Source organism: Flagellimonas sp. 2504JD4-2, from assembly GCF_053642935.1.
On sequence record NZ_JBSIOV010000002.1, the window covers coordinates 461,371 to 576,713 of the forward strand.

Annotated in this window: 116 protein-coding genes, 1 other RNA gene and 1 pseudogene (2 of these 118 only partly in view); 75 read left to right on the forward strand and 43 right to left on the reverse strand. The window is 40.6% G+C overall.

Annotation, left to right across the window (positions count from 1 at the left end; translation table 11 throughout):
* The 15 genes from ACULLH_RS08710 to ACULLH_RS08780 form a co-directional block, all read left to right on the forward strand.
* Window positions 1-241 carry the 3' portion of a hypothetical protein gene (locus ACULLH_RS08710; RefSeq protein ID WP_454088355.1) on the forward strand. It extends 74 nt beyond the left edge of the window, so the window shows 241 of its 315 coding nt (coding positions 75-315); its start codon lies off the left edge, out of view; its stop codon occupies window positions 239-241.
* Window positions 242-254: 13 nt separating this feature from the next.
* Complete coding sequence (locus tag ACULLH_RS08715; RefSeq protein ID WP_454088356.1) at window positions 255-830, forward strand: sugar O-acetyltransferase; 576 nt, start codon at window positions 255-257, stop codon at window positions 828-830.
* Between the two features lie 173 nt (window positions 831-1,003).
* Window positions 1,004-1,498: a YybH family protein gene (locus tag ACULLH_RS08720; RefSeq protein ID WP_454088357.1), complete on the forward strand. Its 495-nt coding sequence runs from the start codon at window positions 1,004-1,006 to the stop codon at window positions 1,496-1,498.
* Window positions 1,499-1,662: 164 nt separating this feature from the next.
* Window positions 1,663-2,256: a hypothetical protein gene (locus tag ACULLH_RS08725; protein ID WP_454088358.1), complete on the forward strand. Its 594-nt coding sequence runs from the start codon at window positions 1,663-1,665 to the stop codon at window positions 2,254-2,256.
* 108 nt (window positions 2,257-2,364) lie between these two features.
* Window positions 2,365-3,075, forward strand: coding sequence for a membrane or secreted protein (locus ACULLH_RS08730; RefSeq protein WP_454088359.1), 711 nt, complete (start codon window positions 2,365-2,367; stop codon window positions 3,073-3,075).
* A gap of 22 nt (window positions 3,076-3,097) precedes the next feature.
* Complete coding sequence (locus ACULLH_RS08735; RefSeq protein WP_454088360.1) at window positions 3,098-4,018, forward strand: AraC family transcriptional regulator; 921 nt, start codon at window positions 3,098-3,100, stop codon at window positions 4,016-4,018.
* A 52-nt stretch (window positions 4,019-4,070) separates the two neighbouring features.
* The gene (locus tag ACULLH_RS08740) at window positions 4,071-4,439 is read left to right on the forward strand and encodes a DUF1428 domain-containing protein (protein ID WP_454088361.1); all 369 of its coding nucleotides are present in this window, start codon (window positions 4,071-4,073) and stop codon (window positions 4,437-4,439) included.
* 68 nt (window positions 4,440-4,507) lie between these two features.
* Window positions 4,508-4,795 (forward strand): YdhR family protein, encoded by a 288-nt coding sequence (locus ACULLH_RS08745; protein WP_454088362.1) that lies wholly within the window; start codon window positions 4,508-4,510, stop codon window positions 4,793-4,795.
* A gap of 127 nt (window positions 4,796-4,922) precedes the next feature.
* The gene (locus ACULLH_RS08750; protein ID WP_454088829.1) at window positions 4,923-6,602 is read left to right on the forward strand and encodes an OstA-like protein; all 1,680 of its coding nucleotides are present in this window, start codon (window positions 4,923-4,925) and stop codon (window positions 6,600-6,602) included.
* The gene (locus tag ACULLH_RS08755) at window positions 6,602-7,798 is read left to right on the forward strand and encodes an aspartate aminotransferase family protein (RefSeq protein WP_454088363.1); all 1,197 of its coding nucleotides are present in this window, start codon (window positions 6,602-6,604) and stop codon (window positions 7,796-7,798) included. The genes ACULLH_RS08750 and ACULLH_RS08755 overlap by 1 nt, the downstream gene beginning before the upstream one ends.
* Window positions 7,799-7,884: 86 nt before the next feature.
* Window positions 7,885-9,285, forward strand: coding sequence for a tetratricopeptide repeat protein (locus tag ACULLH_RS08760; protein WP_454088364.1), 1,401 nt, complete (start codon window positions 7,885-7,887; stop codon window positions 9,283-9,285).
* A gap of 24 nt (window positions 9,286-9,309) precedes the next feature.
* Window positions 9,310-10,227 (forward strand): DUF368 domain-containing protein, encoded by a 918-nt coding sequence (locus ACULLH_RS08765; protein ID WP_454088365.1) that lies wholly within the window; start codon window positions 9,310-9,312, stop codon window positions 10,225-10,227.
* 17 nt (window positions 10,228-10,244) lie between these two features.
* On the forward strand, window positions 10,245-11,282 hold the full coding sequence (locus tag ACULLH_RS08770; RefSeq protein ID WP_454088366.1) for a DUF368 domain-containing protein: 1,038 nt from the start codon (window positions 10,245-10,247) through the stop codon (window positions 11,280-11,282).
* Window positions 11,236-11,988, forward strand: coding sequence for a shikimate dehydrogenase family protein (locus ACULLH_RS08775; RefSeq protein WP_454088367.1), 753 nt, complete (start codon window positions 11,236-11,238; stop codon window positions 11,986-11,988). The genes ACULLH_RS08770 and ACULLH_RS08775 overlap by 47 nt, the downstream gene beginning before the upstream one ends.
* 141 nt (window positions 11,989-12,129) lie before the next feature.
* On the forward strand, window positions 12,130-14,178 hold the full coding sequence (locus tag ACULLH_RS08780; RefSeq protein ID WP_454088368.1) for a DUF349 domain-containing protein: 2,049 nt from the start codon (window positions 12,130-12,132) through the stop codon (window positions 14,176-14,178).
* A 48-nt stretch (window positions 14,179-14,226) separates the two neighbouring features.
* Here ACULLH_RS08780 and ACULLH_RS08785 read toward each other — a convergent pair whose 3' ends face one another.
* The 5 genes from ACULLH_RS08785 to ACULLH_RS08805 form a co-directional block, all read right to left on the reverse strand.
* The gene (locus ACULLH_RS08785; protein ID WP_454088369.1) at window positions 14,227-14,646 is read right to left on the reverse strand and encodes a CBS domain-containing protein; all 420 of its coding nucleotides are present in this window, start codon (window positions 14,644-14,646) and stop codon (window positions 14,227-14,229) included.
* A 71-nt stretch (window positions 14,647-14,717) separates the two neighbouring features.
* Entirely contained in the window at window positions 14,718-16,289 is a 1,572-nt protein-coding gene (gene rny, locus ACULLH_RS08790; protein ID WP_454088370.1) for a ribonuclease Y, read from the reverse strand.
* Between the two features lie 51 nt (window positions 16,290-16,340).
* Window positions 16,341-16,450: non-coding RNA, 6S RNA (gene ssrS, locus ACULLH_RS08795), on the reverse strand.
* 53 nt (window positions 16,451-16,503) lie between these two features.
* The gene (locus ACULLH_RS08800) at window positions 16,504-16,797 is read right to left on the reverse strand and encodes a cell division protein ZapA (RefSeq protein ID WP_454088371.1); all 294 of its coding nucleotides are present in this window, start codon (window positions 16,795-16,797) and stop codon (window positions 16,504-16,506) included.
* A 13-nt stretch (window positions 16,798-16,810) separates the two neighbouring features.
* Complete coding sequence (locus ACULLH_RS08805; protein ID WP_454088372.1) at window positions 16,811-17,101, reverse strand: hypothetical protein; 291 nt, start codon at window positions 17,099-17,101, stop codon at window positions 16,811-16,813.
* Between the two features lie 154 nt (window positions 17,102-17,255).
* On the opposite strand from ACULLH_RS08805, the gene ACULLH_RS08810 reads away from it, so the two are divergent.
* The 3 genes from ACULLH_RS08810 to ACULLH_RS08820 are packed head-to-tail and all read left to right on the forward strand — an operon-like array spanning window position 17,256 to window position 22,083.
* On the forward strand, window positions 17,256-18,947 hold the full coding sequence (locus ACULLH_RS08810; RefSeq protein WP_454088373.1) for a M23 family metallopeptidase: 1,692 nt from the start codon (window positions 17,256-17,258) through the stop codon (window positions 18,945-18,947).
* Entirely contained in the window at window positions 18,901-21,420 is a 2,520-nt protein-coding gene (locus ACULLH_RS08815) for a TonB-dependent receptor (protein WP_454088374.1), read from the forward strand. Before ACULLH_RS08810 ends, ACULLH_RS08815 begins: the two co-directional genes overlap by 47 nt.
* A gap of 9 nt (window positions 21,421-21,429) precedes the next feature.
* Window positions 21,430-22,083, forward strand: a complete 654-nt coding sequence (locus tag ACULLH_RS08820) for a hypothetical protein (RefSeq protein ID WP_454088375.1) — start codon at window positions 21,430-21,432, stop codon at window positions 22,081-22,083.
* Here ACULLH_RS08820 and ACULLH_RS08825 read toward each other — a convergent pair.
* Window positions 22,080-23,228: a cysteine desulfurase family protein gene (locus tag ACULLH_RS08825; protein ID WP_454088376.1), complete on the reverse strand. Its 1,149-nt coding sequence runs from the start codon at window positions 23,226-23,228 to the stop codon at window positions 22,080-22,082. The genes ACULLH_RS08820 and ACULLH_RS08825 overlap by 4 nt on opposite strands.
* A 109-nt stretch (window positions 23,229-23,337) precedes the next feature.
* On the opposite strand from ACULLH_RS08825, the gene ACULLH_RS08830 reads away from it, so the two are divergent.
* Window positions 23,338-23,853, forward strand: coding sequence for a hypothetical protein (locus ACULLH_RS08830; protein WP_454088377.1), 516 nt, complete (start codon window positions 23,338-23,340; stop codon window positions 23,851-23,853).
* Window positions 23,854-23,855: 2 nt separating this feature from the next.
* Here the strand turns inward: ACULLH_RS08830 and ACULLH_RS08835 are convergent, their stop codons facing one another.
* Window positions 23,856-24,413: a Smr/MutS family protein gene (locus ACULLH_RS08835; protein ID WP_454088378.1), complete on the reverse strand. Its 558-nt coding sequence runs from the start codon at window positions 24,411-24,413 to the stop codon at window positions 23,856-23,858.
* Window positions 24,414-24,467: 54 nt separating this feature from the next.
* Here ACULLH_RS08835 and ACULLH_RS08840 point away from each other — a divergent pair, with 54 nt between their 5' ends.
* Genes ACULLH_RS08840 through ACULLH_RS08855 form a run of 4 tightly spaced genes read left to right on the forward strand, consistent with a single transcriptional unit; the run spans window position 24,468 to window position 25,822 of the window.
* Complete coding sequence (locus tag ACULLH_RS08840) at window positions 24,468-24,794, forward strand: DUF2752 domain-containing protein (RefSeq protein ID WP_454088379.1); 327 nt, start codon at window positions 24,468-24,470, stop codon at window positions 24,792-24,794.
* A gap of 8 nt (window positions 24,795-24,802) precedes the next feature.
* The gene (locus ACULLH_RS08845; protein ID WP_454088380.1) at window positions 24,803-25,135 is read left to right on the forward strand and encodes a CCC motif membrane protein; all 333 of its coding nucleotides are present in this window, start codon (window positions 24,803-24,805) and stop codon (window positions 25,133-25,135) included.
* Window positions 25,136-25,152: 17 nt separating this feature from the next.
* Entirely contained in the window at window positions 25,153-25,440 is a 288-nt protein-coding gene (locus ACULLH_RS08850) for a CD225/dispanin family protein (RefSeq protein WP_454088381.1), read from the forward strand.
* Window positions 25,424-25,822 (forward strand): DUF2752 domain-containing protein, encoded by a 399-nt coding sequence (locus ACULLH_RS08855; protein ID WP_454088382.1) that lies wholly within the window; start codon window positions 25,424-25,426, stop codon window positions 25,820-25,822. The genes ACULLH_RS08850 and ACULLH_RS08855 overlap by 17 nt, the downstream gene beginning before the upstream one ends.
* Here the strand turns inward: ACULLH_RS08855 and ACULLH_RS08860 are convergent.
* Window positions 25,819-28,020: a RecQ family ATP-dependent DNA helicase gene (locus tag ACULLH_RS08860; protein ID WP_454088383.1), complete on the reverse strand. Its 2,202-nt coding sequence runs from the start codon at window positions 28,018-28,020 to the stop codon at window positions 25,819-25,821. The genes ACULLH_RS08855 and ACULLH_RS08860 overlap by 4 nt on opposite strands.
* A 190-nt stretch (window positions 28,021-28,210) precedes the next feature.
* Between ACULLH_RS08860 and ACULLH_RS08865 the strand changes: the two genes are divergently transcribed.
* The 4 genes from ACULLH_RS08865 to lptB are packed head-to-tail and all read left to right on the forward strand — an operon-like array spanning window position 28,211 to window position 31,150.
* Window positions 28,211-29,176, forward strand: coding sequence for a KpsF/GutQ family sugar-phosphate isomerase (locus tag ACULLH_RS08865; protein ID WP_454088384.1), 966 nt, complete (start codon window positions 28,211-28,213; stop codon window positions 29,174-29,176).
* Window positions 29,176-30,012 carry a twin-arginine translocase subunit TatC gene (gene tatC, locus ACULLH_RS08870; protein WP_454088385.1) on the forward strand — a complete coding sequence of 279 codons (837 nt, stop codon included), beginning with the start codon at window positions 29,176-29,178 and terminating at the stop codon, window positions 30,010-30,012. The genes ACULLH_RS08865 and tatC overlap by 1 nt, the downstream gene beginning before the upstream one ends.
* Window positions 30,002-30,352 (forward strand): carboxymuconolactone decarboxylase family protein, encoded by a 351-nt coding sequence (locus ACULLH_RS08875; protein WP_454088386.1) that lies wholly within the window; start codon window positions 30,002-30,004, stop codon window positions 30,350-30,352. Before tatC ends, ACULLH_RS08875 begins: the two co-directional genes overlap by 11 nt.
* A gap of 57 nt (window positions 30,353-30,409) precedes the next feature.
* Window positions 30,410-31,150 (forward strand): LPS export ABC transporter ATP-binding protein, encoded by a 741-nt coding sequence (gene lptB / locus ACULLH_RS08880; protein WP_454088387.1) that lies wholly within the window; start codon window positions 30,410-30,412, stop codon window positions 31,148-31,150.
* Here lptB and ACULLH_RS08885 read toward each other — a convergent pair.
* Window positions 31,147-31,878, reverse strand: coding sequence for a CDP-alcohol phosphatidyltransferase family protein (locus ACULLH_RS08885; RefSeq protein ID WP_454088388.1), 732 nt, complete (start codon window positions 31,876-31,878; stop codon window positions 31,147-31,149). The two genes, lptB and ACULLH_RS08885, sit on opposite strands and share 4 nt — an antisense overlap.
* Window positions 31,879-31,978: 100 nt before the next feature.
* Between ACULLH_RS08885 and ACULLH_RS08890 the strand changes: the two genes are divergently transcribed.
* From ACULLH_RS08890 to ACULLH_RS08930, 9 genes are all read left to right on the forward strand, one after another.
* Window positions 31,979-33,148: a lipoprotein N-acyltransferase Lnb domain-containing protein gene (locus ACULLH_RS08890; RefSeq protein WP_454088389.1), complete on the forward strand. Its 1,170-nt coding sequence runs from the start codon at window positions 31,979-31,981 to the stop codon at window positions 33,146-33,148.
* 22 nt (window positions 33,149-33,170) lie between these two features.
* Window positions 33,171-35,048 carry an ABC-F family ATP-binding cassette domain-containing protein gene (locus tag ACULLH_RS08895; RefSeq protein ID WP_454088390.1) on the forward strand — a complete coding sequence of 626 codons (1,878 nt, stop codon included), beginning with the start codon at window positions 33,171-33,173 and terminating at the stop codon, window positions 35,046-35,048.
* 33 nt (window positions 35,049-35,081) lie between these two features.
* Window positions 35,082-35,582 (forward strand): hypothetical protein, encoded by a 501-nt coding sequence (locus ACULLH_RS08900; RefSeq protein WP_454088391.1) that lies wholly within the window; start codon window positions 35,082-35,084, stop codon window positions 35,580-35,582.
* Between the two features lie 187 nt (window positions 35,583-35,769).
* Window positions 35,770-36,327 (forward strand): cob(I)yrinic acid a,c-diamide adenosyltransferase, encoded by a 558-nt coding sequence (locus ACULLH_RS08905; RefSeq protein ID WP_454088392.1) that lies wholly within the window; start codon window positions 35,770-35,772, stop codon window positions 36,325-36,327.
* Between the two features lie 124 nt (window positions 36,328-36,451).
* Window positions 36,452-36,676, forward strand: a complete 225-nt coding sequence (locus tag ACULLH_RS08910; protein WP_013551418.1) for a DUF2795 domain-containing protein — start codon at window positions 36,452-36,454, stop codon at window positions 36,674-36,676.
* Window positions 36,677-36,811: 135 nt separating this feature from the next.
* Window positions 36,812-40,174 carry a preprotein translocase subunit SecA gene (gene secA / locus ACULLH_RS08915; RefSeq protein ID WP_454088393.1) on the forward strand — a complete coding sequence of 1,121 codons (3,363 nt, stop codon included), beginning with the start codon at window positions 36,812-36,814 and terminating at the stop codon, window positions 40,172-40,174.
* Window positions 40,175-40,334: 160 nt separating this feature from the next.
* Window positions 40,335-41,552 carry a sensor histidine kinase gene (locus ACULLH_RS08920; protein ID WP_454088394.1) on the forward strand — a complete coding sequence of 406 codons (1,218 nt, stop codon included), beginning with the start codon at window positions 40,335-40,337 and terminating at the stop codon, window positions 41,550-41,552.
* A gap of 42 nt (window positions 41,553-41,594) precedes the next feature.
* Window positions 41,595-44,108 carry a M14 metallopeptidase family protein gene (locus tag ACULLH_RS08925; RefSeq protein WP_454088395.1) on the forward strand — a complete coding sequence of 838 codons (2,514 nt, stop codon included), beginning with the start codon at window positions 41,595-41,597 and terminating at the stop codon, window positions 44,106-44,108.
* Between the two features lie 8 nt (window positions 44,109-44,116).
* Window positions 44,117-45,694 (forward strand): amidohydrolase family protein, encoded by a 1,578-nt coding sequence (locus ACULLH_RS08930; RefSeq protein WP_454088396.1) that lies wholly within the window; start codon window positions 44,117-44,119, stop codon window positions 45,692-45,694.
* 184 nt (window positions 45,695-45,878) lie between these two features.
* Here the strand turns inward: ACULLH_RS08930 and ACULLH_RS08935 are convergent, their stop codons facing one another.
* A complete protein-coding gene (locus ACULLH_RS08935) occupies window positions 45,879-46,115 on the reverse strand; it encodes a hypothetical protein (protein ID WP_454088397.1) in 237 nt (78 codons plus the stop codon).
* Window positions 46,116-46,519: 404 nt separating this feature from the next.
* On the opposite strand from ACULLH_RS08935, the gene msrA reads away from it, so the two are divergent.
* The gene (gene msrA, locus ACULLH_RS08940) at window positions 46,520-47,194 is read left to right on the forward strand and encodes a peptide-methionine (S)-S-oxide reductase MsrA (protein WP_454088398.1); all 675 of its coding nucleotides are present in this window, start codon (window positions 46,520-46,522) and stop codon (window positions 47,192-47,194) included.
* Between the two features lie 84 nt (window positions 47,195-47,278).
* Here the strand turns inward: msrA and ACULLH_RS08945 are convergent, their stop codons facing one another.
* From ACULLH_RS08945 to ACULLH_RS08955, 3 genes are read right to left on the reverse strand one after another with little or no spacing between them, the layout of a single operon-like run.
* Window positions 47,279-48,739, reverse strand: a complete 1,461-nt coding sequence (locus tag ACULLH_RS08945) for a hypothetical protein (protein WP_454088399.1) — start codon at window positions 48,737-48,739, stop codon at window positions 47,279-47,281.
* Window positions 48,711-49,331: a hypothetical protein gene (locus ACULLH_RS08950; protein WP_454088400.1), complete on the reverse strand. Its 621-nt coding sequence runs from the start codon at window positions 49,329-49,331 to the stop codon at window positions 48,711-48,713. Before ACULLH_RS08950 ends, ACULLH_RS08945 begins: the two co-directional genes overlap by 29 nt.
* Window positions 49,315-49,857, reverse strand: coding sequence for an RNA polymerase sigma factor (locus tag ACULLH_RS08955; protein ID WP_454088401.1), 543 nt, complete (start codon window positions 49,855-49,857; stop codon window positions 49,315-49,317). Before ACULLH_RS08955 ends, ACULLH_RS08950 begins: the two co-directional genes overlap by 17 nt.
* A 281-nt stretch (window positions 49,858-50,138) precedes the next feature.
* On the opposite strand from ACULLH_RS08955, the gene meaB reads away from it, so the two are divergent.
* From meaB to ACULLH_RS08970, 3 genes are read left to right on the forward strand one after another with little or no spacing between them, the layout of a single operon-like run.
* On the forward strand, window positions 50,139-51,272 hold the full coding sequence (meaB, locus tag ACULLH_RS08960) for a methylmalonyl Co-A mutase-associated GTPase MeaB (protein WP_454088402.1): 1,134 nt from the start codon (window positions 50,139-50,141) through the stop codon (window positions 51,270-51,272).
* A gap of 34 nt (window positions 51,273-51,306) precedes the next feature.
* A complete protein-coding gene (locus tag ACULLH_RS08965) occupies window positions 51,307-52,269 on the forward strand; it encodes a glycosyltransferase family 2 protein (RefSeq protein WP_454088403.1) in 963 nt (320 codons plus the stop codon).
* Window positions 52,250-53,122 carry a lysylphosphatidylglycerol synthase transmembrane domain-containing protein gene (locus ACULLH_RS08970; protein WP_454088404.1) on the forward strand — a complete coding sequence of 291 codons (873 nt, stop codon included), beginning with the start codon at window positions 52,250-52,252 and terminating at the stop codon, window positions 53,120-53,122. Before ACULLH_RS08965 ends, ACULLH_RS08970 begins: the two co-directional genes overlap by 20 nt.
* Here ACULLH_RS08970 and ACULLH_RS08975 read toward each other — a convergent pair.
* The 5 genes from ACULLH_RS08975 to mazG all read right to left on the reverse strand — a co-directional run bounded on the left by ACULLH_RS08975 (window position 53,119) and on the right by mazG (window position 57,837).
* Complete coding sequence (locus tag ACULLH_RS08975) at window positions 53,119-54,777, reverse strand: ArnT family glycosyltransferase (protein WP_454088405.1); 1,659 nt, start codon at window positions 54,775-54,777, stop codon at window positions 53,119-53,121. The genes ACULLH_RS08970 and ACULLH_RS08975 overlap by 4 nt on opposite strands.
* Window positions 54,774-55,343 carry a phosphatase PAP2 family protein gene (locus ACULLH_RS08980; RefSeq protein WP_454088406.1) on the reverse strand — a complete coding sequence of 190 codons (570 nt, stop codon included), beginning with the start codon at window positions 55,341-55,343 and terminating at the stop codon, window positions 54,774-54,776. The genes ACULLH_RS08975 and ACULLH_RS08980 overlap by 4 nt, the downstream gene beginning before the upstream one ends.
* Entirely contained in the window at window positions 55,343-55,570 is a 228-nt protein-coding gene (locus tag ACULLH_RS08985; RefSeq protein ID WP_454088407.1) for a hypothetical protein, read from the reverse strand. Before ACULLH_RS08985 ends, ACULLH_RS08980 begins: the two co-directional genes overlap by 1 nt.
* Window positions 55,571-55,577: 7 nt before the next feature.
* Entirely contained in the window at window positions 55,578-56,969 is a 1,392-nt protein-coding gene (locus tag ACULLH_RS08990) for an MATE family efflux transporter (protein WP_454088408.1), read from the reverse strand.
* A gap of 94 nt (window positions 56,970-57,063) precedes the next feature.
* The gene (mazG, locus tag ACULLH_RS08995) at window positions 57,064-57,837 is read right to left on the reverse strand and encodes a nucleoside triphosphate pyrophosphohydrolase (RefSeq protein WP_454088409.1); all 774 of its coding nucleotides are present in this window, start codon (window positions 57,835-57,837) and stop codon (window positions 57,064-57,066) included.
* A 97-nt stretch (window positions 57,838-57,934) separates the two neighbouring features.
* Between mazG and ACULLH_RS09000 the strand changes: the two genes are divergently transcribed.
* Window positions 57,935-58,588 (forward strand): GDSL-type esterase/lipase family protein, encoded by a 654-nt coding sequence (locus ACULLH_RS09000; protein WP_454088410.1) that lies wholly within the window; start codon window positions 57,935-57,937, stop codon window positions 58,586-58,588.
* A 2-nt stretch (window positions 58,589-58,590) separates the two neighbouring features.
* The gene (locus ACULLH_RS09005; RefSeq protein ID WP_454088411.1) at window positions 58,591-60,168 is read left to right on the forward strand and encodes a family 20 glycosylhydrolase; all 1,578 of its coding nucleotides are present in this window, start codon (window positions 58,591-58,593) and stop codon (window positions 60,166-60,168) included.
* Between the two features lie 3 nt (window positions 60,169-60,171).
* Here the strand turns inward: ACULLH_RS09005 and ACULLH_RS09010 are convergent, their stop codons facing one another.
* From ACULLH_RS09010 to ruvX, 3 genes are read right to left on the reverse strand one after another with little or no spacing between them, the layout of a single operon-like run.
* Complete coding sequence (locus tag ACULLH_RS09010) at window positions 60,172-60,609, reverse strand: DUF5606 family protein (RefSeq protein ID WP_454088412.1); 438 nt, start codon at window positions 60,607-60,609, stop codon at window positions 60,172-60,174.
* 52 nt (window positions 60,610-60,661) lie between these two features.
* The gene (def, locus tag ACULLH_RS09015; protein ID WP_454088413.1) at window positions 60,662-61,252 is read right to left on the reverse strand and encodes a peptide deformylase; all 591 of its coding nucleotides are present in this window, start codon (window positions 61,250-61,252) and stop codon (window positions 60,662-60,664) included.
* Between the two features lie 3 nt (window positions 61,253-61,255).
* Window positions 61,256-61,666 carry a Holliday junction resolvase RuvX gene (gene ruvX / locus ACULLH_RS09020; RefSeq protein ID WP_454088414.1) on the reverse strand — a complete coding sequence of 137 codons (411 nt, stop codon included), beginning with the start codon at window positions 61,664-61,666 and terminating at the stop codon, window positions 61,256-61,258.
* A gap of 100 nt (window positions 61,667-61,766) precedes the next feature.
* On the opposite strand from ruvX, the gene ACULLH_RS09025 reads away from it, so the two are divergent.
* Window positions 61,767-62,582, forward strand: coding sequence for a 2,3,4,5-tetrahydropyridine-2,6-dicarboxylate N-succinyltransferase (locus ACULLH_RS09025; RefSeq protein WP_454088415.1), 816 nt, complete (start codon window positions 61,767-61,769; stop codon window positions 62,580-62,582).
* 251 nt (window positions 62,583-62,833) lie between these two features.
* Window positions 62,834-63,637 carry a glycosyltransferase family 2 protein gene (locus tag ACULLH_RS09030; RefSeq protein WP_454088416.1) on the forward strand — a complete coding sequence of 268 codons (804 nt, stop codon included), beginning with the start codon at window positions 62,834-62,836 and terminating at the stop codon, window positions 63,635-63,637.
* Here ACULLH_RS09030 and ACULLH_RS09035 read toward each other — a convergent pair.
* Window positions 63,619-64,452, reverse strand: coding sequence for a glycosyltransferase family 2 protein (locus tag ACULLH_RS09035; RefSeq protein ID WP_454088417.1), 834 nt, complete (start codon window positions 64,450-64,452; stop codon window positions 63,619-63,621). The two genes, ACULLH_RS09030 and ACULLH_RS09035, sit on opposite strands and share 19 nt — an antisense overlap.
* 59 nt (window positions 64,453-64,511) lie before the next feature.
* On the opposite strand from ACULLH_RS09035, the gene ACULLH_RS09040 reads away from it, so the two are divergent.
* From ACULLH_RS09040 to ACULLH_RS09065, 6 genes are all read left to right on the forward strand, one after another.
* Window positions 64,512-65,414 carry an ATP-grasp fold amidoligase family protein gene (locus tag ACULLH_RS09040; protein ID WP_454088418.1) on the forward strand — a complete coding sequence of 301 codons (903 nt, stop codon included), beginning with the start codon at window positions 64,512-64,514 and terminating at the stop codon, window positions 65,412-65,414.
* 11 nt (window positions 65,415-65,425) lie between these two features.
* Entirely contained in the window at window positions 65,426-65,986 is a 561-nt protein-coding gene (locus tag ACULLH_RS09045) for an L-threonylcarbamoyladenylate synthase (protein WP_454088419.1), read from the forward strand.
* A gap of 2 nt (window positions 65,987-65,988) precedes the next feature.
* A complete protein-coding gene (locus tag ACULLH_RS09050) occupies window positions 65,989-67,419 on the forward strand; it encodes a CCA tRNA nucleotidyltransferase (protein WP_454088420.1) in 1,431 nt (476 codons plus the stop codon).
* Complete coding sequence (locus ACULLH_RS09055; protein ID WP_454088421.1) at window positions 67,416-68,429, forward strand: COX15/CtaA family protein; 1,014 nt, start codon at window positions 67,416-67,418, stop codon at window positions 68,427-68,429. The genes ACULLH_RS09050 and ACULLH_RS09055 overlap by 4 nt, the downstream gene beginning before the upstream one ends.
* Window positions 68,430-68,474: 45 nt before the next feature.
* On the forward strand, window positions 68,475-68,969 hold the full coding sequence (locus ACULLH_RS09060) for an IS1096 element passenger TnpR family protein (RefSeq protein WP_454088422.1): 495 nt from the start codon (window positions 68,475-68,477) through the stop codon (window positions 68,967-68,969).
* 163 nt (window positions 68,970-69,132) lie between these two features.
* On the forward strand, window positions 69,133-70,191 hold the full coding sequence (locus ACULLH_RS09065; protein WP_454088423.1) for a nucleoid-associated protein: 1,059 nt from the start codon (window positions 69,133-69,135) through the stop codon (window positions 70,189-70,191).
* On the opposite strand, the gene ACULLH_RS09070 is transcribed toward ACULLH_RS09065, so the two are convergent.
* Window positions 70,188-71,264, reverse strand: coding sequence for a hypothetical protein (locus tag ACULLH_RS09070; RefSeq protein WP_454088424.1), 1,077 nt, complete (start codon window positions 71,262-71,264; stop codon window positions 70,188-70,190). The genes ACULLH_RS09065 and ACULLH_RS09070 overlap by 4 nt on opposite strands.
* 74 nt (window positions 71,265-71,338) lie before the next feature.
* Here ACULLH_RS09070 and ACULLH_RS09075 point away from each other — a divergent pair, with 74 nt between their 5' ends.
* Genes ACULLH_RS09075 through uvrB form a run of 5 tightly spaced genes read left to right on the forward strand, consistent with a single transcriptional unit; the run spans window position 71,339 to window position 79,635 of the window.
* The gene (locus tag ACULLH_RS09075; protein ID WP_454088425.1) at window positions 71,339-72,235 is read left to right on the forward strand and encodes an ABC transporter ATP-binding protein; all 897 of its coding nucleotides are present in this window, start codon (window positions 71,339-71,341) and stop codon (window positions 72,233-72,235) included.
* 1 nt (window position 72,236) lies between these two features.
* Window positions 72,237-73,070 (forward strand): ABC transporter permease, encoded by an 834-nt coding sequence (locus tag ACULLH_RS09080; RefSeq protein ID WP_454088426.1) that lies wholly within the window; start codon window positions 72,237-72,239, stop codon window positions 73,068-73,070.
* Between the two features lie 28 nt (window positions 73,071-73,098).
* A complete protein-coding gene (locus ACULLH_RS09085) occupies window positions 73,099-75,816 on the forward strand; it encodes a T9SS type B sorting domain-containing protein (protein ID WP_454088427.1) in 2,718 nt (905 codons plus the stop codon).
* Window positions 75,817-75,861: 45 nt separating this feature from the next.
* Entirely contained in the window at window positions 75,862-77,598 is a 1,737-nt protein-coding gene (locus tag ACULLH_RS09090) for a T9SS type B sorting domain-containing protein (RefSeq protein ID WP_454088428.1), read from the forward strand.
* A gap of 48 nt (window positions 77,599-77,646) precedes the next feature.
* Window positions 77,647-79,635, forward strand: coding sequence for an excinuclease ABC subunit UvrB (gene uvrB / locus ACULLH_RS09095; RefSeq protein ID WP_454088429.1), 1,989 nt, complete (start codon window positions 77,647-77,649; stop codon window positions 79,633-79,635).
* 90 nt (window positions 79,636-79,725) lie between these two features.
* On the opposite strand, the gene ACULLH_RS09100 is transcribed toward uvrB, so the two are convergent.
* The 4 genes from ACULLH_RS09100 to ACULLH_RS09115 all read right to left on the reverse strand — a co-directional run bounded on the left by ACULLH_RS09100 (window position 79,726) and on the right by ACULLH_RS09115 (window position 82,773).
* Complete coding sequence (locus ACULLH_RS09100; RefSeq protein WP_454088430.1) at window positions 79,726-80,151, reverse strand: Hsp20/alpha crystallin family protein; 426 nt, start codon at window positions 80,149-80,151, stop codon at window positions 79,726-79,728.
* Between the two features lie 116 nt (window positions 80,152-80,267).
* Window positions 80,268-80,669 (reverse strand): TerB family tellurite resistance protein, encoded by a 402-nt coding sequence (locus ACULLH_RS09105; protein ID WP_454088431.1) that lies wholly within the window; start codon window positions 80,667-80,669, stop codon window positions 80,268-80,270.
* Window positions 80,670-80,808: 139 nt separating this feature from the next.
* Complete coding sequence (sucC, locus tag ACULLH_RS09110) at window positions 80,809-82,002, reverse strand: ADP-forming succinate--CoA ligase subunit beta (RefSeq protein ID WP_454088432.1); 1,194 nt, start codon at window positions 82,000-82,002, stop codon at window positions 80,809-80,811.
* 132 nt (window positions 82,003-82,134) lie between these two features.
* On the reverse strand, window positions 82,135-82,773 hold the full coding sequence (locus ACULLH_RS09115) for an LON peptidase substrate-binding domain-containing protein (RefSeq protein ID WP_454088433.1): 639 nt from the start codon (window positions 82,771-82,773) through the stop codon (window positions 82,135-82,137).
* A gap of 164 nt (window positions 82,774-82,937) precedes the next feature.
* Here ACULLH_RS09115 and lysA point away from each other — a divergent pair, with 164 nt between their 5' ends.
* The 3 genes from lysA to ACULLH_RS09130 all read left to right on the forward strand — a co-directional run bounded on the left by lysA (window position 82,938) and on the right by ACULLH_RS09130 (window position 85,185).
* Window positions 82,938-84,176 (forward strand): diaminopimelate decarboxylase, encoded by a 1,239-nt coding sequence (lysA, locus tag ACULLH_RS09120; protein WP_454088434.1) that lies wholly within the window; start codon window positions 82,938-82,940, stop codon window positions 84,174-84,176.
* A gap of 1 nt (window position 84,177) precedes the next feature.
* Window positions 84,178-84,591, forward strand: a complete 414-nt coding sequence (locus ACULLH_RS09125) for a DUF3995 domain-containing protein (protein WP_454088435.1) — start codon at window positions 84,178-84,180, stop codon at window positions 84,589-84,591.
* A 69-nt stretch (window positions 84,592-84,660) separates the two neighbouring features.
* A complete protein-coding gene (locus ACULLH_RS09130) occupies window positions 84,661-85,185 on the forward strand; it encodes a thioredoxin family protein (protein ID WP_454088436.1) in 525 nt (174 codons plus the stop codon).
* 4 nt (window positions 85,186-85,189) lie between these two features.
* Here ACULLH_RS09130 and guaB read toward each other — a convergent pair whose 3' ends face one another.
* Window positions 85,190-86,662 carry an IMP dehydrogenase gene (gene guaB, locus ACULLH_RS09135; RefSeq protein WP_454088437.1) on the reverse strand — a complete coding sequence of 491 codons (1,473 nt, stop codon included), beginning with the start codon at window positions 86,660-86,662 and terminating at the stop codon, window positions 85,190-85,192.
* A gap of 139 nt (window positions 86,663-86,801) precedes the next feature.
* Here guaB and ACULLH_RS09140 point away from each other — a divergent pair, with 139 nt between their 5' ends.
* Entirely contained in the window at window positions 86,802-87,152 is a 351-nt protein-coding gene (locus tag ACULLH_RS09140) for a DUF6686 family protein (protein WP_454088438.1), read from the forward strand.
* Here the strand turns inward: ACULLH_RS09140 and ACULLH_RS09145 are convergent.
* The 5 genes from ACULLH_RS09145 to ACULLH_RS09165 form a co-directional block, all read right to left on the reverse strand.
* Window positions 87,149-87,655 carry a hypothetical protein gene (locus ACULLH_RS09145; RefSeq protein WP_454088439.1) on the reverse strand — a complete coding sequence of 169 codons (507 nt, stop codon included), beginning with the start codon at window positions 87,653-87,655 and terminating at the stop codon, window positions 87,149-87,151. The two genes, ACULLH_RS09140 and ACULLH_RS09145, sit on opposite strands and share 4 nt — an antisense overlap.
* Window positions 87,655-88,185 carry an FMN-binding protein gene (locus tag ACULLH_RS09150; protein WP_454088440.1) on the reverse strand — a complete coding sequence of 177 codons (531 nt, stop codon included), beginning with the start codon at window positions 88,183-88,185 and terminating at the stop codon, window positions 87,655-87,657. Before ACULLH_RS09150 ends, ACULLH_RS09145 begins: the two co-directional genes overlap by 1 nt.
* A gap of 80 nt (window positions 88,186-88,265) precedes the next feature.
* Window positions 88,266-89,444: a hypothetical protein gene (locus tag ACULLH_RS09155; protein ID WP_454088441.1), complete on the reverse strand. Its 1,179-nt coding sequence runs from the start codon at window positions 89,442-89,444 to the stop codon at window positions 88,266-88,268.
* Window positions 89,445-89,597: 153 nt separating this feature from the next.
* Window positions 89,598-90,461 carry a hydroxymethylglutaryl-CoA lyase gene (locus ACULLH_RS09160; protein WP_454088442.1) on the reverse strand — a complete coding sequence of 288 codons (864 nt, stop codon included), beginning with the start codon at window positions 90,459-90,461 and terminating at the stop codon, window positions 89,598-89,600.
* 19 nt (window positions 90,462-90,480) lie between these two features.
* On the reverse strand, window positions 90,481-91,077 hold the full coding sequence (locus tag ACULLH_RS09165) for a LysE family translocator (protein WP_454088443.1): 597 nt from the start codon (window positions 91,075-91,077) through the stop codon (window positions 90,481-90,483).
* 247 nt (window positions 91,078-91,324) lie between these two features.
* On the opposite strand from ACULLH_RS09165, the gene ACULLH_RS09170 reads away from it, so the two are divergent.
* Window positions 91,325-93,400, forward strand: coding sequence for a choice-of-anchor L domain-containing protein (locus ACULLH_RS09170; RefSeq protein WP_454088444.1), 2,076 nt, complete (start codon window positions 91,325-91,327; stop codon window positions 93,398-93,400).
* 9 nt (window positions 93,401-93,409) lie between these two features.
* On the opposite strand, the gene ACULLH_RS09175 is transcribed toward ACULLH_RS09170, so the two are convergent.
* Window positions 93,410-94,447, reverse strand: coding sequence for a quinone-dependent dihydroorotate dehydrogenase (locus ACULLH_RS09175; RefSeq protein ID WP_454088445.1), 1,038 nt, complete (start codon window positions 94,445-94,447; stop codon window positions 93,410-93,412).
* Between the two features lie 54 nt (window positions 94,448-94,501).
* Window positions 94,502-94,891, reverse strand: coding sequence for a hypothetical protein (locus tag ACULLH_RS09180; RefSeq protein WP_454088446.1), 390 nt, complete (start codon window positions 94,889-94,891; stop codon window positions 94,502-94,504).
* Window positions 94,892-95,017: 126 nt separating this feature from the next.
* Here ACULLH_RS09180 and pepT point away from each other — a divergent pair, with 126 nt between their 5' ends.
* Both pepT and ACULLH_RS09190 read left to right on the forward strand, forming a co-directional pair.
* Entirely contained in the window at window positions 95,018-96,247 is a 1,230-nt protein-coding gene (gene pepT, locus ACULLH_RS09185; RefSeq protein ID WP_454088447.1) for a peptidase T, read from the forward strand.
* Between the two features lies 1 nt (window position 96,248).
* Complete coding sequence (locus ACULLH_RS09190; RefSeq protein WP_454088448.1) at window positions 96,249-96,842, forward strand: YdeI/OmpD-associated family protein; 594 nt, start codon at window positions 96,249-96,251, stop codon at window positions 96,840-96,842.
* Between the two features lie 6 nt (window positions 96,843-96,848).
* Here the strand turns inward: ACULLH_RS09190 and ACULLH_RS09195 are convergent, their stop codons facing one another.
* The 4 genes from ACULLH_RS09195 to nusB form a co-directional block, all read right to left on the reverse strand.
* The gene (locus ACULLH_RS09195) at window positions 96,849-98,195 is read right to left on the reverse strand and encodes a Gfo/Idh/MocA family protein (protein WP_454088449.1); all 1,347 of its coding nucleotides are present in this window, start codon (window positions 98,193-98,195) and stop codon (window positions 96,849-96,851) included.
* Between the two features lie 101 nt (window positions 98,196-98,296).
* Window positions 98,297-98,584, reverse strand: coding sequence for a preprotein translocase subunit YajC (gene yajC / locus ACULLH_RS09200; RefSeq protein WP_454088450.1), 288 nt, complete (start codon window positions 98,582-98,584; stop codon window positions 98,297-98,299).
* A 14-nt stretch (window positions 98,585-98,598) separates the two neighbouring features.
* Window positions 98,599-99,081, reverse strand: coding sequence for a DUF1573 domain-containing protein (locus tag ACULLH_RS09205; RefSeq protein ID WP_454088451.1), 483 nt, complete (start codon window positions 99,079-99,081; stop codon window positions 98,599-98,601).
* 38 nt (window positions 99,082-99,119) lie between these two features.
* A complete protein-coding gene (nusB, locus tag ACULLH_RS09210) occupies window positions 99,120-100,067 on the reverse strand; it encodes a transcription antitermination factor NusB (RefSeq protein WP_454088452.1) in 948 nt (315 codons plus the stop codon).
* A gap of 179 nt (window positions 100,068-100,246) precedes the next feature.
* Between nusB and ACULLH_RS09215 the strand changes: the two genes are divergently transcribed.
* The 7 genes from ACULLH_RS09215 to ACULLH_RS09245 all read left to right on the forward strand — a co-directional run bounded on the left by ACULLH_RS09215 (window position 100,247) and on the right by ACULLH_RS09245 (window position 107,117).
* On the forward strand, window positions 100,247-101,998 hold the full coding sequence (locus ACULLH_RS09215) for an ABC transporter ATP-binding protein (protein ID WP_454088453.1): 1,752 nt from the start codon (window positions 100,247-100,249) through the stop codon (window positions 101,996-101,998).
* Window positions 101,999-102,081: 83 nt separating this feature from the next.
* Entirely contained in the window at window positions 102,082-102,456 is a 375-nt protein-coding gene (locus ACULLH_RS09220; RefSeq protein WP_454088454.1) for a PUR family DNA/RNA-binding protein, read from the forward strand.
* Window positions 102,457-102,545: 89 nt separating this feature from the next.
* On the forward strand, window positions 102,546-105,065 hold the full coding sequence (locus ACULLH_RS09225) for a M14 family metallopeptidase (RefSeq protein WP_454088455.1): 2,520 nt from the start codon (window positions 102,546-102,548) through the stop codon (window positions 105,063-105,065).
* A gap of 63 nt (window positions 105,066-105,128) precedes the next feature.
* Window positions 105,129-105,689, forward strand: a complete 561-nt coding sequence (locus tag ACULLH_RS09230) for a thioredoxin family protein (protein WP_454088456.1) — start codon at window positions 105,129-105,131, stop codon at window positions 105,687-105,689.
* Window positions 105,690-105,705: 16 nt separating this feature from the next.
* The gene (locus tag ACULLH_RS09235) at window positions 105,706-106,236 is read left to right on the forward strand and encodes a DinB family protein (protein WP_454088457.1); all 531 of its coding nucleotides are present in this window, start codon (window positions 105,706-105,708) and stop codon (window positions 106,234-106,236) included.
* A 31-nt stretch (window positions 106,237-106,267) separates the two neighbouring features.
* Window positions 106,268-106,588, forward strand: a complete 321-nt coding sequence (locus ACULLH_RS09240) for a cupin domain-containing protein (RefSeq protein WP_454088458.1) — start codon at window positions 106,268-106,270, stop codon at window positions 106,586-106,588.
* Window positions 106,589-106,631: 43 nt separating this feature from the next.
* Window positions 106,632-107,117, forward strand: a complete 486-nt coding sequence (locus ACULLH_RS09245) for a GNAT family N-acetyltransferase (protein ID WP_454088459.1) — start codon at window positions 106,632-106,634, stop codon at window positions 107,115-107,117.
* 1 nt (window position 107,118) lies between these two features.
* Here ACULLH_RS09245 and ACULLH_RS09250 read toward each other — a convergent pair whose 3' ends face one another.
* Entirely contained in the window at window positions 107,119-107,661 is a 543-nt protein-coding gene (locus ACULLH_RS09250) for a YfiT family bacillithiol transferase (protein ID WP_454088460.1), read from the reverse strand.
* A gap of 161 nt (window positions 107,662-107,822) precedes the next feature.
* On the opposite strand from ACULLH_RS09250, the gene ACULLH_RS09255 reads away from it, so the two are divergent.
* A complete protein-coding gene (locus ACULLH_RS09255; RefSeq protein WP_454088830.1) occupies window positions 107,823-108,461 on the forward strand; it encodes a peroxiredoxin in 639 nt (212 codons plus the stop codon).
* Between the two features lie 602 nt (window positions 108,462-109,063).
* Here ACULLH_RS09255 and ACULLH_RS09260 read toward each other — a convergent pair.
* The gene (locus tag ACULLH_RS09260; protein ID WP_454088461.1) at window positions 109,064-109,996 is read right to left on the reverse strand and encodes a peptidylprolyl isomerase; all 933 of its coding nucleotides are present in this window, start codon (window positions 109,994-109,996) and stop codon (window positions 109,064-109,066) included.
* Window positions 109,997-110,252: 256 nt separating this feature from the next.
* On the opposite strand from ACULLH_RS09260, the gene ACULLH_RS09265 reads away from it, so the two are divergent.
* The 5 genes and pseudogenes from ACULLH_RS09265 (at window position 110,253) to ACULLH_RS09285 (ending at window position 113,405) form a co-directional block, all read left to right on the forward strand.
* Window positions 110,253-110,699, forward strand: coding sequence for an SRPBCC family protein (locus ACULLH_RS09265; RefSeq protein WP_454088462.1), 447 nt, complete (start codon window positions 110,253-110,255; stop codon window positions 110,697-110,699).
* An 11-nt stretch (window positions 110,700-110,710) separates the two neighbouring features.
* A complete protein-coding gene (locus ACULLH_RS09270) occupies window positions 110,711-111,808 on the forward strand; it encodes a sialidase family protein (protein WP_454088463.1) in 1,098 nt (365 codons plus the stop codon).
* A 31-nt stretch (window positions 111,809-111,839) separates the two neighbouring features.
* A pseudogene (locus ACULLH_RS09275) lies at window positions 111,840-112,222 on the forward strand (nuclear transport factor 2 family protein).
* Between the two features lie 29 nt (window positions 112,223-112,251).
* Window positions 112,252-112,722, forward strand: a complete 471-nt coding sequence (locus ACULLH_RS09280) for a GNAT family N-acetyltransferase (RefSeq protein WP_454088464.1) — start codon at window positions 112,252-112,254, stop codon at window positions 112,720-112,722.
* Window positions 112,723-112,787: 65 nt separating this feature from the next.
* Window positions 112,788-113,405 carry an SGNH/GDSL hydrolase family protein gene (locus tag ACULLH_RS09285; protein ID WP_454088465.1) on the forward strand — a complete coding sequence of 206 codons (618 nt, stop codon included), beginning with the start codon at window positions 112,788-112,790 and terminating at the stop codon, window positions 113,403-113,405.
* A 24-nt stretch (window positions 113,406-113,429) separates the two neighbouring features.
* Here ACULLH_RS09285 and ACULLH_RS09290 read toward each other — a convergent pair whose 3' ends face one another.
* Complete coding sequence (locus ACULLH_RS09290; protein ID WP_454088466.1) at window positions 113,430-114,827, reverse strand: M20/M25/M40 family metallo-hydrolase; 1,398 nt, start codon at window positions 114,825-114,827, stop codon at window positions 113,430-113,432.
* Window positions 114,824-115,343, reverse strand: partial view of a PPK2 family polyphosphate kinase gene (locus ACULLH_RS09295; protein ID WP_454088467.1) — the 3' portion only. 365 nt of this gene lie beyond the right edge of the window; 520 of the gene's 885 nt are visible here — the last part of the coding sequence; the start codon falls outside the window, past its right edge; it ends in the stop codon at window positions 114,824-114,826. The genes ACULLH_RS09290 and ACULLH_RS09295 overlap by 4 nt, the downstream gene beginning before the upstream one ends.

Sequence of the window (115,343 nt, forward strand, 5' to 3'; positions counted from 1 at the left end):
TATAGAGCAAACCGGGATTTCAGATTATAGGAACGTTGACGGAAATTTATCTGCAAGAATATTAAGGCGAATAGATGGAGATATATGTCACTTCTTTACTGTAACAGAATGGGATTCCTTTGAAAGTATAAAAAAGTTCGCCGGAAACAATTACGAAAAGGCGAGATATTATGATGAGGACAAAAAATATCTCTTGGAATTTGAGGAAAATGTAACTCATTTTGAAACCTTTGAATACTAAAAAAACTGAATCAGTGACCGAAAAACAAAAAATGCTCAATGGGGATTTTTACGATTCCCGCGACCCAGAATTGCTCAGTATGTACCATAAAGCGCGGAAACTCTTACAGCAATATAATAACCTCGACTCCGAACTGGCAGAAGAACGGGAGCAGATTTTATCAGAGCTGTTCCAATTTAAAGGTGATGGCGTTTGGATTGAAACACCCTTTTTTTGTGATTATGGTGAAAACATTTCCATTGGGGAAAATACATTCGTGAACACCAACTGTATGTTCTTGGATAATAATAAAATCGTTATCGGTAAAAATGGGTTGATCGCCCCCTATGTTCAAATCTATACGGCCAATCATCCTTTAAAAGCCTCTGAGAGAATCATCAGTACCGGAAATGGAACCCGTTACTTGACCTCGACCAAGCCCGTATCTATTGGAGATAATGTGTGGATTGGAGGAAATTCCGTGATTTTCCCGGGGGTGACCATAGGAAATAATGTTACAATTGGCGCTGGCAGCGTGGTGACCAAAGATATTCCGGACAATGCCCTGGCATTTGGAAATCCGTGTGAGGTAAAAAAGGAGCTAGATTAAAAGCTACCCATATCGTCAACTTGGCACAAAACCTACTCTGGTTGATTGTGTCACTTCACTTTAATAAAAATCAATATCTTTAATTATCTGATTTTTAGTTAGATAAATCTATAGGGATTAACTCGCGAAACAATCTAAGTCATCCCTGTGGGCTACTATAAAAACCAATTACCATGAGAAATCCATTGACCATATTTGCTATAACGCTCTTTGTATTGAACTGCTATTCTCAAAAAACAAATCCTTCCACGGACAAAAGCCAGGATGAATTGGCAATTAATCAATCTATAAAAGATTGGGACAAAGCCTGGGAAACCAAAAACCTTGAAATGGCACTAAAGCATTATTCAAATGATATTGATTGGACAAACGCATTTGGTGACAGGGTCCAATCCAAGGGTGAATTAAAAAAGTTACTAGGTTTTATCTTTAATATGGACTTTGTGATGGCGGGTGAAAACAATTATGGGACGAATGAAATTACTTTTTTAAGTGATGACATAGCGACTGTAAGATCCCTAAATATCAGAAAGAATCAAAAGTGGTCAGATGGTTCCAAAATGGAGGACAGACGAATAAGTCATCTGAGAATTTATCAAAAAATTAATGGAGCATGGGTGATTACCGACCACATGATAAGTCAGTCATGGCCCAAAAACCCTAGATAACTACTTGTTAATAACGTCCATAATTAAACAGGTATATCTCTATAATGGATTTATTCCTACATTTAAACTAAGTCCATCTGAAAGAATCGGGTGGAAGCTGGCTCACCTTGCTGGTTCCTTATAATGATAGAGAGGGCTGGGGAGCATCTAACTTATACTAAAACATGACTCGTTTTTTGGGCAGAATATGGAGTTTATTGGGGATAGCATTATCCGCATCATCCATTATTAGCCTTTTGCAGATTGGCCTTGATCTAAAATTGGCTTTAAGCCTATCCGAACTGCTCAATTTTTATAGGGAATTGGTTCAACCGATTTATCAAATGCTGTACAAACCGATACTTTGGATTATCGGAGATGTGCAAATTCCAAACTGGGTGATGGATGTCCAAACACTCGCTGTAGTTGTAAGCAGCATTTACGTTAGGGCAAAAAGTGCAGAAAGGGTTAATGGCGAAACAGTCCATTTTAAAACCCGTGCAAGTAAAATAATTGCGGTTGCCCTATTGGGTTTTACCATGATTGGATTATTGTTTCTTCCCTTTATCCTTATCGGGATGGTGATGTTACCCGTTTATTACGTCAACCAATTACGCTGGAACAAACACCTTAAGTGGTATCAATTTAAAAAGGTACTTCGGTCTGTCTATATTTCCGCAGGAAACGAAGGTGCACTGTTCAACACTTCGGCGATTTATGCGTATTTAACCCTGATTGTGGTGGTAGCCTTTTATCTATGGAATTCAATTATCGTATAGCAAAAGGGTTTCAGTGTAGAATGCCTCCTCATCATCTTTCCCCAAAAAAATAACTACCTTTCAATCTACACCGCGGATCTAACGATTTAACAGTAAAATATTCAACATATGAAAAAATCAATTGTTTTCTTGATTTGCGCTATCCTATCAATTGGAATCCAAGCACAGGGCATTATTGGTGCTTGGGAAGGTTATACAACTTCAGAAAATGGGGACAAGCTTAAAAATGTGGTCATCTTTGCGGATGGCTATCAGGTCATTAGCGTCTATCATGCCGATACCGGAAAATTTGCATACTCCAATGGTGGCACATGGAAGTTGGAAGGGGATGTTATGACGGAAAAAGTAGAATTTGATACCAAAAAACCGGAGCGTGTGGGTTCCGAGGTAAGCTTTAGGGTCATTATTACAGAAAACACAATTCAGGTTGCCGATTCTGATATGAAGTTGACTCGATTGGATGACGGAACACCCGGAAAGTTAAATGGAGCCTGGTTGATATCTGGAAGGATGCGCGAAGGTAAAATGCAATCAATCAATACCAATAGACCACGAAAAACCATGAAAATTTTATCCGGAACCCGATTTCAATGGATAGCGTACAATACCGAAACAAAACAATTTATGGGTACTGGAGGCGGCACTTACACCACAATTGATGGTAAATACACCGAGAACATTGAATTCTTCTCCAGGGATGATTCCAAAGCGGGACTGAGTTTAAGTTTTGATTATGAATTGGTAGATGGTAATTGGCACCACTCAGGTTTGTCCAGCAAAGGGAGTCCAATTAATGAAATTTGGAGTCTCAGGGAATAATTTTTTTGAATCAGTACATTGAATGGCTATTGCGAGCAAGGAAATAGAAACCGACTATAAAAATCGAATCAATAGGGTTTTTGAATTTATTGATGAAAATCTGGACGCCGATCTGTCGTTGAGCACTGTTTCCGCGGTTGCTTTTTTCTCCCCCTATCATTTTCATCGGGTGTTCAAATTCATTACAGGGGAAACCTTAAATCAATATGTGACGCGCCGGAGAATTGAAAAATCTGCCTTGGATTTACGTCATAAATCCATCTCAACAACAGAAATAGCTCACAAAAATGGATTTAACGATCTTTCTTCGTTTACTCGGGCGTTCAAAAAGTACTATGGGGTAAGTCCGACAGGGTTCCTAAAACAAAACCCCAATAAGTTTAGCAAGATTCGTCAATTGGAAAGCAAGAATGGTCAAACCTACGCAGACCACGAAAAATACATTTGCATCATTACCAATCTTAAAAAATGGATAGCGATGAGTGCAACTATTGAAATCAAGGAAAGCCCAGAATTGAATGTAGCCGGCGTAACCCATATTGGACTAAACGGGGTTGAACACGCTTTTGAAAAATTGCTACGATGGGCGACCCCCCAAGATCTTTTAAAAAGTCCAGAAGCCAAACTGGGCAGGGTTTTTTATGACAGCGTCAAAGTTACGGCGCCGGACAAGGTGCGTATGAGCATATTTCTGAAAACCGACCAATCTTTCGAAACTGAAGGTGAAATCCATAGGTTGAACATAAACAGGGCCAAGTGCATTGTTGGCCGGTTTGAAATCACACCCAACGAATTCGAAAAATCTTGGACAGGTCTGTTTATTTGGATGAATGAAAATGGATACAAAAAGAGCGCAGAAAATCCTTTTGAAATTTATCACAATGACTATCGGGAACATCCTGAAAATAAATTTATAGTAGATCTGTACATTCCGATCGAATAATTTGAAGGTAAATCAACTACCGACTATCAAACAATAAAAAACAAAAGAAAACATGGCAAATTACATCGACGGATTTGTCCTTCCCATTCCTAAAGATCGTCTGGACCAATATAAGAATGTGGCCCAAACGGTTGCGGGGATTTGGAAAGAACATGGGGCCCTCGCCTATTTTGAATACGTAGGCGAGGATTTAAAATTGGAAGGAACACTTTCCTTTCCTGAATTGCTGGGGACAAAGGAAGACGAAGCCATCATATTTGGGTGGGTCGTTTTCGATTCACGTGAATCACGGGACCTGGCCAATAAAGGTGTTGCATCTGACCCAAGAATGGTAGATTTAATCGCTCCATTGACAGATGCTTCAAGGGTGATTTTTGATGCACAACGAATGGCTTATGGTGGATTTCAGTCACTGGTCTAAATAGGATTTCCCAATTAGCTCAATAATGTTAAATCTTAGAAAACCAATCAAACTTTAAAATAGATAGTATGATCATCCAAGTAATCAAACTTAAATCCAAACTCCCTGAAGAAGAACTATTAAAAAGAGCCAAAGAAAGAGAACCTCAGTTTAAAGCACTTCAAGGCCTCCTGCAGAAATACTACGTAAAACTCGATCAACCTGACCAATACGGGGGAATTTATATCTGGGATTCCAAAGAAGCGCTAAATGCGTACCGCACATCCCAACTGGCATCCAGTATTCCAGAGGCTTATGAAATTATGGAAGCTCCTAATATGGAAATCATGGATATTATGTTCCAATTAAGGGAATAAATCCGAAAGGCAGGCAAGTCTGGCTTTTTTAATTTCATATTAAACCTTTCTAAATCCCTATGCTTACTTTGCCCAAAAACCCTACTTTTGGGCAAAATTAGATGGATTGAAGACCGTTTCTTTTTTCATAATTGCGCTTTCTTTTTTTGTTTCGTTCGGGCAAGATGCGCCTCCTCCTTCGGAAGGTAGACAAATCAACATTGTATATGGTGCCAATTTCACCAAAAATGAGGAAAAGTATCCCGGAGCATCCATTTTCAGTAAGGATGATGAGCGCCAAGTACAATTTGAACACCAAGGAGCCGATTTATGGTGCGATATTGCCATTTTTTATTCCGCGGAAAACAAGTTAAGAGCAATTGGGAATATTCGTTTGCAACAAGGAGATTCCATTGAAATGAACAGTGGAAAAATTGATTACGATGGAAATACCAAATTGGCAAAAGCCTGGGAAAATGTTGATCTGACCGACGGTCAAATGACCCTGACCACTGACACTTTGTATTTTGATAGGGAAAACCAATTATCCTACTATCGCTCAGGCGGGAAGGTTGTGGATTCGGCCAATGTATTGACGAGCATCATCGGGAATTATTTTATGGAGCGAAAAAAAGTCCAGTTCCGCAAAAATGTGCATATCGATAATCCGGAGTACATCATAGATTCGGAACAGCTCGATTATTACCGGGTTTCCAAAAACGCTTACATGTATGGCCCTTCAACAATTGTTGGGGAAGATTATAAAATTTATTGTGAACGCGGATTTTATGATACTACTATCGAACAAGGTTACGGTGTAAAAAATACCAAGATCAACTACGACAATAAGATAATTGAAGGTGATAGTCTCTATTTTGACAAATTATCTTCGTTCGCTTCCGCAACCAACAATATCAAAATCACGGATACGATCAACAATGGGGTAATCAAAGCACATTATGCGGAGGTATTCAAGGACAAAGATTCGGTTTTTGCTACCAAAAGAGCGGTCACCATAAGCCTTGTACAACAAGATTCCCTATACATGCACGGTGATACCTTAATGGCAACGGGTAAACCCGAGGAAAGGATCATTAGAGCCTTTAGAAATGCCAAATTTTATAAGACCAACTTAAGCGGAAAATGTGATTCCATACATTATAGCGAAACCACTGGAGTGACACAATTGATTACTGATCCCATAATTTGGAACGTGGATAATCAAATTACGGGAGATAGTATCCATTTGATTTCTGAGAAGGAAACTGATAAGTTGGATTCCCTCAAGGTGCTCGAAAATGCGTTCATCATTTCATTTGACACCATTGGGAAACAGGGGTATAATCAGGCCAAGGGGAAGGATCTGTTTGGAAAGTTCATCGAAAATGAGTTGAAAATCATTGATTTGGTCAAAAACACCGAGGTGATTTATTACATGTACAACGATGATAATGAATTGATAGGGATTGATAAGACCATTTGCAGTAAGATAAGATTGGAAATGGCCGATAGCGATATCGAGGACATTACCTTTTTTGTCAATCCGGATGGTGATATCTTCCCGGACAAGGATTTACCTGTTGAAAGCCGAAAACTAAAAGGTTTTGTTTGGCGCGGTGATGAGCGCATTCTCACCAAGGACGACATATTTGATGAAGACGACAACAACATCGAATTGGTAAAGATCCGAGGAATTGATAATCCTGTCGATATTGATACCGAAGAACAGGAGCGACAGAAAAACAGTGGCAACCCAATTACCCAAGCTCCAAACTCCAAGGCTACAAAACCTGAGAAGACCGCAGTAAAAAAAGTCCAGCGTCCCTAATGCTTAAAAAGGATTTTCTAAAATATCAAGCCCAAACCACACCACATCCGCTGGGTTTGGAGGTTTCCCATGCCCAGGGAAGCTATATCTATGATATAAAAGGCAATGAACATCTCGATTTTGTTGCGGGTGTTTCTGCTTGTAGCTTAGGACATTGTCACCCCAAAGTGGTGCAGGCCATCAAAGAACAAGCGGAAAAGTACATGCATGTCATGGTCTATGGTGAATACGCCCAACAATCTGCCGTTTCCTATACCAAGCTCTTGGCTTTTCTGTTGCCCAAAAATTTGGAGACTACCTATTTGGTAAATTCTGGTACCGAAGCCATTGAGGGAGCTATCAAATTGGCTCGCAGATTTACTGGTCGGTCACAATTGATCGCTGCAAACAATGCCTATCATGGCAATACCATGGGGAGTTTGAGCCTTATGGGTTATGAAGAGCGCAAAAGTACTTTTAGGCCGTTAATACCAGACGTTGCCTTCATTGAGTTCAATCTGGAGTCCGATTTGAAAAAAATCACGGATAAAACAGCTGCTGTAATCCTTGAAACTATTCAAGGTGGAGCGGGTTTTATACTTCCGAAGGACGGATATCTTGAAAAAGTAAGAAAACGATGCGATGAAGTTGGTGCTGTGTTAATCTTGGACGAAATACAACCTGGATTCGGTCGAACAGGAAAACTCTTTGCCTTTGAACATTATAATTGCGTCCCAGACATTCTAGTCATTGGTAAAGGAATGGCTTCCGGTCTTCCTGTCGGAGCGTTCACCGCTTCAAAAAAAATGATGGACACGCTACAGGACCACCCTAAACTAGGCCATATAACAACATTTGGCGGGAATCCTGTAATTGCAGCTGCCAGTTTGGCCACTTTAACAGAAATCACTGAAAGTCAGATTATTGAGGAAACATTAACGAAAGAAAAGCTCTTTCGAAGCCTTTTGGTACATCCTTTGATTAAAGAAATAAGAGGTAAGGGATTAATGCTTGCCCTGCTATTTGAGAAAAAGGAAATTGTTGATTACGTAGTGTTGACAGCAGCCAAAAATGGACTGATTCTTTTCTGGTTGCTTTTTGAGCCAAAAGCGGTTCGAATATCTCCACCATTGACCATTTCAGAAGAAGAAATAGCGAAGGGATGCGCCCAAATTATCAGTGTTTTAGACGCATACAAGCCCGCCCCTGTTAACTAAATTGTTGATAACATACCCAAAATGACGGCTTATTGATGCCCGCAAACGGCTAATTTTAAGTCCATAGTTAAACCAAACACGTTCCTATGGCGTTAGATTCTAACGAAAATCCTGACAAGTCCATCAGCAAATTTGAGTCAATGCTCAAAACGGATGATGTCTATTTTTTTGATGCAGAGGACTTTGAGGAAATCATTCACCACTATCTTAATAACGGAAAGGTATCTTTGGGCAAAAAGGCCATTCAGATAGGTTTGGAACAACATCCCAATTCGCTGGAATTGAAGTTGTTACGAGTTGAAGTTTTGGTTTTTGAGGATAAATATGACGAAGCCGAAAGACTGTTGGATTCCCTGCAGACCATTGATTCCCATAATGAGGAAATTTATATTCAACGGGCTAATATCCAATCCAAACAAGATAACCACGCCGAAGCCATAAGCTTGCTTTTGGAAGCGTTGCATATGGCAGAGGACAGCTTTGATATTCATTCCCTATTGGGCATGGAATATCTTTTTATGGATGATTTTGAGCAGGCCAAACGCAGTTTTATGAAGTGTGTTGGATTTGATGAAAGTGACTATTCATCCCTGTACAATGTGATATATTGTTTTGAGTTTTTGGAAGATTACGATGGTGCCATCTACTACCTTAACGATTATTTGGAGCGCAATCCGTACTGTGAGGTAGCATGGCATCAATTGGGCAAAATGTACTATAGCATCGATATGTACGAAGAAGCCCTGACCGCATTCGATTTTGCCATCATTTCTGATGATTCGTTCATAGGTGCCTATTTTGAGAAAGGTAAGGTCTTGGAAAGGTTAGGCAAGTATAACGAGGCCATCGAAAACTATGAGACCACTATTTCCATTGAGGATCCGACATCCCATGCCTATCTGAGAATTGGTAGATGTCATGAAAAATTGGGCAATAATGATCTCGCGAAATATTATTATTACAATACAGTTCATGAAGATCCACTTTTGGATAAAGGCTGGTTGGCCATCACCGACTTCCACTACAAATTGAAAAATTATGAAAAGGCTTTGTACTATATCAACAAGGCCATAAATATTGATGGTGAAAACCCCATCTATTGGAAGCGAAGCGCTAAAATATATGCCGCCCTCAAAAATTTTGATGAGGCTGATTTTGCCTATAAACAAACTGTGGATTTGGGGAATTATGAGTTCGATACCTGGAAAAACTGGGCAGAGGTGCTTAAAAATACTGGGGATTACGGCTCATCCATCCAAGTATTGGTTCAAGGACTTGAGTTTTATCCGAAAAGTGCCGAACTTTTATTCAAGCTTGCTGGCATTTATCTAAAAAACAAAGAAGTGCTCAGTGCCAAGGAAAAATTGGCAGAAGCCATGCAGCACGATATTGATAAATTGCAGTTATTTGAAGACGAATTTCCGGAATTCAACAAAGTGCAATGGCTGCAAACGTTGGTTTCAGAAATCAAAAAGGCCTCAACCTAAACTCCAGATTTCACTACAAATTGCATGAAAGTACGCCAACTCACAGATTATGTGATCATAACGCTTAAAGGAATGGCAATGGGGGCAGCAGATGTTGTTCCCGGAGTATCAGGAGGCACTATCGCCTTCATATCAGGAATATATGAAGAGCTTATTACTTCCATCAACAACATTGATCTTTCACTCCTTAAAGTACTGCGAACGGAAGGAATAAAAGCTGCATGGACCAAGGTCAATGGCAATTTCCTTTTGGCTCTTTTCCTGGGGATATTCATCAGTGTACTCTCTTTGGCTAAATTTCTAAGCTGGCTGCTCGAAAACCAGCCCATTTTGTTATGGTCATTCTTCTTCGGTCTTGTATTGGCCAGTATAATTTTTGTGGGGAAGGAAATCAAAAAATGGACCCTTGGGACAATACTGATTTTCATAATCGGAGCTGCCGCCGCTTATTTTATTACGGAACTACCACCGAATGAAAATGTGGATAATTTACCCTATCTGTTCCTTTCTGGGGCCTTGGCCGTATGTGCCATGATTCTCCCGGGAATCTCTGGTGCCTTTATTTTGGTCCTTTTGGGATCTTATAAGACCATTTTGGACGCCGTACATGAGCGTGATATCAAAATTGTGGTTACCGTGGCCCTTGGGGCCGTTTTTGGACTTTTAAGCTTTGCCCGATTGCTAAAATGGATGTTCAAAAACTACAAGAATATCACCTTAGCTTTGCTAACGGGTTTTATTTTGGGTTCCCTGAACAAGATTTGGCCTTGGAAAAAGGTGTTGGAAACCAAGACTTTTGGTGATAAAACCGTTGTTATCGACGATATAAACGTTTGGCCCACAGCCTTTGAAGGTGACAATCAATTAATACTTGCCATAATCCTAGCATTGCTAGGTTTTTCGCTTATTTTTATCTTGGAAAAAATTGCTTCCAAAAAATAAGAGGACCCTATTTACAAATGCATCAGCCTAGAACATTTCTGGATAACTTTTTTTTGGTGATAAAAGGACTTTGTATGGGAGCGGCCAACAAGGTTCCTGGTGTCTCCGGAGGTATCGTTGCGTTTGTTGGTGGATTTTATGAGGAATTTATCTATTCCCTTCAAAAAATAAACTCCAAGGCGTTCAAACTCCTTTTCAACGGTAGATTCAAAAGCTTTTACCAGTATACAAACGGACGTTTTTTACTACTCCTCATTTTTGGGATGCTTGTAAGCTACTTCAGCGTTTCACGGGTATTGGACTATTTTCTGGCACAAAAGGAATTGTTTGTATGGGCATCTTTTTTCGGTATGATCTTGGGTTCCATTTATTATATCGCCAAAGATTTCCATCATTGGAACCAAAAGACCGTTCCAGCTGGTCTTATTGGGTTGATTATTGGTATTTCCATTAGTTTTTTAAGTCCGGCCACCCAGAACGACAATCTGCTATTTATCTTCTTTTGTGGGATTATCAGCGTTTCGGGAATGACATTACCAGGGCTCTCAGGTTCTTTTATCTTGATTCTTTTGGGCAATTATGTGTTATTGCTGGTAGACTCTGTTAATGCGCTTTACGATACGATTTCTGAGGTTTTCACAGGCAATTTTGAGTTTGTCAACAATGAAAAAAGAATGGAAACCCTAAAGATATTGGCGGTTTTCACCCTGGGTTCCGCGGCTGGATTGGTAACCTTTTCCCATTTATTGAGTTATGTGCTCAAACACTTTAAAGCGATTTCAACTGCTGTAATTTTAGGATTTATTACGGGTTCTTTAGGAGTGGTTTGGCCCTGGAAAAGAACCATTTTCAAACTGGATGGGATGGGTAATGCACTGGTTGATTCCAACGGAGATAAAATTGTGCTCAATTACGAGCGCTACTTTCCCAATTTAGGCATTGCTGAAACTTGGTGGGCGTTACTTTTTGTAATTCTAGGGATTTTGGTATTATTGGTTTTGGATTGGTATGGAAAAAACAGAAAAGAAAGAAAACAGGTACGGACTACTAGGTAGGTCAATTTCGTATTCTTTTTCCCAAGGTTATTTTACGGAAAAGTTCAAGAATCTGCATTTGGATGATCATAGCTACGAAAACTTTGACATCCCTGATATCACTGACTTGAATACCATCCTACAACAAGATAACCTTAAGGGATTTAATGTGACCATCCCCTACAAGGAGGACATAATACCATTTCTGACCAACATGGATGATACGGCCCAAGAAATAGGAGCCGTAAATACGATAAAAATCACCAAAGATGGCCTCATGGGTTTCAATACGGATGCTTATGGGTTCCAAAAGTCTTTGGAACCATTTTTAAAAGCCCATCATACCAGGGCCTTGATTTTGGGTACTGGAGGAGCATCAAAAGCCATTCGATTTGTACTTACAAAGCTTGGGATAACACCCATATTTGTTTCAAGAACCAAAAAGGAGGGGCAACTTACCTACGAAGAACTTGATGAATCGATGATGACGGCGCATACAGTGATTGTAAACTGCACTCCACTGGGAACCTATCCAAATATCATGGAAAAACCGGCTATCCCCTATCATCTTCTAAATGATAGACATCTTTTGTTCGATTTAATCTATAATCCGGAAAAAACGGCTTTTTTAAAGGAGGGTGAAGCTAGAAACACAGCGATTTGCAACGGCTTGGACATGCTCAAATTTCAAGCTGAAAAAGCGTGGGAAATTTGGAACAATTCCTAAAAACACCGCCATTTGTACGCCCATCTATTTGACCCACACATAACAAAACTCCTCCAAAAGAAGAATTAATACCTTTGGTAATGGGTAATATAGTTGTTAACTTGGCTATAATTACATCAATCATAGGTAAAGAAACTACTGATGCAGGAAAAGGAGCAAAAACTTCAGGAAACTGAAGGTGGTACTGAGCAAATAACGGATAATGTAAAAACAACAGCGAAAGAAAACCCCATTTCTGAACCAATAACATCCGCAGAGCCAGTAATAGAACATACGGAGGGCGAAAGCCATGATCCGGAGGTTTCCAAAGAGACCGAGGACAAAGCTACCGTGGATGAAGCGGAACAGGCCGAAGACCATATTGAGGAAATAGAGGAATCAAATGCTGAGGATGCGGAAGACGTGGACAATGAAAAGAGACACCATATTCCAATGTTGGATTACCACGCCATGTCAATGGAAAATCTCGTGGGAGAATTACAGCGTTTGGTAAAGAATGAGAAAATTCAGGCCATACACAAGCATGTCAGTGCTATTAAGTACGAATTTGATCAGAAATTCCAAGAATTCATTGAGCACAAAAAAGAGGAGTTTGTGTCCAATGGTGGAAACGAAATAGATTTCCGTTACAACTCAGTTGCAAAGCGGCAGTTTAATGAGGTGTACTCCGAGTATCGCGAAAAACGTGATCAGTACTATAAGCAGCTCGAACAAAATCTCAAAAACAATCTCCAAAAACGACTGGAAATCATTGAACAGCTTAAGGGGCTTGTCAACGTAGAGGAGGATATCAATACCACATATAAAAACTTCAAAGAGCTTCAGGAAAACTGGCGCAACGCTGGTCCTATTCCAAGAAAAAACTACAATGATGTATGGCGTACCTACCATCATCATATGGAAATCTTTTACGATTTTCTTCACCTGAACAGGGAACTTCGTGATCTTGATTTCAAACACAACCTTGAAGAAAAATTGAAATTGGTGGAACGTGCTGAAGCACTAGCCGATGAACCCGACATCAATAAAGCCTTTAGGGAGCTTCAGATGTTGCACAAGATTTGGAAAGAAGACATTGGTCCCGTTGCCAAAGAACAGCGCGAGGAAGTTTGGGAACGGTTCAGCAACGCCACCAAGGCCATGCATTCCCGAAGACAGGCCCATTATCAAGAACTGGAAAAAGATTTTGAAAAAAACCTTGAAAAGAAGCAGGAAATCATTGCCTCAATAACTACTATTGCGGAAAACGTTTCAAATAACCATAGGGCCCTTCAACAGCAAATAAGAGAAATTGAAGCACTGCGAGAGTCCTTTTTCAAAGCTGGAAAAGTACCCCAAAAGGTGAATGAACAAACTTGGAGTGCCTTCAAAGAAGCGGTTCGGAATTTCAACAGAAACAAAAATGCTTTCTACAAAAACCAGAAAAAAGACCAACTCGAAAACTTGGAAAAGAAAAAAGCATTGTTGGGTCTGGCAATCTCGTTAAAAGACAGCGAAGATTGGGAAATGGCTACCCCGGAAATGAAGCGTATCCAAAGTGAATGGAAAAAAATAGGACATGTCCCGCGCAAATATTCCGATAAAATTTGGAATGAATTCAAAGGGGCTTGCAACCACTACTTTGACCGTTTACATGCAGAGAAAAACGAATCCCAAAAAGAGGAATACGAAAACTTCGAAAAGAAGAGCGCCTGTCTGGACCGTTTAAAGGCTTTTCAGTTAAGTGGGGACCAAGAAAAAGACCTTGAAACCCTGAAGCAGTTTTTGGCAGAATGGAAACAATACGGACGGATTCCCTATCGAAAAAAGCATATCAACGGTAAATTCAACAAAATAGTTGATGCGCTGCTCAAAAAACTCGGAGTAAGCAGGCAAGAGTCAGAACTGTTGAAATACGGCGACAAAATGCAGCAACTTGCGAAATCAGACGATGACCACGCCATAAACAATGAACGAGCCTTTATCCGCAAAAAGATAGATGAAAGCAAGTCGGAAATACGACAACTTGAGAACAATCTCCAGTTTTTCTCCAACGCCTCTGAAGACAATCCTCTGGTAAAGGAGGTGGTACAGAATATTGAAAGTCACAAGGATTCCCTGGAAACCTGGAAAGCTAAGCTTAAAAAGCTCAATATCCTGAAAAACACCCGAAATAAAGAGGAGGAGGCCAGCAGCAGCGAGGAGGAATAGATTCATTTCGCTGAAAGATGCTTTCCTACCGCTGGCTTTGGTCCAAAATCAATATTGCTCCAGTAAATAGTTGATCAGGTCGGTTGTAGTGACAATTCCTGTTAATTTTCCATCGTCCACGACGGGTAACGCATGAAATTCTTTTTCCGATAGAAATTGGGCAACTTCCTTGATCGTTGTCTTTGAAGTAACACTAATTACATCCCTTGCCATGACTTGGGATATTGTGAACATATTGTATACCATGGTATCCACGCTTTCTTCGGTTTCGTCCACCGCATCCGCAAAGCTAATTCGCAATAAATCAGTTAAGCTCAACATCCCTACAATGGCATGTCCAGAAACAATGGGAATATGCCGAATCTGATACTTTTTAAAATACTTTTCAGCTGTAGTTAAGTCATCATTGATGGTCAGCGTGACCAAATCGATGGTCATAATCTCGGAAACAGGTACATTCTTTTTCATTTTGGACAGCTTTAATATCTACCCATGAAATTACCCTAGTTCCCCGGACTAAAGTATGACAATTATCAGGATTACTTTGCCACGTTCACCGATCGCGTTTCCCGGATTACGGTAACCCTTACCTGGCCAGGATATGTCATATCCGTTTGAATTTTCTGTGAAATCTCAAATGAAAGCTCGGCGGCCTTGTCGTCATTTACTTTCTCGCTTTCAACGATTACACGTAATTCCCTACCGGCCTGAATTGCGTATGCCTTTTGTACCCCATTGAAACCAAAAGCAATATCCTCCAAATCTTTGAGCCTTTGAATGTAAGAATCCAACACTTGCCTACGAGCGCCAGGACGTGCTCCGCTTATCGCATCACATACCTGAACAATCGGTGAGATCAAGGTATTCATCTCTATTTCATCGTGGTGGGCTCCAATGGCATTGCACACTTCTTTCTTTTCCCCATATTTCTGCGCCCATTGCATTCCCAAAATAGCGTGTGGTGTTTCTACCTCAACTTCGGCCATAGGCACTTTACCAATATCGTGCAAAAGTCCGGCACGTTTGGCCAGTTTAGGGTTTAAACCAAGTTCAGCAGCCATTACACCGCATAGTTTGGCTACTTCTCTGGAGTGCTGAAGTAAGTTTTGTCCGTATGAAGAGCGATATTTCATTCGACCCACTGCCTTGATCAATTCCGGGTGAAGCCCATGAATACCCAAATCGATAACCGTTCTTTTTCCGATTTCAGCTATCTCCTCATTTATTTGTTTCTCTGTCTTCTTTACAATTTCCTCAATTCGCGCTGGATGAATTCTTCCATCGGTCACCAAACGGTGCAGTGAAAGTCGGGCAACTTCCCTTCGTACCGAATCAAAACAAGACAGAATGATTGCTTCCGGGGTATCATCAACAATAATCTCAACTCCCGTGGCCGACTCTAGAGCGCGTATATTACGTCCTTCACGACCAATGATACGTCCTTTTACGTCATCAGATTCCAAATTGAACACGGACACGCAGTTTTCTACAGCCTCTTCCGTTCCAATACGTTGAATGGTGTTGATGACTATTTTGCGCGCTTCTTGCTGTGCGGTAAGTTTGGCTTCTTCCAAAGTGTTTTGAAGATAGGCCATTGCATCTGTTTTGGCGGTTTCCTTAAGGGATTCCAACAATTGGGTTTTAGCATCCTCAGCCGAAAGACCTGAAATCACTTCCAGTTGCTGTACTTGACTTTTGTGTAATTTATCCGCCTCTGCCTGTTTCTTATCAAGGATCTCACTTTTATAGGACACTTCCTTGATTCTGGACTCCAATTGCTCGTTCAGCTTCTTATTCTTGGAAAGCTCATTGCTGACTTGCGACTCTTTGTCCCTAGTACGCTTTTCCGCTTCGGCAATCTTTTTATCCTTATTTATGATGACCTTTTCATGCTCGGCCTTGAGTTCCAAGAACTTCTCCTTGGCTTGGAATATTTTATCTTTTTTAATGTTTTCACCTTCTTTCTTTGCTTCTTTTATGATGCCCGTTGCTTCTCTCTTGGCATTGGAAATGGTCTTTGTTGCCTTCCCCTTCTCTAACATTTTGGCAATAACAAAACCTATCACCAACCCTACAACGGCAGCTACGACAATTATCATAGTGTTATCCATATTCATTGTGTTTGGTTATAAAAAAAGCCCACATTGGGCGAAGTTTTGTACAAACTCCTAATTACAGGTTTAGGGCTAACAAGCTGCTCAAGGATCCCTATACAGGTAGGGCCTGCTTTTACAACCTAAACTCACCCTTTTTAATTATAATAGTGTTGAGTTTGTCAAAATTTATTACCAATGTGGGCAGTAACAATATTGTATTTAAAAGAACTTATTCTCCAAGTTTGGAATGCACCAAATCGTTCAATGCCCTAAGGCGCTCAATTGCAGCTTGTGCATTTTCGGAACGGTCTATTCCTCCTTGTTCAATCTTAGAGGCAAATTGCAGCGCGCACATGGCAAGAACATCTTGCTTATCCCTCACTGCATAATTCTGCTCAAATTTTTTAGCCAAATTTTCTATATTCTTGGCTGCTTTTCTCAATCCTTCCTCTTGCTTGGGGTCTATGGTCAATGGATAAACCCTATCGGCAATGGAAAGCTTTATTTTGAGCTTTTCCTCCATATTTGGTTACAAGCTAATCTGCAAGTTTTGCGATGCAAACATCAAGTTCGCGAATCAATGTATTTATCTTGAGCTTAGCTTCTGTTTTATTCGTATTACTACCCAGCATCGTGTTTGCCATTTTAAGGGAGTTATATTTTTCCTCCCATTCTGTTACGGCGTTCTGCTGTAATTGGTTTTCCTCTTTTGCAAGGTTCAATTCTTCTTTCAACTTAGCATTGGCCTTGTGCAACAATTCAAGCTTGTGCAACAATTTGCTTACTTTATTTTCTAAAGAATCAACAATCTCAACCAGTTCGCCCATATGCAAACATCAAATGCGTATCACACAAAGTTAACCAACCTTGCTGTACCTCGCAATACTTTTTGGATTTATTCTTCATGTAATTTCTGGCACTTTTATTGCTTTTGACTAATCAAAACATTGGTTACTTTCGTAAGTAATTATAAACCATAGTATGCGCTCATATTTTTTTGGAGTTATCTGTTTTGCTTCCATCTTCTTAACCGCCCAAGAAAAATATCCCCATGACACCTTCGGATCCCCGATGGGAATCCCAATGGTTTTGGCCGGAACTTTTGGAGAACTTCGGTCCAATCATTTTCATTCGGGTATCGACATTAAAACCCAAGGACGACAGGGTATACCTATTGTTGCGATAGCCGATGGCACCGTGGCCCGTATAAAGGTATCTCATTGGGGGTATGGTAAAGCGCTGTATATCGCCCATCCAAATGGATATACCTCTGTCTATGCGCATTTGAAAAAGTTCAGCCCAGAGATTGAGGCCTATGTCAAAAAGTTGCAATACAAGAAACAATCCTATGAGATGGAGGCGTTTCCCGATTTTGGAGAATTGAAGGTTGCCAAGGGAAGTACCATTGCCTATTCCGGAAATACGGGGGGATCATCGGGACCTCATCTTCATTTTGAAATCCGGAACAGTGTAACCGAAAAGCCTACAAATCCACTGTTATATGGTTACGAGGTGAGGGACGCGACCAATCCTTCACTGATTGGACTTTTTGCATATCCCCTATCGGATGATGCCACGGTCAACCAAAGCGCTAAAAAAATCCAGTTAAACTATACCAAACAGCCCGATGGTAGCTTTTTGGCCGATAAAGTCAACGCAATTGGCGTAATTGGTTTCGGGTTCAATGGTTTTGACCGACAGGATATGGCCGCCAACAAAAATGGAATTTATGCCGTAAAACAAATCGTTAACGGGAAAACGTATTCTGAATATGATTTCGAAACTTTTTCTTTTAGGGAGACACGATACATTAACACCTTCATTGATTATGCCCATTTTGGAAAGTTTAAACAGCGTATCCAAAAGTGTTTCAAAGAACCCTATAATCGACTTGGGATTTATAAAAACCTCCATAACAACGGAAAAATCACGGTGAAAGAGGGATTGTCCTATACTGTGGAAATTCTTATTTCTGATGTTGAGGAAAATCTTACCAAGCTGGTTATCCCTGTAGAAGGTATCCAAGAGTCGGTAAAAATTCAAAGGGATGATAAAACAACGAACGATTTTGTCATTGCCGACAAGCCCAACAATTTTGATTTGGGAGCTGCTAAGGTCTATTTTCCGGCCAACACCTTTTATGAAGATTTTTATATCGATTTGAAAAAAGGAGCCGACACAGTCTCAATTCACGATAACAGTGTGGCCGCCCATCGAAATTTTACCATAAGTTTTGATGTATCCAAATATCCCTATGAGGAAAGAAAACAACTTTTTATTGCTCGCTTGAACGATAGAAAGATTCCGATGCACTCCAGAACTTTTAAACGTGATGGATCGTTCACGACGCGAACCCGCTCTTTTGGAACCTATACCTTGGCAAAGGATACTGTCCCTCCTACCATAAAGGCAAAAAACTTCAAAGAGAAGCAATGGTTAAGCAATTACAGCTACCTGAGTTTGGAAATTAAGGATGACCTTAGTGGTATAAGCACGTACAGCGCAACTTTGAATGGTGAGTGGATATTGATGGAGTATGAACCCAAGACAAGGACCATAGTCTATAATTTTGACGATAAAATATCGAACGAGACACAATGCGACTTAAAAGTGGTCGTTACCGATAATGTTGGTAATTCCAGTACCTTTAAAAGTACTTTTTTCAGAAAATGACAACGTGATCAACGTAAAACGGCTACTTGTTCCCCTGGCAATTATATGGGCTTTTATGGCTCAAGGCCAAACGGCAACGATTTTAGGTACCGTTTTGGATGAAAACAACAACCCCATAACCGAGGTAAACATCGTCTCTGGAAATGTGGGCACCACTACCGATTCGAACGGGTATTATCTTCTTGAACTGGTGGCCGAAACCAAAAGCACCATCACTTTTTCCCATTTGGGGCATAAGAACATTGTTCTTGAAAACTTGATTTTAACCTCCAACGAAACTTTCGAGTTTAACCCTGTTATGAAGACCGATATCATTCAGGTAGCTGGTGTAGAGGTAACCCCAACAGGAAACAAAGCTTTGGAAGGAGTGACCACGGTTGAGCCCGAAATTGTCCGTAAAATTCCAGGAGCCAATGCTGGGGTCGAGAACATCCTAAAATTATTGCCCGGGGTATCCTTCAACAATGAACTCAGCACACAATACAATGTCCGTGGAGGCAATTTTGATGAAAATTTGGTCTATGTGAACGGAATCGAAGTATACCGTCCATTTTTGGTGCGCTCCGCACAACAGGAAGGATTAAGCTTTCTCAATTCCCACATGATTTCCGAGTTAGATTTTTCGTCAGGGGGGTTTCAGGCCAAGTATGGTGATAAACTATCTTCTGTACTTGATATTACCTATAAAACCCCTGTTGATTTCGGTTTGCGTGTTGAAGGCAGTCTTTTAGGTGCTGGAGCCACGTTGGAAACAATTTCAAAAAACAAAAAATTCAGTAGTATAACCGGGGTTCGCTATCGCAATAACAGCCTTTTGGTCAATAGTCAGCAAACACAAAGCAACTTCAATCCAAAATTTGTGGATGCTCAAAGCTATAGCAGCTATAGGTTCTCAAAAAAGTTCCATTTAAATTTTCTAGGCGGCTATTCCATCAACGATTATGAAAACGAACCGCTTACTCGTCAGACCAACTTTGGGACCATAAACAATCCTAGAGCATTACTGGTTTTTTATGAAGGAAGGGAAAACAGCAAATATATAAACGCCCTTGGAGCCCTTAAGGCTGATTTTTTGGTAAACGATAATCTTAAACTGAATGCAACCACTTCGATCTACCATACTCAAGAAGAGGAGTTTTCAGATGTGATCGCTTCCTACGAACTGGCCGAGGTTGACACAAATTTGGGAAGTGATAATCTAGGAGGAGCTAGTTCTCCACGGGGAGTTGGTTCGCAATTTAATCGGGCAAGAAACCAACTGGACGCGCTCATCTTCAATTTGGCCCATCGAGGTAGACTCAAAAAAAATGGAAAGTCACTGGAATGGGGAGTGAAATTTACCCATGAAGATTTTCGAGATCAGCTTCGGGAATCAGAATTTATAGACTCTGCCGGGTTTTTTATCCGTCCAGCAGAACCTCCAGTGGTCAATAACCAACCCGAAGAACCTTTCAGTGGGGATTTGGTAGCTTTTGAAGGTGTACAGGCCACCAATTTTGCCAAAACAAATCGATTTTCCGGCTTTGCCCAGTACAGTCAGCAAACCAAGTGGGGTACACATGATGTTTATTTTAACCTAGGTATCCGGGCACAACATTGGACGTTGAATGCAGAAGGGTTCGATACCAATTCACAAACCTTAGTCAGTCCCAGAGGGCAATTCTCCATAAAACCTGATTGGGAAAAGGACCTTTTGTTTCGGTTTGCCGTAGGAAGCTATCAGCAGCCACCCTTTTACCGGGAGTTAAGGGATATCAATGGTGTCCTCAATCCCGATGTCGAAGCCCAAAGGTCCATTCATTATGTATTGGGTAGTGAATTTAGTTTTAATCTATGGAACCGACCCTTTATTTTAATGGGCGAAGCTTACTACAAGGATTTGGATAATGTAAACACTTATACCATCGAGGATGTCCGTTTACGGTATGCCGCCCAAAACAATGCCACAGCTTATGCCTATGGACTCGATTTTAGGTTAACGGGTACTTTTGTGCCGGGAGCCGAATCTTGGGTAAGCCTAGGATATCTAAAAACAGAGGAAAACATTGATGGACGCGGGAATATTTCGCGACCGACGGACCAACGTTTGAAATTTGCAGTATTATTCCAAGATTATGTCCCCACCATACCAAACCTAAGACTTCATCTTAATCTGGTTTACAATACAGGAGTACCTGGAGGATCTCCCAATAATGCCGACCCTTACGATTTTCAGAATAGATTAAGAGATTATAGACGGGCCGATATGGGAATTTCCTATATTTTTGCCGACAGTAAAAACAAACATCCTCAAGGGCACTGGCTTCATAGCTTTAAGGAATTTCATTTTGGTTTTGAAATTTTCAATATGTTCAACAACCAGAATTCGATCACAAATACCTGGGTGCGCGATGTGGATACACAAAGTCAGTTTGCCGTTCCCAATTTCCTGACCAGCCGTGTGCTTAATGTAAGATTTGGAATGCGTTTTTAAGTGATGTTGATGAGAAAAATTCTGTTAGTAATTGCATTTTTTGCGTTCACAATTGGAAGTGCGCAAAAGAATATCTACGAAAACCGTCGGTTTGATGAGCTAAGTGCGCATCATGAACTTCTGGCCATAGTTCCCTTTATCACCAATTTGGACCTTAAGAAAAATGTAGATCAAAATGAGCTCAAAAGCCTTGCTAAAAAGGAAGGCTATGCGGTTCAGAATGCGTTGGAAACGTATTTTTCGAAAAGAAAGAAGAGGAAAAAGTTCAATGTCGAATTTCAAAATATAGAGGATACCAATGCTATACTGGCACAAAATGGGGTAACCTATGACAATTTGGATATCTATACCATAAAAGAACTGTGCAAAATCCTGAAGGTAGACGGTATCATTAGCGGAAACCTCAACCTAAATATTCTACTGTCGAAAGGGGTGCCCACCAATTTTAGTCTGTTGGATTATTTCAGTGGAGATGCCAACTACGGTAGAATAGGTGTAAAGGTTAGCGACGGGGATTCCGGTAAACTCCTTTGGAAGTACGAAAAGGGCATCACCAAAAAAACGGGAAAAAACACCACCGAGATGATTGACAAGATGATGAAGCTCGCTTCCCGTAAATTTCCTTACGATAAAGAGAAAAAACAGCGCAAGAACAAAAACTAGCTCTCTGCAAATTCCTTAAGTACACCAATGGTGTAATCTATCTCTTCTTTGGTGTTATACATGGAAAAAGAAAACCGAAGTGAAGGTTTTTCCAGCTCCTCTCCAGACAGTATTCCATTGAGCACGTGTGACCCCATATTGCTTCCGGATTGACAGGCACTACCTTTTGAGCAGGCGATTCCCTTCATATCCAAATGGAAAAGTAGCATCAGTGCTTTCTGCTTATCAAATGGCAATCGAACATTGGCCAGTGTATAGGTGCTTTTATCCAAATCGCCTGATAAACCGTTGAACTGTACATCCGGAATTTCCTGTTTAATTTTTTCAACAAAATATTGCTTCAATCCTTTTACAAATTTGATCTCTTCATCCAAATGCTCATAGGATTTCACAAAGGCTTCCTCAAGACCAACAATATTGTGGAAGGGTTCGGTACCAGCCCTAAATCCACGTTCTTGGGAACCACCAAAAATCATCGGCTTTAATCCCGAGTTTTTTCGTATGAAGGCAAAACCGATACCCTTGGGTCCATGGAATTTATGGGCAGCAGCGGTAAAAAAGTCTATTTGAGCAGTCTGTACATCCCAAGGATAATGTCCTACCGACTGTACCGTATCTGAATGGAACAATGCACCTTTTTCTTTGCAAAGCTCCCCGATGGCCTGAATGTCTATGATGTTTCCAATTTCGTTGTTCACGTGCATTAGACTCACCATTTTTTTGGAATCATCGGCATCCAAAAGCTCTTCAAGATGATCCATTTTCGGATTGCCATGCTCGTCCAAATCCACAAATTTCAACGCAATTTTGTATTCTTTTTCAAGCTCCTCTGCGGTATGCAATACAGCATGGTGTTCAATTTTGGAGGTGATTATGGTTTGTACATCCAAATCTCGTACTGCACAACGAAGAATCATATTATCTGCCTCAGTTCCCCCAGAGGTAAAAATAATTTCTGAAGCCTGGGCATTCAAGATTTTGGCAATGGTTTTCCTTGCCTTTTCCACAGCGGTCTTTGCAGACCTGCCAAAACTATGGGTTGATGAAGGATTTCCATAAAACAAGGCAAGCGCTTCTTGCATTTTGGCAATTACCTCTTCCCTCACTTGGGTAGTTGCCGCATTGTCCAAATACACTTTTTGCATGACTTAGCTATCATTTAAAACGCATCAAAAATAGGTGAAATAAAGTTAATTTCTTTTAAAGTATTCTCTGGTTTGGTGTATTGAAATGGAATTCTTTTAAATTTGGCAAATGAGAAAATTTTTCATCCCCATTCTTCTGACCTGTGCATTGCTTTCTTGTAGTGACGGTGACCTACAAGTAGAGACCATTGACTTTAATGATGTGACATTGGAGTTTTGCACGGATCCGGTTACCAATTCCAGCAATATATTGTTCAAGATCAATGCGACCGAAGCACTTATACTTGATTTGCAAAGTGGTGTCCTTAACAATGGCGTTGTGGGCGAAACCGTTACAACGGAAAGTGCAATTCCTGGACAGTCCTCGCTTACTTATCGTAATTTTTCCGATAATGTGACCAGCACTTATTTTTGCAGTGATATTCCGCCAGCCACTCCTACCGTTTCCCAAGAAATTGAAGCTCAGGACGGAATCGTCACCATTGTTACGGTTGCTGACACTGATGGCACCAACTTCGTCCATACCATTACGTTGAGCGGGGTCTCTTTTGTTGCGGAAAACGGTGAACGCATCACAAATTTGACCATAGATGAATTTGGAGAGGTAACGACAGCAGTACCGTAATCTCAAATCTTTTTTTGAAAGATATACACCTCAGTAGCCCCCAGGCCATATTTCTGATAATCTGCATCGTACCATTTTAGATTATCATACTTGTTAAAGAGATATTGGAGTTCATCCTTGAGTACTCCCTCTCCCACTCCGTGGATGAACACTACCTTTTGAATACGCTTACTTAAAGCAAATTCCAATTGCCGCTTGGCAGTTTCCAATTGCAGGTTGAGGATATCAAAATTGCCCAGTCCTTTTGCCGACTTAACCAATTGATTGATATGCAAATCCACCTCCATTTTGGGAGCATTTCTCTCTTTCGGTTTTTTGCTGATGGAGGTCTTTTTAGGTGGAAGTTCTTTTTCCTTCTTCACCTGGGCTGCATCAAAATTGGTCACTTTAATACTTTGACCTGCCTTTACCAATTCATTTGAGTTGTATTTCAGTGGAAATCCCTCATCGGTCATTACAGTTATCAGGTTACCTTCAATCGCATCGATTCTGCCAGAAATAGCTTCATCAAGCACTTCTACCCTATCACCGACCTGAAATAAGTTTGTTTGGGATTTCAACCGTATTTTTTTTGGAAAAGTTTAATATGAATAGCAAAAATAGTAGTATTTTTCTTGACGATAACCGCGACCATGTATCCACAACTCACTTATTTTCTGATAGGCTCAAAGGATGTAATGCTTCCGTGCCTTAACAAAAAATTGTTCGGGATGGAATGCCCCGGTTGTGGTTTGCAACGCTCTGCACTTTTACTTTTTGAGGGAGAGTTTGTGGCCGCATTTAAGATGTACCCAGCTATTTATCCCCTAGGGATGTTATTCTCATTTTTGCTCATCAACAATTTCGCAAGATTCAAATATGGAAACATGATTACCATAGTACTAAGTGTCTTGAGCGTCTCGGCCATCCTTATAAATTATTTCTATAAACTCTTACTATAACTATTAACATGGAACAAAAAAAATTACCTAATGGAGTCCTAAGCATCGTACTGGGAATTTTCGGTTTTCTCTGCTGCTGTACTGGTATTTTTGGGGCCATTTCTTCTGGAGCTGGTTTCTTTCTTGCTAGGAAATCCGAAAAAATGTACAAGGAAAATCCAGATGAATACGATAATTATGGCCAAATAAAGACCGGTAAAATCATCTCATTGATAGCTTTGATTTTAAGTTTGTTGATGGTGGTCCGATGGATCTATATCATTTATAACGCCGGGGGAATTTCAGAATTTGTTGAAGAATTTAAAGCGGCTTATCAGGAAGCCATGGAGCAATATAATTAACCATCAAAATTTTCTAAATGGAAGACAATTCAAGCATGCCGCCAAAACCTAACAACTATTTGGTTTGGGCTATTTTAAGTACTGTTTTTTGTTGTTTGGCGACAGGAATAGCAAGTATTATTTATTCAACCAAAGTAAACGAGGCATATGCCCGTGGAGAATATGAAGAAGCCCAAAGAGCATCTAAAAATGCTAAAATGTGGGCTTTGCTCGGAGCTGGAGCAGCATTGTTAATTTGGATCATATACATTGCAATCTTCGGATTTGCTTTTCTTGGAGCTATGGCCAATGGCGGTAACTACTAAAAAGAAATATCTAATTGCGATATTGGGAGTATTGTCGGTTTCGGCAATACTCCTTTATTTTTCTTTTAACCCGGAAAATGGACTACTTTTTCCCAAGTGTCCTTTCCATGAGTACGGGGGGATTTATTGTTCTGGATGCGGCACCCAAAGGGCTATCCACGACTTATTGCATCTTAGGATTGGAGATGCTTTGAGCCATAACTTATTGCTGATTCCTTCAATCTTGGTGATTCTACACCACTTGGTGGTCAAAGCCGGACTCATAAAAGGGCGAAGTCTTTTAAGCCATAGATATGCCCCTATCATTGTTCTCGTTATAGTTGTGCTTTTTATGGTACTCAGAAATCTGAAGTTTTATCCCTTTGAGTACTTAGCCCCTTAGTTGGCCACTTCGCTGATAAATTTAAGTCGATACAACCGGAGTTCTTCATCCTCATAGTCCCCATCAAACTCATCAACGGCTTCAGAAATGGAATCTGTTTCCGCTTCGAGAAAGTAATCATGGATCTCTTCCTGTTGGTCCTCATCCAAAATTTCATCGACCCAATAGGCGATGTTGAGCTTGGTACCGCTGAACACAATCTGTTCCATTTCTTTGATCAGATCTGGAAGTTCCAATCCTTTGGCGGAAGCTATGTCATCCAAAGGTAATTTTCTATCAATATTTTGAATAATGTAGAGTTTTAGCGCAGAATTGGCACCTGTACTTTTAACGACCAGATCATCTGGACGTACCACATCATTCTCCTCAACGTATTTGCTGATGACATCAACAAATGGTTTTCCATATTTTTTGGCCTTTCCTTCACCCACTCCATGTATGTTCAAAAGTTCGGGCATGGAAATAGGACATTTAAGGGCCATATCCTCCAATGATGGGTCTTGAAACACTACAAAAGGAGGCACTTCCATTTTTTGGGCTTCACGTTTTCGCAAATCACGCAACAACTTCAATAAATTATCATCTGCTCCGCCTCCGCGAGATTTTGCAGCAATAATTATGGCATCGTTATTTGCTTCGCTATACACATGGTCCTTGGTCATTAAAAATGAACTGGGGCTTTCCAAAAATTCTTTGCCAGATGGGGTCACATGTAAAATGCCATATTGCTCAATTTCTTTTTTAAGCAATCCAGCGACCAAGACCTGTCTTGTCAGTGCCATCCAATATGGTTCGTTCTGTTCAGAACCAATTCCAAAGAAATCCTTCTCATTGGTTTTATGTGATGAAATCATGGCATTCACCTGTCCTGTCAGGACTTTTACAATTTCTTTAGTTTTGAATTTCTCCTTGGTATCACGGACAACGGTCAACAGTTTTACAACCTCGTTCTTCGCCTCCTCTTTTTGTTTGGGGTTTCGGGTATTATCATCCATATCCGCACCTTCCCCATTGACCTCATCAAAATCTTCCCCAAAGTAATGCAGAATGAATTTTCTTCGGGAAATGGACGTTTCAGCATATGCCACAATTTCTTGCAGGAGTGCATTCCCAATTTCCTGTTCGGCCACAGGTTTGCCCGACATGAACTTTTCAAGTTTTTCGACATCCTTGTAGGAGTAAAAGGCCAAACAGTGTCCTTCACCACCATCCCTACCGGCCCTACCAGTCTCTTGGTAATAACTTTCTATGCTTTTTGGAATGTCATGATGAATCACAAATCGCACATCGGGCTTATCGATTCCCATTCCAAAAGCGATGGTGGCCACCACAACATCTACCTCCTCCATCAAAAACATGTCTTGATATTTGGAGCGCGTCTTTGCATCGAATCCTGCATGATAGGGCACAGCACTAATCCCATTCACCTGCAACACCTGGGCGAGTTCTTCTACACGTTTACGGCTTAAGCAATAAATAATGCCCGATTTGCCCAAGTTTTGTTTAATGTATCGGATAATATCTGCATCAACATTCTGGGTTTTGGGCCGGACTTCATAGAAAAGATTTGGCCGATTAAAAGATGCTTTGAACACTTTCGCTTCGATCATTCCCAAGTTCTTGATAATATCTTCCTGCACCTTAGGGGTAGCGGTAGCAGTAAGACCAATAATTGGGATATTGTCGCCCAGCCTGTTGATTATACTTTTAAGGTTTCGATATTCTGGTCTAAAATCATGTCCCCATTCCGATATGCAATGAGCCTCATCAACGGCAACAAATGAAAGTGGGACACCGTTTAAAAATTCCACGTTCTCTTCCTTGGTCAAAGATTCTGGAGCAACATAAAGCAATTTGGTAATGCCGTTGGTGATGTCCTCCTTTACTTGTTTCACCTCTGTTTTTGTCAGGGATGAATTAAGTACATGGGCAATCCCACACTGCTCTGACACGCCTCGAATAGCGTCCACCTGATTCTTCATCAGTGCTATTAAAGGTGAAACTACAATGGCCGTTCCCTCCTTCATCAAGGCAGGTAATTGATAGCAGAGTGATTTTCCACCCCCGGTGGGCATAATTACGAAAGTATCGTTATCGGCAAGTACGTTATGTATAACTTTTTCTTGAAGCCCTTTGAACTGAGAAAATCCAAAGTATTTTTTAAGTGAGGTGTGCAAATCGGTGTTCGTCAAACCCATTTCCATTTTTTCATATTAACCAAACAACCTGAGAAGAAGGTCGTGAAATTTCTAAAATTTGAATATCCATTTTATGGAAAAAGCTTTCTAACTTCCATAAATGGTTTGTAAGAGATAGTTTGTTTAGTTTTGTAAACTTAAATATAAGACATTCTTTTAGGAATACAACTTAGATAATCCATTAATTACGTTGAGCGACACCCAATCAATTTTATCCATTGCAAAAAGAACCCTAGAAACAGAAAGCAAGGCCATTGAGAATTTAATTGGTCAGCTAGACGATCAATTCGCGTACGCTGTTCAACATATCCTTGATTCCAAAGGAAGAGTGGTTGTTTCTGGAGTCGGCAAAAGTGCAATTATAGCTTCAAAAATTGTTGCTACCTTAAATTCTACGGGCACTCCCGCCATATTTATGCATGCGGCGGATGCAATCCATGGTGACTTGGGCACTATTCAAGAGAATGATGTAGTGGTCTGTATTTCCAAAAGTGGCAACACTCCTGAAATAAAGGCATTGTTACCGTTAATAAAGGTTGGGAAGAACAAGTTGATCGGAATAACTGGAAGTATGGACTCTGTACTAGCCAAGCAAGCTGATTTTGTGCTGAGCACCTACGTTGAAAAAGAAGCATGCCCGAATAACTTGGCACCGACAACCAGTACTTCCGCCCAAATGGCCATGGGAGATGCACTTGCCATTTGTCTATTGGAGCTTCGTGGTTTTAGCAGTGCTGATTTTGCCAAATATCATCCAGGAGGATCTTTGGGTAAAAAGCTGTACCTAAGGGTTGCAGATATCGTAGTCAACAATCAAAAGCCCATGGTAAATGCAAATTCTGCCGTCAAGGATGTAATTATCGAAATTTCAGAAAAAATGCTGGGCGTAACTGCAGTAATGGAAAACGATAAAGTAGTTGGCATCGTGACCGATGGTGATATTCGAAGAATGCTCAGCAAATATGACAACATTGGTGAACTGACCGCTAAGGATATTATGACCGCCAATCCTAAATCGGTAACGGTGGATACTTTGGCTGTAAAGGCGCTCAAAACATTGCAAGACAACGGAATCACCCAACTCTTGGCCTTTGACAACGGTTCTTATGCCGGAGTTGTCCATATCCATAACCTTATAAATGAGGGTATCCTATAATGGCAAAAACAATTAACACCGACCCCAACGAAATGTCCTTTTTGGACCATTTGGAAGTGCTTCGATGGCATTTGATCAGATCCGTAGTCGCCGTTGTAATAGTTGCTTGTGTGGCTTTTGTGGCTAGAGGGTTTATTTTCGATGTAGTTTTATTCGGTCCAAAAAACTTAGATTTTCCGACCTACCGCTTTTTCTGTAATATCGCCACTTTTTTTGGTTTTGATTCCGAATTCTGTGGGGACAAACTTCCTTTCATAATACAAAACCGCACAATGGCTGGGCAATTTTCCGCCCATATATGGACCTCCATTTGGGCAGGTTTTATCATTGCCTTTCCATACGTGCTTTGGGAGTTGTGGAAATTTATTAGCCCTGGCTTACACGAGAATGAGCGTAAATATTCTAGAGGGTTTATTGTAGTTGCATCTACATTGTTTTTCCTTGGGGTATTATTTGGTTATTATGTTGTAGCTCCATTGTCTATAAACTTTTTGGGAACTTATCAAGTTAGTGAAGAGGTGTTGAATGAAATTGACCTACCCTCCTATGTTGCCACTGTCAGGGCATCTGTTATTGCTTGCGGAATCATGTTTGAACTACCTATCATCATTTTCTTTTTGACCAAAGTGGGCTTGGTAACCCCTGAAATCTTAAGGAAATACCGAAAGATTGCCTTGGTGATTGTATTGATTTTATCGGCAATTATCACTCCCCCTGATGTAGCAAGTCAGATAGTTGTAGCCGTTCCAGTACTGATATTATATCAGATAAGTATCCATATATCTAAAATTGTATTGAAAAGACAAGCCAAAAAAGAAAAGGAAAATGTCAAATAAAGTAGAGGAGTTCAATGCATACAGAGCCAAGATGAACGATAAGTTATTGGCTGAAAACAATAAGCTCATCAAGCGTATTTTTAATTTGGACACCAACGCCTATATGGCAGGGGCCCTGGATGTAAAGACCAAAGAGCTTTTAGGCTTGGTGGCATCGGCTGTACTGCGCTGCGATGATTGTGTAAAATATCACTTGGAAAGCTCAAAAAAAGAGGGAGCGACCAAGGAGGAGGTCATGGAAACTTTGGGAATTGCGACTTTAGTGGGTGGTACCATCGTGGTTCCCCATTTAAGAAGAGCCTACGAGTTTTGGGAAGCTCTTGAAGAAAACGATGCTTAAAAAAATCCCAAAGGGCATAGTCCAGAAGAAGAATATGTTTAGTTTTGGCGAATTCTTATGAAGCTACGAGCTGAAAATATCATGAAGGCCTACAGGGGCCGAAAGGTTGTAAAAGGGATTTCCCTTGAGGTTAACCAAGGAGAGATTGTTGGGCTATTAGGACCCAATGGTGCTGGTAAAACCACTTCATTCTATATGATTGTTGGCTTGATCAAGCCAAACGGGGGAAAGATTTTTCTGGATGATATGGAAATTACCACCTTTCCCATGTACAAAAGAGCCCAGAACGGTATAGGTTATTTGGCGCAGGAAGCATCCGTTTTCCGCAAGCTAAGCATCGAAAAGAACATTTTAAGCGTGTTGCAACTGACCAATTTGAGCAAAAAGGAGCAGCATATGAAAATGGAATCCTTGATCGACGAGTTCGGTCTGGGACATATCCGTAAAAACAGAGGTGATCTTTTATCCGGGGGAGAACGTCGAAGGACCGAGATTGCCCGTGCTTTGGCAACGGACCCGAAATTTATTTTATTGGATGAACCATTTGCCGGAGTTGACCCCGTTGCTGTTGAGGATATTCAACGTATTGTAGCCCAGCTAAAGAACAAGAACATTGGCATTCTGATCACGGACCACAATGTGCAGGAAACCTTAGCCATTACAGAACGCTCATACTTAATGTTCGAAGGCGGAATCTTAAAGGCCGGTGTTCCAGAAGAATTGGCTGTAGACGAAATGGTCAGAAAAGTCTATTTGGGGCAAAACTTTGAGCTCCGTAAAAAGAAACTGGATTTTTAAGTTTTTTTCGAGCCTAGCGTTAACATTGAACTTACGATATACAGCAGTATAATCAGTGGCAGCGCCAAAAACTTCATGGTAAGCAACATCACCAAGCTTCCAATCAAAAAGAGATAGCGTACCGCATTATCCTTAAAGCTCCAATTATCAAATTTTAAAGCAAAAAGTTCAATATTGGAATTGAGCAGGTAAGCACTTAAGATGGTCAACCCGATCAAAAACCATTGGTTCAAAATAAATCCGTTCAGTGCATCGCTTTGATGAAACAACAAAATCAAAGGCAAAGAAAGAATCAATAGTGCATTGGCAGGTGTCGGTAAGCCTTTGAAAGAAGAAACTTGGTTTTCATCCACATTGAATTTGGCCAATCGGTATCCTGATGCCAAAGTGATTACAAAACCAAAAAAAGGAAGCGCAGCCATCTCGGTCTCATGACCAAAAAAACCTAGGTTCCAACCTCCAGTTTCGGCCATATTCAACAATTGGAACATTACAATTCCGGGGACCAACCCACTAGTGACCATATCTGCCAAAGAATCGAGCTGTACTCCAATCTCGCTTTTCACATTGAGCAATCGGGCAGCAAATCCATCCAAAAAATCAAAAAATATTCCAATGCACACAAAAAGAGCTGCCAATTCCAGATGATTGAGCACTGCAAAAACAGCCGCAATACATCCACTAAAAAGATTGAGAAGGGTAATAAAATTCGGAATATGTTGCTTCATGCACTTGGGTTTGCGTAAAAATAAGCGAAAAAACAAAGTGTTTTGTTTTCATTTTCCATCATGTGTGATTTATTCTGATATTTGCCAGATAATTTCACAAATGAAGCATTGGATTTTCTTTTGGGTATTTCTTCTCTTGCTTGTTCACCAAGCCTTATCCCAGATTCCACGGCTCACGGATAAATCACAAATAAGTGTATTGACCTGCTCTAAAGGCGATGACTTAATATCCGCCTTTGGCCATAGTGCCTTTCGTGTGCAGGATACCACATTAGGGATCGATGTAGTTTATAATTATGGAACATTCGACTTCGACAGACCTAATTTCATCTTGAATTTTGTCAAAGGGAGATTAATTTATTCCTTGTCGAGAAGCCGATTCGATAGATTTCTTTTTTCCTACGAATTGGAAAGAAGATGGATGAGGGAGCAAATTTTGGATTTGACCTTAGCGGAAAAAAACCAACTATTTGCGTTTTTCGAGAATAATTACCTCCCCCAAAACAGGGACTATTTGTACGACCCCCTGCTGAACAACTGTTCGAGCATTATAACAGATATTTTAAAAGATCAGTATGGTGATGCTATCGTCCTTGATGGGTCATACCTAGACAAACAATACACCTTTAGGGAGCTGGTCCGTCAAAACTTAGCTGAGAATTCCTGGTCGTCTTTTGGTATAAACACAGCCTTTGGTTCAGTAGTGGATCGGACAGCAAGTGTAAAGGAACATACCTTCCTACCGTATTATGCCATGGAACAGCTTAACAATACCACCAAAGATGGAAAACCCTTAGTAATGAGGGAGCGAGTCATTTTGGATTACGAGGAATTTGATGCAAATAACTTTTTCCCATTATCACCGTTGTTTTGGTTTATTTTACTGATGCTGTTTACGGCAACAATTACCTATTTAGACTATAAACATGGTTCCCGAAGCAGGTGGCTCGATTTTTCACTTCTTTTTGTCACTGGGTTTATAGGAGTTGTTCTTGCTTTGATTTGGTTTGCCGCAGACCATACCTCGACACCTAAAAATTTCAATTTGTTGTGGGCCTTTCCATTCAACTTTGTTGTGGCCTTTACCTATCTTTTTCACAATAAATTACCGGATTGGTTTTCCAAATATCTTTGGTTTGCCCTGGGGCTTATAGGCTTGACTTTATTGGTTTGGATTTTTAATGTGCAAAGTTTTTCGCCACTGTTGATGCTTATTTTGGCAACGTTGGCCATTCGTTATGTTTTCTTGATAAAATTTACCAAGGTTTAGACCAAGGTTGTAAATTGTTCCGATGAATTTATTGACTGTTGAAAATATCTCAAAATCCTATGGAGAACTGGTTCTCTTTTCCAATATTTCCTTTGGAATAAACAAGGACCAAAAAATTGCTTTAGTTGCCAAAAACGGGAGCGGAAAAACCTCAATTTTGAATATTATTTCAGGGAAAGATTCTTCCGAAACGGGCCAGGTAACAAGTCGTAAGGGTATCCAAATTGCTTTTTTGGAACAAGAACCCAATCTGAACCCCAATTTAACCGTAGAAGAAACCATTTTTAGCTCGGACAATGAAGTCTTAAAAATCATTGCCCGTTATGAAAAAGCTGTCCAAAACCCAGATGATTCGGAGGAATACCAAAAGGCATTTGAAGCCATGGAACTCCATAATGCTTGGGATTTTGAAACCCAATACAAGCAAATCCTCTTCAAACTGCATTTGAATCAATTGGACCTGAAGGTGGGTAAACTCTCTGGAGGACAAAAAAAGCGACTGGCCTTGGCCAACGCATTATTGAACAAACCGGATTTGTTGATTTTGGACGAGCCAACAAACCATCTGGACCTTGAAATGATCGAATGGCTCGAGGCCTATTTTGCAAAGGAAAAAATCACTTTGTTCATGGTAACGCACGACCGTTACTTTTTAGAAAGGGTATGCAATGAAATCATTGAGTTGGACAACAATCAATTGTACACCTACAAAGGCAACTATTCCTATTATCTGCGTGAAAAAGAGGCCAGGATTGGACGAGAAGAAGTGGAACAGCACAAATCCAAAATTCTCTTTAAAAAAGAATTGGATTGGATGCGTAGGCAGCCCAAGGCCCGAACAACCAAGTCCAAATCACGAATAGATGATTTCAAGGAAATAAAACAAAAAGCCCATCAGCGCAGGGCCAACCACCAGATCCAGCTCGAATTGAATATGGAACGACTGGGCAGTAAAATTTTGGAACTGCACAACATTTCCAAGTCCTTTCAAGACAAAACCATATTGGAAAAGTTCGACTACAACTTCACCAAAGGTGAACGGGTCGGCATTATTGGACAAAATGGCACTGGCAAGTCCACTTTCCTTAACATCATCACGCAACAAGAGTCTGTGGATGGCGGAAAAGTGGTTGTTGGTGATACCATAAAATTTGGCTATTACACCCAAAAAGGAATTCACATTAAGGAAGGCCAAAAAGTAATTGATGTCATCCGGGAATTCGGGGATTATATCCCCTTAAAAAAAGGAAAGCAAATCTCTGCCCAGCAACTGTTGGAGCGGTTTTTATTTGATAGGAAAAAGCAATACGACTTTGTTGAAAAACTCAGTGGCGGTGAGAGAAAGCGCTTGTATTTGTGCACGGTGCTCATACAAAACCCCAACTTCCTCATCCTCGATGAGCCTACCAATGACCTTGATATTGTCACCTTGAACATTTTGGAAAGTTTTCTGTTGGATTTTCCTGGATGCCTGATCGTGGTATCCCATGACAGGTACTTTATGGATAAAATTGTGGATCACTTGTTTGTTTTTAAAGGAGATGGAGTGATCGAGGATTTCCCAGGGAATTATTCGGATTATCGAGCTTATGAGAACAGCAGAATCGTTGAAGAACGTAGGGTAAAAAACGACAGTTCCGAAAAAACAGAAAAAACTTCCTGGAAAGAAAAAGACGATTCAAGAAAATTGTCCTATTTGGAACAAAAAGAACATAAACAGCTCGAAAAAGAAATCCAAAAGCTGGAAGAACAGAAAGTAGAGCTACAGACTAAATTTGCCGATACAAATTTATCGGGAGAAGACATCAACCAATTGTCCATTGAACTCAAGGAAATCTCAAACGCTCTGGAAGAGAAAACAGAACGTTGGTTTGAGCTGTCCGCTATAATGGAAGGGTAAAATGTCGCTCTTCAACAAGTTCAGCATGATATCATGTTTTTCAAACTAACGTCCTACATAAAATTCCTGCTAAAATCCACCAATCAGCATGGTGTACACTCTCCTTTTGTATTTTCCTTTGTGACCAAGTGTCTATATTCCAAAAAGCGGTGGGACCACAGAAAAAGCATCAATGTACTCCTAAAGAGCATCGATTACTTTGGTTTTGGGAACGTCAAACTCGGACAACCTTCATCACTCAAACAAACACTGCATCAATCCTTTCCTCAATTAACATTCACATCAGATAAGATGGATTTGCTCTACATGACCGAATTTGATGAAAAACAACTCCATCAACTTCTTTCCAAACAGATTTTGCACAATGACAGTATGATATTTATCGATGGCATATATTCAAATCAAGAAAAAGAACATCTCTGGAAAAATCTTATCCAAATACCCCATGTTACCGTAAGTATTGATATGTTTTACTGCGGAGCCCTTTTTATCCGCAAGGAACAGGTCAAAGAACATTTTACCATACGGATTTAATAAAGTAATTTTAGGTAATAAAGCTTTTTACTATGGAGGGCAATGTTATTTTTTATGTTCTTGGAGTTTTGGCCATCATCTATTTGGCCGTTTTTTTCAGGAATAAACGTGGGAATCGCCGAAGACGGTCCAGAAAATTTATGGATGGTAAAAGAAGGCAAGACCGGGACAATTGACTATTAAAAACATGAAAATCTATACCAAAACCGGTGATAAGGGAACCACAGCGCTTTTTACAGGCAAACGAGTCCCTAAGCATCATATACGAATTGAAAGTTATGGTACCATCGACGAGCTCAATTCCTTTTTAGGACTTGTCAGAGACCAGGAAATTGATATCCATTCCAAGGAAGTATTGGCCCATATCCAAAACCAACTATTCACCGTTGGCGCCATTCTGGCAACGGAGCCCAGTAAGGAAAATCGTTTAAAAATTCCAAGAATTTCGGAAGAAGATATTTCGTTTTTGGAAAAAGAAATGGATCAAATGAATGAAAAACTCCCCGAAATGACCCATTTTATTCTTCCAGGAGGACATACCACAGTGTCATACTGTCATATTGCACGCACAGTGTGTCGAAGGGCAGAACGAATGGTTTCCTACCTCAATGAAAATGAACCATTACCAGACAACCTACTTTCGTACGTAAATAGGCTTTCAGACTACCTTTTTGTGTTGGCACGAAAGTTGTCAAAGGATTTGCAAGCTCAAGAAGTGAAATGGATTCCTGAAAAATTAGACTAATAATTCGTTATTTTCTGCGTTACACATTAACATGCTGAAAATATTTTTCAAATAATCTCAATTTTGCTTGGCAAATTGGGTTTAAAAATTATTTTTGCAAAAAATTTAAAATCAAACCGTTACTATGTACTGGACATTAGAACTAGCTTCATATTTAAGTGATGCACCGTGGCCAGCCACCAAAGACGAATTAATAGATTATGCCATCCGAACAGGAGCTCCATTGGAAGTTGTTGAAAATTTGCAGTCCATGGAGGAAGAAGGTGGCGAAATTTACGAGTCCATCGAGGAAATTTGGCCCGACTATCCCACCGAGGAAGATTACCTTTGGAATGAGGACGAGTATTAGTTTTCAAAAAACACAAACCCTTCTTAAAAGTCTCATTTGAGGCTTTTTTTTATGTAATTTTGGCAGCCTAGCAGCAGCTTTTCCGTCACACTTTACAATGGAACGGCTTTTGCAATCCAAAAGAAAATTTATTTCATGAGCTTTATCAATTCAGTACTAAAGGTTTTTGTAGGAGATAAATCTGAAAAAGACGTAAAGGCATTACAACCTTTGGTAAACGAAATAAAATCCTTTGAACAACAACTCGAAGGATTGACCCACGACCAATTAAGACAAAAAACTTCTTCCTTTAAGGCACAGATACTAGAAGATCGCGAAGAGATTGATGACAAGATTACCGAACTTAAGGAAGAAGTCAAAAATTCAACGGATATTGACCGCAATGAGGAAATCTATTCCGAAATAGACAAGCTCAACGAAGAAGGCTATAAAATTTCCGAAAATACCCTCAATACAATTCTTCCGGAAGCATTTGCGGTTGTAAAAGAGACAGCCAAAAGATTTGCAGGTAACGAGACCCTAACGGTTACGGCAACGGAGTTTGACCGTGCCCTTTCCGGTTCCAAGGATTATGTGACCCTTGAAGGAGACAATGCGGTTTGGAAAAATTCATGGGATGCTGCAGGAAAGGAAGTTACTTGGGACATGATTCACTACGACGTTCAGTTGATCGGCGGAATCGCCTTGCACCAAGGTAAAATCGCCGAAATGCAAACAGGGGAAGGAAAGACCTTAGTGGCCACCCTTCCACTCTACCTCAATGCCTTGTCAGGTAAAGGGGCCCATTTGGTTACGGTGAACGATTATTTGGCCAAAAGGGATAGCGCATGGATGGCTCCTATTTTCGAGTTCCATGGGCTTTCTGTGGATTGTATTGACCATCACCAACCTAATTCCGAAGGAAGAAGAGCGGCCTACAATGCTGATATCACTTACGGAACCAACAACGAGTTCGGTTTTGACTACCTGCGGGATAATATGGCCCATACGCCTGGTGATTTGGTCCAACCACCACATCATTATGCCATTGTGGATGAGGTGGATTCCGTACTTATCGATGATGCCAGAACGCCATTGATCATTTCAGGGCCGGTACCTGAGGGAGACAGACACGAATTCAACGAATTGAAACCCAAGGTTTCGGATATCGTTCAAAAACAGCGTCAGCACCTTACTGGAGTTTTGGCAGAAGCCAAAAAATTGATCAAAGAAGGAGATACCAAAGAGGGCGGTTTCCTTTTACTTCGCGTTCACAGGGGGTTACCTAAAAACAAGGCCTTAATTAAGTTTTTGAGTGAAGAAGGGGTAAAACAACTGCTTCAAAAAACAGAAAACTTCTACATGCAAGACAACAATCGGGAAATGCCAAAGGTAGATGCCGACCTGTTGTTCACCATTGACGAGAAGAACAATCAAATTGAGCTAACCGACAAAGGGGTCGATTATATATCTGGAGACCAAGACAAAGATTTCTTTGTGATGCCAGACATTGGTGGTGAAATTGCCAAAATCGAGGAACAAGATCTGGAAATTGAGAAAGAGGCCGAACTCAAAGAACAACTTTTTAAGGATTTTGGGGTAAAAAGTGAACGTATCCATACCATGAGTCAATTGCTCAAAGCCTACACACTTTTTGAAAAAGATGTGGAATATGTGGTAATGGACAACAAGGTAATGATCGTTGATGAGCAAACTGGCCGTATTATGGATGGACGCCGTTATTCCGACGGATTGCACCAAGCTATTGAAGCAAAGGAAAATGTGAAGATTGAGGCCATGACGCAGACCTTTGCAACCGTTACACTTCAGAATTACTTCAGAATGTACAACAAACTGGCTGGGATGACAGGTACCGCCGTAACAGAAGCTGGGGAATTCTGGGAAATTTACAAGTTGGATGTTATGGAAATCCCAACAAATAGGCCCATTGCCAGGGATGACCGCCACGATTTAATCTATAAGACCAAACGGGAAAAATACAATGCCATTATTGAAGAAGTTACCGGACTTTCAAGGGCGGGAAGACCTGTTCTGATTGGTACAACTTCCGTAGAAATATCGGAGCTACTCTCCAAGTTATTGAGTGTTAGAAAAATTCCACATAACGTACTGAACGCCAAACTGCACAAAAAAGAAGCAGATATTGTAGCCGAAGCTGGTAAAGGAGGTATTGTTACCATTGCGACCAACATGGCAGGTCGTGGTACCGATATTAAATTGAGTGATGAAGTAAAAGCAGCTGGTGGTTTGGCCATAGTTGGAACGGAAAGACATGACTCCAGACGTGTGGACAGACAGTTACGTGGTCGTTCCGGTCGTCAGGGAGATGTGGGAAGTTCGCAGTTCTATGTCTCTTTGGAAGATAACCTCATGCGTTTGTTCGGATCGGACCGAGTAGCCAAAATGATGGACCGAATGGGATTGGAAGAAGGCGAGGTAATTCAGCATTCCATGATGACCAAATCCATTGAACGTGCCCAAAAGAAGGTTGAAGAAAATAACTTTGGTATTCGTAAGCGTTTGTTGGAGTATGATGACGTGATGAACGCCCAACGTGAGGTGGTGTACAAAAGAAGGCGTCACGCATTGCAAGGAGAGCGTTTAAAGGTGGATGTGGCCAATATGATCTATGATACCTGCGAGGTCATAGCGGAAACCAATAAAATGGCCGATGATTTCAAAAATTTTGAGTTTGAGCTCATCAAGTATTTCTCCATAACATCTCCAATCAATGAGGAAGACTTTAAAAGGTTGAGTTTTCAAGAAATTGCCAATACTGTCTATAAAGCTGCATACGACTTCTATCAGCAAAAAATGGAGCGTAGTGCCACCGTGGCGTTTCCGGTTATCAAAAAAGTCTACGAAGACCAGACCAATAAATTTGAGCGCATTGTGGTTCCGTTTACTGATGGAATCAAAACATTGAATGTGGTCACTAATTTGGAAGCTGCCTATACCAGTAATGGAACGCAATTGATTACCGATTTTGAGAAGAATATTTCCTTGGCCATCATTGATGATTCTTGGAAAACACATCTTCGCAAGATGGACGAATTGAAACAGTCTGTGCAATTGGCGGTACACGAGCAAAAAGATCCGCTTTTGATATACAAGTTCGAAGCGTTTGAACTGTTCAAAGCGATGATTGATAAGGTAAACAAGGAGATCATTTCTTTCTTGTTCAAAGGGGAATTGCCAACGGAGAACACCAACCCAATCCAAGAGGCAAGAACGGTACGTAGACCCAAGGAAAATTTAAAGACTTCCAAGGAAGAAATACCGAATAGTGATGAGCTTGCAGCTCAGAACAGGGCGGCTGGGCAAACACAAGGGAGGAGACCCCAAGTCACGGAGACCATTGTGAGGGAGAAACCTAAAATTGGCCGAAATGACAGGGTAACCATTAAAAATATCATGTCCGGCGAAAGCAAAACAGTAAAATACAAACAGGCTGAGCCCCTCATCGATAAGGGTGAATGGGTACTTGTGGAAGATTAATTTTATTTAAGATGGACCATATTAGTGACAGTTATTTATAGCTGTCACTTTTTTTATATAAAAAACATATTTAGATTTACAGCTTAAACCCCCATAACAGCTATTTTACGACCCAACTTTCAACCCTAAGTGGTAAAGGCAAAACTAGCGAGCGCAGCACATGAAAATGCCTATTAAGGACATATATCGTTTACAACAGAAAATAGATTTAGTGCTCAAAGTAAATTATAGCTCTTCCTTTTTTGCCATATTATTTGGTCTGGTATGTCATTTTTTTCTTGATATAAAAGGCGTTGTTCCGTACACCTTCTTTGGCTATGCGCTAGTCAATATCGTCAATACCTTACTGTATACTAGGCATAAAAACATTGAGCTCACCTACAATCTTACATCCATTATATCCATGGCTGGAGCGATTGTGGTTACCATATATAGCGGCGGTATACAAAGTCCCTTTATTTTTATTTTGGCTATTGTGGTCTTTACAGGATACGTAACCACTATGGCATACGGACATCTATATCTTATTCTAAATCTGGCGATAATTGCCATTTTGTTCCTGTATGATCTTGGTGATTTTAAAATTTCAGAAAACACTGTTCCCGAAGCCTCAAGAAGTTGGTTTGCATTTTTAAGTACAGTCTATGCAGTTTATCTTCTCGGAGGAGTAGTGGGGAAAAATCTACTGCAGGCACATTTAAGGCTGTATAATTCCCGTAACGAAATTCAGGAGCGCATAGAAGAAAAAGAGACACTTTTAAAAGAGGTCCATCATAGGGTAAAAAATAATTTGCAAACGGTCTCAAGTTTGCTAAGTCTTCAGTCAAGAACCATTGAGGATGAAAAAATCAGTACTATCATAAAAAGTAGCCAAAACCGGGTGGTTACCATGGCTATGGTACATGAAATGTTGTACAAACGCGATGACTACTTATCCAAAATAGAACTTAAGCCATACGTTGAGGAACTCTTGGATTATTTGGTACGATCCGTCAAGGGGAATACCAATAACGTAAAGATAGACTTGAACATTGAGGAGCATAAACTGAGTATAGATACTGTAATTCCGCTTGGGTTGATTATCAACGAGACCATTACCAATGCCCTAAAATATGGGATAACTGATGAAAAAGATGGTGGAATTACCATATCACTTAAAAAATTAGCTAGCAATCGATACGAGCTATATTTGGGCGACAACGGTAAAGGGTATTCCGAAAATTTTGACCCAAAAAATGCAAAATCCCTCGGATTAAAACTTATTTACAATCTTACGAGACAACTCAAGGGAACATTAGCTAGGGACCTTTCCAAAAAAGGAACTTACTATCGTATTGAGTTTGAAGAAATAGTGGACGATTTCAACACGATCGTTTAATGCTTTTCCTATCTTTAGCAGACTAACTAATTCTGCATCCTAATGTTTAAAAAACTGCTTTTAGCAGCACTTTTTTTAAGTGCTTCCCTTTCTGCACAAGATTATTTCTACAAAAAATTCCATCCTTTCGATCCAAATATTCCATCTCCCGAAGAATTCCTGGGCTATGGTATTGGGGACAAACATACCCGGCATGATTTAATCGTTAGCTATTTTACTAAACTTTCAGAGCTTTCTGATAGAGCGAGCATTTATGAATATGGCAAAACGCACGAGGGTCGAAAATTGGTCATGCTGACAGTTACCACACCTGAAAACCTCAACAATTTAGATCAATTAAAGGCGAAACACCTTCAATTTACAGATCCTACCCAAAACCCCACCGACTATGATGAAGTTCCCATTTTTGTGAATTTGGGGTATAATGTCCATGGTAACGAACCTTCCAGTTCAGAAGCAGCTTTGCTGATGGCATATACCTTGACCGCTTCAAACAATCCGGAAATACTCAATTATCTGAATAAAGGGATAATCTTTATCGACCCCACCATAAATCCTGATGGTAGAGATCGTCACACCCATTGGGCCAATATGTACCAGGGAAATCCGCTAGTTGCGGACCCACAGGATGCAGAGCATGATGAATATTGGCCAAGAGGAAGAACCAACCATTATTGGTTTGATTTAAACCGTGATTGGTTGTTGGGAATCAATCCAGAAAGCAGGGGCAAATTAACTTGGTACCATGAGTGGTATCCCAATGTAGTTACGGACTTTCATGAAATGGGTACCCAAAGTTCCTATTTCTTTGAGCCCATGAAGGACAATGGGTCATTGAATCCAATCATGCCCAAAGAAAATTATATAGACCTCAACAATCTGTTTGGCGATTACTTTGCAAAAGCTTTGGATAGCATCGGTTCATTTTATTTTACCAAAGAGGTGTTTGATGGCACCTATCCCGGTTATGGTTCCTCCTATCCCGATTTACAGGGGGGTTTAGGTTTGTTGTTCGAACAGGCCAGTTCCCGAGGACATAAACAGACAACGGATTTCGGGGAAATAACCTTTCCGTTCACCATTCGAAATCAATATATATCCAGTGTTGCCACGGTAAAAGCAGCTATAGAGAACAAAGCCTTATTGAGAAAGTACCAGCAAGATTTTTTTAAAAGTGCCCTTGGCAATGCTTCCAGAAGTAGAATAAGGGGATATTCCTTTAAAGATGACCATGACCCCAATAGGGTAAAGGCATTTATTGACAAGTTGTTGTTACATAAGATTGAGGTACATAAATCCGGGGATGGTTTTGTTGTACCCACAAGGCAACCTCAATATCGAATGGTCCAGACGATGTTCGAGACCTATGAAAAATTTAGGGATAGCGTCTATTATGATGCTTCGGCCTGGTCTGTCGCCAATTTTTATAATATGAAGTACAAGCCAGTGACTTCCCTTAACCTAGGCGAGAAAATCACATCGGTTGCCAATTTGGCAAATCCTGAAGCGGTTCAAAAAGCAAATTATGCGTATATCATCGATTATGATGACTACAATGCTGTTGCAGCGCTAAACTACCTTCAATCCAAAGGATTGGTGGTCTCAAGTTCTTTTAAGCCCTTTACAGTCAAAACCACAACCGGAAACAAAAGCTTCAATTACGGTACTTTGGTCATTCCTGTAAGTCTTCAAAAAAAGAATGCGGACGAAGTCTATAAAAAGGTCCAGGCAGCACAGCAGAAATTTCAGGTGCCCGTTTATGCCACCAACTCAGGTTATAGCACAAAAGGTATCGATTTGGGTAGCAGATATGTTTCAGCCATAAAAAAACCGAAAGCTGCAATGATCATTGGTGATGGGGTTCGCTCATACGAAGCTGGAGAAGTTTGGCATTTGTTGGACACAAGGGTTCATATGCCGATTACGAAGATTCCAGTCCGAAATCTAGGAAGTGTCAACCTAGACAAATACAACACCTTGGTAATGGTTTCTGGGAGCTATGATTTTACCAAAAAGCAGCTTGAAAAGATAAAATCATGGGTAGGTAAAGGCAACACCTTGATCACCATTGGAACAGCGTCTAAATGGGTCATTGATAAAAAGTTGGTCGAAGAAAAATTGACCGAAAAAGAAAAGGATACCACCGAGGTTGCCCAAAGAAAACCCTATGTCGATGCTCCCGAAAACTTGGGCAAAGAGCGGGTCGGTGGGGTGATCCTTAAGGTTGATCTGGATGTTACCCATCCCCTAGCCTTTGGTTATCGGGATAAAACCATTCCAGTGTACAAAAACAACACGGTATGGCTTGCACCCAGTAAAAATGAATATGCCACAGTGGCCAAATATGCCAAGGACCCACATATCGACGGTTTTGTCACCAAAAAGAATATGGAAGAAAATCTTAAACCTTCGGCCTCCTTGATCGTAAGCAAATTGGGAAGCGGCAGAGTAGTCATGTTTGCCGACAACCCAAATTTTAGAGGGTCCTGGTACGGCACCAATAGGTTGTTCCTAAATGCCTTGTTTTTAGGTGATAAAATTAGAATTCCAGAATAGCAATCATTATGAAAAAATTATTTCTCCTTTTTGCCTTGTTCCAATTTAGTTTTGGCTTTGGACAAGAAAACCTAAGTGAAGGTCCCTTTTCCCAACTTATCATCAGAGGAGTGACCTTAATCAATGGAAACGGCGCCCCTCCCCGCGGCCCTGTGGATATTGTGGTGGAAAAGAACAAAATCACCAAAATTCAGGTAGTAGGTTACCCAGGTGTCAAAATTGATGAATCCAAAAGACCCCAGCTCAAACCAGGGGGTAAAGCGTTGAACTGCGAAGGCATGTATCTCTTACCTGGATTTGTGGATATGCACGGGCATATTGGTGGGGTTGCGCAAGGTGCCGATTACGACTACGTCTTCAAACTTTGGATGGCCCATGGTATCACAACGGTAAGGGAACCTGCTGGGCGTGGTGTGGAATGGACATTGGATTTGAAAAAGAAAAGCGAAAAAAATGAGATAATTGCTCCAAGAATAATGGCATATACGGCATTCGGACAGAAAAGCGGTAGTTTCAATCCTTTGAATGATGCACCGATCAGTACACCTGAACAAGCTAGAAAATGGGTGCGGGCGAATGCAGAGCGAGGAGCAGATGGGATCAAGTTCTTTGGCGCCCCTCCAGAAATCATGGCGGCAGCGTTGGATGAAAATAAAAAATTGGGGCTACGTTCTGCCTGTCACCATGCTCAATTGGATGTTGCACGCTGGAATGTGTTGCACTCCGCTCGCGCCGGATTGACCAGCATGGAACATTGGTATGGACTTCCAGAGGCTTTGTTTGACGATAGGACCGTTCAAGATTATCCGTCAGACTACAATTACCAAAACGAACAACATCGGTTCGAGGAAGCTGGAAAACTATGGAAACAAGCCGCAAAACCCTATTCTGATCATTGGAATGCCGTAATGGACGAATTAATAAGTCTGGATTTCACTTTGGATCCCACATTGAACATTTATGAGGCAAGCAGGGATTTACACCGAGCTCGAAGAGCAGAGTGGCATGAAGACTATACTTTGCCCTCCCTTTGGGATTTCTATCAACCCAGTAAAATTTCCCACGGTTCGTATTGGCATGACTGGGGTACCGAACAAGAGGTAGCATGGCGTGAAAACTATAAGCTCTGGATGACCTTTGTGAACGAGTACAAGAACAGGGGCGGTAGGGTAACCACAGGATCCGATTCCGGCTTTATCTTTCAATTGTATGGCTTCGCTTATATCCGGGAAATGGAACTGCTCAGGGAAGCAGGGTTCCATCCCTTGGAAATTATCCGCTCAGCTACCCTTAACGGCGCTGAAGCCTTGGGATTGGATGATAAAATTGGCACTGTCTCGGTGGGCAAGCTGGCCGACTTTGTAATCGTGTCCGAAAACCCATTAAAGAACCTCAAGGTACTTTATGGTACCGGCGCCATCAAATTAACCGTGGACAATGAAGTAGTCCGGGTAGGCGGAGTAAGCTATACCATCAAGGATGGTATTATTTACGACGCGAAGGGACTTTTGAAAGACGTAAAGAAAACAGTAGAGCTGCAAAAACAAAAATTGAACTACAAAATAAAACAACCGGGATTAAAATAGCATACATAGTTGTAAGGTTTGGGGTTAAGTTAAGGTTTGTTGGAATGGGGGTAAAAACAAATAAGTCTATTTATTCTCTAGTCTTGTGAATTCCTTCTTTTTCGCAACGAGAAAGCAACCGTAGCAATAACGAAGGCCGTGCTAAAGAACAATGCAAGCGGTATGGCGATTCCCATAATCATGATTAAGCCAATTTAGATTTGTTTCTTTTAGTTCTAAAAGCAAGAGCTTTTTTGATTCTAGAATTTTTGAATCTGTACAATCTGGCAACCTCAGTTTCTTTTTCAGTCTCTACTTGAATTGTAATATCCAATTCAACACCTACAGTTGTAGTTTCAACTTTTACTTCTTTAGAAGCGTCTTGGGCCATAGCTAGAGTTCCGAAGAAGATTACTGCGATAAGGGTTAAAATTGCTTTCATGACTTGGGTTGTTTTTACATTGTAAATCTACCCTCGTCCGGTCCCTGACCCAGATTTCTCTCGCTTAACACCCCTTTTTTTTCGGTATCGGAACTTTTTTCGGCTTAAGTGTATTTTATCCTCGATAAACGTTTTAGGGGTAAAAAACAGGCTGTCGATTCCATATGCATTTCATCGATGTTTCCAGAACTGGCCTTAGATACAGGACATGCATTTGGTCTGGTTTTTTGGTAAGAACATCGATGCCTCCCCTAGTCTTTTGACCCAAAATTTTATCATTTTTAGGTAGAGATGGGAAGAAAATGGGAGAAGTCGAAACTGAATTTCAAATATTGCTTCACAAAATTGTAACCGCTTTGAGTAATATATTATATTACGGTTCGACAAAGGTTAAAAAGATAATCGTGAGAAGTTTATTTATACTGCTGATCTTATTGACATCCATTGGTTGTCAATCCAAAACCTCTAAAACGCAACCTACGGTTGCAGAACATAAACCTGTAGAAAAGTCCATTCTTTCATCCGAAGAACTGCAGAAATATGAAACTGCATATTTTGCAAGCGGTTGTTTTTGGTGCGTTGAAGCGATTTTTGAAAGCGTAAAAGGGGTTAAAGAGGTGTACTCCGGTTATTCAGGAGGTCCAGAAAAAAATCCGACCTATGAGCAAGTGGCCTATGGGAGAACAGGGCATGCAGAGGCTGTGGAGGTGTTTTATGACCCAGAGATAATTTCCTTCACGCAATTGGTCCAGGTATTCTTTGGTTCCCATGATCCCACATCCCTGAACAGACAAGGACCTGACCGCGGGGCACAATATCGTTCAGTCGCTTTTTATAAAAACGATGCTGAAAAGAAAATCATTACAGATTATATAGCTCTATTGGAGTCGAAAAACGCATATGATAGGCCTATTGTAACACAAGTGGTGCCATTCGATGTTTTCTACAAAGCAGAGGAGTATCACCAGGATTATGAGCGGAGAAATCCCTACAATTCCTACATAATCAACGTTTCCATCCCTAGGTTGAATAGGTTCAAGGAAAATTTCAAATCGTATTTAAAAGAAAAATCACACTAAAGTGTGAAGGATCGCTGAAGTTATTAAAGGCAAAAGGTAGGAAGAAAGAAAAGTTTTAGGACATGTTTATTGGCTTGACCTAGACTATTCTTTCAACACTACTTCGCTATACTTGGAGTTTATGTTGACCGATTTGTTGGTTTCATTGTTGATGTGATATCCTTCATGAACATTGGTGCTGTAATTTTTGGACGATCCAATGGCCAAAACCTTTGGGAATTTGAGGTTCGAAGTGGTTTCCTTCACATAGATTGAAAAAGGTACGGATGGTATTGTAAAATCCACTTCTCCATTCTCAACGGTAATATCGATATTGGAAAAATCATTGGAAACAGAGTTGATTTGAAGCTCACCAAGACTATTGATAACGTAAGCCTTATTTTTCAAACGATCAATGGTCACGGTGGATGAGACCGAATTCAGGGTTAACTCCCCTACTTCTTTTAGATCAATATGGTCCGAATAATCCGCCTTTAATTGCCCATAGTTCCATTTTTGGACCACAACTGGGGAATACGAAACCCTGATATCGGTTCGGTCACCATCAATGGTAGAGGCAAGCAAGCTTGCATAAGACAAGCTTGCTTTAATGTTTTTAGTGTTTGCTGCCAACTTTACCTCTCCGTGCCTAACGTTCATTTTTAGTTTCACGGATTTTGGCATTTTGATCTTGATGTGTTTTTTTACCTTGTACTTCTTGTTCTCACCGTCAGAGGAAAAGTAAAATATATTGGAATCGTCCCCGCTTTGGAGTCTAAATATTCTTTCCGCTCTATTTTTTTCTCTTTCCCTGTTCCTTTCTTCGCGAAGCTCATCACGTTCTGCCCTTAACTCATCCCGTTTTGCCCGAGCTTCCTCCCTTATGGCCTGAACTTGTTCTCTAATCTTGACGCGCTGTTCACGAAGTTGTTCACGTTGCTCTTCACGCTCTTCGGCCATTTCCTCCATTTTTTTGCTCCATTCTTCAAAACGCTTCTGGTACTTCTTGTCAAAGTTTTTGTCAAAATCCTTTTTCCATTCTTTTAAGTACTTATCCCCATCTTTTTTATACGCATCGTAGTCAAAATTGGTATGTGGAATTGGTGGTAACGGCGGCATCTCGGGAATAACAAAAACCTCAGGTAGTTCTGGTAGCTCCGGAATCTCCATGTTCTCAAGAAGCGGTTGAACAAAGGATACATCGGGAGCTACAAAGTCAAAAGTATGCTCAAAGGTATCCCCGGAAAAGATGCTAAAGCTGTTCCCAAGGGTTTTAATCTCTATTTCTTTGCTGTTTCCAAGAATTTTAATCACGTCCCTTTCAAAATAGGTCTCGGCCTCTTCATCGGTAGCTCCCTCAAGTTCAACCACGGCTGTAATTTCCACTTGATTTTTGTCCCAAGTCTCAAATTCGATGTCAGCATGACTGGTATCAATGTTCAATACCGTTTCCTCGTTAACATTGAATGTCTCCTTGTAAGTTTTGGATTTTTCCTGTGCCTGACATGCAATGCCCATCAGGCCAAAGAGGAAAACATTAAATAATATTTGCGGTTTCCTGTTCATTTTTTGATGATTTTAATTGATTCAACTTTGATTTTAATTTTTGCAACAACTGCAGGCGCAATTGAAGGTTTTGTATCAAGGCGTTTATGGTATCGTCATTAGGTCCAATATTATTAAGCTCGTCATTGAGTTTTCCATATTCCTTATCCAGCTCAGAAAGTCGCAACATATAGCTATCAACAATAGCCTTGTTCTCTCCGCTAAACTCCAAATCAGAAAGTTCAAGATTGATGTTGTTCACATAATAACTTTCCACCTTTCTTAAATCCGGTGAAAGATCTCCCAGCGAAATACTATTGCGCTGTTCTGGGTTATTTTCTTGATTGGCAATGATTGTCTTAGGTTCCTCATCCTGTGCACCGCCACCAAATACAAAATAAGCCGTCAACCCCAGCACCAAAATCACTGAAGCGGCTACTCGAAGCCAGAAGAACGATTCTGCCCTAGGTTTGAATTCCGGTTCAACATCCCTGCTCTGCTCAGGCATGCTTTCCGTCAACTTAGATAAAAACCGTGCCTCGTGGCCTGTTTTCATCTTGCTCTTTTCGTTTTCTCTCTCTTTTGCGAACAATTCTCTAAGATCCTGTGCCATAAGTCCTGTCCTTTAATGATTCTTTTAATTGCATTTTGCCTCGTAACAATCGTGTCCTTGAAGCTGTTTCTGAAATTCCCAATATTCCAGAAATCTCATTGTGGTCATATCCTTCCACCAGAAACAATTGCACCACATATCTATATTTTTCTGGGAGGTTTTCGATGGCTTCCTTAATGGTTTCAAGGGAGATCCCCTCTTCAACTGTCCAGTCATCATCATCAACAACATGAATATGTCCTTCGTTCAACTCTACCGTTTTTTGATGCTTCGATTTCAAAAAATCGATACTCCCATTGATCACTATTCTTTTCAACCAAGCCCCAAACGTAACCTCTCCCTTAAATTGATCTATCCGCTGAAAGGCTTTTATAAAAGCTTCTTGCAAGACATCCTCGGCATCATCCGGATTTTTCAGAAAACGCATGGCAACCCCATACATCCCATCACAATATTGCCTGTAAAGCTTTAATTGTGCTTGACGGTCGTTGGCCTTGCATTTTTCTACCAGTTCAATCTGAAACATGGTCGGTTCTGTGTTTGGTATTCTAGCTGTTCAAGTTAAGGACGATATAAAAAAGTCGCCGTTGCAAAATTGCTTTAATTTGGCGCTTTTTTAACATTTTTGAGAATAACAATTTATTCGCACGCTTCGGTTTACCTCATCGTACCTCCATTACGGTTGGACACACATTGCACTAATTATCACGAATCACCAACAACTTCTTCAATGTAATTGTGCAGAAAATCCATGTAAAGAAAAAGATCAGGTTTTGTGAAATTGGTGAATTTCGTTTAAGCAAACTAATGCCCTTACTTCCTCCAACCTTTAAGTATAAAATCCAAAATAAGCCGTCAAAACTTTATACCTTCGTTATAACCATAGTAATTTTCACCTTGGCAAAGGAACAACGTATTTCTTCTCAAGTTTCCAAAATTAAAAAGCTTCGAAAGCAGGATATCTCCACGGAGAGTTTGCTTGAGGGTCTTTTCAAGGGAAATAAAGCCCATCTTGCCAAGGCAATAACACTTGTTGAAAGTTCTAAACCCCAACATTTTGAAAAAGCCAATACCCTTATTGAAAAGTGTTTGGCCAAGTCAGGGTCCAGTATTCGTATTGGAATTACTGGGGTTCCGGGGGTTGGAAAAAGTTCATTTATTGAGGTTTTTGGCAAAACCTTGACCCAATTGGGAAAAAAAGTAGCCGTGTTGGCTGTTGATCCCACAAGTACGTTGAGCAAAGGAAGCATTTTGGGGGACAAAACCCGAATGCAAACACTTTCCAAAGACCCGAATGCTTTTATTCGTCCGTCCCCTTCCGGTGATTCGCTGGGTGGTGTTGCCCGCAAGACCAGGGAAAGTATAATTTTATGTGAGGCAGCGGGCTATGACGTTATTTTGGTGGAAACCGTTGGCGTAGGGCAAAGTGAGACCATGGTACACAGCATGGTAGACTTTTTTCTATTGCTGAAGCTTTCTGGGGCTGGTGATGAGCTTCAAGGCATTAAACGGGGCATTATGGAAATGGCCGATGCGATAGCCATAAACAAAGCGGATGGCAGTAATCTTGAAAAAGCTAAGCTAGCGGAAGTTGAATTCTCCCGGGCACTTCATTTATATCCTCCCAAAGAAAACGGATGGATCCCCAAGGTACTTCGCTGTTCTTCGATGGAACGAACCGGAATCCTTGAGATATGGGAAATGATAGCGGGATTTGTGGACCAAAACAAAACAAGTGGCCATTTTGACCATAATCGCAAGAATCAAAACAAGAATTGGTTCCTTCAAACTGTGGATGAACAGTTAAAACACTATTTCCATCAGCAAAGTTCCTTCAAAAAAAGACAGGATAAGCTATTGAAGGCAGTTGAAGATAATCACATATCTCCTTTTTATGCTGCCAAAGAGCTATTGAAAAGCATCACTGGGGAACTTAAATAAAAGAAGTAAATTTGCCCAGATTATAAGCCGACGCATGAGCACTGTCACAGATTCCCTGCTATCCATTGTGGTTCCATTGTACAACGAGGAAGACAATGCGGTCTTGTTGACCGAAAAAATCCATGAGAATTTAAAGGGTTACAACTATCAAATCGTATATATTGATGATTTTTCTACGGACGATACCAGAAAAGTTGTCAAGAATATGGATGACAACAAGGTGCATTTGATAGAACTGAAAAAGAATTACGGGCAAAGTCTGGCATTGGCTGCAGGAATCGATTACGCGGAAGGAGAATACGTAATTACCATGGACGGGGATCTTCAAAATGATCCTTCGGATATTCCACAAATGTTGGAATATGCAGTTAACGGAGATTATGATGTTGTTACCGGTATACGCCAAAAACGCAAGGATTCCCTCGTAAAAAAGATACCTTCAAAAATCGCTAATTTTTTAGTGAGAAGAGTTACCAAACTTGACATTAAGGATAATGGATGTGCTTTGAAGGTCTTTACCAAAGACATTGCCAAAGGGCTCAATCTCTATGGTGAGATGCATCGATTTATTACGCTACTGGCCCATTTGGAGGGCGGACAAATAAAACAAGTCCCTGTGAAGCACCATGCACGCCACGCAGGAGTTTCAAAATATGGTTTGGAACGCGTTTTTAAGGTGGTTGCCGACATGATGTTGCTGCTCTTTATAAGAAAGTATTTTCAGCGCCCGATACATCTTTTCGGAATTTTTGGTGTGCTTTTGATCATACTAGGTTTTTTCATCAATATTTATTTATTGATTGTAAAGCTTGGTTTTGGTGAAGATATCGGTAGCAGACCACTGCTGATTTTTGGGATGATGTTTATTTTGGGGGGAATTCAGTTGTTTACCATCGGTATTGTCATGGAATTGCTCATCAGAACCTACTACGAGTCACAACAAAAAAGACCATATCGTGTCAAAAAAATAACCATCGGTGACGGAAAAGCTGCGTAAAAAGCTAATTACAGCACTTAAAATTGTTGTCAGTGCTGCACTGATCTACTTTATTTTTACAAAAATACAGTTCGAGGATGTCGTACACACCCTCAAGAAAAGCAACCCGTTTTATCTGATTATCGGGGTCTTATTGGTGGCATTATCGAAAGTTTTGGCTGCTTTTCGGCTTAATCTCTACTTCCATCAAATAGAAGTCAAAATTACCCAACTGAGCAACTTAAAATTGTACTTGCTCGGTATGTTCTACAATCTTTTTTTACCTGGCGGGATTGGCGGTGATGCCTATAAAGGTTATGTAATCCAAAAAAAGTACAATTCAGGAACCAAAAGAGTGGTTTCCGTATTGTTGCTGGACAGGTTGAGTGGGATGCTGCTTATTTTTATTTATTCCTGCGTTTTGGCTCTGTTACTGGAACAGCCTATTTTCAAGGCCTTTAACTGGGTTTTTGCTTTGGGAATTCCCTTGAGTGTTGCGGTGTTCTGGTGGCTCAACAAAAAGTTTTTCGCTTATTCGCTACCAATTTTTTGGAAATCAATAGCCTATTCAGCATTCGTGCAGCTGTCGCAGCTTATCTGTGTCCTCTGTATCTTGAAATCCCTTTCGATAGAACTTCAAACCATTGAATATTTGTTCATTTTTTTAGTCTCTTCCATTGTTTCGGTAATTCCACTTACCATAGGTGGTATTGGAAGCAGAGAAGTTACGTTCTTGTATGGAGCCCAGTGGTTGGCGCTTGATACAAACTCTTCAATAAGCATCAGCTTTGTATTTTTTCTTATAACCGCTTTGATATCCTTTTTCGGGATAGTCTATCATTTCAAAAAACCACAATTGGAAACGCTGGATTAGTCCAAATGCACCAAGTACATTTTGTTAAGTTTGTCGCGTCGGGTCAGAGGGTTTAGAAACTTCAATTGCAGTCTTGTGATGCGAAACTGATCTACAATAATCTCATCATGCCAGTGATAACCTGCTTCCCTCAGTCTTTGTAATTCACGGTCCGTAGCATACACCCAAGGCTGGGCCATCTCTTCCAAATCTGAAATGGATACCTTATTGACCGGGTTTTGGTTATAAAAATCCAAGGCCCAAGTATGTCTGTCAGAAATCTTGTATATGTTATCCACCGAAATGTTTCGCTCCTCGACCTTTTCTGCCATGGTTGAGCCCCCTTGATACTCCAATAGTGAGGGATAGAAGTGTATGTTCAATACCACATTCAATAAAATTGAACTCTTGGCCGACAAGGTGATGATCCGCATGAAATAGTCTTCCCGTTTTAAGCAAAAATGGCATATCACCATAAATAACATCAACAACAGTATGTAATATTGGATGCCAGTGAATTCAAAAACATAAAAACAGGCCAGCATTGCAAAGATGAATACCAAACTGAGGATAAAATATTGTACACCTAGGATAACCTTCAAGGTCTTTTTCTTGGCTTCCTCATATATTTTTATCAGATAGGCCGCGGTTAGTATGGAATACAGGGGAATAAGGATATTCATGTAATGCGGGAGCTTGAATTGGGCAAAACTTATGAGCAAAAACAGCATTGAGATTCCGCCGAAAGTCAGAAACTCCACCCCAGATATATATTCGAACCGTGTTTTTAAAAAACTCCTCACCCTTTGCCAGTACCCTAACAATGCTATTACGGTCCAAGGAAGGAAAACCCATAGGAACGTATGAAAAAAGAAAAAGAAATCACTGCTATTCTTACCTACTCCTTCACCGCTCATCCGTTCAAAACTCTGCTCCCAAAGAATAAAAAAGATACCGCTCCGATTATCCCTTCCCCGAATGATTTTCTCCGGATGCAGGTCAAATTGAAGGTAATAGGCATAGAGCATAGGCGCAATGGTCAATCCAAACACCAATAGCGCCGCGAGCACTTTCCAATTCAATAAGCTTTTCCATTTTTTGGTATATGCCACATGACATAAAACTGAAATCCCAATCACCACCAGGGCAATTTGTCCCTTGGTCGAAAATGCAATTCCCGCCCCAAAGGCTCCCCAAAGTATATTATGAAGTCTGTTGCGCTCAACGTATGCAGCCAACTGCCAGATGGAAAAAATGGCAAAGCCTGTTAAAACTGCATCGGTACGTACATCTATAGTGGAAAGTACAATGGTTTGGGCCGTCATAAAAACCAAAGCGGAAAGTTTGCCCACATCTTTGGTGTACAGCAATTTTCCAAGGCCGTAGCTACTAAATGCTCCCAAAAAGGTTGCCAAAATAGCTGGAATTCGGTATGCCCAATCATGAATCCCAAAAATCTTAAATGACAGTGCGGCCAGCCAATAATGCATGTGTGGTTTGTCCAAGTATTCCTCTGAACCCTTGATCAGGGTGAAGAAATCATTTTCTTGGACCATTCTCATGGCCATAACCGCAAATTGGGCTGAATCGTTCTCAAAAAGGGTGACAAACATCCCGGCTATATATACCAGCACGACAAGGGAAAGTAAAAACCAATATCTAGCGGATGATATCATGTCCCAAATTTTTGGAATGCAAATATAGCCAACCTGGCAAACACCCATCCAAAAAAGATACCCATCAACATACCAGTTAAAACATCAAGGGGATAATGTACCCCAATATATATTCTGCTGTAAGCCACAGTCAGGGCCCAAACAACAAGAAGGAGCCCTATATATTTGACTCTCTTATGAAACATCAAAGCAAAAAAAGTAGCCGGTGCAAAGGAATTTGCAGCATGGGCAGAGAAATAACCAAATTTTCCCCCACAGTAGCTTTTCACCAAACGCATAACCCCACTGATCTCGGGATCATGACACGGACGCAATCTTCCAATACCATATTTAAAGAAATTGGACAATTGATCCGTACAGGTAATCAATAAAGCAATGCTCACCAAAACCACCGCGGTTCCCTTCAATCCAAAGCTCCGATAAGTTAGGTAAAGCAACAGTGCATATAGAGGAGCCGAGTTCCGGGTTCTGGTCATGAACATCCAAAAGCCATCCCAGGTCTCCGTTCCGAGTCCGTTAAGAAACAAAAATACCTCTTGGTCCCACTGTATGAGTTCTTCGAGCATTAGCTATCGTATCGTGAAACTTCCCTGTCGTAAAATGCGGTAGCGGCTTCAATCAGATTCTCCGCCTCCGCAGACAGCTCCGCTTCATCTTCTTTGGAAAATTCTTCCAACCATTCGACTTCATCATTTTCCAGATTGATGATAAAACGCGGATATTCCGTATGAACTATAAAAATTGAGTTTGGATGATCTGTATTGTCTCCTAAAAGAAATTTGGGTAATTCCATTTTTAATCTATTTGATTCCTAAGGAACCCTCTTTGTTTTTTATCAGTTTCTTGGTCAAATAATTAAACCGAATATACAACATTACCGCTGATGCCGTAAGCCCCAGCAGTAGCCCAATCCATATGCCCGTACTCTTTAGCTCCGTGAACAATCCGAAGTAATAACAGATTGGAAACCCAATAAGCCAGTAAGCGATAAAGGTTATAAAAGTGGGTATTTTCACATCTTGGAGCCCCCTGAGTGCACCAAGGACAACCACCTGTATCCCATCGGAAATCTGGAAGAAGGCTGCAACCAGTAATAATTTAGCCGCGATAATGATAACCTCCGTATTGTCCATTTGGTTAACAACATCGTCCACATCCAAATAAATTGTGGGCAACCAATGTCGTCCCAACAAGAAAATGGCAGCAAAAACTATCTCTAATAACAAGGTGAGGAAAAAGATCGACTCGGCTATCCTTCTCAATTCTTTAAAGTTTTGCAGTCCTTTTTGATTTCCGACCCGTACCATGGCCGCCACGCTAAGACCCATTCCCACCATAAAGGTCATACTACTCAGGTTCAAAGCAATCTGGTTGGCAGCCTGGGCATTTTTACCTAATACCCCACTCAACCAAATGGCTGCCGTAAATATGGCTACCTCGAAAAACATCTGAAGAGCGGATGGGAAACCTAAACTCACTATCTTTTGGATGACCTTTTTTTCGATTATCCTAAAATTGAATTTGGATATATAGGGTTGGAATTTTTCTTTTCGGTTCAACAAAAACCAGATATAGCCCACCATAACAAACCTTGAAACCAAAGTGCCTATGGCAGCACCGACAATTCCCAACTTTGGGAATCCAAACGACCCAAAAATCAATAAATAGTTTATCACAATATTTACCACATTCGCCAATACTGTGGCGTACATCGGGTATTTGGTTTGTGAAAGTCCCTCGGAGAATTGTTTAAATGCCTGAAAAATAATCAACGGAACCAAAGAGAAAGCCACCAATTCCAGATACGGTATAGCCAATTCGACCACCTCGGGAGGTTGCTCCATATGATGCATCAACGGTTTGCAAAGCAAAATGATACCGAAAAGAGAAACTCCCAAAAGTGTGCAGAGCACCAATCCGTGTTTTAAGGCGCTTTTACCGTTGGCGACATTTCCAGCGCCGTCTGCTTCTGCCACCAGGGGGGTTATCGCTGTGGAAAATCCGATTCCCAGGGACATGGCTATGAAGATGAAACTATTTCCCAAGGATACCGCTGCGAGTTCCGCGGTTCCCAACTGCCCCACCATGATGTTGTCGGCAAACGCTACGAAAGTATGCCCCAACATTCCCAAAATAACGGGATAGGCTAGTTTTAGGTTATATGTAAATTCCTTGGTGTACCGATGAAACAAAGCTGAAATTTAGGAAGCGTAAAGATAGCTGGAATGGATAGATTTGAAGGTTGTTTTTTAGCCTTCTTTTCAAAAAAGAATGAACAATAAAATCTTACCGGGTTTTGGCTTCTTCCCAAAAGACATCCATCTCGGAAAGGCTCATATCTTTTAGCGTTTTTCCGGCTTCTTTGGCCTTGCTTTCGAGGTATTGAAATCGCTTAATGAACTTCTTATTGGTCCGTTCCAGGGCGTTTTCAGGATTTACATCCAAAAATCGTGCATAGTTGACCATAGAAAACAATACATCGCCAAACTCAGCTTCCAATCGGTCTTTGTTTCCCAGTTTAACCTCAGTTTGAAGTTCGGCCAGTTCTTCTTTTACCTTATCAAAAACTTGTTCCGGTTGCTCCCAATCGAAGCCAACGCCAGATACTTTTTCTTGGATCCTATTTGCTTTAACAAGGGCTGGTAGACTATTGGGCACTCCCTCGAGTACACTCTTCTTTCCTTCTTTAAGTTTGATGTTCTCCCAATTTTGCTTCACTTGTTCTTCATCCTCAACCTTAACATCGCCATAAATATGCGGATGTCTGTTGATCAATTTCTCACAAATACTATTGGCCACATCGGCAATATCAAAAGCATTGGTTTCCGAACCTATTTTAGCATAAAACACGATGTGCACAAGTAAATCACCCAGTTCCTTTTTAACCTCTTCAAGGTCATTGTCCAAAATGGCATCACCCAATTCGTAGGTCTCCTCGATGGTCAAATGGCGTAGGGATTGCATGGTCTGTTTTTTGTCCCAAGGACACTTCGCGCGAAGCTCATCCATGATACTCAACAGCCGATCAAAAGCCTTCAGTTGCTCTGGTCTTGCGTTCATCTAAAAAATTTTATCTAAAAGTACAAAGACCTTAATTTAGGACATCATAGTTTTTGGTGTTATTTTGGGATGCTATTAACTATTTTTCAACAGCAAGATGCGATATATCCTTTTCTTTCTTTTACTTACATTTTCCCTTAGCGCCCAAGAAGATTTGCCATTTATGGCTGAAGTCAAACAGATTAAGGAGCAGACAAGCACTATATGGGATTCATCCAAACCCTCCATTGTTTTTACGGGAAGTTCAAGCGTTCGTCTTTGGAAGGATTTACAAGACCGTTTCCCAGATAAACAAATATTAAATACCGGTTTTGGTGGTTCGCAGTCATCCGATTTGGAGCATTATTTAGATGAACTGATTCTTGACTACAATCCAGAACAAGTGTTTATTTATGAGGGAGACAATGATATCAGTAGCAAAAGGAGGCCACGGGCGATAGAAGGTACTATTCAAGACATCATCAAGGAGCTTCATCGACAAAGGCCGGAAATGGAAATTGTTTTGATCTCTGCAAAACCCAGCATCTCGCGATGGCATTTAAAAAGAAGGTACAAACGATTGAATAAGAAGCTCAACAAACTGGCTTCGGAAATTAAAAATGTAAGGTATGCCGATGTTTGGTCGGTAATGACCCATAAGAGGAAATTGAAGACCCATCTTTTTATTGAGGATGGATTGCACATGAACCCGCAGGGATATGAACTGTGGTACGATGTGCTAAAGGATTATGTAAACAAGAAAACACTTTAAACATGTTATCAAGAGCAGTTCTCATTTTTGCTGTGGTTATTTCGTTAGCTGCATGTCAGTCCAAAAAAAAGGAAATTAATTTTCCAAAAACAGATTTGTCAGCAGTCGCTTTGATTCCAAAGCCCGTTAAAACAGTCCCAACCAACAGCGCTTTCGGTCTCGATTCGAACACCGTTATCTTCACATCACTTGCGGACCCCAAGTTTGAAAAGGCCGGTCGCTTTCTTGCGGAAAAAGTAAATGCGAGACTAGGGTTCAATCTGGCGGTTAACAATACTTCGGATGATGATATTGACCGGGTTATCTATATCAACCAATCGGACAGTGTCGATTTGAAGACTCCCGAGTCGTATCAACTTTACATCAAAAAGGATTCTATCTATTTAAATGCCAAAACAGCGGCGGGAGCATTCAGGGGTGTGCAAACCTTAAGACAACTGATTCCTGAACAAAGCAATGATACTTTGACCGACCACCCGTTATGGTTGATCCCAACAGGTAAAATATATGATGAGCCCCAATTTGGATATCGCGGAGCCATGTTGGACGTGGCCAGACATTTTTTCACTGTTGACGAGGTAAAGAAGTTTATTGACATTCTTGCATATTACAAATATAATGCGCTGCACCTGCATCTTACTGACGATCAAGGTTGGCGATTGGAAATAAAATCATGGCCCAAACTGACCGAAATTGGTGGACAAAGTGAAGTAGGTGGCGGAGAAGGAGGTTTTTTCACCCAGGAAGACTATAAGGATTTGGTTCAGTATGCAGCCGAAAGGCATATGATCATAATACCCGAAGTGGATATGCCGGGGCATACCAATGCAGCATCTTTAAGCTATCCTTTTTTACATGCTGGAGGGAAAGCGGATAAACCCCGTGTAAGAACCGATATGAAAGTAGGTTATAGTTCGTTTCATGCCCGTAAAGACACCGTATATGCATTTTTGGATGATGTTATTGGTGAAATTGCTTCATTGACTCCTGGGCCTTTCATCCATATTGGTGGAGATGAGAGTCATGTCACCAAGAAAAGTGATTATCTCTATTTTGTAGAGAAAGTGGAGAAAATCGTACTGAAACATGGGAAAAAAGCAATTGGCTGGAACGAGATCGCGCAAGCCAAGCTTGACCCTTCAACCATTGCTCAGTTGTGGAATGAACCCCATAGTGCCATGAAAGCTGCTGAAGGTGGTTCCAAAATCATAATGTCACCCGCCAAAAAGACCTATTTGGATATGAAATATGATTCGTTATCGCAATATGGACTTACTTGGGCCGGATTGATTCCTGTAGATGTTGGCTACAACTGGAGCCCTGAAAACTATGTGGAAGGTTTACCCAAAGAGCAGATTTTAGGTATTGAAGCACCGTTGTGGTCAGAAACTATCTCAAACAGTGCCGAACTGGAGTATTTGGCCTTTCCACGAGCCATAGGGTACAGTGAACTAGGTTGGTCCAAGCCAGAAAATAGGGATTGGGAAGATTATAGAAAGCGATTGGCCCAACAAGTACCTTATCTAAACCGGATGGAAATAAAGTACTATCCTTCCAAACTAATTGATTGGGCAGAGTAAAAGCTATTCTTCTTCATCTGATTTGGAGGACTGGGCGTCTTCCAAATCAGGTGCGGAGAAATCATTGATTTTGTTATCGATCAAGAGATTGTACCACTGCACTATCTTTTTGATATCGCTGGCGTACACTCTATCTTCATCATAATTCGGTAAGACCTCGAAGAAGTATTCCTCTAACTGGATTTTTTCAGCCTTGTGGCTTATGGTGGTTTTTTTGCCACCTTCCTTATCCTTCATTTTTTGGAAAACTTCCCTTAATGGAACTTCCTCCTCCAACGTATAAATTGCAATTTCCGACAATACACTAACGTTATTGCGAAGTCCCACGGTAACCCTTTTCCCGTCTATCAAGGATTCACCCACAAAACCACTTCTAGTTTGTGTCAACAATTTAAAAAGTCCTGGTTTTCCACCAATTGATAAAATTTTGTCCAGTGCCATTATTACAATTTATGCGCGCAAAATTATGCTTTTAATTGAAACTCAATTTTTTTTAACGTGCTTTTTTGATATTGGGAAATCGCATTTTATAATCGACGTTGATTTTCCCCTTGGAAATCTTATCCAATCGGTTTTTTAAGAGCCTCTTTTTCAAGGAAGAAAGTTTATCCGTAAACAAGACTCCTTGAATATGGTCGTATTCGTGCTGAATGACTCTGGCCAACAGTCCATCATAAGTTTCGGTATGTTCCTTAAAGTTTTCGTCAAGGTAAGTTATGGTGACCTCAGGTTTTCGTTTTACATCTTCCCGAACATCGGGAATACTAAGACATCCCTCATTAAAATCCCACTCATCCCCATTTTCTTCCTCAATTTGGGCATTTATGAATACTTTTTTAAATCCATTTAGAGCTTTTTGTTCTTCTTCGCTCAATTCTTCGTCATCAGAAAAAGGTGTTGTATCCACTAAAAACAAACGGATAGGAAGTCCTATTTGAGGAGCTGCCAAACCAACCCCATGGGCATTGTACATAGTATCCCACATATTGGGAATCAGCTCCTCCAATTTTGGGTAGTCTGGAGTAATGTCTTTGGCCAGCTTTCTAAGGACAGGGTCTCCGTAAGCAACAATTGGTATGATCATAGGTTAAATGCTGTTAAGATATGCTTGTAAAATCAAGGTGGCGCTTATTTCATCCACCAAAGCCTTGTTTTGTCTTTTTTTCTTTTTCATTCCGCTGTCCAACATGGATTGCATTGCCATCTTGGAGGTAAAGCGTTCGTCTTGTCTTTCTATTTGGATTGCAGGAAACTTTGCGGACAATTGCTCTAAAAAAGGTTGAATCAATGCTTCGGATTCTGAAGGTGTATTGTCCATTTGTTTTGGAAGCCCTACTACAAACTTTTCTACCTCCTCTTTTTCGACATACTCCACAAGAAAGGAAATCAAATCCTTGGTCTCCACAGTGGTAAGCCCAGAGGCTATCAATTGCAATTCATCGGTCACCGCAACCCCCGTTCTCACCTTTCCATAATCCAATGCCAAGATTCTTGCCAATCCAAAATTTTTGGCAAAAATAAACCTAAAAATGTTATGCCTTTAAAATTACCTTCAATATTCTATTTTGCCGATTATCTTTGCCGAAACTTTAATTGAAATGACAGCATTAAGAGCACTTATTGAAAAAGCTTGGGATAACCGAGAATTATTGAAGGAGGAAGCAACCCAAAATGCCATTAGAGAGGTGATCAATCGTATTGATTTGGGTGAATTGCGATGCGCTGAACCTTCGGAAGGTGATTGGCAAATCAATGAATGGGTAAAAAAAGCTGTTGTGCTCTACTTCCCTATACAAAAGATGGAAGTTTTGGAAGCTGGAATTTTTGAATATCATGATAAAATACCGCTAAAGAGAGGTTATCAAGAAAAAGGTGTTCGTGTGGTTCCCCATGCCGTTGCCAGACATGGAGCCTACATATCCCCAGGAACCATTTTAATGCCAAGCTACGTTAATATTGGGGCCTATGTTGATGAAGGCACTATGGTAGATACTTGGGCGACTGTGGGTAGCTGCGCCCAAATTGGAAAAAATGTGCACCTAAGTGGTGGTGTAGGCATAGGAGGTGTATTGGAACCCTTGCAAGCAGCACCCGTAATTATAGAGGATAATGCTTTTATAGGCTCTCGATGTATTGTTGTTGAAGGAGTAAGAGTGGAAAAGGAAGCGGTACTTGGAGCAAATGTGGTACTTACCGCCAGCACCAAAATCATTGACGTTACCGGTGATGAACCTATAGAATCAAAAGGCAGGGTGCCCGCAAGATCCGTGGTTATACCTGGGAGTTATACCAAAAAGTTTGCTGCAGGGGAATATCAAGTTCCCTGTGCTTTGATCATAGGTAAAAGAAAAGAAAGCACTGATAAGAAAACATCGCTAAACAATGCACTTCGTGAGCATGATGTAGCAGTTTAATCCATTATAAAACTCTTATTCCGCTAAGTACAATTTGTGTTTTTTATACATTTTGTAGTTTTTTTTTGACAATCCAAGCAACCTTCTCATTCTTCGCATATCTATAAAATATTGACTTAAACTGTTAAAATTTTACATAAAAGTAGGGTATTGACACTCTCAATTGTTTTGTAGGAAAATAACCCCGTAAACAATTTTTACCCCATTTTTTTGTTATAGTTTTGTAGTCACCAAACCTGATACTAATAAATATGGCTGTGTTGAGCACCCCAAAGCAAAAAATATCAGCACTCATAATAACCTACAATGAGATGGGTTATATTGAAAGATGCATCGACTCTATTTCGTTTGCGGATGAGGTCCTTGTTGTTGATTCTTATAGTACAGATGGCACTTTTGAATACCTTCAGAATCATCCGAAGGTGAAAGTGATACAAAACCCTTTTGAAAACTTTACCGCCCAAAAGAATTTTGCACTCAAGCAAGCTTCCAACGATTGGATTCTCTTTGTGGACGCCGACGAGGTTGTGGGTAATAAACTTCAAGAAGAAATCATAGATACCATCAATAATCCAAACGCCTGCGAAGCGTATTGGTTCTACAGAAATTTCATGTTCCAAAACCAGCGACTTTATTTTAGCGGCTGGCAAACCGACAAAAACCATAGACTTTTCAGAAAAAGTAAGGTTAAGTTCACGGATAAGAAATTGGTTCATGAAACATTGGAGGTTGACGGCACATCATGTATTCTAAATGAAAAGCTCGTACACTACTGCTACAAAAATTACGAAGATTACAAGGGCAAAATGCTTAGATATGGCCAATTAAAGGCCAAAGAAGCTTTTTATAAGGAAAAGCAATTCAACTATGCCCTAATGGTAATCAAGCCTTTTTGGAAATTCTTTAACCACTATATAATAAGGCTTGGATTTTTGGATGGCAAGAAAGGAATCATCATTTCTTACCTAAATGCGCTGAGCGTTCTTGAACGCTACAGGGAATTAAAGCGGTTGGAAAAGAAAAACGAGCTTACGTATTATTTGGTGATGCCATAATGGCTCCAAACCAATTTTTTATTTCTGGTTTCTTTACGAATAGCCTGGTTTTTGGCAATTGATTCTGGTGTTTTATATCCCCTCTTATGATCTAAGTGTACGCAAACTGCACTGTATCGTAATTGTTTGGACTTTATTCCAAAATTGAACAAGCGCTCACCCAATTCGCGATCCTGCCCACCATACTGCATGCGCTCGTCAAAACCATTGATATTTACAATATCTTTTTTCCATCCCGACGAGTTGTGACCGTTCCAGCTGGCATTGGTGGGTGTAAAGGTGTTCAAAAACTTGGAAATGAATCCGCTGGCAGTGAGTTTGTTGTTCTTAAAGGTTTTTGGAATCCCTTGATCCTTCAACCAATTGATATTAAAGCAATTTTGCTGCTCAATGTCTTCTAGTGTAATCAATTTTGAAATGTTCATGGGCAGCATGTAGTATCCACCAGAAATAAAACAGCCCTCCTCTTTATTGATATAATGGACCTCCACAAAATCTTCCCGCGGAATACAGTCCCCGTCAGTCATGATGATATAATTAGCATTACATGCAACCACAGCTTTGTTAAGAATCCTTGATTTTTGAAAACCTTCGTCTTCTTGCCAAACATGCACAATTTTGTAGAAGACTTCCTTGGACATGGCCTCCAATAGCTCGCGGGTCTTTGGTCCGGATCCATCATCCGCCACAACAACTTCAAAATCCTTAAAAATCTGACAATTAAAGCCCCAAAGTACCTTTTTTAACCATTCTTCCGAATTATAGGTACTTACAATAATCGATATTTTAGGTGTGTCCTTTTCTGCTGACTTCATTCTGGCAAAAATATAAAAGTCTTTATGTATATCTTTGACTTATCTCTATTTTACCTACAATGCTAAGAAAATTTGTTTTAGGTCTTCTTAAAAAAATCAAGTTTTTACCGGCTCCATTTTATATGAAAATCTACTATGAATATTACACTGGTAAAAAACTTGACCTGGAGAACCCTATAGAATTCAATGAGAAAATACAATGGCTCAAAGTTTACTACCGGCCAGTAATTTTAAATCAGCTAGTAGATAAATATGCAGTTAGACCTTATGTGGAAAATAAAATTGGGTCTGAGCATTTGAACAAGTTGATTGCTGTCTATTACAAATCCAAGGATGTAAATTTTGACGAACTTCCAGACCGTTTTGTCATAAAGGCAGCTCATGGCTATAATTTTAACCTTATTGCAAACAACAAGGAAGATGTGAACCGTCTTAAGGCCAAGTATCTATTTCGAAAATGGTTGTCCAGAAATCAATATTATCGGGGTGGTCTGGAGTGGGCCTATAAGGATGTACGCCCAAAACTTATTGTAGAAAAGTATCTTGAAGAAATTGGAAGCGAAGGCATCAGTGATTATAAGTTTTATTGTTTTAATGGAAAGCCAGAATTTCTGCAAGTGGATGTAGATCGCGGAGCTAGTCACAAAAAGTATTACTATAACCCAAAGTGGGAAAAGCTACCTTTCACTAGAAAAGGGTTTGAACTGATTACAGATAACCTGACAAAGCCTAAAAATTTTGATAAAATGCTCCAAATCTGTGAAAAACTGGCCGGCCCCTTTCCTTTTGTAAGAGTGGATCTTTACAATCTAGAGGGAAAAATATTATTTGGGGAAATGACCTTCTATCCAGGTGACGGTCGGCAAGAGTTCGTCCCCGATAAGTACAATAAAATAATTGGCGACCTTATGGTGTTGCCAAAAAAGACCAGAGGTCAAAAATACATAACAACACTATCCTAAAGTCTAAACGGTTGATTGAAGAAATTAATAAGTGTATCGAAGAGCTCAAAAAAGGAAACCTTATCCTCTACCCTACCGATACGGTCTGGGGAATAGGTTGTGATGCCTCCAATCCCAAAGCTGTAAAAAAAGTATATCAACTTAAAAACAGGGAAGACAGTAAAGCCTTGATTTGTTTGGTCGCCAACCAAGCCATGTTAGAAAGGCATGTTGAGCAAGTGCCCGAGGTTGCCTATGATATTATTGATCTAGCCGAAAAACCAACTACTATTATTTTTGATCAGCCCAAAGCGGTCGCGAAAAACCTCATCGCCAAGGACAACACTTTGGCCATTAGGGTAGCTTCTGACAAATTTTGCCAGTATTTAATCAACAAGTTTGGCAAACCCATAGTTTCGACCTCAGCAAATATTTCTGGGATGCCAACTCCAAAACAATTCAAAGAGATAGCTTCTGAAATTTTAAAAGGAGTGGACTATGTGGTAAATTTGCCCGATGAAAACAAAAATCCTTCCCCATCATCCATAATAAAGTTGGGCAATGATGGCAAAGTGAAGGTTATTCGGGAGTAAAAATGACGCAGGAATTCCATAAAAAAGCAATACAACATCCCATATTTAAACTTATAGGCGAAACCTCGGAAGAGTTGGGGATGGATTCCTATGTGATCGGAGGATTTGTGCGAGATTATCTTTTGGACCGTGGTACCCCTAAAGATATTGATATTGTTGCTGTTGGCAGTGGAATTAAGCTAGCGAACATGGTAGCTTCCAAATTAGAGGGAAAACCTCAAGTCTCCGTGTTCAAAAACTTTGGCACAGCAATGGTCAAACACAAAGATTTGGAAATAGAATTTGTGGGTGCCAGGAAGGAAAGCTACCAACGCAACAGCAGAAAACCCATTGTGGAGGATGGCACTTTGCAAGATGATCAAAACCGACGTGATTTTACTATCAATGCCATGGCTTTGGCCTTAAATCCATCAAATTTTGGACAGCTTTTGGATCCTTTTGACGGAAGAAAGGATTTAAAGCGCAAACTTATAAAGACACCGCTAGAACCCGGTGTAACCTATTCTGATGACCCCCTTAGGATGATGCGGGCGATTCGATTTGCTTCCCAACTTAGTTTTACAATCGAGCTTAGATCTCATCAAGCCATACTTGAAAACAAGAATCGTATTAAAATCGTCTCCAAGGAGCGAATAGTGGATGAACTCCATAAGATTTTGATGAGCAAGAAGCCCTCCGTTGGTTTTAAATTAATGCATCAAACAGATCTTTTACCGCTAATTTTACCAGAACTAACGGCGCTCCAGGGCATTGAGGAAATTGAAGGACAACGACACAAAGACAACTTCTGGCATACGCTTGAAGTGGTGGACAATATTTCAGAAAACACCGATAACCTTTGGTTGAGGTGGGCAGCCCTATTGCACGATATTGGTAAAGCACCCACTAAGAAGTTTCATAAAAAGATCGGATGGACCTTCCATGCTCATGAATTTATGGGCTCAAAAATGGTGTATAAACTCTTCAAAAGACTGCGAATGCCATTGAACGACAAAATGAAGTTTGTTCAAAAGATGGTATTAATGAGCTCTAGACCCATTGTATTGTCAGAGGATTATGTCACAGATTCCGCCGTACGAAGGTTAGTTTTTGATGCAGGTGATTATGTGGATGACCTGATGACCCTTTGTGAAGCAGACATCACCACAAAAAATCCGAAAAAGCAACGAAAGTATAAGAACAACTTTAAGATTGTCCGTCAAAAAATTATAGAGGTAGAAGAAAAGGACCATGTTCGTAATTTCCAACCACCTGTTTCTGGGGAAGAAATCATGAAAACCTTCAACTTGAAACCCTCCAAGGAAATCGGAATAATTAAAGAGGCCATAAAAGAGGCCATCTTGGAAGGGGAAATCCCAAACGAATACCAAGCCGCCTTCGAATTTATGCTTCAAAAAGGTAAAGAAATGAACCTAAACCCAGATACTGAATGAAAAGTAACAAATACGTCATTTACTGGCTGTTAACAGGGTGTATGCTGATTTTCATTATGGTCGTGGTCGGAGGTATCACAAGATTGACCCACTCTGGACTTTCCATGTCAGATTACAAGTTGATTACCGGTACCATTCCACCGCTTAACCAACAAGAATGGGAAGAAGCTTTTGAGCTTTACAAGCAGTATCCAGAGTATCAAAAACTAAATTATCACTTCGAACTCGAAGATTTTAAAAGCATATATTTCTGGGAGTGGTTGCACCGTGTGATTGGTAGACTGATAGGCGTTGTTTTCATAATTCCTTTCCTCTATTTCCTGGTTCGCAAAAAATTGGATGGTCCTACCATTAAAAAATGCCTGGTTTTGCTGTTTTTAGGTGGATTTCAAGGTTTTTTGGGTTGGTATATGGTAAAAAGTGGACTGGTCGACCGTCCAGATGTATCCCACTATAGACTAGCGGCCCATTTAACAACTGCTTTCTTAACGTTTGCCTACAGTTTATGGGTGGCCCTGGACCTAAAATATCCAGAAAAAAAGGAAATCAAGGTGGGGATCCGAAACCTGATACGAATTGTTCTGGTGGTTTTGGTACTTCAAATTATCTGGGGTGCTTTTGTTGCCGGTTTGGACGCTGGATTTATACACAATCATTGGCCTTTGATGAGCGATGGCAAATTAATACATCAAACTGTTTACATTGAGCAACAACCCTTGGTCAAAAATTTTATTGAAGGTAGAAGTGGGGTCCAATTTGTGCACCGCTACATGGCCTATATTGTTGTCGGATTAATTGCTTTGATATGGTATCGCACCAAAAACATGAAGCTGACCGCATTGCAAAGAAATGGAGTAAAATCGTTGCTGATTTTGGTATTGATTCAGTTTTTATTGGGTGTGCTCACATTGATTTATGCGGTTCCCTTATGGTTGGGAGTGACCCATCAGATCTTCGCCTTTTTTTTACTGGCGTCCATGACCTTTACCTTGCATAGATTCACCAAATGAAACAGGATTTTGTCTTAACTTTGCACCTACTTTAATTACTGTTGAATGATTTATAAAATCAGGATTATTCTTGATGCCGAGGAAGATATCTTTAGGGATATCGAAATTGAAGGTTCCCATACCCTGGAAGAATTTCACAACGCAATCACCCAGGCTTTCGGATTTGGGGGCAGTGAAATGGCTTCATTTTATACTTGCGATGAGGAATGGAACCAAGATGAGGAAATCGCTCTTTTTGATATGAGTGAAAATGGTTCCAATGTGAGATTGATGAATGAAACTTCCTTGGATGATGTGCTATCTGAACAAAGTCCAAAGTTGATTTACGTTTACGATTTTCTTAGCATGTGGACATTCTTTGTGGAGTTGGCCGATATTGTTGAAAAGGAAGATGGACGGTCTTATCCTAACTTGCTCTTTAGTTTTGGGGAACTTCCTGATTCACCTCCAGAGAAAAAATTCGAATCGCAGTCAGAAATAGAATTCGGCGATTCGCTCGACAGTTACGATGAAATGGATTTTGATGAAAATTGGAATTGACACGTGCAATTAACAATTACCATTGGACAATTACCAATGACCAATCATCAATAACGTAAAAACTACCTATTACTGAATACTGACAACTGAATACTGATTACTGATTACTGATTACTGATTACTGATTACTGATTACTGATTACTGATTACTGATTATCAAAAAATGCTAAACTTATATCCTGCCCAAATCGAAAGTGTTTCCCTTCATCGCGTTGGGAACAAAAGTAAAAACGAGCCTATTTTTCTATCGTCTGAACCCTTTTCATTGAACGATGAAATGTCCGGACTCCTAAAGGAATACTTTTTTAAGCCTTTCCGGGAAAAAGAAGAAAATTATTTCAGGTTTACCCATGAAGTCGATTTAGAGTTCAACGAAGTTTTTACATCGGTTTCCAAATTATTTGAGGATAGCTCTGCCGCGCATGAAGTTTCAAAAAAGATAACGACACATCTTTTTGAGCAATCCAATCATCCCCACATTAAAAATGGAGAGGTATATGTTGTTCACTTTTCAGATATGGTTATCGACAACCAAAAGACGGATGCCATTGGAATTTTTAAGAGTGAATTGAAACATGATTTTCTTCAATTTGAGGAGCAAGGACAAAACTTGGAGATTCTGATTCAACAGGGTATCAATATCAACAAATTGGATAAGGGTTGTATTGTATTCAATGTGGATAAGGAAGAAGGTTTTAAAGTACTTTCCGTGGATAGCAATCGATACGACGCCAAATACTGGTTGGAGAACTTTTTGGGGATCGCACCTTTGACCGATGAGAATTTCTACACCAAAAACTATCTGAAGTTCTGCCAGAATTTTGCCAAGGATGTGGTACTACCCGCCGAGGACAAACAACAAGAGGTCTTGTTCATGAACAGGGCCGTGAACCACTTCGCCAAAAACGATGCTTTTGAAGAAACTTCCTTTTTGAACGAGGTTATGGAAAACCCAGAGCTTATCCCCGAGTTTAAGCACTATAAGGTTGAAAAAGGGCCAAAATATAGTATTGAGGATGTTTCCAACTTTGATATTGCGAACAAAGCCGTATCAGATGCCCGAAAAAAAATAAAGAATGTCATCAATTTGGATACCAATATCCAGATAAAGATGGATTTCATCAATCCGGAATCTGCACAGAAATTTGTGGAAAAAGGTTGGGACGAAGAACGACAGATGTACTATTACTTAGTGTATTTCAACAAAGAGCAGAAAAGTTAGGACTTGCCATCCAATATCTGCCGCATGCTTACATCTTGATAGTTTCGCTTTACAAAATCTAGGGCCAAGGAGAGTACTTCGCCCATGGTAGTACACTTTTTAAAATTGATGTCTTTGGCCAGATCGTAAATCTCAAGCTTAAGCTTGGTGATATTTTCATCCAGCGAAATTTCATCCTCTAAACATGCATCCAAGAGTCGTTTAATACGGTCCCCGGAGCTCATAATCCGTTTGGCCACAATCGAGCGCTCCTCGATTTTATATTGGTCCACGGAGTGTTTTTGGAGTTTGCCGCGAACCAGCTCCACCATCTTAAAGTTCTCCTTAAAAAACTGTGGGCGATAAACTTTTAGTTTTCCTTCAAAGCATTGTTGATCAAAATCTATGGCCCTTATCTTATACACCACATGATCAAAGTCGTGGGTGGGCACAATGACATAATTGTAGGAGCGCATATCTCCCAACAACCGAATCATACAGCGTTCATTGAACTTTACAAATTCCTTGGCCAACTGAGCCTTTTCCGGTTCGGTGCATTTTGGAAGCATCTCATCAATAAAAACATCTCCAGGAATGCCGGCGATATGTTCCTCAATCAACGTATCCCCATATACCAGAAAGTTGAGATTGTACGGGGACAGCATATGCTCCAATTCAAGGCCATAAACCCTTGAAGCATCGGCTTTTTTGACGTAGAAATAGGTATAGTTATCATTCAGGATATTTCTCACCTTGATGCGAAAGGGTTTGGAGTTTCCGAAAGTGCAATAATCAACCGCATCCACGCTGAGATACTCCAAAATACGGTCGCTTCCATCTGAATGTAAAATGGAATAGACCTTTTTCAGGCTCAAATCGATTTCTTCCCTATCAAAATCGGAATAATAGACCCGTACCCAAAGCGTATCATTTTCTTCGGAATCGTAAACCACAACCGAGCCGCTAAAGCGGAGCAGGTCATCATAAAAAATAGGAATCTCAATTTTCCGGTTGTAACGGTCAAGGTATCCGTCCAATTTTTTATTGACTGGATAGGCCGGTTTTTTCTTTGACATCAACTTCTCATCAGACATTCTTTCCCTATTTTGTAACAAAATCCATAATATCTCGTCAAGTTACTATAAACAAATCAAAAAACGATTCCAGCTTGGAAACTATACTGACCGTAAACGGATTAACAAAGAAATTCGGCTACCTGACCGCCGTGAAGGATTTGTCCTTCACTATTGAAAAAGGTAATGTCTATGGTATTTTAGGACCTAATGGGAGTGGTAAATCGACCACTTTGGGCATTATCTTGAACGTGGTTAATCGAACTTCTGGAGATTTTAGTTGGTTCGATGGAACCACATCAACCCACAATGCCTTAAAAAAGGTGGGAGCCATTATCGAGCGCCCCAATTTTTATCCCTACATGACCGCAGTCCAAAATTTGAAATTGGTCTGCAAGATCAAGGAAGTTCCAGAACAGAAAATTCAGGAAAAATTGGAACTTGTTGGATTATGGGAACGCCGTAACAGTAAGTTCAGAACCTATTCCCTTGGGATGAAGCAGCGTTTGGCCATTGCCTCTGCCCTGCTCAATGATCCCGAAATATTGATTCTGGACGAGCCCACCAATGGTTTGGATCCCCAGGGAATCCACCAAATCAGGCAAATCATCAAAAAAATTGCAGGTCAAGGCACCACAATCCTTCTTGCATCCCATTTATTGGATGAAGTGGAAAAAGTGTGCTCCCATGTGGTTATTCTACGAAAAGGAGAAAAGCTGTATTCCGGTCCGGTGGACGAAATGCTTTCGAGTTATGGCTTTTTTGAATTGCGAACCTCGGACATGGAAAAGTTGCAGGAACTCTTGGAGAAAAGTGCCAGTTTTGGAAAAATCACCCGTGAGAATGGCACATTGACCGCCTTTTTAAAAGAAGAAATGAATGCAGAGGAACTCAACAAAATGCTGTTTGAAAAAGGCATGGTGCTTTCCCATCTTGTAAAACGCAAGGAAAGTCTGGAAGAACAATTTTTAACCTTGACCAAGAACAACTAAAATGGTACGCTTACTACAAATAGAATTCATAAAACTGTGGAACAACAGAGCTAGTAAAATACTGATAACCTCTTATTTTATTTTGCTCACGTCAATTGCATTGATAGCTGCCATCAAGTTTGATATCGGCCCAGTTAAATTTCACCTGGCAGATCAGGGAATCTTTAATTTTCCGTACATCTGGCACTTCAACACCTTTGTAACTGCAATTTTCAAGCTTTTTCTGGCCATTGTCATCGTTTCCATGATGGCCAATGAGTACAGTAACAAGACCATCAAACAAAATTTGATAGATGGACTTTCCAAAAAAGAGTTCATCCTTTCCAAATTTCTAACGGTCATTTCCTTTTCACTCATCTCAACAGTATTTGTCTTTGTGGTCTCGATGATTCTGGGACTCGTTTATTCGGACTACAATGAGCTTTCCATCATTTTTTCTGATATGGAATTTTTGTTGGCTTTCTTTATAAAACTTGTCGGTTTCTTCTCGTTCTGTCTCTTTTTGGGCATTTTCGTAAAACGGTCCGCATTCGCCTTGGGCTTTTTAATACTTTGGGCGGTTTTGGAGCAATTAATTTTCGGATTGCTCGGTTGGAAAGTTATGAGCTGGGATAGTGCAAAAATGGTGAAGGATTTTTTCCCGCTAGAGTCCATGACCAATTTGATCAAAGAACCTTTCACAAGACTTTCGGCCGTACAGAACATCGGCCAGCAGATCGGAGAAAACATGAAATTTGATTACCATGTGTACTGGCACGAATTTATAATTGTAATCTTCTGGACGGCTCTTTTTGTCTATTTATCCTATGCATTATTGAAAAAGCGTGATTTGTAGTATCTTGTGAGGTGCTGTAACTCACAGAATGCTATATAGAAACTGGATACTATTTGTGCTTTGCCTGTCCTCCTATACCCTGTTTGGACAAGGTGAGACCGCTAATTGGTATTTCGGAAACAATGCCGGTATCAGTTTTAACAATGACGGAACCGTGACTCCACTGGATAATGGGCGCATAAGCACTTTTGAAGGTTGTGCCTCAATATCCGATGCCTCTGGAAATCTTATTTTATATACAGACGGAATTCGGGTTTTCAATCGAAACCATACCATCATGGATAATGGGAGTGGTCTTTTCGGTGATCCATCCAGTACCCAATCGGCAATTATTGTGCAAAAGCCGGAGGATCCGAATATCCTATACATCTTTACGGTAGACACCTCTACCGCTGAAAATGATCCAGATTTTGGACTCAACTATTCTACGGTCGACCTCTCAATGAACAATGGTGACGGTGCGGTGGTCCAAAAAAATGTCAATCTTTTAATGGACTGTTCTGAGAAGATATCGGCTGTGGTCAAAAATTGTTTTGATAAATCCATTTGGGTAGTCACCCTTGGGAGAGAAAATATTGGAGATAATCCTTTTGATACCTATTATGCATTTGAAATAACCTCTACTGGGGTAAATACGACACCTGTTCAAAGCACATTTAGTAACCTTCTGGTCGTGGATCCAAGGGGATATCTAAAATTCTCAGCTGATGGGAGCACTTTAGCGAGTGCCAATTCCTCCTCGGGGCTTTATATATATGATTTCGATGTCGACACAGGTGTTTTATCCAACCAGCAGCAGTTATTGGTTTCGGCTCCCAACAAATTTCCATACGGGATTGAGTTTTCGCCGAATCAAAGGTTTTTGTATGCACATACTTCCAATAATGCCCCTGCGGGTCAAGTTGGGGTCCATTCATCATCATTAGTGCAATATGATTTGACCGCTCCCAACATTGCAGCTTCTGAAGTAGAAATTGATAGAAGATCAATCTATCGCGGTGCCTTGCAACTGGCTCAAAATGGGAAAATATATAGAACAATTGCGGAGAACTATTTAACAGGAACACCCTATTTAGGGGTGATAGAGAACCCAAATGAATTGGGCAACGCTGCCAATTATGTCCATAACGCCGTTTTTCTTAATGGGAGAAATGCCACACAAGGACTTCCTCCATTTATTCAATCATTTTTTGACCGTGTAGATCTTTTGCAAAATGCCGATGGGTCAACCGGCTCTTCCCTAGCAATTTGTGAAGGAGATCAATTCACTCTTGAAGCCGAAAACATTCCGAATGCCACCTATAATTGGGAAAAAGACGGCAACCCAATGGCCCACTCTACCCATACCCTGACCGTAGATCCCGCCAATGCATCAGATTCGGGGCGGTATAGTTTAGAAATTATACTGGCTGACCCAGGGGAATGCCCAATAATCGGGGAAGCTTTTATTTCAGTCAATCCGATACCCCAAGCGTCTCCTCTTGTTTTGGTTCAATGTGATGCTTCAACCACAAATTCAACAGATGGTTTGGCGCCCTTCAACCTTGAAGAGGTCATAACTAGTTCGGATTATACCTATACCTTCTATGAATCCATTGCGGATTTAAATGCAGATAATCCAATGATCACAACTGTCGGATTTACCAACACGACTCCCTACAACCAGACGATTTATTACAAAATTGTTGATGATAATGGCTGTGAAGATTCCTCCACGTTAGATCTACAGGTAAGGTCAATCGTATTCAGTCCCAATGATGAGAAGAATTATTATGTCTGTGATGATAACCCGGAAGATTTGGTGTTGGATGGAGTTTTTGATCTTGACACCTTGCTAGACCAAGATTACCCCAATAGCGATGTCGTGCTTTACACATCTTTGGAAGATGCATCGCTGGAGCAGCAACCCATCAGTGGAAACTACAGGACAGAATCCACCTCCATTTACGCCAGAGTCGAAAACTCGAACGTATGCGAAGATGTTGATGTCATCAATCTCATTGTTAACCCCACACCAACTTTCACATTCGACGAAGAGGTTATTTGGTGTACCGATGGAGCTCCTATTTTTCTCGAAGCTCCTGCCGGTTTTGACCTTTACAGATGGTATAGAAATGAAGGGGGAACAAGACGAGAAATCAGCGCGCAACAGATTACCGAGATTTCAGCTTTAGGAAATTATACGCTTGAAGCCGGTTATCGGTATATCACAAATGAAGGTACTTTCGATTGCATGAACGAAGTTGGTTTCGTGGTAAATCCGTCAAATCGGGCTATAATTGAAAATGTACTTGTTGAAGATATCTCCGATAACAATAGCATTGAAATATCGGTTGCTGGGGATGGGGATTATGAATATGCCATTGCGGATGAGACCAATTATCAAGATTCGCCCATGTTCGAAAATGTGGAGCCCGGTTTCGTTACCGTTTATGTACGCGATAAAAATGGATGTGGCGTATCATCAGAATTGGTTTCCGTAATTGGTTATCCCAAGTTCTTCACCCCGAATGGGGACAATGTGAACGATACATGGCAAATTATTGGGATTGATGAACAATTCCAATCAGAAAGTGTCATTACCATCTACAATAGATTTGGCAGACTGATGGCACAAATAAGCCCCAAAACGGGAGGTTGGAACGGTATGTTTAACAACAGTGAACTTCCAGCGGCGGATTATTGGTTTAAGGTTGCCCTGGAAGATGGTCGTATTTTCAAAGGTCATTTCGCTTTGAAACGATAAGATTTGGGAAAAATTGACTAACTTAAAATGTTTGATTTTGGTCAAATGTTAAAAAAATTGCTTCTCATAACGGTTTTCAGCTTTGCTGTTGTCGGAACGGCCCAGGAATGCCCTGACCTGTTGACTCCTGTGAACGGAGCTACCAATGTTCCTGTGGATACATCCATTTCATGGGAATCTGTCGATGGAATTCCCGCGTATCGTATCCGTATAGGAACCACACCCGGAGGTGCTGAAATTCTAGAGCGTTCTGTTGGAAATTCCACAACTTACACCCCTCCTTTGGGATTACCAGAGAACACACAGATTCACGTAACCATTATATTGGATTTTTTATTTGGTGGTAATGCCGACATTGTTTGCACAGGTCAATCGTTCAGAACAGAAGATGTGACCACGCCTCCCGATTGCACAACAATAAGAACTCCTGCTGATGGAGCCATCAACGTCAGTGTATTTTCCAATATTGTGTGGAATTATGCCCCTAAAGCCACAGATTATTCTATCAGACTTGGAACAATTCCAGGTGGAAGTGACATCCTTCCGCCAACCTTGACTGGAAATGTACTTTCGTTCAATCCCCCCGGCGAACTTCCTGCAAACCAACTGATATATGCAACTGTTATTCCGAGAAATGAAAATGGGACGGCGACAGGTTGTGTAGAATCCAGTTTTACCACAGGAGCCTTGGCCACCATTCCGGGTTGCACCAATTTGATAAGTCCGTTGGATGGAGATACCAATGTGCCCTTGACACCGTTGCTTGAGTGGTTTCCTGTTCCTGGCGCAACAGGCTACAGATTGACCATTGGCTCATCTCCTGATGCTGCCGATATATTGGATAATACTGCCTTTCCGACCAATTCCACATTCGTATTGGAATTTGAGCCCAACCGAACATTTTTTATTCGAATTGTTCCTTTTAATTCAGCTGGTGATGCAATTGGTTGCGGCCAAGAGAGTTTTTCTACCTTGTTGGGTTGTGGCCCTTATTTGGACACCAACACAGGGGAATTTATAACCTTAAACCCTGAAATTACGCTTCCGGATACTGTACCAATTTGTTCAAACAATCTACCTCAAACCCTTTCAGCTCCTGATGTTGCGGATGGATATCGTTGGTATAGAATTGATCAATTTGGAAACGAGAGCCTTATCTCAAGCACTGCAGATGTAAACCTAAATCAAACGGGTACGTATCGGTACGAGGCATATACCAATATTGCCCAATCGGGGCAACTCATCGAATGCTCCTCAACCAAAGAATTTACTGTGGTCTCCTCCGAAATTGCCACCATCAATGCCCTGAATTCGCAAGAATCGGGAAATAATTTACAAGTCACCGTTGATGCTTCGGGAGGGGGGGATTATGAATATGCCGTGGATGATATCAATGGCCCCTATCAAAACAGTAACGTATTCAACAATATAACACCTGGCACCCACACCTTTTATGTCCGGGATAAAAATGGTTGCGGTATCGTCGAGGAAACCTTTTCCCAAGATTTGACGGTAGAGGGATTCCCCAAGTTCTTCACTCCAAATGGGGATAGTGTCAATGACTTCTGGCAGTTTATACAACCCCGGGGTTCGGAGACCATCGTTTTTCAATCCATCCGTATTTTTAACCGTTACGGACAATTTCTCAAGGAAATCTCCCAAAATTCGTTGGGCTGGGACGGTAATTTTGCTGGACGGCCACTCCCTTCAGGAAATTATTGGTTTCGGGCGGTCGATGATACAAACCGTGAAATAAAAGGATACTTTGCCCTTAAAAGATAATACCTGTTTTTACTTCATTTTAGCACGCGCCTTTAGTATTTTTATGGGATGAAATTTCAAGTTGTTTCAGATTTTAGCCCCACCGGAGATCAACCTCAGGCCATTGCGGAGCTGGTCAATGGAATCAATGAAAAGGAACCGCACCAAACCCTTCTTGGGGTTACAGGTTCGGGAAAAACCTTTACCGTTGCGAATGTCGTGGAAAGGGTACAACGTCCTACGCTCGTTTTGGCCCATAACAAGACCCTGGCAGCCCAATTATATTCGGAGTTTAAGCAGTTTTTTCCAAATAATGCGATTGAATACTTTGTATCCTATTACGATTATTATCAACCCGAAGCCTATATTCCGACCAGTGGCCTTTATATTGAAAAAGATCTTTCCATCAACGAGGACATCGAAAAGCTTCGGCTAAGTGCAACCTCTTCCCTCCTCTCTGGACGAAGGGATGTACTTGTAGTGGCATCAGTTTCGTGTTTATATGGAATAGGAAATCCTATTGAATTTCAAAAAAATGTCATCTCTATACGAAGAGACCAGGTCATATCCCGGACCAAATTCCTGAAACAATTGGTGCAAAGTCTGTATTCACGCACCACTGCCGATTTTAGAAATGGGAATTTTAGGGTGAAGGGAGATGTGGTCGATGTTTTTCCTGGATACGCCGATCATGCATTCCGGGTTCATTTTTTTGGTGACGAGATTGAAGAAATTGAAGCATTGGACCCTTTCAACAATAGAGTCATAGAGGTGTACGATGCCCTGAACATATATCCCGCCAATATGTTTGTTACCTCCCCGGATATTCTTCAGAATGCCATTCATCAAATCCAAGATGATTTGGTAAAACAAATAGCCTATTTTCAAGATATAGGAAGGCCCCTCGAAGCCAAACGTTTGGAAGAACGGACCAATTTTGATCTGGAAATGATTCGAGAGCTCGGATATTGCTCTGGAATTGAAAACTATTCCCGCTATTTGGATGGTCGGGAACCTGGAACACGTCCTTTCTGTCTCTTGGACTATTTCCCCGATGATTATTTGATGATTATTGATGAGAGCCATGTAACCATACCTCAGGTACATGCCATGTACGGTGGGGACCGATCTCGAAAAGAGAATTTGGTGGATTATGGATTCCGTCTTCCTGCAGCCATGGACAATAGACCGCTAAAATTTGAAGAATTTGAAGCACTTCAAAACCAAGTGATCTATGTCAGTGCAACCCCGGCAGATTACGAACTGCAACTAAGCCAGGGCGTTTATGTCGAGCAGGTGATTCGACCGACGGGATTGTTGGATCCCATAATAGAAGTGCGCCCAAGCATGAATCAAATTGATGATTTGGTGGAGGAAATCCAACAACGTGTTGAATTGGATGAACGTACGCTGGTTACCACATTGACCAAACGTATGGCTGAAGAATTGACCAAATATCTTTCGAGAATTGACGTCCGATGTCGATACATTCACAGTGATGTGGATACTTTGGAACGTGTGGAGATCATGCAAGACCTTAGAAAAGGACTTTTTGATGTGCTGATCGGTGTCAATCTGCTGCGGGAAGGCCTTGATCTTCCCGAGGTTTCGCTCGTAGCCATTTTAGATGCGGATAAAGAGGGCTTTCTAAGAAGTAATCGTTCGTTGACCCAAACCGTTGGGCGAGCAGCCCGTAACTTAAATGGAAAAGCGATCATGTATGCCGATACCATTACCGATAGCATGCAAAAAACCATAGATGAGACCAATTACCGAAGGGAAAAGCAATTGAATTATAACAAGGAGAACAACATTGTTCCGAAAGCTTTGAACAAAAACCTTGACAATGCCCTGGCCAAAAACTCGGTTTCCACCTACCACTTTCAAAAAGAGGAACTCAGGGCGGCTGAACCGGATTTGGAATACCTTACACAGGACCAAAAGGAAAAATTGATTCGTGAAAAGCGAAAAGCCATGGAGAAAGCAGCCAAAGAGCTCAATTTTATGGAGGCTGCGAAGCTTAGGGACGAAATTAAAATGTTGCAGGAGCAAGAATAAAAGAAAGCCCTGCGAATGCAGGGCTTTCCTCAACTAACCAACTAAACCAACCATCATGAAACACCTGAGATGGTGTTCTCCTAAAAGGTTTTATCCGATTGTAATCATTCTTTTAGGCTCTGGAAGTGCCTCCTCTTTCTTGGGAAGGGTCACTTTCAATATCCCATCCTCATATTTTGCGTCGATTTTGGAACCATCAACGGTTTCAGGAAGGGTAAAAGCCCTTTTAAAAGAAGAATACGTAAATTCTTTTCTTGTGTAGTTCTCTTTGGTTTCTTTGTTCTCTGATTTTGCTTCACTGGAAATGGTAAGGATGTCGTTATCTACCTCTACCTTAAAATCATCTTTCTTACCTCCAGGCACAGCTAACTCAAGTTCAAAACCTTCAGTATTGTCCTTAATGTTTACAGCAGGTAAAGAAGTATTCCAATTATCAACTCCTCCAAACCAATCAGGACTTAAAAAGTCGTTCATTAAAGACGGGAAAAACAGATTATTTCGTTTCACTAAACTCATGGTGATCAAATTTTATATTAAACATGTAAATCACCCTGATATAGTCAAAGGTTATACCAATAGAGTTTGTGTGTCATTTTGACATTTTATTAACATTTTTAACTGTCAATATGGCATTAGTTGTAGTGTGCCTTGAAAATATTGATCAATATATCTGCCGGAACAACCTTGTTTGGATACTTATGCATCACTTCAAGCACTTGCCCGATAGCCGAGGGCGGAAGCCCCATGGTAAGTCCGATATTATATAGTGTGCTGATTTCTTTTTGATGTTGCTCTTGATCAACGTTCATCAGCAACAAGAGCCTATGGAACTGCACTATACGTTCCGCCTGGGACTTTAAGGTTACTTTGGGCGGCTTTTGCTTCAGCAACTTTTCAAAGGTCTTTTCGTCAATCCCCAGGTTTGACGCTACCCCAAGCAAAAACTGGTATTCGGAATCCTTCAAGGTGTGGTCGACTCTTGCAAAGGCTATCATTTCTGAAAGGATACTTAACTTTTCCTCGTAGGTTCCCATGTTTGGTTTGGAGCTGATTCTTAATAAGATAACTCCAAAACAACCCATTTTAGTGTATAAATGGAGATGGATTAACATAAAATAAAAAAGCAACGCCAAATGACGTTGCTCCTTTTGATATGAAATTAAAGGGCAGCGCTTAACTCAACACCTCTTTTACCTTATCTGCAGCTTCTTGAAACTGTACGGCAGAATGTACCGCCAAACCGGAATTATCGATAATTTCCTTGGCCAATTCGGCATTTGTACCTTGAAGTCTTACAATAATGGGTACCTGAATGGCATCTCCCATGTTTTTGTACGCATCTACCACACCTTGTGCGACACGATCACAACGTACGATTCCACCAAAAATATTGATAAGGATAGCCTTTACATTTGGATCCTTCAAAATAATCCTAAAAGCTTCTTCAACACGCTTGGCATCTGCAGTACCACCTACATCCAAAAAGTTAGCTGGTTCACCACCCGCCATTTTGATCAAATCCATGGTTGCCATGGCAAGTCCGGCACCATTCACCATACATCCCACGTTACCATCCAAATCAACATAATTAAGACCCACTTCGCGAGCTTCTACCTCAATTGGGTTCTCTTCACGAAGGTCGCGCATTTCGGCATAGGTCTTTCTTCTATACAAAGCATTATCATCTATAGAAACCTTGGCATCAACGGCCATGATCTTGTCATCGGAAGTCTTTAATACAGGATTGATCTCGAACAAACTCGCATCACTTTGATCGTACGCCCTGTAAAGCGCCGAAACAAACTTCACCATTTCTTTGAAAGCCGCTCCGGACAATCCAAGGTTGAAAGCAATTCTTCTCGCCTGAAACGGCAGCAATCCGGTCGCAGGATCAATCTCTTCGGTAAAAATCAAATGCGGTGTCTTCTCAGCCACCTCTTCGATATCCATTCCTCCTTCAGTGGAGTACATTACCATGTTTCTACCAGAGGCCCTGTTCAACAAAACAGACATATAGAATTCATTGGTCTCACTATCACCAGGGTAGTAAACATCCTCTGCAATAAGCACTTGGTGCACCTTTTTACCTTCTGCAGAAGTTTGTGGGGTAATCAGGTTCATCCCGATAATGTTACCCGCCAATTCTTCCACTTCCTTCAAGTTTTTGGCCAACTTTACACCGCCACCTTTCCCACGTCCACCTGCATGTACCTGTGCTTTTATCACATGCCATCCTGTTCCGGTTTCCTGGGTAAGTTGTTTGGCAGCATCAACTGCCTCTTTAGCGTTACGTGCTACAATACCACGTTGGATCCTAACCCCAAAGCTGGCTAAAATTTCTTTTCCTTGATATTCGTGAAGATTCATTTTTGAATTACTTTTAATTGGGGACAAAAATAGAAAACGACATTGACAAATTGAATATGAAAAAGGAATAATTAAGGTCGAGGACAATCTCCTTCAAAATCGAAGCCATGCCATGCCTCGAAGTTATCCGACCTACATCTTAAAATCCTCAAAATCCAACGGGTCAAAATTCTTAAAATGACCGTTCATTTCGATAATGGCCTTTGTTCGATTTACCTCGCTCAGCACTGTGGTAGTGGTTTCCAAATGTTTCTTGATAAACATCAACCTATCGGTTTCGCTTGATATTTGGAGCAACTGGTATTCTTGCTCGAACGAAAGCCCCATTTTGTGCGCAAGTGTATAACTGTTGAACTGTTTTTCAGGAATTTTGGTAAAGGGAACGTCCATCAATTCATATAAACTCTCAATCTTCTGCAGTACTTCAATCCTCAGGTCAGCATCAGAATTATTATTGGCATCTAAAAATTCAACATCCCCCCCAGCGTACAGTTTTCCTTCCATTTGATTTTCAAAAGATAGAATCTTAAAAACCTGCCTGGCGACACAGACTACATCCATTTCTCCATTTTCATAGGTGGTCACCACTTCAGCCAATTGTACTTCGGTGCCGTAGGCAATTGTATTATTGATAAACACGGGGATTCCAAATGTTATCGCCTCTTCCCTGCAATCCCGGATCAATTGTTTGTATCGTTCCTCAAAAATATGGAGCGGAACTGTTTCTCCGGGAAAGAAAACCGTCTGTAACGGAAATAGAGGTAATTTCATGCTGCGAATTTGGATTAAATGTACGATGTCGGATGTAAAAGCGCAAGCTTGGCCAAACGTTAATTGTTATTTTTAAAACAATTTGTTATATTATTATGATTTGCTATTATATTCTTGCCAAACTTCCCCGCAACCTTTAGATTTGCTTGAAACAAAGATAGCTTATGAACTCCCAAAATTTACTCAAGCTCGCGAACCAATTCGGTGCTCCTTTATACGTATATGATGCTGAAACAATATCGTCCCAATTTCAGCGATTGACCAAGGCTTTTGCAGGTGTCGGAAGTCTTAGATTGAATTATGCGGCCAAGGCACTCTCCAATATCTCCATTCTAAGGTTGATGAATAGCCTTGGGAGTGGACTGGATACGGTTTCCATACAAGAAGTTAAGTTAGGACTCATGGCAGGTTTTAAGCCTGAATCCATCATATTTACACCCAATGGTGTTTCCTTGGAAGAAATAGAGGAAGCTTCAGCACTTGGTGTACAAATCAATATTGACAATCTTTCGGTATTGGAACAATTTGGAAGCAAACATCCCGATATTCCGGTATGTATCCGTATCAACCCGCACGTTATGGCGGGTGGGAATTCCAAAATTTCCGTAGGTCATATCGATTCCAAGTTTGGTATAAGCATCCACCAGATTCCCCATTTGTTGCGAATCGTGGAGCTCACCAAAATGAATATCAATGGTATCCACATGCATACTGGAAGCGATATTTTGGACATTGATGTATTCCTATACGCCTCCGAAATCTTATTCGAAACCGCCAAAAACTTTAAAAATCTAGAGTTTATTGATTTTGGAAGTGGATTCAAAGTTCCCTATAGAGCTGGAGACATTGAAACCAACATCGAGGAGTTGGGTAAAAAATTGACTCGAAGATTCAACGAATTCTGCAAGGAATACGGCAGGGATTTGACCCTTGCATTTGAGCCCGGAAAATTTTTGGTAAGCGAAGCTGGTCTCTTCCTGGCAAAGGTCAATGTGGTAAAACAAACTACATCGACCGTGTTTGCCAGCGTGGATTCAGGTTTCAACCATTTGATCCGTCCGATGCTCTATGGATCGTCCCATGAAATTGTGAATCTATCAAATCCCAAAGGCAAAGAACGTTATTATTCCGTTGTTGGTTATATTTGTGAAACGGATACCTTTGGTAGTAACCGTAGAATCAATGAGATTTCTGAAGGTGATATTTTGTGCTTCAAAAATGCTGGTGCGTATTGCTTTACCATGTCGAGCAATTACAACTCCAGATATCGACCAGCAGAAGTGCTTTGGCAGAAGGGAAAAGCCCATTTAATTCGTCAAAGGGAAACATTTGATGATATCCTTAGAAATCAGGTTGATGTAAAAGATTTATTCGAAATTCCTAAAGCTGCCGCTATCAAATAATATGGATGTATTGGCCATTTTGCTTTCAATTGTTCTGATCACTTTGGCCTTACTCCACTTTTTTTGGGCATTATTTGGCATCAAAGAACCGGAAGCGGTAGTTCCAACCGCTGAAGGAAGCAATAAGGTAAAAACTCCTGGTAAACTTATGGCTGTACTTGTAGGTATAATTTTGCTGGGCTTTGCCTTTGTTTTCATTAATAAGGTTGCCAATTATGTGAACTATCCCTGGCTCAAATACGTTTCGTTTGGAATTGGTGTGGTTTTTATTGTTCGTGCCCTGGGCGATTTTAAGTACGTGGGTTTTTTCAAAACAGCCAAAAACAGCAAATTTTCTGCCCTCGATACCCGATATTACTCCCCCCTATGCTTGCTCATGGGTATTCTGGTACTTTTATTGGAGTTGATGGATTGAACACTAATTTGGCATAATTTTCGTTAGTTTTGATGTAGTCAATAGACTAAACCCTCAAAATTCGGAACGATGCGTGCAGTTTTTACCTACTTAACCCAGATCAGTTTACTTCTATTTCTTTTTGTTGGATTTCAGTCCCATGCCCAAAATGTAAAGTGGCTTAGTTGGGACGAGGCCGTTGCATTGTCACAAACTGATACCAACCCCAAGAAAATGTTCATCGATGTTTACACGGACTGGTGCGGATGGTGCAAGAAAATGGATAAGGACACTTTTCAAAATCCAGAAGTAGCTGCTTATATGCAGGAAAACTTCTATATGGTGAAATTGGATGCTGAGGGAAAGGACCCCATTGAATTCAAAGGTAACACATTCAAGTATGTTCCTTCGGGAAGAAGGGGATATCATGAATTTGCCGCAGCTCTTCTGCAAGGTAAAATGAGCTATCCTACAGTGGTTTTCCTTGACGAAAAACTAAACATGCTTTCTCCTGTTCCAGGATACCAAAAAGTGAAGCCATTCTTACAGATTGCCCGCTATTTTGGGGACGACATCTATAAAGACAAGGATTGGCAAGCCTACGCGGGTAAATAATCCGTTATCTACTATAATTAGGACTTTCTTTTGTGATGGTCACATCATGCGGGTGACTTTCGTTGATACCGCTTGCGGTAATTTTTACGAATCTTCCCGATTCCTTTAAGGTTTCGATATCCTTGGCGCCACAATAACCCATTCCGGCACGTAGTCCACCTACGAATTGATGGATACTTTCAAATAAATCACCTTTGTAGGGAACGCGACCTACAATTCCTTCTGGAACCAACTTTTTTATATCGTCCTCTACATCTTGGAAATAACGGTCCTTACTTCCCTCTTTCATGGCCTCGACCGAGCCCATACCACGATAGGATTTAAACTTCCGTCCTTCATAAATAATGGTCTCACCTGGGGATTCTTTGGTTCCTGCCAATAGGGAGCCCAACATCACCGTATCGGCACCAGCTGCGATAGCCTTTGGAATATCACCTGTATAGCGAATCCCTCCATCAGCAATCACGGGAACTCCACTACCTTTTATGGCAGCAGCTACTTCCAAAACAGCAGAAAACTGGGGAAATCCAACCCCTGCCACCACTCGGGTAGTACAAATTGACCCTGGACCGATTCCTACCTTAACAGCATCAGCACCGGCTTCCACCAAATATTTTGCAGCCTCTCCGGTAGCTATGTTTCCAACAATGACTTCCAATTCCGGGAAGGATTTTTTGACCGCTTTCAACACACTTACAACTCCTTTGGTGTGACCATGTGCGGTATCAATAACAATGGCATCGACTCCCGCGTTGACTAGAGCTTCTGCTCTATCGACAGCATCTTGGGTCACCCCAATTGCCGCGGCTACCCGAAGTCGACCGTATTTATCTTTATTGGCAATAGGTTTTTGGGTCAGTTTGGTAATGTCCCTAAACGTGATAAGTCCAACCAACTCATCCTTATCATTTACAACCGGAAGTTTTTCAATCTTGTTTTCTTGAAGAATTACTTCGGCCTCTTCCAGGGAAGTCCCCTCTCCTACGGTAACCAAGTTCTTTGATGTCATCACTTCACCAATGGGTCTGCTGTTGTTCTTTTCGAACCTCAAATCCCTATTAGTAACTATTCCTATCAGTTTTTTATTCCCATTGACAATTGGAATTCCTCCAATGCTATGTTCTTTCATACTGGCCTTGGCATCCCTTACCAAAGCATCTTGTGGAAGTGTAACAGGGTCCATGATCATACCGCTTTCGGCTCGCTTCACCTTTCTGACCTTTATGGCTTGTTGTTCAGCGGTCATGTTCTTGTGCAATACGCCAATGCCACCTTCGCGGGCCATGGCAATCGCCATCTGGGATTCAGTAACCGTATCCATAGCTGCAGAAACGATGGGGACATTAACGGTAATGTTTCTAGTAAATTTTGCTTGAATATTGACTTCTCTGGGCAGTACTTCGGAATATGCCGGCACAAGTAGGACATCGTCGTAAGTAAGTCCTTCGCCAACAATTTTATTTAGGTGGGCTTCCATTGCAATTACGGATTAATTGCGTGCAAATATACCACTTTTAATTCAAGTAGAAGACAAATCAAGTTCTGGGGTATTTTAATGTTATATTTATTTAGACTTATTATAAATAATAAATATATTTACATCAAAATATACCCCTATGTGCGAGTCCCTAAAAATTCTTAATCAAACCAAAAATGGCACATTGACCTTTTGTGATAAAAGCAAGTTATTTCAATTGGTTTATAATAACCTGTGTTTTGAACTTTACGAGTGGGAACTCGACTCCTTTAAATCCTATGTATCCCAATTGGACATTTCCTATTGGGAAAACGAATTCAAAAATTGGATTCATGAACGTAAAATACCAATTTCGGTAGGTCAAAAGCACTTTATTATTCTGGTAAGCAAACGGGAAATCGTAGAAATCAAACGCTTATTGACCATAAACCTACAACAGGTTGAGCTTTTGGAGTACGATGATATCAACTACGGGTTTATCGAAAATTAGGCCCTTAAATCCCTTTGTCCGGGCCTAATACATTGCAAAAAGACCAATAGCGCCGCAAAGGAGAAGGTCAATGTCATAAGCGTACCTGAAAAGATTACAACATATTTCATCCATGACATTCCGGTCCACATTAAATAAATGCCACCAAACGTCAATAAAACGGATAGAAAAGGCTCTATGGTCAAGAATAACTTCCAGTTTTTAGGAAATTTGGAGATCCAAACCAGTCCTCCCATAAGGAAAAAAATAAAGGACATTGACAATATATGGGTATGCACAATGGTAAGCATCTCCCGCTCACCTTTTTTGAATTTCATCACAGTGGCACTTTCATCTTCCTCATTGCCCAGATAGTTTTCTTCCAATCCGGCAGGAGTCGTTGATTCTGTCTGCCCCACAAATAGTAAGCCCGTAAAAAATCCTATGGAAAGAATAACAACAAATACCGCTATAAAATGTCGGATTTCCTTCGGAAATGTAGTCAGCAGACCATTGTATTCCATTACAATTCGCCTTTTTCCTGAAGGATACCAATGGTCTGCAAAAGATTGTCCATTGACTTTGTCATGGACCGTACCGAAATGGTAGCACCTGAAATGGCATCGATATTGGTTTCTTCGCTAACTCTGTCCCCGCCTGTTTTGCCAATAAACTGCTTTAACCATCTTTTACTCCCGATCTCACCGCCATATTCCTCGCGGTATATCAAAACCTTGGAGTTCAACACTTTTAATTCTCCGTCAAAAACCACTAAGTAATCAAATTTGGCCGTTTTGCTCGGGGCTTGATCAACAAATGCATAACCCAGGATCGAATCTTGAACATCAATCTTGTAAAAATTCTCGCCCGAAATCTTTGTGGGAAGTTCTGTGTTCACGTCTTTGGCAACAACTATCGGAGTTAAGTTGAAATTGGTAACCTCAAAAGTTTTTCCAACTTCTTTTATCACTTTTTTGTGTACTCCTTTTGGAATACCAAATCCGGCGAAAAGGAACAGCAATAACAATGTGGCAAATGGTTTAACCAATTTCATGCCCCAAATATATTAATTTAGACTTATTATGAATAAAAATAAGCCCAAGAATCTATCAACAACGCAAAAAAAAGGTGTGGTTAAAACCACACCCCTATTCCAAAGTTAAGTCTGTCGGTGACATCATCACCATCCAAAGCGTTGCTCCTGAATTGGTAATCACCTTTGATTACAACACCGGGAGCAATATGGTAGGTAAGTCCGGTTGTGACGTCAGTACGGTCGTAAGCTTCATTCTCCACCAATGCGCCATCGGTATTGGCGTGGGTATCATATTTTTCATAACGGGCAAATGCGAACAATTTTTGTCTTTTGCCTATCGGAAGTAGATTATAGGCTCCTTCCACATACCATCCCTGCAAAGCGCTACCCAAATCTCTTCCGGTTAAATTATTGTAAGCTTCTGTATCGGACAAGGAAGCATGTATAAACTGCCCTCGTGCCGTGAAACGTTGGTATGCATATCTGGCATCCAAACCAAACATTGCCATTCCAATATCCGAACCATCAAATTGCTCTACATCATCCTCTGGTTGGGTACGACCAAAATATGTTGAAAAACCAAGTCTCAAACCAGAAATTCCATAGTAATCCAACTTTGTGGACAAATTCGGGCTATCAATGGTCGATTGGATTCCCTTTTGTCTTCCTCCACGTAAACCATTTGATCCGCCCAAAAATCCGGTAACGCCACCTTCGCCATCAGCTTCCGTAGACTTAAATCCATTGAACAAATAGGCCTGATAACCCAACGATATGGAATTGAATCTTCCTGTAACTCCTACACCTAGCTCTCTCCAGGTAGTAGGTATAATCGAAGCATCTACCGCAGGTCTTTCCGTTCCGTTAAACGTAGTAGGTTCGTGAAATTCGTTCACGATCCCCATGGGAACAAGCATTAAACCACCACGAATATTAAGATTGGGAGCGGCGTTATAATTTACAAAGGCTTGTTCCACAAAAACCTCCTCCACATGCTCAAACTCGACTTCCGTCACAAACTGGGTGCGATCATCAAAACGATATCCAAAAAGCAGAACCAGACGTTGTACATCTATCTCTCCATTTTGTCCTTCAGGTTGGTTATACAACATCTCTCCGTACGCTCCAACAGTGACCGCCGATGCATAATTGCCCGAAAGCAATCGCTGTGCTGCGTTTATTTGTTTTTGGGGGTCCAAAGTAATTGAATCTGTTTGGGTCTGTGCAAAAATTGATGATGAAATTAGCAATGCTAAAAGGAGCGTATACTTCCTCATTTGTTCAGTTATTATTATTTAGATTAATTTAAAATAAATTGAAAGAGGCAAATATATTTCGCTCTATGAAACGGAGCAAATTTATTTAGACTTAATTTAAATAAATTTTGAGATTTAACATTTTAAGGTGTTTTGAACCTTGCCTAAATGGAATCAATGGTATACGGAAAAGAGCTCAGTAGCTTTGTTATAGGCGGCTTCAAAAACCATCCAATTGACTCCCGGGTCCGCTTTTTCCGCAGTGAAGTATGACAGCATTTTTTCTGTTGGCATATTGCCGGTAAGCTCATCTTTGGCCATGGGGCATCCTCCGAAGCCTTGCACTGCTCCGTCAAAACGTCTACATCCAGCTTTATAGGCCGCATCTACTTTTTCATGCCATTTGGTTGGCGTGGTATGCAAATGTGCTCCAAACTCGATCTCTGGGTATTTGGGAATCAGGTTGGAAAACAAATAGTCTATTACCTCTGGGGTCGAACTTCCAATGGTATCGGAAAGCGACAGTATTCTGGCACCCATGGACGCCAATTTTTCGGTCCACTCCCCTACAATTTCCACATTCCAAGGGTCACCATAAGGGTTTCCGAATCCCATGGAAATGTATGTGACAACTTCTTTATTGTTGGCATTGGCTATCTCTAAAATACTTTTTAAGGTATCTACCGATTGTTCAATGGTTTTATGGGTGTTCCGCATTTGGAAGTTTTCCGAAATGGAAAATGGGTAGCCCAAATAGTCGATTGCCACATGTCGTGAAGCATCATTGGCTCCCCGGGTATTAGCCACTATTGCCAACAATTTACTATTGGTCTTGGAAAGATCTAGTTGCTCCAAAACTTGAGCTGTATCCACCATTTGCGGAATGGCCTTCGGGGAGACAAAAGACCCAAAATCTATGGTATCAAAACCACAGCCCAAAAGTGATTGTATATATCTTACTTTTTCCTCAGTGGGAATAAAGGTCTTGATTCCCTGCATGGCGTCCCTAGGACATTCTATTAGCTTCACTTTTGCCATAGTCTGTGTAAAATTACCACTATTTATCCGATACGATCAAATAGATGGCTATACCCACAAAAACAAAAATTTGTACCCATTTTAAGTAAAATCCTGTTCTGGGGTTTCTCAACAAATAGCTTGAAATAGTCCCGGCCAATACAGCAATAGTTCCAAAAATGACAAACGCAATCAACATAAAAAGTAATCCAAGCACATAAAATTGAATTACTGGATGCAACTCAGAGCTAAACAAAAAGCCAGGAAAAAAGGCAAGAAAGAAAATAGTAACTTTTGGGTTCAGTACATTCATGGTAAATCCTTTCCAAAAAAGCTTGCCCAATCCTTTGGAAGCATGTCCCTGTTTATCCACAGCAATTGTATCATCACTCTTGAAAACCATCACCGCCAAATACAAAAGGTAGGCTGCACCAAACAGTTTAATTCCCCAAAACAGGGTATCGCTCCTCTTAATCACTTCTGAGATACCAAAAGCCAATAAAGTAGTATGCATCAAACATCCGCTTACTAAGCCTGCAACCGTGGCAATCCCAGATTTTACGCCATTGGAGATACTTTGCCCAAGGACAAAAATGTTATCAGGACCCGGTGCAAGCGCCAAGGCAGCTGATGCCATGGAAAATCCAATTAAAATTTCATAATCCAATACCTGTGTTTTTCGGTTTGAAAAGTACAAAATAAATAAAGTCTGGTTTTGTATCCCACATTAGCTTGACCATATGAACTGAAGGTCGTTCCACAACCAAGAATTCAGACGTTTAACCAATCTTTTCTCTACAAAAGACCGCTTTAAATAATAACCATTATATTTATCCTTGGCCTGAAAGTAAGGGTATTATTTAGCTAGCTAATTCAAAAAAGTTTTGAAAAAAACCTCATTTCTTACTTTGCTGTTATTCTTTGGCTTTGCTACCTCAGTGGCTCAAATTACTGTAGACCAAAATTATACGGTTGAGCGCTTAGTGCGCGAGGTTTTGGTGAATAGCAGTTGTGCCGAAACTTCCAATTACCGATCTTCGACAGGTACTTCGTTTGGTATAAACGGCATTGGCTATTTTAACAACAATGGAAGCAGTTTTGTCTATGGAGAAGGTATTGTCATCTCAACAGGTGATGCCAAGGATGCCGTTGGCCCTAACATTGATATCAAATCTTCAGGTCCGCTGGAATGGTTGGGTGACGATGACCTGTTGGAGATAACCCGTGTTCCTAGTCTTTTTAATGCATCCTATATCGAGTTCGATTTTATTCCCCAAACCAATAGGATAAGCTTCAATTTCCTATTTGCATCCGAAGAATATTCAGAAGCTTTTCAATGTGTATATTCAGATGTCTTTGCATTCATTTTAACGGATTCTAACGGTAACTCCAAAAATCTTGCACTTGTGCCTGGTTCGGAAGACCGTGTTTCAGTGACCAGCATCAGGCCAGGGGTACCTGACATGTGCAGTGCGCGTAATCGTAACTTTTTTGGGGGTATAAACGGTCCGGCATCCAATATCTCAATGACCGGAAAAACCAAAAGTATGGTAGCACAATCCAATGTAAACCCTGGAGAAACCTACACCATAAAACTTGTTATTGCAGACAATTTGGACGCAGAACTGGATTCTGCTGTTTTTCTTGAAGGAGGTAGTTTTTCCATCAATGTATCGTTGGGAGATAATCGTACAGTAAGAAACGGCAATCCGCTTTGCGAAGGAGATGTTTTTGAAATGGACGCTACCGCCCCAGGTGCCCAACATTATAGGTGGTATAGAAATGGGGTTCAGCTGAACCATTTTGATGATGTTCCCATAATTTCGGTTACAGAAGATGGTCTCTACGAAGTGGAGGTTGAGTTTTCAGTTACCTGTATTTCTGAAGGAAGAGTACAAATCGAATACGTCGCTCCACCCCAAATTGCGGAATCTCCTGTTGACCTAAATGTCTGCGATTTTGAAAATGAAGGGCGGGGTTATATCGATCTTACTGAAAATACGCAACGTATAGTCGGGGGACTAGATCCAAACACATATAGGGTCTATTATTACAGGTCCATGGAGGATGCGGAAAACTTCGAAAATGTTATTGCGGCGCCAGATAATTATTTGTTGGGCCAAGCCTCAGAAACCATTTATGCACGAATTTCTTCAGGTCGGAGTTGTTATGAAATCACTTCTTTTGATATTCATCTAAGACAACTGGATTTTTCACCTACGTTGCTGAAAGAATACACCTTGTGTTTGGATGGGAACGGACTTCCCATTGAACCGCGGCCCCAAATGAATACAGGTCTTTCCACTGCTGATTATACATTTACTTGGTATCAAAATTCCATTAGTGCGGAGAATCTTATCGCGAATGAGGACCACCCTTTTTATTTTCCTTCTGAAAAAGGAATCTACCATGTGGTCGTCGAAAGTCGAGCCTTCAATTGTGAAGCATCACTTGCCACAAATGTGATCAGTTCAGAACCACCAACCATTTTTGAGGTAAATATTCTCAGTGAATTATTTGCGAACGATCATATGGTCTCTATAGATGTTGAAGGTCCAAGTTCATATTCATTTAGCCTAGATGGGATTAATTTTGGTGACAACAATGTTTTTTCCAATCTAGAACCTGGCGAACATATTGCCTACGTTCAAGATTCGAACGAATGTAGCATCGTGTCCAAAAAGTTCTTTATTGTGGACTACCCGCGGTTTTTTACGCCAAATGGCGATGGAGTAAACGATACATGGACAATAGTTAGCCTATTTCAAATCGAGAATCCTGAAATAACCATTTTTGACAGATATGGTGTTATCCAGCATCAATTCAATAATGAAATGGGATGGGATGGCACACTTCGTGGAAACAAAGCTCCTTCAACAGATTATTGGTTTAGGCTGACCTATGATACCAAAGAGGGTGTAAGAAAAGAATTCAAAAGTCACTTTACATTAAAGCGATAAGATGGTCATCTAAGAACGTTCCAGTATGGCCTTATTGATACTTTTTACCAAGCCAGGCCCTTCATAAACAAAACCAGTGTACAGCTGAATCAGGTCGGCACCTGCATCAAGTTTTTCGATTGCATCCTCGGGAGAATGTATCCCTCCTACTCCAATTATCGGGAAAGCCTTGTTGCTCTTTTCCGCCAAGAATCGGATTACCTCGGTACTTCTATTGGTTAATGGTTTACCACTAAGTCCGCCTTTCTCCTCGGTTAAAATCAGGTGTGATTTCAACCCTTGTCTAGAAATCGTAGTGTTCGTTGCTATTATTCCCTCAATTTTGGTGTCCTTGACAATTGAAATAATATCCATCAATTGGTCATCACTAAGATCCGGAGCAATTTTTAACAGTATGGGTTTTTCCACCGAACTCGACTTTTTTGCTTGTTTGGAATTTTGTCGTTTTAGCTTTTTCAACAAATTGGTCAGCGGTTCCTTATCCTGAAGTTCACGCAGTCCTGGAGTGTTCGGAGAACTTACGTTTACCACAAAGTAATCTACATGGTCAAAAAGCGCCTCAAAACAGATCAGATAGTCCTTTATGGCGTTTTTATTGGCGGTCACCTTGTTCTTGCCAATATTTCCACCTATCAATACGCGATGGTCCTTTTTCAACTGTTCTGCTGCTTCAAAAACACCTTTGTTGTTGAATCCCATTCGGTTAATTATTCCCTCATCATCCAACAATCGGAATAATCGTTTCTTGGGATTTCCTTCTTGCGGTTTGGGTGTCAACGTACCTATCTCAACAAAACCAAAGCCAAAATCAGAAAGTTCATTGTATAAACGGGCATCTTTGTCAAAACCAGCGGCAAGACCTACTGGATTCTTAAATTTTAACCCAAAAACCTCCCTTTCAAGCTTTGGATCATTAACAGCCCATATTTTTCGAAAAAGCCGATTGAACCCAAATTTGGAAAGTGTCCTTATAGCCCAAAAGGAAAAATGGTGTGCAGTCTCGGCATCGAGCGTAAATAGCAGGGGACGAACAAGGAGCTTGTACATTTAAAAAATTTTGAACAAAAATATAAACTCTGAATTCACATTTTAAGAAATCGGTTATTTTTCGTCAACTGACCTGTCTATATATATAGGCTGCAACATCATTTGTCCACATAACTCCATATAAAGATTGTATTGTTTATCGTTAAAAATGGAAAGCAGTCTTTTGTCCAACATTTGCACATTTTTCCTCATACTGTCCAAAAGTCCACGATATTTGAAGGACATGGACATCAAATCTTCAGGTGAGCTTTGCGCATTGCGTTTTAGAAGGAATTTTGCCCGATCTTTTAAAAGCCCGTTCCTAACGTTTAGTTCGGCGCTCCAATTCTTTAGTTTTTCCTGCTGTTCCTCGTTGAGTTGGAAAACCTCAGCTATGGAATCATCATTTCCTCCACCTATTCCCAGCATACATTCTTCCTGGGCTGAGCAGAAAATTCCTGACATCAGTACAAAATAAAAAATAGTTTTTCTCAATATGGTCGGTATTCAGAAAGGGAAAGATAGGTTTAAAGGTCCTTTTTTTCTTAAAATCACGATTGAATAAACGTTATTTTTGATGAAACGCACATTATGGAAAAATTATTACCCCGATTTCTTGAATATGTGTCGGTAGATACCCAAAGCGACCCCAACTCCAAATCTACTCCGAGCACTGAAAAACAGTGGAATCTTGCTAAAAAGTTGGTCATGGAACTCCATCAGATTGGAATGCAGGAGGTTTCAATTGATGAGCACGCCTACATTATGGCCACCTTACCCAGCAATATTGACAAAGCTGTTCCTACCATAGGGTTCATTTCGCATTTTGATACCACCCCCGATTTTAGTGGAAAGAATGTAAAACCGCAGATTATTGAGAATTATGACGGGAAAGATATTATTCTCAATAAAAACAAAAATATAGTACTCTCACCTGACTATTTTGAGGATCTCCTATTATATGAGGGCCAAACATTGATCACAACAGACGGGACCACGCTTTTAGGGGCAGATGACAAAGCAGGCATAGCTGAAATCATCACCGCTATGGAATATTTGGTGAAACATCCCGAAATCAAGCATGGAAAAATCAGGATTGCATTTACCCCAGATGAGGAAATTGGTAGAGGAGCCCATAAGTTTGATGTGGAAAAGTTTGGCGCAGATTGGGCATACACCATGGATGGAAGCCAAGTTGGGGAGCTGGAGTTCGAGAACTTTAATGCGGCCAGTGCCAAAATAACCGTTGCTGGGAAAAGTGTACACCCTGGGTATGCCAAAGATAAAATGGTAAACGCCATTGGTATTTCCAATGAATTCTTAAGCTTACTTCCGCCGAGGGAAGTTCCCGAACATACCACTGACCGGGAAGGTTTTTTTCATGTTCATAAAATAAGTGGTGAAATTGAAAATGCAGAAATTGAACTTATCATTCGTGATCACGACATGGAGCATTTCGAGGCGCGAAAAACACTTTTGGAGGATATTGCCACAAAACTTTCCAAAAAATATGGTGATTGTATCGAATTACAGATCAAAGATCAGTATCGCAATATGCGCGAGAAGGTAGAACCTGTCTTTCATATTGTCGAGATTGCAAAGGAAGCCATGGAATCGTTGGGGTTGGAACCCATAATAAAGCCCATACGCGGAGGGACCGATGGTTCCCAGTTGAGCTTTATGGGCTTACCTTGTCCCAATATTTTTGCAGGAGGACATAATTTTCACGGAAAATATGAGTATGTTCCCCTTGAAAGTATGGAAAAGGCCGTACAAGTAATTGTAAAAATCTGCGAATTGACCGCAGCCCAAATTAAGTGATATGGAAAAAACAGAAAAAATCGATGTCTACTATCAAACCGAACACCGGTACAAAGAAGAAATCAAAGCGTTGAGAAAGTTGGCTTTGCAAACGGACAGCGTTGAAGCCTACAAATGGAACTTTCCCGTGTATACCGTGGACAACAAAAATGTATTTGGCATCTGTAAATTCAAAAACCACTTTGGTGTATGGTTTTTCAATGGCTCCTTCTTAAGTGATCCAAAAAAAGTATTGAGCAATGCCCAAGAAGGAAAAACCAAGGGTATGCGACACTGGAAATTTGAATCTATGGAGGCTATAGAAGCTGAGGAAGTGCTCAACTATATGAACGAGGCCATAGAAAATCAGAAAAAGGGACTTACTATCGTCCCTGAAAAGGCGTCCAAAACAGCACAGGTTCCTATAGAGCTGGAACAAGCTCTAGACAAAGACAACGCTATCAAGACGGCGTTCGGGAATTTTTCTCCTTACAAGCAAAAAGAATTTTGCGAATACATAGCCGATGCCAAGCAAGAAAAGACCAAAATCAGAAGGTTGGAGAAAATCCTACCCATGATCGCAAAAGGAATTGGCCTTAATGATGTTTATAGATAATAGAATCTATATTTTTGGCAACTTCCACCCATTATGATAGGTATTGTTCAGTAGCAAATCAGCCTCACTTTTATTGAAACTGGATTTTTCCCCGTCCCAGAATAACCGCTCTCCGGTCTTGTAAGCAATATTGCCCATATGGCAAACTTTGGCCGCATCGTATCCCACCTTTATCGGCGCCCTCAGTATGGTTTTATCTCTTTGTTTTACCGCTTCCACAAAATTGGCGGTATGTAAGTCAAGCCCATTTCCTATGCTGGGTTGTAGTGGAACGGGTTGAATTTTTGGACCAAGGTTATCACTCCAATTTGGACGGTTGTTTTCTGGGATTACCTCCCATCCTCCCCTATCCAACACCAAGGTGCCATTGTTCCCAATAAAGGCAATTCCGTGGTTTCGTCCGTAATTACCACCGTCGATACCAGTGGCATGCTCCCATAACAAGGTAAAATCATCAAACTCGTAGACCGTTTGTAAGGTGTCTGGAGTTTCCGAAGCATCTTCTGGATAGGCAAATTTTCCGCCCAACGCCATTACAGATTTAGGTGTTGAGGCCTTCATGCCGTAGAGAGCATAATCTATTAAATGTACTCCCCAATCGGTCATCAATCCCCCTGCATAGTCCCAAAACCATCTAAAGTTAAAGTGGAACCTGTTTTTGTTGAAAGGGCGATCTTGGGCTGGACCCAGCCACATTTTATAGTCAACACCTGCAGGAATTGCACTGTCTGGCTCAACAGGCACAGGTTTCATCCAACCTTGAAAGGCCCAAGCCTTGGCCATACGTATTTTACCCAATGCCCCTGAATGGACATAATTAATGGCATCCACAAAATGAGGTTGGCTACGTTGCCATTGGCCTATCTGCACCATACGGTCGTTGGCATTTACCCTGTTCAACATCAAATCACACTCTGCTATTGAGTTGGCAATGGGTTTCTCACAATAAACATCTTTTCCTGCATCAATTGCATCGATCAACTGAAGACAGTGCCAATGGTCTGGCGTACCAATAATTACAATATCCAGATTTTTGTTTTCCAACAGTTTTCGGTAATCATTGTAAAGTTTTGGCTTTTTGAGTCCGGCTTTTTCCAAATCCGCTGTGCGCTGCTTCAATACATTTTCATCTACATCACAAAGTCCCAAAACATTTATCTCCGACATTTTTAACATCGATGTCAAATTGGAAAAGCCCATACCCTTGCATCCAATCAACCCGACATTGATCCGGTCATTGGCGCCAATGGGTTTTCGAATTGATGCTAAAAGATCTAATGGAAGCAAGGTTGAGGCAGCCATACCTCCCATGAACAAGGCATTTTTTTTGATAAAGTTTCTTCTGTTTTCCATGATATAAATTGATGCTCATCAAGTTATCACTTTTTTTGCCATTCTGGGCACAAACAAAAAGAGCACCCAATGGGTGCTCTTTTTTACGATTAAATCTTAGTTTATTTTTTTGCTGGAGCTGCTAATTTTCTGCTCATCTCCATGGAAATGGCGGAACGGTCAAATTTTAAACGACCTGCCATAGTTTCGATGACACAGGAAAAATCCTTGTCATTCAATTCAACTATCTTTCCATGAAGCCCGCTTTTGGTAATTATCCGATCACCTTTTTTAAGCTCCGAAGTAAACTTTTTCTCATCCTTCTGACGTTTGATCTGCGGTCTTATCATAAAAAAATAAGCCACCACAAAAATCAATATCAGTGGAAAAAACTGTCCTAGGTTTTCCATCTAAACTTTAACTCTTATTTAACAGGACCGGCCTGTTGTGCAGCGTCTTTTGGGTTAACAAAAGCCTTGATTCTTAACAATTCTGTTCCTTTTTCGGTATTTGCGGTAACGGTAATCGTCTTGGTTACCTGGTTTTGTCCAGAACCATTGAATTTTACCAAAAGTTCCCCTGTAGCACCCGGTGCGATAGGAGTGTTCTTTGGATAATCTGGAACGGTACAACCACAGCTACTCTTAGCATCTGTAATAATCAACGGTGCACTACCGGTATTGGTAAACTTAAATACGGTTTCTTGCGGTGTTCCTTGGGCTATGGTGCCGAAATCGTGCTCAGATTTTTCAAAACTCATTATAGGAAGCTGCTTTTGCGCTTCATCCCTATCCGTAGCATTTTCGACGTTGTCTGCAACTATTTTGTTCGAGGCTTTGTCTTTGCAGGATACGCTAACCAACGCAACTGCCATAATCAAACTTAAAATTGTTGTTATTTTCTTCATGATAAAATTTTATTTTTCCAAAAATAAAGAAATATTGTTTATTGAAGTCCTCTTCCAATTTTTTGTAACCTTCCAGTTGACTTATATTCTTTTGCCAATTTATCCAATACCCCGTTAATGAAAATACTGCTTTTTGGGGTTGAATATTCCTTGGCAATTTCCAAATATTCGTTTAACGTAACCCGTTCTGGAATTGACGGAAAATTGAGCAGTTCACAAATGGCCATTTTTAGAATGATAGAATCTATCTCCGCTATACGATCATTGTCCCAATTGGGTGTTTTACCTTCTATTTCCTTTTCCCACTTTGCATCATTGAGCAATGTTTTGGTCAAGAGTTCATTGGCATAGTCCATATCTTGTTGATCCTTGAGCAAGGATGGTAAAAAGAATTTCTCATTGGACGTTGCCGAAGCTTTACGAAGGCGCTTGACCAAAAAGGTGTTTACAATAGGAACATCGTCAACCCATGTAAGCTTGTCATCTTCAAAGTACTCATAGATTTTTTCATTGGGTGCTATGATATTTTTATAGAGCTGAAGTACAACCTCTTTGTCGTTTTCATATCCTGTTTTTTCATTGGACATGTACGCTTTATAAATATCACTTGAGACTATCTCTTTGTAGATGATCTTTATGTATTCTTCATTGAGGTACCAATTGTTTAACTTTCGCTTGGAAAGCTCATTTTGAAGCAATTTATTGTTGGAAATCTGTACCAACAACTGATTGTTCACAAACTTCTTGGGGTCGGGAAAATTGTCGTCCTCTGTGGTCAAGTACTTTTTGGAGGCATGCTTAACGTGCTTTTCGGCAAGCTGATGCAATTCGGACAATAAACTTAAAATAAGTAGATAGAGCACATACATGTTCTCTATACTCACTTTTAGAAACTTCTGTTGCTTCTCCAAAGAGTCATCTTTGGATTGGACCAATGCGTATACACATTGCATCACTTTTACTCTGATGTGCCTTCTGGTAAGCATTTTAAAAGAACTTTTTAAGTCTATGATTGGCTTTCACTGCGCAAAAGTAATCTTATATTTCAATCCTACCTATCAAAGTTGCTTTCTTATCAGTTTTATAACATTTACTTTGTAATCGATGGCATATATTTGCTGAATTGTCATTCAAGAACCACGCCTAAAACCCACCATTTCTTCTTATGAAGGAACTAAAACATCTAAATAAATACTTTAAAAAATATTGGGCCAAACTTTTAATGGGGATTATTATCACCATTATTGCCCGTGTTTTTTCGCTTATCACACCGTCATACATCAATAAGTCAATTCAGGCTTTGGAGGATGTGTTTGCCAAAACCATCAGCGAAAACGAAGCGAAGGAACTTTTGTTTGAGTTCATTCTGATTATCCTGGGCGCTGCCGTCTTATCGGGCCTCTTTACTTTTTTAATGCGCCAGACCATCATCAACGTATCCCGTTATATTGAGTTTGACTTAAAGAACGAGGTATTCGATCATTATCAACTGCTCAATTTGGCCTTTTATAAAAAGAATAGAATTGGTGACCTGATGAATCGTATCAGTGAAGATATCAATCAAGTGCGCATGTATGTGGGGCCAGCGATCATGTATGGCATGAATACCTTGACAATGTTCGCTTGTATCATTCCCTTGATGTTCATAAAAGCTCCCAGTCTGGCAGCTTATACTTTGATTCCATTGCCCATACTTTCAGTTTTGATTTATCAGATCAGTAAAATCATTCATAAAAGAAGTACCAGGGTCCAAGAGTTTTTATCGACGCTATCCACCTTTACCCAGGAGTCCTTTTCGGGGGTTGCGGTAATTAAGGCATATACCCTTGAACCAAAAATCAACACGGAACTTGAGGATTTGGCAGAGGAAGGCAAGGAAACTAGTATGGATTTGGCCAAGGTGAATGCATGGTTTTTCCCCTTGATGATTTTGTTGATAGGCATCAGCAACATATTTGTCATCTACATTGGCGGAAAACAGTATATCGACGGTGAGATCGCATCCATCGGTATCATCGCTGAATTTATTCTTTATGTAAATATGTTGACATGGCCCGTGGCCATTGTAGGTTGGCTTACATCGATTATCCAAAGGGCCGAAGCTTCCCAAAAACGAATCAACGAATTCTTGAAGGAAGAGCCTTCCATCAAAAATGAAGTTGCACAACCTACCCCGATTTCAGGAAATATCGAATTTAAAGATGTGACCTTCACTTACGACGACACCAATATTACTGCGCTCAAAAACATGTCTTTCAATATAAAAGCGGGTGAAACGGTTGCTTTCCTTGGAAAAACCGGATCGGGAAAATCGACCATTCTTGATTTGGTTGCCAGACTTTATGATGTCAGTTCCGGTGAGGTACTTGTTGATGGAACTCCAGTGCAGCAATTAAACCTGAATAGTCTTCGAGGCTCGGTTGGTGCTGTACCGCAAGATGCTTTCCTTTTCTCGGATACGATCGAGAACAATATCCGTTTTGGAGATGAGAATGCCTCCTTCGAGGAAATCACGGATGTGGCCAAAAAAGCAGTGGTTCACGAAAATATAGAAGGCTTTGCAAAAAAATATAATACCATTTTAGGAGAACGGGGCATTACTTTAAGTGGAGGACAAAAGCAAAGGGTATCCATAGCCAGAGCATTGTTGAAAGATCCTAAAATCTATCTTTTTGATGATTGTTTATCAGCTGTTGACACGGAGACTGAGGAGGAAATATTGAACAATCTTAAGCAGGTATCCGAGAACAAAACGACCTTAATTGTAAGCCATAGGGTATCGTCCGCTAAAAATGCCGACAAGATCATTGTGTTGGAAAATGGCGAAATAATTCAAGAGGGCTCCCATGAACAACTGAACAATGTTGAAGGTTACTATAAAGAACTTTACCTAAACCAACTCTCTGAGAAAGAATAGGAAAAAAGTTGCTGGATTAGCATTTTTTTTACATTTTTGGTAGAATTATACATCATTGCACTAACATAGATACACTAGACCATATGAGCGATAAAGATATAATGGATCAAGAAGAGATTTACTCCAAAGTCTTAAGAGCCGGAAGAAGAACCTACTTTTTTGATGTTAGAAGCACAAAAGCTGGCGATTACTATTTGACCATCACGGAAAGCAAAAAGTTCACTCATGACGATGGTTCTTTTCACTACAAAAAACATAAAATCTATTTGTACAAAGAAGACTTTAGTTCCTTCAAAAAAATCATGGAGGAAATGATGGATTACATCATTGATGAAAAAGGACATGAGGTAATTTCAGAACGCCATCAAAAGGATTTTAAGAAAGACGATGAAAACAAAGCCAGTGAAAATGGTTCCACGACGGAAAATTTCACTGATGTTGATTTTGATGATATTTAAATCAGGGTCATAAAAAAATGATAAAACGGTCTGCTTTGAGCAGGCCGTTTTTTATTTTTAACATAGACTAATTCATTCAAAATAATCGCATGAAACAACTCAGCTTGTTAGGGCTTGCCTTTTTGGCTTTCAACCTCTCCGCCCAAAACGTATCACTTGACTATTATCTTCCCCAAGATGTAACCTATGACCCAAACATTCCTACCCCAAAGGAAATTATTGGACATGAAGTGGGAGAATGGCATGTGACGCACGATAAATTGGTGTATTATATGCAACAGCTTGCCAGCTCAAGTGATAGAATAACCATAGAAGATCGTGGGAACACCTTTGAGGGGAGACCAATTCTTTTGCTCACGATTACCACTCCAGAAAACCATCAAAACATTACATCCATCCGAGAGCAACATTTGGCCCTTTCCAATGGGACCAATGCCGCTGATACCTCCAACATGCCCATAGTGGTTTATCAGGGGTTTTCAATACATGGCAATGAACCAAGTGGCTCAAACGCATCATTGGCCTATGCCTATTATTTGGCAGCGGCCCAAGGTCCAAAAATAGAAGAGTTGTTGAAAAACATGGTGATTCTGTTAGATCCAAGTTTTAATCCGGATGGGCTACAACGTTTTGCCTACTGGGCAAACATCAATAAAAGCCAGAATCTGAATCCCGACCCCAACGAACGCGAATATCACGAAGTATGGCCTGGAGGCCGTACCAACCATTATTGGTTCGATATGAACCGTGATTGGTTACCTGTGCAATTACCTGAAAGCAGGGCGCGAATAGCCACATTTCATAAATGGTTACCCAACATTCTTACCGATCATCATGAAATGGGCACGAATTCCACATTCTTTTTTCAACCTGGTGAACCTTCAAGAGTCAATCCTTTGACCCCGCAGATAAATCAAGAGTTGACCCGTGAAATAGCCACCTACCATGCAAAGGCACTAGACAAAATAGGGTCGCTGTACTATTCCGAAGAAAATTTTGATGATTATTATTACGGAAAGGGATCCACTTTCCCGGATGTCAATGGAAGTATCGGAATCCTTTTTGAACAAGGAAGCTCCCGCGGGCACATTCAGGAGAGTGAAAATGGCATTCTAACATTTCCGTTTACCATCAGAAACCAGTTCACAACTGCTCTTTCCACTGTTGATGCCGCCCAAAACATGCGCACCAAGATTTTGGACTATCAACAAAAGTTTTATGCTGACATGCGTGCCGAAGGAGCCCGAAACAAATCAAGGGCCATCATTTTTGGGGACAGCAAGGATGTATCAAAAACATGGCATTTGGCTGAAATTTTGAATAGACATCAAATCAAATTCCATGAACTTGCTTCCGATGTTTCGGTTTCCGGAAAAACGTTCAAGAAAGGACATGGGTATATCGTACCATTAAATCAAAAAAATCCGCGTTTGATCAACACCATGTTCGAAAAAAGAACAACATTCAAGGACAGTCTTTTTTATGACGTGTCCGCTTGGACGTTTCCCTTGGCCTTCAATGTGGACTATGCCAACTTAAGTTCCATGTCCAATGCGGGTGCTGAAGTAACAGATTTTAAACCTCACGAAGGTTCGGTCGATAGCAAAAGTAATTATGCCTATTTATTTGAATGGCATGAATATTATACACCGAAGGCTTTGAACAAAATCTTGGAAAAAGGTTTGCGTGCCAAAACGGCGAAATCTCCTTTTACCCTTGAAGGAAAGAAATACGATTATGGAACGATTATGGTTCCCGTCCAAAATCAAGTCCTTGATCCAGAAAAGCTTTACAGTTTCTTGAAACAAGTGGCCAACGAAAGTAGAATTCAAATAACTCCAGTGTCTACAGGTCTTACACAAGGAATCGATCTTGGAAGCAATGATTTCGACCCCGTTAAGAAGCAAAAAGTAGCGATTTTGGTAGGCGAAGGTGTCCGCTCTTATGATGCCGGAGAAATTTGGCATTTGTTCGACACGCGTTACGATATGAAAATCACCAAACTGGATACCGAATATTTCAAAACTGTCAATTTGGACAAATACACCGATTTAATTCTACCCAGCGGTTGGGGAAACAATATCCTGGACAAAAAAGGAGCGGAAAAGATAAAAGATTGGGTAAAAAAAGGAGGTACGGTGATTGGATATCGCACGGTTGCAAACTGGTTTAAGACTTCCGAATTAATGCCTTTGGAATTAAAAGTGGATACCTTGGTTGCAAAAAATATTCCTTTTGACCAGAAAAATAGCTTTAGCGGGGCGCAAGTCACTGGAGGAGCCATTTTTGAAGCAAAATTGGACCGCTCGCATCCCATCAATTATGGGTATAAAAATGATAGACTGGCCTTGTTCAGAAACACCAATATTTACCTCAAACCTGAAAAGAACAGTTATGACAATCCCATCCAGTACACCACCAATCCCTTGTTAAGTGGATATATTTCTGAGGAGAACACGGAACTGATCAAGAACAGTGTTCCTTTTAAAGTCAACCGGCTGGGTAAAGGAAGGGTGATTTTGTTTACGGACAATACCAATTTCAGGGCATTTTGGTACGGTACCAACAAGCTGCTTATGAATGCTATTTTCTTTGGTCAGATGATGTAGGTAAGACCCTTTGCAACATATTACATTTGGGATAAATAACTTAATTTTAAAGTAAAAACTAAAATGGCCAGAACTCCCAGCAACATGCTTCCTTTGGGCACAAGTGCACCAGATTTCAGTCTAACGGACGCTGTTACAGAACAGGAACTCTCCCTTCAAGAAATTAAGGGTGAAAAGGGTACAGTGGTTATGTTCATATGTAATCATTGCCCGTTTGTGATCCATGTTAATCCAGAGATTTCAAAAATGGCGAAGGAATATCAATCTAAAGGCATCCATTTTGTTGCCATTTCAAGTAATGATATCGTCAACTATCCCCAAGATGCTCCCCATCTGATGAAACAAAAGGCGCATGAAGAGGATTATACCTTTCCCTATTTATATGATGAGACACAGAAGGTGGCAAAAGCATATGACGCTGCTTGCACCCCAGATTTCTATCTTTTTGATGCAGGCCTAAAGTTGGTATATCGTGGGCAATTGGATGATTCAAGACCCGGAAATGGCATTCCTTTGACCGGTTCCGATCTGCGCGGTGCGATGAACGCACTTTTAAGTGGTAGTGCAATTGATGAAGACCAAAAACCCAGTATTGGTTGTAATATTAAGTGGATAGCCCATTGAACCAAGGTTCGAGCACATGGAATTTAATCTAGCGGAAGGCATACAAATACTATCCAAAACTCCTGAGGTCATTTCAAATTTGTTGAAAGGACTTCCCGAAACTTGGCTCAAAACCAATGAAGGCGGTGATACATGGAGCCCATATGATGTTGTGGGACACCTGATTCATGGTGAGAAAACGGATTGGATTCCACGTGCAATGATTATTTTGAGTGAAGGCGACGATAAAACATTCGTTCCCTTTGATAGATTCGCCCAGTTTGAGAGCAGCAAAGGCAAGACCTTGGAACAATTGCTTATAGAGTTCAGTGAAGTTAGGGTTGAAACTATCCGTAAGCTGAAGTCACTGAACATTACCGAACAAACTTTGGAGAAGCAGGGGATACATCCTGAATTTGGGCCTGTTACACTCAAACAGTTGTTGGCAACATGGGTTGCGCATGACTTAGGACATATCAATCAAATAACAAGGGTAATGGCTAAGAATTATAAAGTTGAAGTCGGTCCGTGGAAAAAATATTTATCGGTTCTTCAAGACATAAAGTAATTGAATTCCTGCAATTTAATCTAATAGCACAATGAAAATCAATCCCAAGCATGCCTTGCAAGAATTGGCCAAACATGATTCTCCATTCATTACTTTATTTGAACATGGAACACTTGCGGTTGAAATTTACAAACCGGAAAAGGTAGACCTTCAACAACCACATACCAGGGACGAAGTTTATGTGGTGGCATCAGGAACAGGAGAATTCTTAAACGGGGGGGTTCGTACCACATTTGAGCCGGGGGACTTTCTGTTCGTGCCGGCGGGAGTCGAGCATCGTTTTGAGAATTTTACCGACGATTTTTCGACCTGGGTCATATTTTATGGTCCAGAAGGAGGTGAAAAAGCATAAAATGGTGGAGGAAGTTTTTTTGGAACCGGTGAGTTCTTTAACCATGGCGACATATATTTCGATAGGTAAAAAGTCATACAATCAACACTATCTGCATTTATGGAAAGATGAAAATCCAAATCCCTATATCAATAAAAGTTTTACCGAATCTGTGGTCAAAAAAGAGTTACTCGATTCCAATAGCTTAAATTTTCTGGTAAAAGTGAAAAACAGTGTCATTGGTATTGTAAAACTTATAAAAGATGCCAACCTTGACGAACATTCAGCTAAAAATGCGCTATTAGCTGAAAAAATTTACCTTTTAAAGGAATATTCAGGTAAAGGATTTGGCAAAAAGGTACTTTCAAAAATTGAAAGTTATGCCAAAAACCTGGGTAAAAAGATTTTATGGTTGGACACCATGCAAAAAGGAGGTCCAATTAAATTCTATCTGAAAAATGGTTTCACTATAAAAAAAGAAGGTAGGTTGGACTTACCGGGAGCCATACCCTCAGAAAAGGCCATGTGGGTGCTTACAAAACCCCTTTAGGTTACCACCCCTCCCTTTTAATTAGATTTTCAATATGAGCAAAATGATGGCTGCCATGCCAAGCATATCGCCCAATATTCTCCTCCAATGTAGTCTCCTCGTTCCCTTCTGGATGCGTAAATTTTCGCTTTAAATCTTCTTTGGAAAGTCCTTTTAGCAAATACACCAATTTGGCATGCACCGCCTTTAAATGATCCAATGACATTTGAATGGGTGCGGACTGCGCATCAAACAGTTTGGACCATTCTTTCTCAAAATAGGGTTTTATTACAGGGTTATCCTCCGTTAAGCCCCACTTAAAGCGAATATAGCTGTGATGATGACTGTCTGAAATATGATGCACCAATTGTCTTACCGTCCAACCTTCCGGCCGATACGGAGTTTCCAATTGTTCATCAGAGAGAGGTGTAACCATGGCTTCCAAGCGCCTTGGCAAATTTTCCAAAATATCAATCCATTCATCCAGATGTTCTTGGGTTATGGTCTCCGGAATTTTGTATGTTCCGACAGGATAGCGAAGTTGTTCCAAAGTGTTTTTTTCCATAGGTTAAAAGTAGTAAACTTTACTTTTTCAAATCACCTTTACATGACTAAAGTCATTGCATGAAATGAAAGTTTAATAGACTTTTAACGTCTTTAAAATTATGCAGTGGAAATATCCACTAAATTTATAGGATTTTAAATTTCAACAACCTAAATAATAACATTATGGCTATACGATTGGGAGATACCGCTCCCGACTTTACTGCTGAGACTTCCCAGGGAACGCTTAATTTTTACGATTACTTGGGAGATGGATGGGGAATCTTGTTCTCGCATCCCGCCGATTTTACCCCAGTCTGTACAACAGAATTGGGAACAGCTGCCAAATTCAAGTCTGAATTTGAAAAACGCAATGTGAAAATGATTGCGCTAAGCGTCGATGGTGCGGAGTCGCATATGGAATGGATAAAGGATATCAATGAGACCCAAAACACGGTCGTTAACTTTCCAATAGTTGCCGATGAAGATAGAAAGGTATCTGACCTTTACGATATGATACACCCGAATGCCGATGATACACTTACCGTTCGTTCAGTTTTTATTATCGGGCCGGATAAAAAAGTAAAATTAACTTTGACCTATCCTGCTTCCACAGGACGTAACTTTTATGAATTGCTTCGTGTTGTAGATTCTTTACAACTTACCGCTCATCACAAGGTTGCGACTCCGGCAAATTGGGAACATGGGGAAAAGGTTGTGGTCAGTCCTGCTATTCCAACAGAAGAAGCAAAAGGTATTTTTGCAGGTGGAGTTGAGGAAATCAAGCCTTATCTTCGGCTAACGCCAGATCCAACGGCTTAGTCAAACGAAATTTTTTATAATCAAAAAAGCCTGAGGGAGACCTTAGGCTTTTTTTGTTGAAATTTATTGTTCCATCCTACGCAACCTATCCAGTTTTTGCAATCTAATTTATGAACCGAAAACTTGTATTTGTCAATTCAAATACGGCAACTATTGATTAAACAACTCTTTTAGCGTTGATTAGTCATAATTTGAAGTCAACGTTCCCCCAGTAACCACTAAATAAACTTGTACCATGAGTACCTTTTTTGCAATTCTATCCGTTTTGCTTGTAATTAATTTTTTATTGTTGCTTGTTAGCGTTAATAGTTCCAAAAAGTAAATTTCTCAGCTAATATGCTGTATTTGAATGAATTTGTAATCTATTGATACAATAAGTAGGGTTTTTCCCCGTTCGGTTGTTATTAAAACAAAGTAATTAAACGAACAACACTAGCTAAATTTCTATATCAATGGGTACTTTTTTTACAATTCTGCTTTTACTGCTCGCTCTTAACCTCTGCTTACTTCTTGTAAGTGTGAATAGATCAAAATAAAAAGCCCCATAATGGGGCTTTATTTTTTCCTTACACCGGGTCTATATCACCCAGTAGTGATACGTGTTATTTAACATCCATCAACTCTACATCAAAAACAAGTGTTGCATCTGGTGGAATTACCCCACCGGCGCCTGCACTCCCATAAGCTAAGTGCGAAGGAATGACAAAACGTGCCTTGTCGCCCACTTTTAGCAAACCGATACCTTCATCCCATCCTCGAATTACCTGTCCAATTCCTAAAGTAAAGTCTATAGGTTGATTTCGGCTATACGAGGAATCGAATACCTGTCCATTCGTTAGACTACCTTCATAATGTACCGAAACTGTCTTCCCTTTTTCAGCTTGGTCACCACTACCCTGCTGAATCATTTTATAACGAAGTCCACTTTCCGTCTTATCAAAACCCGTTGCCAATTTTTCCATTTCCGCTTCAGCTTTAGCCTTAGCCTCCGCTATTCTTTTTTCACGGGCACCTTCAAAAGTTCTAAAAGCCTCAATAGCATTCCATCCTTGCGCTTCTGCTCCTACCCTTACAATCTCCAAACTGTCAATGGCATCGCCTTGGGCTATCGAATCAACCACTTCCTGACCATGTTCTACAATTCCGAATACGGTATGTTTGTTGTCTAACCACGGAGTAGCAACATGGGTTATAAAAAACTGACTTCCATTGGTGCCTGGACCTGCGTTGGCCATAGAAAGTACACCTGGGCCCTCGTGGGTCAATTCTGAGTGGAACTCATCGTCAAATTTATATCCTGGATCACCAGTACCTGTGCCTTGCGGGCATCCACCCTGAATCATAAAATCAGCGATAACTCTATGAAACTTTAACCCGTCATAATACGGTTTTCCCTGTGGTTTGGCGGTATTTTCCATATTCCCTTCGGCCAAAGCAACAAAGTTGCCAACAGTACCTGGAGTTTTATCATGGGTCAATTTCACCAAAATCTCTCCTTTGGTTGTATTGAATTTTGCGTAGATTCCGTCTTGCATGGTCTCTATATTGTTTAAATTTTAGGCCGCAAAGGTACGGGTTTTTATATGCTGGTGGCAAAAACCAGAGCGGTTTATATACCTCAATTACCATCAGAAAACTTTTAAACCATCCTGACATAAGGTTTCACCTTCTTTTTTTGTAATTTTTATTGGTTTTACGGGTGTCTAAATGGCATTCAACGAAAAATATGTATTTCTAAATGATGCCCAGGGAAGTCTGGTAAAACTTTTGAAACAATGTACTGATCTGACAATGAAAAAGACAATCGTAAAAACTATAACAGTTCCAACCAATATTGAAGATGTTTGGTGGAAATGGACCACACATGAAGGCCTTTTGACCTTTTTTGGACCAGACAACAAGGTCGAACTTAGGTTAGGAGGCCCTTTTGAGATTTACTTTTTGTTGGACAATCAGAAAGGTCTCCGCGGAAGTGAAGGATGTAAAATAATCAGTTACTTACCCAGCAAAATGTTGTCGTTTACTTGGAATGCACCCCCGCAGTATCCTGAAATTCGAAATCATGAGCACAAAACTTGGGTGGTAGTCAGTTTTGAATCCATTGAAAAAACGAAAACAAGGGTGACCCTTTACCATATTGGGTGGTTGGAGGGCAAAAAATGGGACGAGGTTAATGATTATTTTGATTCGGCTTGGGAGACCGTGTTGGATTGGCTGAAGAAAAGCTGTGAAAAGTAAATGGAGACCCTATGAAATCAAAACTCCTGTGCACCATTTGCCTACTTGTCCTCTGTATGGGTTGTAGGTCGGAAAAAAAGCCAGTTCCAAAGGAAAAACCTAACTCCATTGTGCTTTTTGATTCCCAAAACAATGAAAATGTGGCCTGTTATCGTATTCCGGCCATAATTACCACACTAAATGGCACCTTGATCGCCGCTATTGACGAACGGGTGGAATCTTGTAACGACCTAAGGGACAACAAAGACATCAATATAGTTATTCGTCGAAGCGGGGATAATGGTCAAACATGGTCCTCTATCGAAACCATTGCAGACTATCCACTTGGAGAGTCGGCCTCTGACCCTTCCATGATTCTAGATGAGGATACAGGTGAAATTTTTCTTTTCTACAATTACATGAATCTAGAAACAGCTCCGAACAAATATCTTTTTAAGGTAATAAAGAGCAATGATCATGGAAAGAATTGGTCTGCACCCTTTGATATCACTTCTCAAATAGCACCCGAAGATTCGGAGAATGACTTTCAATTTATAACATCTGGTAAGGGCATTCAGACCAAATCTGGAAAATTGCTGCATACCTTGGTGAATCTGGATAAGGGTCTTTTTGTATTTGGAAGCGATGATCATGGGAAGAACTGGTATCTTATCAATACCTCTATCAAACCGGGAGACGAATCGAAAATTATTGAACTGGCGGATGGAACCTGGATGATCAACAGTCGAGTGAACAAAAGTGGATTGCGGTTTGTCCACACCTCCAAGAATAGCGGAATCAGTTGGGAAACACGGGTAGATTCAACCTTAATTGACCCAGCTTGTAATGCCAGTCTTATACGATATAGCTCAGCAAAGGACCATGACAAAAATCGCTTATTGTTCAGCAATCCCAACGCACCGAGCAAACGTGAGAACTTGACCATAAAAGTCAGTTACGATGAGGGTAAAAGCTGGAAACATAGTAGACTCATCACACCAGAAATGTCTGCCTACTCCACTTTATGTGTTTTAAAAAATGGAAAAATTGGGCTATTTTATGAAGCCGACAACTACCAAAGCAATGTTTTTACCAGCTTTACTATGGATTGGTTGACGGAAGGAGAATAAAAAATAGTTCTCGATTACAAAAACTTCAAAAATGAACTTACAAAAGAACAAAGAAAGCGCTATTGCATTTTACAAAATGGCCTATGAGGGCAACCCTGCAAAGGCTGTGGACCTTTATATTGGAAAAGAATATATTATATTCAGCATAACCCTGATGTTGCAGACGGCACACAGGGTTTTATAGATTATTTTGAAAGAATGCAAAGGGAATACCCCGATAAATCCATTGAATTTGTTCGATGCATTGCGGAAGGTGAGTTGGTTGCGCTCCATACCCATCAAACTTGGCCAGGAAACGACCAATATGTGACCATGGACTTCTTTCGATTTGATGACAATGGTAAAATCTGCGAACATTGGGACGCCATACAGCAAATTCCAAAAGAATCGGCAAATCCCAACACGATGTATTAATTGGTTTTTCTCTGAATTTTATTTATAAAATGACCGAATTAAGGGAAGCTGTTTCCGATGATGATTATACAACTGGTGCGGAGCTATTCAAGGAATATGCCTCCCATATCGGGTTGGATTTGGAGTTTCAAAATTTTAGTTGCGAGCTAAAAAACCTAAAGTCCCAATACTCGAGACCCGAAGGAATCCTTGTTATAGCCTACTCGGACCAAAAAGATCCCCTTGGTTGCTTCGCCGTTCGAAAATTGGATGAAACCATATGTGAACTTAAAAGAATGTACCTAAAGGAAATTGCCCGAGGACAAGGACTGGGTAAAATACTAATGCGAAAAGCAATGACCCTAGCCAAGGAACTCGGATATTCCAAAATGAGATTGGATACGCTACCTTCAATGCTACCGGCTCTTGGACTTTATAAACAATTCGGTTTTTACGAAATTCAACCTTATCGATTCAATCCTATTGAGGGAACCAAATATTTAGAAGTTCAGCTCACTTAGATCATTAAATGCAAAAAATACTTAGAAGATGGTTATATTGGAAGCCTAACCATGCTTTTAAAACTATGAATAAGCTATTAGCGTTGGTGCTCATTATTTTGAGTTTCTATTCTTGCTCCACGGATCAAGAATCCAATAATAATTCCGAAATCACCGGTGTTTTATTCATTGGCAATAGTCTTACCTATTTTAACGACCTTCCGATACTTGTACAACAAAGAGCTGAAGTGCAAGGTAGGGAGATAATGGTAAAAATGGTAGCATATCCTAATTATGCCATTGTAGATCACTGGGCGGACGGCGAAGTGCAACAGCTTATTTCAAGCCAGGAATACGATTATGTGATTATTCAACAAGGTCCTTCATCACAAAGTGAAGGGCGACAAATGCTTATTGAATCAGGTAAATTGTACAGTGATTTATGCGAACAAAACAATGCCAAACTCTGCTATTTTATGGTTTGGCCTTCAATAAGCAATTACAACACTTTTGACGGAGTAATAGAAAACCATACCGATGCGGCCTCAATCAACAATGCAATTTTACTACCGGTTGGCGAGGTTTGGAAGGCTTATATTGATAGCACCAATAACTTTGATTATTATGGACCCGATGGATTTCATCCGTCAGTTACAGGTAGCGAGGTTGCAGCAGATGTGATCGTTGAGCGGTTGTTCAATTGAAAAACCTCGTTCTCATTCAATTCCTTATCCCTTTATTTTGGTATTGGGAATGGTTCCATACTTGTCAATCAAATAAACCAAACTAGCCATGGTTGCAGCGCCCAATTCCAATTCTCGTTTGTTGACATGCTCGAAGGTGTCGCTTTCTGCGTGATGATGGTCAAAATAACGCTGGGAATCCGGACGTAAGCCAGCCAACACTAAATTCTGGTCCAACAAGGGCCTAATATCAGCACCGCTATAACCTTTTACGAACATATGGATCAGATAGGGTTCAAACAAGCCTTTCCAACTTTGGATTTGGGCCAAATTCTCATCTGAACAATTAAAAGAAAAGCCTCGGGGTGTAAATCCTCCCGAATCACTTTCCAAGGCAAAAACGTGTTTTTCATTTTTATTTCGGGCTACCTCCGCATATTTGTTTCCTCCTCTCAGGCCATTTTCTTCATTCATGAACAATACCACACGAAGGGTACGCTTCGGCTTATAACCTGTTTCCTTTAAAAGTCTGAGAACATCCATGCTTTGCACACAGCCAGCGCCATCATCATGTGAGCCGTCTCCTAAATCCCATGAATCCAAATGTCCTCCAACGACCATTATCTCATTCGGATGCGTGGTTCCTCGAATTTCACCGATAACATTATATGATTCAACATCATCTAATTGCTTGCAGTTTTGCTTGAAATAGAATTTGATGTCCGGATTAAGCTTTAAAGTGGTACTCAATAGCTCAGCCCCTTTGGTACTTATGGCCGCAGCAGGTATTCTATCGGATACTGCTGTATCACCATAACTCATGGAACCTGTATGTGGATAATTATCCAAACGTAGGGTCATTGAACGCACAATTACACCTGCAGCACCATATTTTCCAGCCTCTGCGGCACCTGAATACCTTTGGTCCACACACCCAGAATAGGACGAAAAGGTGCTAATAAGCTTTGGGTCCATGGGTCGATTGTAAAAAACAATCTTGCCCTCAATTTTTTCTCTTCCCAGTTTTTCCAAATCCTCAATCCCATTAACCTCTACAATGCTTGCTTTTAAGCCACCGTCCGGGGTAGCCACGGAGCCCCCTAGAGCGCATATGGGAACATTGGTGGTCAGTCCCGGTTTTGTTTCAAAATACGCAAATTCCGGTGTACCCCTTACCCACTTCGGCACCATTACGGGTTGTAGCCAAACTCTATCCAAACCTAGGGAATCCAATTGATCTTTTGTATAGTCAATTGCCTGTTGGGCCTGCACAGAGCCGGAGAGTCTTCCTCCAATTTGGCTGGAGAGATGGTTGAGCCACTCATAAGCTTTGCCATTGGTCAAGGCTTGATCGTAAATGGCTCTTAGTTGTTTTTCATCTTCCGTTTGTGCAAAAAATGGGGTGGATACCAGTAAAAAGGTCAGAAGTAGGATTGTTCTCATTCGGTTTCTTTTTCCAATTCTTGTTTAAAGTTTTCTAAGTTACCCTTTATTTTATCACTCAACTCGGGTTCCTCAATATCTTTATACTTTTTTAACGCTTTTAGCAGTATGGAAGCTACAATGACCCTAGCGGCTTTTTTATTATCCGCTGGAATAACGTACCAAGGGGCATGTGCTTTGGAAGTTTTGTTTATTGCTTCTTCATAGCAGGACTGATAAACGCCCCAAAGTTTTCGCTCTTTTAGGTCTCCAGGTGAAAATTTCCAATTTTTTTCCTTCAATCTTAGTCTTCGCAACAGGCGTTGGCGTTGCTCTTCTTTGGATAGATGCAGGAAAAATTTGAATATCAGCGTTCCGTTTTCCGCGATATGCCTTTCAAAATCATTGATTTGTCGATATCGATGTTCCCAAAAAGTCGCATTAATGTCCTCAATGGAGTCAATACCAGGTATATTTTCTCCCAAAATATATTCGGGATGCACCCTGGTCACCAATACGTTTTCATAGTGTGTTCTG

Bases quoted from the DNA above. Each gene is read 5' to 3' on its own strand.
- ACULLH_RS08720 (WP_454088357.1), top strand. From the start codon at position 1,004: ATGAGAAATCCATTGACCATATTTGCTATAACGCTCTTTGTATTGAAC.
- ACULLH_RS08725 (WP_454088358.1), top strand. From the start codon at position 1,663: ATGACTCGTTTTTTGGGCAGAATATGGAGTTTATTGGGGATAGCATTA.
- ACULLH_RS08730 (WP_454088359.1), top strand. From the start codon at position 2,365: ATGAAAAAATCAATTGTTTTCTTGATTTGCGCTATCCTATCAATTGGA.
- ACULLH_RS08735 (WP_454088360.1), top strand. From the start codon at position 3,098: ATGGCTATTGCGAGCAAGGAAATAGAAACCGACTATAAAAATCGAATC.
- ACULLH_RS08740 (WP_454088361.1), top strand. From the start codon at position 4,071: ATGGCAAATTACATCGACGGATTTGTCCTTCCCATTCCTAAAGATCGT.
- ACULLH_RS08745 (WP_454088362.1), top strand. From the start codon at position 4,508: ATGATCATCCAAGTAATCAAACTTAAATCCAAACTCCCTGAAGAAGAA.
- ACULLH_RS08755 (WP_454088363.1), top strand. From the start codon at position 6,602: ATGCTTAAAAAGGATTTTCTAAAATATCAAGCCCAAACCACACCACAT.
- ACULLH_RS08760 (WP_454088364.1), top strand. From the start codon at position 7,885: ATGGCGTTAGATTCTAACGAAAATCCTGACAAGTCCATCAGCAAATTT.
- ACULLH_RS08765 (WP_454088365.1), top strand. From the start codon at position 9,310: ATGAAAGTACGCCAACTCACAGATTATGTGATCATAACGCTTAAAGGA.
- ACULLH_RS08770 (WP_454088366.1), top strand. From the start codon at position 10,245: ATGCATCAGCCTAGAACATTTCTGGATAACTTTTTTTTGGTGATAAAA.
- ACULLH_RS08775 (WP_454088367.1), top strand. From the start codon at position 11,236: ATGGAAAAAACAGAAAAGAAAGAAAACAGGTACGGACTACTAGGTAGG.
- ACULLH_RS08780 (WP_454088368.1), top strand. From the start codon at position 12,130: ATGCAGGAAAAGGAGCAAAAACTTCAGGAAACTGAAGGTGGTACTGAG.
- ACULLH_RS08785 (WP_454088369.1), bottom strand. From the start codon at position 14,646: ATGAAAAAGAATGTACCTGTTTCCGAGATTATGACCATCGATTTGGTC.
- rny (WP_454088370.1), bottom strand. From the start codon at position 16,289: ATGGATAACACTATGATAATTGTCGTAGCTGCCGTTGTAGGGTTGGTG.
- ACULLH_RS08800 (WP_454088371.1), bottom strand. From the start codon at position 16,797: ATGGAGGAAAAGCTCAAAATAAAGCTTTCCATTGCCGATAGGGTTTAT.
- ACULLH_RS08805 (WP_454088372.1), bottom strand. From the start codon at position 17,101: ATGGGCGAACTGGTTGAGATTGTTGATTCTTTAGAAAATAAAGTAAGC.
- ACULLH_RS08810 (WP_454088373.1), top strand. From the start codon at position 17,256: ATGCGCTCATATTTTTTTGGAGTTATCTGTTTTGCTTCCATCTTCTTA.
- ACULLH_RS08815 (WP_454088374.1), top strand. From the start codon at position 18,901: ATGTTGGTAATTCCAGTACCTTTAAAAGTACTTTTTTCAGAAAATGAC.
- ACULLH_RS08820 (WP_454088375.1), top strand. From the start codon at position 21,430: ATGAGAAAAATTCTGTTAGTAATTGCATTTTTTGCGTTCACAATTGGA.
- ACULLH_RS08825 (WP_454088376.1), bottom strand. From the start codon at position 23,228: ATGCAAAAAGTGTATTTGGACAATGCGGCAACTACCCAAGTGAGGGAA.
- ACULLH_RS08830 (WP_454088377.1), top strand. From the start codon at position 23,338: ATGAGAAAATTTTTCATCCCCATTCTTCTGACCTGTGCATTGCTTTCT.
- ACULLH_RS08845 (WP_454088380.1), top strand. From the start codon at position 24,803: ATGGAACAAAAAAAATTACCTAATGGAGTCCTAAGCATCGTACTGGGA.
- ACULLH_RS08850 (WP_454088381.1), top strand. From the start codon at position 25,153: ATGGAAGACAATTCAAGCATGCCGCCAAAACCTAACAACTATTTGGTT.
- ACULLH_RS08855 (WP_454088382.1), top strand. From the start codon at position 25,424: ATGGCGGTAACTACTAAAAAGAAATATCTAATTGCGATATTGGGAGTA.
- ACULLH_RS08860 (WP_454088383.1), bottom strand. From the start codon at position 28,020: ATGGGTTTGACGAACACCGATTTGCACACCTCACTTAAAAAATACTTT.
- tatC (WP_454088385.1), top strand. From the start codon at position 29,176: ATGGCAAAAACAATTAACACCGACCCCAACGAAATGTCCTTTTTGGAC.
- ACULLH_RS08875 (WP_454088386.1), top strand. From the start codon at position 30,002: ATGTCAAATAAAGTAGAGGAGTTCAATGCATACAGAGCCAAGATGAAC.
- lptB (WP_454088387.1), top strand. From the start codon at position 30,410: ATGAAGCTACGAGCTGAAAATATCATGAAGGCCTACAGGGGCCGAAAG.
- ACULLH_RS08885 (WP_454088388.1), bottom strand. From the start codon at position 31,878: ATGAAGCAACATATTCCGAATTTTATTACCCTTCTCAATCTTTTTAGT.
- ACULLH_RS08890 (WP_454088389.1), top strand. From the start codon at position 31,979: ATGAAGCATTGGATTTTCTTTTGGGTATTTCTTCTCTTGCTTGTTCAC.
- ACULLH_RS08895 (WP_454088390.1), top strand. From the start codon at position 33,171: ATGAATTTATTGACTGTTGAAAATATCTCAAAATCCTATGGAGAACTG.
- ACULLH_RS08900 (WP_454088391.1), top strand. From the start codon at position 35,082: ATGTTTTTCAAACTAACGTCCTACATAAAATTCCTGCTAAAATCCACC.
- ACULLH_RS08905 (WP_454088392.1), top strand. From the start codon at position 35,770: ATGAAAATCTATACCAAAACCGGTGATAAGGGAACCACAGCGCTTTTT.
- ACULLH_RS08910 (WP_013551418.1), top strand. From the start codon at position 36,452: ATGTACTGGACATTAGAACTAGCTTCATATTTAAGTGATGCACCGTGG.
- secA (WP_454088393.1), top strand. From the start codon at position 36,812: ATGAGCTTTATCAATTCAGTACTAAAGGTTTTTGTAGGAGATAAATCT.
- ACULLH_RS08920 (WP_454088394.1), top strand. From the start codon at position 40,335: ATGAAAATGCCTATTAAGGACATATATCGTTTACAACAGAAAATAGAT.
- ACULLH_RS08925 (WP_454088395.1), top strand. From the start codon at position 41,595: ATGTTTAAAAAACTGCTTTTAGCAGCACTTTTTTTAAGTGCTTCCCTT.
- ACULLH_RS08930 (WP_454088396.1), top strand. From the start codon at position 44,117: ATGAAAAAATTATTTCTCCTTTTTGCCTTGTTCCAATTTAGTTTTGGC.
- ACULLH_RS08935 (WP_454088397.1), bottom strand. From the start codon at position 46,115: ATGAAAGCAATTTTAACCCTTATCGCAGTAATCTTCTTCGGAACTCTA.
- ACULLH_RS08945 (WP_454088399.1), bottom strand. From the start codon at position 48,739: ATGAACAGGAAACCGCAAATATTATTTAATGTTTTCCTCTTTGGCCTG.
- ACULLH_RS08950 (WP_454088400.1), bottom strand. From the start codon at position 49,331: ATGGCACAGGATCTTAGAGAATTGTTCGCAAAAGAGAGAGAAAACGAA.
- ACULLH_RS08955 (WP_454088401.1), bottom strand. From the start codon at position 49,857: ATGTTTCAGATTGAACTGGTAGAAAAATGCAAGGCCAACGACCGTCAA.
- meaB (WP_454088402.1), top strand. From the start codon at position 50,139: ATGCCCTTACTTCCTCCAACCTTTAAGTATAAAATCCAAAATAAGCCG.
- ACULLH_RS08965 (WP_454088403.1), top strand. From the start codon at position 51,307: ATGAGCACTGTCACAGATTCCCTGCTATCCATTGTGGTTCCATTGTAC.
- ACULLH_RS08975 (WP_454088405.1), bottom strand. From the start codon at position 54,777: ATGATATCATCCGCTAGATATTGGTTTTTACTTTCCCTTGTCGTGCTG.
- ACULLH_RS08980 (WP_454088406.1), bottom strand. From the start codon at position 55,343: ATGCTCGAAGAACTCATACAGTGGGACCAAGAGGTATTTTTGTTTCTT.
- ACULLH_RS08985 (WP_454088407.1), bottom strand. From the start codon at position 55,570: ATGGAATTACCCAAATTTCTTTTAGGAGACAATACAGATCATCCAAAC.
- mazG (WP_454088409.1), bottom strand. From the start codon at position 57,837: ATGAACGCAAGACCAGAGCAACTGAAGGCTTTTGATCGGCTGTTGAGT.
- ACULLH_RS09000 (WP_454088410.1), top strand. From the start codon at position 57,935: ATGCGATATATCCTTTTCTTTCTTTTACTTACATTTTCCCTTAGCGCC.
- ACULLH_RS09005 (WP_454088411.1), top strand. From the start codon at position 58,591: ATGTTATCAAGAGCAGTTCTCATTTTTGCTGTGGTTATTTCGTTAGCT.
- ACULLH_RS09010 (WP_454088412.1), bottom strand. From the start codon at position 60,609: ATGGCACTGGACAAAATTTTATCAATTGGTGGAAAACCAGGACTTTTT.
- def (WP_454088413.1), bottom strand. From the start codon at position 61,252: ATGATCATACCAATTGTTGCTTACGGAGACCCTGTCCTTAGAAAGCTG.
- ACULLH_RS09025 (WP_454088415.1), top strand. From the start codon at position 61,767: ATGACAGCATTAAGAGCACTTATTGAAAAAGCTTGGGATAACCGAGAA.
- ACULLH_RS09030 (WP_454088416.1), top strand. From the start codon at position 62,834: ATGGCTGTGTTGAGCACCCCAAAGCAAAAAATATCAGCACTCATAATA.
- ACULLH_RS09035 (WP_454088417.1), bottom strand. From the start codon at position 64,452: ATGAAGTCAGCAGAAAAGGACACACCTAAAATATCGATTATTGTAAGT.
- ACULLH_RS09040 (WP_454088418.1), top strand. From the start codon at position 64,512: ATGCTAAGAAAATTTGTTTTAGGTCTTCTTAAAAAAATCAAGTTTTTA.
- ACULLH_RS09050 (WP_454088420.1), top strand. From the start codon at position 65,989: ATGACGCAGGAATTCCATAAAAAAGCAATACAACATCCCATATTTAAA.
- ACULLH_RS09055 (WP_454088421.1), top strand. From the start codon at position 67,416: ATGAAAAGTAACAAATACGTCATTTACTGGCTGTTAACAGGGTGTATG.
- ACULLH_RS09060 (WP_454088422.1), top strand. From the start codon at position 68,475: ATGATTTATAAAATCAGGATTATTCTTGATGCCGAGGAAGATATCTTT.
- ACULLH_RS09065 (WP_454088423.1), top strand. From the start codon at position 69,133: ATGCTAAACTTATATCCTGCCCAAATCGAAAGTGTTTCCCTTCATCGC.
- ACULLH_RS09070 (WP_454088424.1), bottom strand. From the start codon at position 71,264: ATGTCTGATGAGAAGTTGATGTCAAAGAAAAAACCGGCCTATCCAGTC.
- ACULLH_RS09080 (WP_454088426.1), top strand. From the start codon at position 72,237: ATGGTACGCTTACTACAAATAGAATTCATAAAACTGTGGAACAACAGA.
- ACULLH_RS09085 (WP_454088427.1), top strand. From the start codon at position 73,099: ATGCTATATAGAAACTGGATACTATTTGTGCTTTGCCTGTCCTCCTAT.
- ACULLH_RS09090 (WP_454088428.1), top strand. From the start codon at position 75,862: ATGTTAAAAAAATTGCTTCTCATAACGGTTTTCAGCTTTGCTGTTGTC.
- uvrB (WP_454088429.1), top strand. From the start codon at position 77,647: ATGAAATTTCAAGTTGTTTCAGATTTTAGCCCCACCGGAGATCAACCT.
- ACULLH_RS09100 (WP_454088430.1), bottom strand. From the start codon at position 80,151: ATGAGTTTAGTGAAACGAAATAATCTGTTTTTCCCGTCTTTAATGAAC.
- ACULLH_RS09105 (WP_454088431.1), bottom strand. From the start codon at position 80,669: ATGGGAACCTACGAGGAAAAGTTAAGTATCCTTTCAGAAATGATAGCC.
- sucC (WP_454088432.1), bottom strand. From the start codon at position 82,002: ATGAATCTTCACGAATATCAAGGAAAAGAAATTTTAGCCAGCTTTGGG.
- ACULLH_RS09115 (WP_454088433.1), bottom strand. From the start codon at position 82,773: ATGAAATTACCTCTATTTCCGTTACAGACGGTTTTCTTTCCCGGAGAA.
- lysA (WP_454088434.1), top strand. From the start codon at position 82,938: ATGAACTCCCAAAATTTACTCAAGCTCGCGAACCAATTCGGTGCTCCT.
- ACULLH_RS09125 (WP_454088435.1), top strand. From the start codon at position 84,178: ATGGATGTATTGGCCATTTTGCTTTCAATTGTTCTGATCACTTTGGCC.
- ACULLH_RS09130 (WP_454088436.1), top strand. From the start codon at position 84,661: ATGCGTGCAGTTTTTACCTACTTAACCCAGATCAGTTTACTTCTATTT.
- guaB (WP_454088437.1), bottom strand. From the start codon at position 86,662: ATGGAAGCCCACCTAAATAAAATTGTTGGCGAAGGACTTACTTACGAC.
- ACULLH_RS09140 (WP_454088438.1), top strand. From the start codon at position 86,802: ATGTGCGAGTCCCTAAAAATTCTTAATCAAACCAAAAATGGCACATTG.
- ACULLH_RS09145 (WP_454088439.1), bottom strand. From the start codon at position 87,655: ATGGAATACAATGGTCTGCTGACTACATTTCCGAAGGAAATCCGACAT.
- ACULLH_RS09150 (WP_454088440.1), bottom strand. From the start codon at position 88,185: ATGAAATTGGTTAAACCATTTGCCACATTGTTATTGCTGTTCCTTTTC.
- ACULLH_RS09155 (WP_454088441.1), bottom strand. From the start codon at position 89,444: ATGAGGAAGTATACGCTCCTTTTAGCATTGCTAATTTCATCATCAATT.
- ACULLH_RS09160 (WP_454088442.1), bottom strand. From the start codon at position 90,461: ATGGCAAAAGTGAAGCTAATAGAATGTCCTAGGGACGCCATGCAGGGA.
- ACULLH_RS09165 (WP_454088443.1), bottom strand. From the start codon at position 91,077: ATGGCATCAGCTGCCTTGGCGCTTGCACCGGGTCCTGATAACATTTTT.
- ACULLH_RS09175 (WP_454088445.1), bottom strand. From the start codon at position 94,447: ATGTACAAGCTCCTTGTTCGTCCCCTGCTATTTACGCTCGATGCCGAG.
- ACULLH_RS09180 (WP_454088446.1), bottom strand. From the start codon at position 94,891: ATGTCAGGAATTTTCTGCTCAGCCCAGGAAGAATGTATGCTGGGAATA.
- pepT (WP_454088447.1), top strand. From the start codon at position 95,018: ATGGAAAAATTATTACCCCGATTTCTTGAATATGTGTCGGTAGATACC.
- ACULLH_RS09190 (WP_454088448.1), top strand. From the start codon at position 96,249: ATGGAAAAAACAGAAAAAATCGATGTCTACTATCAAACCGAACACCGG.
- ACULLH_RS09195 (WP_454088449.1), bottom strand. From the start codon at position 98,195: ATGGAAAACAGAAGAAACTTTATCAAAAAAAATGCCTTGTTCATGGGA.
- yajC (WP_454088450.1), bottom strand. From the start codon at position 98,584: ATGGAAAACCTAGGACAGTTTTTTCCACTGATATTGATTTTTGTGGTG.
- ACULLH_RS09205 (WP_454088451.1), bottom strand. From the start codon at position 99,081: ATGAAGAAAATAACAACAATTTTAAGTTTGATTATGGCAGTTGCGTTG.
- nusB (WP_454088452.1), bottom strand. From the start codon at position 100,067: ATGCTTACCAGAAGGCACATCAGAGTAAAAGTGATGCAATGTGTATAC.
- ACULLH_RS09215 (WP_454088453.1), top strand. From the start codon at position 100,247: ATGAAGGAACTAAAACATCTAAATAAATACTTTAAAAAATATTGGGCC.
- ACULLH_RS09220 (WP_454088454.1), top strand. From the start codon at position 102,082: ATGAGCGATAAAGATATAATGGATCAAGAAGAGATTTACTCCAAAGTC.
- ACULLH_RS09225 (WP_454088455.1), top strand. From the start codon at position 102,546: ATGAAACAACTCAGCTTGTTAGGGCTTGCCTTTTTGGCTTTCAACCTC.
- ACULLH_RS09230 (WP_454088456.1), top strand. From the start codon at position 105,129: ATGGCCAGAACTCCCAGCAACATGCTTCCTTTGGGCACAAGTGCACCA.
- ACULLH_RS09235 (WP_454088457.1), top strand. From the start codon at position 105,706: ATGGAATTTAATCTAGCGGAAGGCATACAAATACTATCCAAAACTCCT.
- ACULLH_RS09240 (WP_454088458.1), top strand. From the start codon at position 106,268: ATGAAAATCAATCCCAAGCATGCCTTGCAAGAATTGGCCAAACATGAT.
- ACULLH_RS09245 (WP_454088459.1), top strand. From the start codon at position 106,632: ATGGCGACATATATTTCGATAGGTAAAAAGTCATACAATCAACACTAT.
- ACULLH_RS09250 (WP_454088460.1), bottom strand. From the start codon at position 107,661: ATGGAAAAAAACACTTTGGAACAACTTCGCTATCCTGTCGGAACATAC.
- ACULLH_RS09260 (WP_454088461.1), bottom strand. From the start codon at position 109,996: ATGCAAGACGGAATCTACGCAAAATTCAATACAACCAAAGGAGAGATT.
- ACULLH_RS09265 (WP_454088462.1), top strand. From the start codon at position 110,253: ATGAAAAAGACAATCGTAAAAACTATAACAGTTCCAACCAATATTGAA.
- ACULLH_RS09270 (WP_454088463.1), top strand. From the start codon at position 110,711: ATGAAATCAAAACTCCTGTGCACCATTTGCCTACTTGTCCTCTGTATG.
- ACULLH_RS09280 (WP_454088464.1), top strand. From the start codon at position 112,252: ATGACCGAATTAAGGGAAGCTGTTTCCGATGATGATTATACAACTGGT.
- ACULLH_RS09285 (WP_454088465.1), top strand. From the start codon at position 112,788: ATGAATAAGCTATTAGCGTTGGTGCTCATTATTTTGAGTTTCTATTCT.
- ACULLH_RS09290 (WP_454088466.1), bottom strand. From the start codon at position 114,827: ATGAGAACAATCCTACTTCTGACCTTTTTACTGGTATCCACCCCATTT.